Below are 115,343 nucleotides of genomic sequence, written 5' to 3'. Positions count from 1 at the left end.
TGTAATAAAAGGTACCATACCTTTGGCATCATAATCCAAGTTTTGGGTTTCGTAAAGAGGTTCCTCTGGTTTTTTTCGTCATTTTCTTCATTTATGTAAGATTACCTAACACAAAACCCCTGCTCCGATCATCAGAGCAGGGGTTTTGTGTGATTGAAATACGATCAGGAGCGGCGGGTGAAAGACAGCACGATGTCCTGGGGATAATCACCAAAGCCGCTGCCGAACAGGTTGAGCCCGCGCGGATTGGCGGCATCCTCACGGACCTCAAAGCGGACGCGGATCGGCTTGTCGAACGCCAAGCTCAGCCCGGCGATCGCGGTAGGCTCGGCGGCCACGCCATTCACGAAGCTGCCTTCCCGAGTTACGCGCCATTCGGTAAGCTGCCCGTATTGAGTGCCGCCCTTCCACTTGTCGGGCGTCAGCTTGCCTTGGCGCTCACCGAAATCGCCGGGGCTCGTCCAAGTGCCGACCGGCAAGCCGTTCACGCTGACCGTAATGTCGGACGGCCAGTCTTCCCGGAACCCCGGGGCTTCGGAACACACCTCCGCCCGAATGCAGAGCTCCTCCAGTTCGACGCTCGGCGGCAGCGGGTTGGCGAAGTAATATTCGACGTAGCCCGCCTCGGCGAACCAGAGCAGCGCCGCTTCGGTTCGCTCCGGCCTATAAAACGCCCGCGGATCATCCGGGGACCCGATCGGGCTCGCGTCGCGCCCGACCATGCCGCAGGGCGGGCTCACGGAGCAGATGGAATACATGCCGATGGGCATGTGAATTTCCTCGACAGGGTGGAGCCCTTCTCCCGGCTGGGTCGGGAGCTCCAGGAGAATGGAGCGGCAGGTAACCGAGCAGATTTTCTCCCGGTTGGCGCCGGGGGCGGAGACGACCAGTTCGGCCTGCTCCAGAATCTGTACATTGATGGAAATAGTCGGCTGAGCGACGCCAAGCGCTTCGGCCAACTGGCTGATGCTCATCGGCTGCCGCCCCAACGCTTCAAGAATGCGGACGCGGACGTCCCCGGACAGCGCTTTGGCCACGTCGAGAATCCGGGAGGCCGGATAACGCAGGGGGTCCTGACGGTACAGTTCACTCATGTTCATATTCCTTTCTTCAAATGGGTTGCCTCAATTCAGTCAACCCCCGTATCGGAATCAAACCTGTAGCCAGTGTACCTCAAAAACAATGTATTGTAAATTTATAATATACATTGTGATTATATAATATATGTGCTATCATGGGGGCGAAATGATCCGAATAGGCAAGATCCAGTTGAAAATGAAAGGTGTGCAAACTTGATGACAAATCAAACGTTAACGGCGGAAACGGCCGCGATTCCGCGTCCGGAGCATCCCCGGCCGGATTGGCAGCGGACGGATTGGCTGAATCTGAACGGGACCTGGTCGTTCCGGTTCGAACCGATCGGCGAAGGGGCCGGTGCGTCCTGGGAGGATGGAGAAGCCAAGGATTTTCCGGAACGGATCGAGGTGCCGTTTTCCTGGTCCAGCCCGCTGTCCGGAATCGGCAAAAACGAAGCGGGGATCGGCTGGTATCGGCGGACCGTTGCCTGGCGGCCGGAAGCGGACGGGTCGCGGATTTTCCTTCATTTCGGCGCGGTCGATTATCGGTGCGATGTTTGGGTTAACAGCATCCATGCCGGATCGCACCGGGGCGGATACGGCAACTTTGAGTTCGAGGTGACGGAATGTTGGAACACGGGCGGGGAAAATACGATTCTCGTTCGCGCGGAAGATGCGGACGGCGATGATCAGGCGCGCGGCAAGCAGGGATACGGCGAGATCCGCGGCATCTGGCAGCCGGTCTGGTTGGAGGCGCGGCCGATCGTCTACCTGCGGGACGCGAAGTTCCGCACGTCTCTGGACGGGCGGGTGGAAGTGACGGCCCGCATCGTTGCCAAGGAAACCACATCGGCCATGCTCGCCTTGCGGTTTCAGGACGGGGCCGTTGAGCACGCGGAGGAACTGACGCTGGCAGCCGGGGAGAACACGGTCCGCTCCTCGTTTCAGGTGGCGGAACCCCGGCTGTGGAGTCCGGAGACGCCGCATCTGTACGAGGGGGAACTGCGGTTGACGGCTGCCTCCGGGGAGGACGCGGTCGCCACGTATTTCGGCATTCGCGAAATCGGCACCGCCCGTTTCGGGCAGCGGGATTACCGCTGGATCACGTTGAACGGGAAGCCGATTTATCTGAACGGCGCGTTGGACCAATCTTTTCACCCGACCGGGTATTTCACCTATCCGACCGACGAGGAGATGCGGGACGAAATTTACTTGATGAAGCGCCTCGGGCTTAACTTTGCGCGGATCCACATCAAGCCGGAAGAACCGCGCAAGCTGTATTGGGCGGATAAGCTGGGGCTGCTGATTATGCAGGATATGCCCTGCTTCTGGGGCGCGCCCGGCGAATCGGCGCGGACGGCCTACGAAAGCGAAGCGCGCGAAGTGATTGAACGCGATTATAATCACCCGTCGATTTTTTCCTGGATCATGTTCAACGAGACGTGGGGCTTGAAATCGGGGAAAGCGGCCGGCAGTCTGACCGGGGATGAATCCGGCAACATGAATTATTTGCCCGAGACTCAGGAATGGGTGCAGGGGATTTATCGCTGGGCCAAAGAGATGGACCCAACGCGCCTTGTGGAGGACAATTCCGCCTGCAACTGGGACCATGTTGAAACGGACTTGAACACGTGGCATTTTTATGTGAACGGGTATGAAAAGGTGCGCGAGCATGTCAGCCATGTGGTGGCCCACACCTATCCGGGATCGACGTTCAACTATATCGGGGGGCGAACGCAAACGGATGCGCCGCTGATGAACAGCGAATGCGGCAACGTATGGGGCATCGAGCACAGCGCGGGGGACAGCGATCTGGCTTGGCATTACCACTACATGCTGAACGAGTTCCGCCGCCATGACAAAATGTGCGGGTTCGTGTTCACGGAATTCCGGGACGTGACGAACGAATTCAACGGCTACTACCGGCTTGACGGGACGGAAAAAGATTTCGGCTACAGCGACTTCGTGCCGGGCATGACGCTCGCCGACCTGCATGCGCCGGACTGGATCGTCATCGACGCGCCTCCGTCGCAAACGGTCGCCGCCGGGGCGAAGGTGTCCGTGCCCCTGCTGCGCTCCAGCTATTCGGACCGCCATCACGGCCGCACGCTCCAACTCGCCTGGGAGCTGTGGTACGACGACCTTGGCGTTCGCGTAGTGGCGGACCGCGGCGAGCGCGCCGTCGCCTGGGAGGATTACGGCGTGGCGGAGCTGGCACCGCTTGAGATTGCGATGCCGAAGCAGGACGCCGTTGCGGTGCTGGCCCTGCGGCTGGTCGCCGAGGGAGGCGAGACGGTGTCGCGCAACTTCGTCGCGTTCGACGTGCGTGGCGATGGCAGCGTTCCCGAGCCCATCGGCGGCGATATCCGTACGGTGAGCGTCCCGGTGGGCAGCTACGCGCAGCAGACGTTTGCGGTGCAATGGGAGGCGATCCAAGGAGCGAAGGTTAGCGGCGCGGGCGCAGGCGCTTTCGCGTATGAGGTGCGGCTGCCGGAGCGGGAGGAGCTGGCGCTGATCGGCGACATCGAAATCGCCTTCGAAGCCGGCGCCAAAAGGGTGCTCGCCCGCAACCTCGAAGGCGCAAAAACGCGCGATCACGGGATCAGCTACATGCACGGGGCTCCCGCCGACGTTGAATACAACCCGAACACCTATTACATGACGGATGAAGAACGCCATGAATCTGTGGTGACGGTTTGCATCGACGGGGAACCTGTCGGAAGCGCGCATCTCCCCGACGATCCTGCGGATGCCCGCGGCGTCTTGTCCTGGCATTACCAGCGGGTGGACAACCGCTTGGACGAGGCCGGCTCGTACGGGTACCTATGCCGCATCAAAGTACCCGGGCGCATCGCCGCCCAGTTGGACCGCAGCCGCCGCTTCCGGCTGGAGCTGACCGCCTCTGAAGGCGGATTGGCGCTGTATGGCCGCAATGCCGGGCGGTATCCGCTGGACATTCAGGTGCGCTGCCGCTAAGCCAGCGCACTGCCGCTAAGCCGGTGTATTGCCGCTAACGGTACGTCGCCGCTAACATGGGCCCCTGACGGCCAACTGAAGGCCGCCTGACCTATAACTTGCGGGGCAAATAAAGGCAAAAAATACCCTTATTTGCCCCAAAAACCGGCATATCCGGAAAATAGAAAAAAGTTAAGAGAAATGAAGATTAATGAGCAACGGGGGGAGTTGCAAGGAGAAGTAAGGAATAGCAAGGAGAAGCAAGAAGTAGCAAGGAGTAGTATGAAGTAGTAAGGAGTAGTAAGGAGTAGTAAGGAGTAGTAAGGAGTAGTAAGGAGTAGTAAGGAGTAGTAAGGAGTAGTATGAAGTAGCAAGAAGTAGCAAGGAGAAGCAAGGAGTAGCAAGGAGTAGTTTCCGAGTAGTAACGAGTCTTGATGCGGAGGATTAATACTGAGTAATACGGAACAACAGACGGCCGCACAAGGTCCTATTGCGGTGAGCTTTCTCTTGTGTCACACTAGGAGTATCAGACAGCAACGTGAGGCAAAGCCTGCCCCGTTTCCTTTCCAGTTTGGAGAGGAGCGGGGCTTTTTGTTTTTTACTATGACTGTGGAGGGGATAGTATGGGATTTCAAACGGAACATGAGATCTGGATTCAGGAGCACATGAAACGAAGAAGTGGCGAGCGGCTTGATGCACTCCGAAGGGGGCATGGCTATGGAAACCAATTGTTCATCGAGCTGATTTGGTGGCCGCTGGTGGGACATTTTGATGGATTGCACCCTGAGTTTGAGGTGAGGGATTGGCGGGGGAGATCCTATTTTGTTGATTTTTTATGGAGGGTGGGTGCGTCGCGGATCGTGTTCGAGGTCATGGATTACGGCTCCCATGGTACGGATCGGACGAAGTATCGGATGGACTTGAACAGGGGGCTGTTTCTGCAGTCCCAAGACTGCTTGATCTACTACATTGCCTTGGACGAGCTGAAGGAGAACCCCACGTTTATTCTGTCTTCCTTGCGGAGTATTCTGTCTCCTTACTTGTCCGTCGTACAGGGGAGGTCGTCTATGCGGATCTATTCCAAGATTGAGAGGGATCTCATGCGCGCCTCGATTCGCCATGATCGGGTGCTTCGCCCAGCGGAGGTGGCGCGGGAACTGGAACTGCATCCGATGACGGTCATTAAGTATTGCCGGATCCTCGTGGAAAAAGGAAAGCTCCGTGCAATAGCAAAAGGGGCTTCCGGACGTATCACTTCTTATGAATACGTGGGCCCGGCGCTAAGCCCGGATTTGGTGTGACCACGAACCGTGAGCCGTGGTGATTATAGAGGAACCGATTTATATATGATATTTCATATATAAATCGGTCGCCGAAGGGCTCAATCGGCTCATTCTATTCGAAATTTCATATAGAATGGGCCAATTGGCGAGGATTCGAGGGAATGTATTCGAAAAATCATATACATTAGGTCCTCGGGGGAGGGAAGGCCCGATTTATATATGATATTTCATATATAATCGTTCGCCGAAGGACCCAATCGGCTCATTCTATTCGAAATTTCATATAGAATGAGCCAATTGGCGAGGATTCGAGGGAATGTATTCGAAAAATCATATACATTAGGTCCTCGAGGGAGGGAAGGCCCGATTTATATATGATATTTCATATATAATCGTTCGCCGAAGGACCCAATCGGCTCATTCTATTCGAAATTTCATATAGAATGAGCCAATTGGCGAGGATTCGAGGAAATGTATTCGAAAAATCATATACATTAGGCCTTCGAAGGGGGGAATGACCGATTTATATATGATATTTCATATATAATCGGTCGCCGAAGGGCCCAATCGGCTCATTCTATTCGAAATTTCATATAGAATGGGCCATTTGGCGAAGGTTCGAGGGAGTGTATTCGAAAAATCATATACATTAGGCCTTCGAAGGGGGGAATGACCGATTTATATATGATATTTCATATATAATCGTTCGCCGAAGGACCCAATCGGCTCATTCTATTCGAAATTTCATATAGAATGGGCCATTTGGCGAAGGTTCGAGGGAATGTATTCGAAAAATCATATACATCAGGTCCTCGGGGGAGGGAATGATCGATTTATATATGATATTTCATATATAATCGGTTGCCGAAGGGCCCAATCGGCTCATTCTATTCGAAATTTCATATAGAATGAGCCAATTGGCGAGGATTCGAGGGAATGTATTCGAAAAATCATATACATTAGGTCCTCGGGGGAGGGGAGGCCCGATTTATATATGATATTTCATATATAATCGTTCGCCGAAGGGCCCAATCGACTCATTCTATTCGAAATTTCATATAGAATGAGCTATCCGGCGAGGGTTCGAGGAAATGTGCTCAAAAAAAGCCCCCTTTTTTCCGAGCAGCAGCGCTCAGAGCACGAATAAGGGTACAAAGTCCCCTTATTCGTGCTCCTGGCAAAAAAGGGAGCGGCGCATCCTCCCGGAAATCGGCGCCCCTATCGACGTCCTGTCGGTGTCCCTGTCGGCGCCCCTATCGGCGCCCCTATCGGCGTCTCTGTCGGCGTCCCTGTCGGCGTCCCTATCGGCATCCCTGTCGGCGCCCCTATCGGCGTCCCAATCGGCGTCCCTATCAGCGCCCCTGTCGGCGCCCCTATCGACGTCCTGTCGGCGTCCCTATCCGCGCCCCTATCGACATCCTATCGGCGTCCCTATCGGCGTCCCTATCCGCGCCCCTACCCGTTCAGCAGCTTGGCGATCTCCGTGCCGGACAGCAGCTCGCCAAGCGATCGGTTCAGCGGCAGCGGCTTGTTGCCGAGGCAGGTCCGCACCGCGGTCAGCAGGACGCGCACGTCATATCGGCTGGGGTGCACGGGAATCACTTCCTTCTCCAGCTTCAGCAGCCGGTATACCGCCGTCATCGCTGTACGGACGGAATATTCCACCGTAAACACGCAGTCGTCCGGCACCTCGGCAAACTGTCCGAGGAAAGCGAGGTTGACGCTGCCCTCCGGCACGACCTGCGGACGGTCGCCGGCCACGCGCGGCATGAACTGCGAAGTGATATACGGCATCATACAGGGAATGACGTTGGTCGTATGGGCCAGAATTTCCGGTATGCGGTCCTTCAACCCCATATGGTAGCAGAGCTCTTCCAGCAGCTCGCGTCCGGTGCAATCGGCCATCTTCTTGCCGACGTAGTTGCCGACCGCATCGGGGAACAATCCATAGGCCCACAGGACTTTGACGTTGTCCGGCTGGTTGAGGAAATGCGGCTGCTTCGGTGCGGTCCACGACATCAGCCAGTTGGAGTCCTTGATCGTTACAACGCCGCCCATCCCCGGCAAATCGCCGGTCAGCTCCAGCAAATGCGGGAATACGATGTCGTCGTCGGTGAGAGTGACCGTAAAGGAGAGCCATTTGGTCTTGTCGATATCCCCGCAAAACACCTCCGGCCGGCCGAAATCGGGAGATTTGGCGGCCAGCTTCTCCCACAAGCTCCAGCAGCCGCGTTCCTCGACAGACCGATTTAAAACAGCGGGCCGGTTCAAATCGCCTTTCGTGGAGTTTTCCGTCATCGAGCCGTTCGTCACCATGACCAGATCGCCTCGGGAGACGGGGATCGTCTTGGCCGCCCCGTTCACCTTCAGATGGATGGCGGTTACGACCTTTTCGCCGCCTGTCATATCGAGCTCCAGGTCGACGACCTGATGCCCCTTGTCAAAGTGGACGCCCTGCGCTTCCAGCCATTTCACCAGCGGAAGGATCAGCGAATCGTATTGGTTGTATTCCGTATGCAAAATGCCCTTCAGCCGGTTCATCCCGGAAATCAGATGCATAAAACGTTCCATGTAACGCTTCACTTCCACGACGCTGTGCCAGTTCTCGAACGCGAACATGGAGCGCCAGAAATACCAGAAATTCGTCTCCAGGAAGCTTGCGTCGAAAAATTGCTCAATCGTCGTTCTCCCCAGCTTCTCCTCGGTCAGCATCGCCAGTTTGCCAAGCTGCAAAGCATGCGCGGTCGACAGCCCCAGCGTGGAAAAATCCGCTTGTTGTCCGGCGTTCTCCACCAGCCGGCAATGCGACTCGATCGGCTCCGCCAGGTTCAATTCGCGGAATTCGTCCAACACGGTCCGGTCGGGGTCGGTCAACGACGGGATGAAGCCGAACAGCTCCATAAAGCATTCGAAATGCTCTTCGATTTCGCGTCCGCCGCGTGCGCTGTAGCCGTCCTTGGCGTTGCCCGCCCCGTCCATCGAACCGCCGTATATAGCGGATTCCTCCAGGATGTGGATGTTTCTCCCCGGCATGTGTCCGTCGCGGATCAGGAAAGCCGCAGCCGATAAAGAGCCGATGCCTCCGCCGACCAAATACGCTTTTTTCGCCGCGATGCCTTCCGGAACCCGCGGATGAATTCTTTGATACGTTCCCATAAGTCGTCTTCCTTTCTCAATGGAATAGGTTCCCTGCTCATGAGCTGCTTCAACTATATCCCCCGGAAAAAAACAAAACCATGGACACTTGAAGGCAAATGTCCATGGTTTGCACATGTGGGAAACATTGTGTCGTTTGTGAGCAACGTGTGAATTCGAGCAAGCGAGGGGGAGGCGGGCTACCCGTGCCGGTAGTTGTCCAAACTGCGGGTCAAATTGCCGCCGAGGATGGTACCCACCTTATCGGCGATTGCAACCGGATCCGTGTTGGCCCCTGTTTTCAGCCATTCGACCACCTGCCCGCGGACGGCCAGCGCGTAAAAATCGGCAACCTCCTGTTCCGCGCGCTGGCTCACGTCCCGCTCTTGCGCCAATTCCCGCACGACTTCGATCGCAACGCCGTAAATCACGTCGTACAGAAATTTTTCCAGATGCTCGCGCCCCAAGGAATGGAAGGTGTTCAGGCACATGGTTTTGTGTTTCTGCGTATAGCGCAGCACGCTCAAAAACCCCTGCTTCCAGCCGGCGTAATTGCGGTACGGCTCCAGGCCTTCGATCACTTCCGTCTGGTACACCCAGCCGAGCAATTCGTAAATATCCTGAAAGTGATTGTAAAAAGTGTGCCGGGTGACGCCGCAGTCCGCCGTAATCTGCTGGATCGTGATTTTGTTCAGCGGAACGGTAAGCATCAGCTTTTTCAAAGAACGGGCCAGCGCATTTTTGGTGATTTGGGAGTATGACACGACATATCCCCCTCCGAGAAAATGTTATTATCAGGAATTAAGATAGAAATAATGGAAAATTCGTTTAATCAGTATACCATATTCCAGCAGGGAATTGCATTGCGGCTTATCGGAATTCGAGCTAGAATATGGGGCAAGAGTCACCGTTCAACCAATCCAAACATCGCAGGAGCGTGAGAGGATGAAGTACAGAAGGTACGGAACAACCGGCAAACCAGTGTCGGAAATCGGTTTTGGCGCATGGCAGCTTGGCAACAAGCAGGATTGGGAGGGGATGGAGGACGACGAAGCGATCCGTCTGGTGCATGAAGCGCTGGATCTCGGAGTCAACTTTTTTGATACCGCTCCCAACTATGGCCAAGGCAAAAGCGAGGTGCTGCTCGGCAAAGCGCTGGAACGAAAACGCGACAAGGCGGTCATCAATACGAAATTCGGCCATTCCCCGGAAGGGACGGATTATTCGGCCGCGCAAATCCGCAACTCGATCGAGCGCAGTCTGATGCGGCTGCAAACGGATTATTTGGATTCCGTATTGCTTCACAATCCGCCGTTCGATCACCTGGACGGCAAATACGGCCATTACCAGGTGCTGGAGGATCTGAAAGCCGAAGGTAAAATCCTGGCGTACGGCGTGTCCGTCGATTCCAGCCGGGAAATGCTGGAGGCGCTGAAGCATGCCCGGCTTGGCGTCATGGAAGTGATGTTCAACATCTTTTATCAGGAAACGGCACTGGCGTTCCAGGCGGCCTCAGAGCGGGATGTCGCGCTGATCATTAAGGTACCGCTCGATTCCGGCTGGTTGTCGGGCAAATACGACGGAACCCGTTCGTTCACGGGCGTCCGCAGCCGATGGTCTCCGGAAGTCATCCAGGCCCGGGCCCAGCTGCTGGAGCAAATCCGGTTCCTTGAAGAGGATCGGACCACGATGACGATGGCGGCATTGCGCTTTATTTTGGCGTACCCGGAGGTGACGACGGTCATCCCTGGCGTTCGGAACAGCGCCCAGCTTCGCGAGAATGTCGCGGCCGGCGATGCGGCGTTGCCGGAGGAATCGCTGCGGAAATTGCAAGACCTGTGGGAGCGGGAGATCCGCTTCAAAAATCTCGGCTGGTAAAACGCTCGAAGGCAAAACGAACACGGCGGATTACGGCAGCACGGAAAAGAAAGGTTGCCTGTCATGGGTTTATGGGTACGGGAAAAAGAGTTTTACCAAAGTTTTTTCAGACTGACCTCGATTATTGCACTGCAAAACGTTATTTCCTTTAGTGTCAACCTTTCGGATAATATCATGCTGGGCGGCTACAGCGAATCGGCTTTGTCCGGGGTGGCCCTCGCCAATCAGCTCCAGTTCCTGCTGCAAATGCTCGTTATGGGCGTTGGCGAAGGCGTGGTCATTCTGTCTTCGCGCGCCTGGGGCGCACGGGACATTCGGACGATCAAGAAGGTTTCCAGCATTGGCATGCGCCTCGCGCTGGGGCTTGCATTGCTGCTGTGGCTGGCGGTATTCCTGTTCCCGCACGGGTGTCTGTCCTTGTTCACCAATGAGGACAGCGTCATCGCGGAGGGGGCTAAGTATTTACAAATCATCGGCTTCTCTTATCTCTTCTTTGCGGCCACGAATCTGCTGCTGGCTTCTCTGCGCAGCGTGGAGACGGTCAGAGTCGGATTTATTCTCTCTCTGTCGACGCTGGTCATCAACATCTGTCTGAACTACTTGCTGATCTATGGGCATTTCGGGTTCCCGGCCTGGGGGGTGCGCGGCTCGGCTGCGGCAACGTTAACGGCCCGGGTCATCGAACTTGCGATCGTGGTAGGATACCTGAAACGGGTCGATCAGAAAATAAAGTTTGCCCTGCGGGACTTCTTCCAATTTAATCGGGAGATCTTCAAGCAATACTTAAGCGTCGGCTCGCCGATCCTGGCCTCCAATGCTCTCTGGGGGCTGGCCATGGCGGTGCAGTCCGGCATCCTGGGACATATGGGGGAAGCGGCGATTGCTGCGAACAGCATCGCAACTACAATCTTCCAAATCGTGTCGGTCGTAACGTACGCTTCGGCGAGCGCGACGGCCGTGATCATCGGGAAGACGATCGGTGCCGGACATCCGGAGAAAATCAAACCTTACGCCCAAACGCTGCAGATGCTTTATTTGATCATCGGTTTGGGAACGGGGGCGGTGCTCTTTTTGATCAAGGACGTGGTGCTGGGCTTCTACGCGATTTCCCCGGAATCCAAGGCGTTGGCCTTGCAGTTTATGACGGTGCTCTCCATTACGGCAGTAGGTACGGCTTACCAAATGCCGGCATTAACGGGGATCGTGCGCAGCGGAGGGGATACGAAGTTCGTGTTGTACAACGACCTTATTTTCATGTGGCTGATCGTGTTGCCCTCGGCTTTCCTGTGCGCCGCAGTGTTGGGGTTGTCGCCGCTGCTGACGTTCATTTGCCTGAAGTCCGACCAGATCCTGAAATGCTTCGTGGCCGTCGTGAAGGTCAACCGCTACCGCTGGATTCGGGCGTTCGGTTAGAAGCTTACGTTAACGCTGCTCGGGATGCTTATTTAGGCGAAAAGAGAGGAGTTTCACTTCTAACGCTTGCCGAGGTGCTTATGAGGGGGATCGCCTTTATGAACAGAAAACGGGGAAATAAGTGTCAAGCGCGATTCGGTCTTGAACTTCAAATGATTGCTGATAGACTGGGGCCACCCAGTCTTTTTTCATTGCTCCGTTTCCCAATCAGCCTGCGACTGTTCGTCGCTTTGTCAAAAGAAATTCAACTCAATTCCGGAAGAATTTAGACTTTACGAAGGTTGGATTCGAAAAATAAGATAAAGATGTAATATTTTGGCTTTTTATTCTAATTTTATCTTTTTATGAAAGCGCATACTTGTATTGGGAAAGGGAGGTGAAGATCGGCGGCATTTGACGAGAAAAGGAGGAGTTCGCCTATGCCCGTAAAGGGCAGAACCGTTAATCATCACTAATAAGGAGTGATCCCATGTTCTCGAAACTTTTTAAACGAACGACGGCGATGATTGCCGTTGCGGCCTTGGCGCTAACATTGCTGCAGCCTATCGGAGTACAAAAGAGTTATGCCGCCGAAGCTCATGTCGACAATCCTTTTTTGGGCGCAACGATGTACGTGAATCCCGATTATGCGGCGCTGATCGATACCTCCATAGCCCAGGTCAGCGATAATACGCTAAAGGCCAAGATGCAGACCGTCAAGTCGTATCCGACGGCGGTGTGGCTGGACCGCATGGCGGCCATTGCCGGCGGGGAGGCAAACGGGGGCCGAAAAAGCCTGGCAGAAACGATGGACGAGGTACTTGCCCAGAAGCAAGGAAGTACGCCGATCGTAGCCACCTTCGTGATTTACAACTTGCCGGGCCGGGATTGTCACGCTTTGGCTTCCAACGGGGAGTTGCCTTTGACTGCGGAGGGTCTGCAGACTTACAAAACGAGCTACATTGATCCCATCGTCGAAGTATTCTCCGATCCGAAATATGCCGATATTCGGATTGTCGCCGTTATCGAGCCCGATTCGCTGCCGAATCTGGTCACGAACCTGGGCGATCCGAAATGCGCGCAAGCCAATTCGACCAACATTTACCGGGATGCCACGCGGTATGCCCTCGAAAAGCTGCATGCCATTCCTAACGTCTACAACTACATGGACATCGGGCACTCCGGTTGGCTGGGCTGGGACAGCAACCGGCAGCCGGCCATCGACTTCTTTACATCGGTCGTCGCCGGGACGCCGGCCGGACTTGCCAGCGTGGACGGCTTTATCACCAACACGGCCAACACGACTCCGCTGGAGGAGCCGTATCTGCCCGACCCGAATTTGGCGATCAACGGGATGCAACTGAAATCCGCCAAGTATTATGAATGGAATCCTTATTTTGACGAGGCGGACTTCACTGCGGCGCTGTATTCCGGGTTCGTGGCCAAGGGCTGGCCGTCCAGCATCGGCTTCCTGATCGACACCTCTCGCAACGGGTGGGGCGGTCCAAACCGGCCGACCGGAGCCAGCGGCACGACGGTGGATGCATATGCCGATTCCGGACGGATCGACAAGCGTCTCCATCGCGGGAACTGGTGCAATGCCAGCGGCGCCGGAATGGGCCAGCCTCCGCAGGCCGCACCGACGGGTTATCCGGGCTCTCATCTGGACGCTTTCGTATGGGTGAAGCCTCCGGGCGAATCAGACGGCTCCAGTACGGACATTCCCAACAATGAGGGCAAAGGGTTCGACAGAATGTGCGACCCGACTTATACCAATGCCGACGGAACGTTGACCGGCGCGCTGCCGGGCGCTCCGATTTCCGGACACTGGTTCCATGACCAATTCGTTCAACTGGTACAAAATGCATATCCGGCCATTCCGACCGGCGGCGGCGAGACGCCTACCGTTCCGGCGGCGCCGGCCGGCCTGACCGCAACCGCGGGCAACTCGCAAGTTACGCTAAGCTGGACAGCATCAAGCGGCGCGACGAGTTATAACGTAAAGCGCGCCACGACTAGCGGTGGACCGTACACGACCGTGGCGACGGGGGTTGCCGCCGCAAGCTACACGGATACCGGCTTGACCAACGGTACGACGTATTATTACGTCGTCAGCGCGGCGAACGGCGCCGGGGAAAGCGCGAATTCGGCCGAGGTTGCCGCGACGCCAAGCGGCGGCGGAACCGGGAGCGGAAATTTGGTGCTGCAATACCGTACCGGGGACACGAACGCTTCCGACAATCAACTCAAGCCGCAGTTCAATATCAAGAACAACGGGACGACTGCCGTTGATTTGAGCACATTGAAGATACGTTATTACTTTACGAAAGACGGCAGCCAGGACGTGAACGCTTGGATCGACTGGGCCCAACTCGGCGCGGCCAACATTCAGCATACGTTTGGTGCCGTGTCCGGGGAGAATGCGGACACCTATATTGAGCTGAGCTTTACCGCAGCGGCCGGACAACTTGCCGCAGGCGGGCAGTCCGGCGACATCCAACTGCGGATGGCCAAGACCGACTGGTCCAATTTCGACGAGAGCAACGATTATTCGTATGATGCCGCCAAAACGGCTTACGCGGATTGGGATCATATCACCCTTTATCAAAACGATACGCTGGTCTGGGGGATAGAGCCGCAATAATGAAGGCGTCGCCGGAGCCCCTTTGCTAAAGCAATAGCATAGCATGCCAAAAGACGATTTCATCCCGCTCGACTGGCGGTGATGGAATCGTCTTTTGTTTGCGCGGAATTATTTCGATTGTGCCCCGATTACCGGTTGGTATCCTGACGGGATGTACGTGACAGCCTTCACCTCAGAGATCACCTGCGGATAAAATTGATCCGGCTGAGGGGGCAAGACGCGATAGTCGATGATGGCCTTGCCGTCCTTGAAGGAAATGTTGGAAACCTCCAGGCCGTAACCCGGATGAGGTGCCATCGCCGAAATCGTTACCTTCGTCACATCGCTGGAGATTTTGTCCGTGTTCAGTCCGAAATCGTACAGGTTGCCGGGAACCGGATCCACAGCGGGTTGGCGGTCTTTGATAAACTGCAGCGTTCGATCGAGCATGCCTGCGGCTTCGCTGCGAGAGACCGGCTGCTTCGGTCCGAAGTTCCCCTTTTTATCCAAGGTAACGATTTTGGCCTGAAGCAGCGGCTGGATGCTGCCCATATAAGCCTTGTTGATTTGCTTCTCGTCGTTGATGTTTAAATATTGCATCGTCCACATGTAATCGCCCTTTGTGCTCAAGGCTTTGAACAGCCAGTGGCTGAACTGCTCCTTGGTCACTTTGGCCGCCGGATTGATATCCTTCGGAATGTCGAGTCCGTAGTAGTTAGCGATGACGAAGGCTTGGGCATACCAGGCGTTATCGTTGACCTTGGTGTAATAATCGCTGGCTTTTGGCATTTGGATGAACCGGATCGTATCAAAGTTCAGGTCCAGCGTTTTGACGATCAGGGAGACGGCGGAAGCCCCCGTCAGCTTCTGAGCCGGATAGTAGCGGCCGTGAAAATCCCCTTTGATGATTCCCATTTTCTCCAGGCGTTCGATCGCCTTCTGCTCCTTGTCGCCTTTGATGTCGCTAAACGCCGAGGCGGTGCCGCCAAACATCAGGGTAAATACGATCACCATCAGCAGCGTCAGCTTCGGAATTTTGGATAAAGAAGTTTTCGTTTTCATTTGCAAGTCCCTCCCTGGAACAATTGTGAGTGAAACGCATCGTATCCGCCGGGTTGCACCACCTCTCGGCAGCGTCCGGCGCGGCAAAGCTATCCAAAGCTATCAATTCCCTCCTCCCGGATCCGGTTTGGTTTAACTCCTTGACGCAAGGAGCGTTGCAGATGTTTCACTTTTTAACCGATTTTTTGCGTGGCCGTTCAGGCTATCGAAAAAGAGGGTAAAAGCATCGCCGATCCCTCTTGTACAGAAAGCGTTGTCAAGCTATACTGTGAGCGATGACCCTGCGGCTGCTGCTGCAGCCAAGCCGGATCGGTGAAATCAGACCCTGTTGTGGAGAGAGGAAGAGATCAATGCCGGTTATCGACATGCCCTTGGACGAATTGCGCAAGTACAAAGGAATCAACCCGAAACTGCCGGATTTTGATGCGTATTGGGAGGTGGCGCTACGCGAGATGCGCGCCGTTGATCCGCAGGTCCGGATCGAGAAAGCCGACTATCAGTTGCCGGGTGTAGAGTGTTATCATCTTTATTTTACCGGAGTGAAGGGGGCGCGCATTCATGCTCAATATGTGCGTCCGGCGAAATTTGACGGCCCGGCGCCAGCGGTGGTGCTGTTCCACGGCTATTCAGCGAATGCCGGCGACTGGAGCGAGAAGCTGGGATACGCTTCGCTTGGCTTCCATGTGTTCGCTATGGACTGCCGCGGACAAGGCGGCAAGTCGGAAGATGTTGGGGGGACGATCGGGAATACACTGCAGGGCCATATTATCCGCGGCGTAGACGGAGATCCGCAAAACATGCTATTCCGCCATATTTTCCTGGATGCCGTGCAATTGACGGGAATCGTCATGGATCTGCCGGAGGTAGACGAGAATCGCGTTGGCGTAACCGGCTGGTCGCAGGGCGGCGGGATCACGCTGGCCTGCGCCGCGCTCGAACCGCGCGTTCGCCGGGCTGCTCCGGTTTATCCATTCCTGTCCGACTACCGCCGGGTCTGGGAGATGGATTTGGCCCGGAACGCTTATGAGGAGCTGCGCCTTTACTTCCGCCGCTTCGATCCGCAGCATGAGCGGGAGGAAGAGCTGTTCGCCAAGCTGGGCTACATTGACGTACACCATCTGGCTAGCCGCATTCAAGCCGAAGTGCTGATGGGGGTTAGTTTGATGGACGAGATTTGTCCGCCATCCACCCAATTTGCGGCGTACAACGTAATTTCCTCGCCGAAGAAGCTGGAGATTTTCCCGGACTTTGGTCATGAAGGATTGCCGGGGATGCAAGACAAGATCGTTCAGTTTATGCTTGGTTTGTAAAGCCGAAGGGAAAGCAAAGCTGTACGGTACATGCAGTAAGGAGGTTGTTTGGTTGCCGCTGGAAATTGAACGCAAGTTTCTGTTGCCGGCGTATCCGGAGCATTGGATTCAGAAGGGGGAGCTTATGGTTCGGTCGGAGCATGCGATCGACCAGACATATTTGGCTCTGCACGAGGATCAGGAGCTTCGGGTTCGCAGAATCGAAGATTTGCATACCGGAGAGGTTCAGTATACGCATACGTTCAAACGAGGATTTGGTTTGTCCCGGGAAGAAGTGGAGGTCTCCATCTCGGAAGGGCTTTATTCGCAGATTATCGGGATCCATCAGGCGATTCCACTGACCAAGCGGCGGGTGACCGCCGAATGGGACAAGCATACGGTGGAAATCGACCTCTATGACCAGATCGATTTTATCGTGCTGGAAGTCGAGTTCGGCTCGGAGGAGGAGGCGCAATCCTTTGTGCCCCCGGACTGGTTCGGGCCTGACATCAGTACCGATAAACGATACAGCAACAAGAAGGTATGGAGCGATCTGCAGCGCCGCAAAAAAGAGACCTGATCTCCTCAGGTCTCTTTCCTCATCAGGTCGATTATCGTCTACTCCAGCGCCAATCCGCCATTGCCGTCACGCAGCAGGAAGCGGTAATTACTGCGAATGAACTCAAGCACCTTGTCGCAGATGATCCGGTGTCCGTCTTCATTCGGGTGAATGCCGTCCGAACAGAGAAATTTCGTGTAATCGGGATGCTCCAGAAATGCGCCGCGCACGTCGATAAATTTGGTCTTCGTCTTCTCCGATACCTTCAGGATCGTTGAATTGTAACGTTCCTGCCACCAATAGATCTTCGTGACACTGCCGAGCCACTTCAGGATATTCTGCTCTGCTTCCGGGTCGTTCCGGCTGACCCATTTGAAATAGTTGTCGGCGTTCAGCGGTGGCAGGCTCATCAGAACCGGGATGATATTCTGGCTCTTGACGAATTGGATCGCTTCAGTCAACATCTTTTCAAACAGATTAAAGTCGGTTTTCGGGCTGTGTTCTGCGTCGGGACGTTCAGCAATCTCGTTCCAGTTGAAATCACAGTCATTGCCTCCGTATTCGATCAGAACGATATGGGGCTTATCCTTCTCCACGTCCTTCTTGAGGTTCGTGAGTCCCTTCATCAACGTGTTGCCAAACCGGGCGGTATTGTGAACCGCGCCCTTCAACTTCTGCTGCAAGAGCGAAACGTAATTGTTCTCCAAGACGACGTACTTACGGCGTTGTTCATCATAAATGACGCCTTTGGAAATGGAGTCCCCGCTGACCATATACTTGATTTCATTTTTGAAAAAAAACTTGCTGTCGTAGCTCACAGTTTCACCTCTTTCATGCCTCGAAACCTTTTTCATTTCGCTACATCTATTGTAGATTAGTTCTCGCGCCCAGCGCAAGTGCGTAAGTCCTATTATCGCAAGGTGCTTGATTTAGCGGTCGAAAGTGGACAAGGGTGACAGGGAATGAGAGAATACGGGTAAAGCGACCATGAACAAGGGGAGGAACTCACTTTGATACGTTTCGCGACGATTGGAACGAACTGGATTACGGAGCGTTTTATTCAGGCGGCTTTGGAAACGGAGCAATTTGCCTTAACGGCGGTATACTCCCGGACCGAAGAGAAGGGCAGGGAATTCGCCGCCAAATTTGGCGATCCCCAGGTATTTACGGATTTGCAGGCCTTGGCGTCCAGTCCGGACATCGATGCCGTTTACATCGCGAGTCCGAATTCACTTCACGCGGAGCAGGCGATTCTGCTGATGGATCATGGCAAGCATGTGCTATGTGAGAAGCCAATGGCCTCCAACGCAGCCGAGGTCCGGCGAATGATCGAAGCCGCTCGCCGCAACGACGTGCTGTTGATGGAGGCGCTGAAGTCGACGCTGATGCCGAACTTCCGGGCAGTCCATGACAATTTGTACAAAATCGGCCGGGTACGGCGTTACTTCTCAAGCTATTGCCAGTACTCCTCGCGGTTTGACGCGTTCAAGCAGGGCAAAGTGCTGAACGCCTTTAACCCTGCGTATTCTAACGGCGCCTTGATGGATCTCGGCATCTATTGCATCTACCCGATGGTGACGCTCTTCGGCAAGCCGGAATCGGTGCAAGCCTCCGCCGTGATGCTGTCCTCGGGCGTGGATGGCGAAGGCAGCCTAATCGTGCGTTATCCGGATATGGACGGCGTCATCATGTATTCGAAAATCACGGACTCCTATCTGCCAACGGAGATTCAGGGGGAGAACGGGACGATCGTGATCGACCGGATCAACCAGCCTTATGAGGCCAAAATCCTGTACCGCGACGGTACAACCGAGGAACTGACGCGCTCCCAGCCGCAGGAGTCGATGTATTATGAAGCGCTGGAGTTCATCGAGCTGATTCAGAGCGGACAACGGGAGAGCCAGATCAATTCGCATGCCCGTTCGCTGGCCGTTGCCGAGCTGATGGAGGAAGCGAGACACCAGTTTGGATTGTGGTACGCAGCAGACGAGGAATAAGGTTAACAAAATAGGAAAGCTAAATTTAAGCCCAAACCGCAGGAATCGGTTCGGGCTTTTTGGGCGGCGGGGTACTCTTCGTCCGGGCGCTTTGCACCATTATCCCTCTTAGTCAGGTCGGACGAAGCGGGCCGCCCGCCAGGCTAGAAAGCTGCCTCAAGAACCTCGAAGGCCTCAAGTACCTCAGAACTCAAGAATTTCAGGGGCGACAGGAACGTTAGGAACCTCAAGAGTATCAGGGGCATGAGGGGCATGAGGAGTACCAAGAGCACCAAGAGCACCAACAGCACCAACAGCACCACGAGCATCAAGAGCACGAAGAACACCAAGAGCACGAAGAACACCAAGAGCACGAAGAGCACGAAGAACACCAAGAGCACGAAGAACACCAAGAGCACGAAGAGCACGAAGAACACCAAGAGCACGAAGAACACCAAGAACACCAAGAGCACGAAGAGCATCAATAGTATCAATAGTATCAGGGGCATAAGAACCCAAGAACCCCAGAATCCCAGAACCCCAGAACCCAAGAACCTAGCAGGTAGTTCCTCTGAGCCCAGGCCTGATTAATAGGGATAATCATGCAAAGGGGGGCGCAGAGGACCTTGCCTTTACGCTACCCGGCGTGCGCTAACAGCGTACACTAACCTCTTGCACCAACAGGCTTACGCTAAAACCTCGAACGCAAAATTCTCATTGCAACCGTTTACACCCTAAGATAGGATAATCGAAGAGGTGAACAGGATGATCAAGGACAAAAAATGGCTGGCCGGCCTGATGATCTGCATCGTCGTCTTCGTCTATTTGTTTATCGGTTTTGCCCGCTATTCCGGAAAGATCGGCAGCATCGTCAAGGAGCTGCAAGGCGAACCGGCGAGCGGCGAGCCGCGATATCATATCGTCTTGATTGAGCAGGAGCGGTACCACCCCTATTGGGAAATGGTGGAGAAGGGAGCGGCAGAGGCCGCCGAAAAGTACGGCATCGACATCGAGTTCACGGGTCCGGTGCGTAACAATATGGAGGAGCAGTTGAACCTGCTGGAAAAAGCGATCGCCGCCCGCGTCGACGCGATTATCGTGCAGGGGCTGAACGAGGAGCGGTTCACGCCGGTCATCGACAAGGCGGTGCGGCGCGGCATCCCCGTCGTGACGATCGACACCGATGCGCCGGACAGCAAACGGCTGGCTTATGTCGGCACCGACAACCTGGCTGCCGGCGAGCGACTGGGCCGCCTTGTCGTCGAGACGACCGGCGGCACCGGAAAGATCGGCGTGATCATCGGCAGCGATCAGGCGGCCAACCAACTTCAGCGGCTGGACGGACTCAGAAGAATCGTTGCCGAGCACGAGGGGCTTGAGATCGTCGACGTCCGCAGCTCGAACATCTCCCATATGGAGGCGATCCAGCAGGCGGCCAACATGCTCCGGAACCACCCGGATATTAACATCATGGTCGGCACCAGCGCCACCGATGCCCTTGGCGTGCTGCAGGCCGCCAAAAACCGCAGCGACCTGACGATCATCGGCTTCGACAATCAGAAGGAGACGCTCGAAGCGATTCGCAAGGGCGAGATTGAAGCGACGGTTGCGCAGCAGCCTTTTTTAATGGGAGATATGGCGGTACGGCTGCTTTATGAGCATTTCGAGGGGAAACCGCTGAAGAAGGAATACTTCACCGAAGTGAAAGTATTGAATGCCCGCAACGTAGAGGAGGGCGAGAGCTTATGAGCATCCGCCGCAAGCTGTTTCTATTCATTCCGCTGCTGGTGTTGGTGATGAGCTCGGTGTCTTTTTTTCTATTCCAGAGTGGGAAGAATGTCCAGGAAAGCTACCATCTGATGATGAAGCGGATTCTGTTGTATAAGGAAATCTCCTATGAGGTAGGGGAAAACATGCGGTCGATGAACCGCTTCATTATGCAGATGGACACGGAAAGCTTGCCGGAAGTGGTCAAGCACTTGAACGCCGTCAAGTCCCTAAGATCTGATCTGGACGGGCTGCGGACGATCGGCGGAAGCGATCTGGCCCTCGCCAATTACCGCCATATTATCGATACGTTCCTCGAACAGGCCGAGACGATGATCGAGCGGATCAGCTATGAGGATTCCGATACGATGGCCGGGGCGTATATCGAAGCGGAGCAGACACAGCGTTATATCCGCGAGGAGGCCCAGGAGCTGGTCGACTTGGAGCTGGAGCAGTATAAGCCGATCTACGAGGATATGATGTTTACGACCGACAAGCTGAATCAGTTGGGCATTTTGCTCGTCGTGACCGCAGCAGCGTTCAGCATTTTGCTGGCGATATGGCTGTCGCGCAGCATCACCGGGCCGATCCGCCGGTTGGTTGCCACCGCCAAGCAGATCTCCAAGGGGCGGATGGACACCAAGGCGCCGGAGAGTGACAGCAACGATGAAATCAGTATTTTGTGCCGGGCGTTTAACGGGATGATCGACAATATCCAGCAGCTGATGGCCGAGAACATCCACAATCTGGAGAAAGACCGGCTGGTTAAAGAGCTGGAGCTAAAGACGCTGCAGAGCCAGATCAACCCGCATTTTCTTTTTAATACGCTAAACTCGATCTCCAAGCTGGCTTATCTCGAAGGTGCGGCCAAGACAAGCGATCTGGCTGTCTCGGTATCGCGTCTGCTCCGCTACAATCTGCAGAAGCTGGACCAGGCGGTCCCTCTTCGCGAGGAGGTGGCACATGTCACCGAATACATGAACATCCAGAAGGCACGGTTCCGCGATCGGATCGCCTTCGTTATGAACATCGACGAGCGGGTGCTGGATGCCATGATCCCCTGCTTGACCCTGCAGCCGATTCTGGAGAACGCTTTTGTTCACGGGATTGAGCAGATGGAGGAAGGGGCTGTGCTGGAACTGATGATCCGCCAAGGCAAAGGCGAGGAGGACCAGGTCGAGATCGAGATCCGCGATAACGGCGTTGGCATGAGCCGCGAGACGGTAAGCAAGCTGCTGCAATCGGTGCGCGGGGAAGCGCCGCGGTTCGGCGGGAAAGGGCAATCGACCGGGCTGGGCACGCATAATGTGTTTAAGCGGCTGCATTTATTTTTCGATGGACAGGAACGCATCGCCATCGACAGCGAAGAAGGGGCCGGAACGGCCGTCAGCTTCACGCTGCCGCTTCGCACGGGCTTGGAATAGAACGGGAAACGGAGGGAACCCATGTGTATACCTTGTTGATTGCGGACGACGAAGCCTTGGAGCGCGAAGGTCTGGAGATGATGATCGGTCATGCGATGCCGGACAGGTTCCGCTTCCTTCATGCGGAGAACGGCCGGCGGGCCATCCAGCTGGCGGAGGAGGAACGGCCGGACTTTGTCTTTATGGATATCAAAATGCCGGGGATTCAAGGCTTGGAAGCGGTGCGGGAGATTATCGCAAGGCAGCCGGGGGTGAAGGTCGTCATGATTACCGCCCACGATTATTTTGCCTACGCGAAGGAGGGGCTGGCGCTTGGCGTACGGGAGTATCTGCTGAAGCCGGCGCGGCGGGAAGAGGTGGTCGAAGTGCTGAAGAGCTTGATCGCCGAGGCCGAAGAAGCGAAGCGGGCCCGCGACGAACGGCTGGCTCTGCAGGAGAAGCTGTCCCAACTGCTGCCGTTGGCGGAGAGCGAGCTGTCGCTGATGCTGATGCTGGAGTATGCGCAGGAAGTCGAAGCCGACCAATTGGCGGAGATGCTGAACCTCCAGTGGCGCAAGGGTTACGCGATGGTGCTGTCGTTCGCGAAGCACACGCCGAAGGAATGGGCCGGCTTTCAGGCCGCGAAGAAGGAGATTTACGACTCCGTCAAGCAATGGGTGAAGCCGGGGTTGTCCTGCATCGTCAGCCCGATGGTGGGCCATCAGATGGCGCTGTTTATCCCGTTTCCGCCGGGACGTCCGGGGTATACGCAGCGGGTTCTCGCGCTGGAATGGGGCGAGCGGCTGCGCAGCCAGGTGGAGGAACGATTCGGCCTGTCGCTGTCCGTTGGCATCGGCTCCATCCACGAAGGCTGGGACGGGCTGAGCCGATCGTATCGCGAAGCCGTACGTGTCTGCGCGGACGAGCAGGATATCGTCTGCGTTCGGCATTTCGATGACATCGCCGAAAGCTCGGGACGCCCGGCGATTCCGCTGGACGAGGAGAAGAAGCTGCTAGACGCGCTGCTGCGGCATGACAAGCTGGAAACGATCGAACGCTTCAGCCTGTTGCTTGAACGTCTGGAGGGGGCCGAGCCGCGGCACTTCCCGCGCCTGCGAGGGGATGTGATCGGGTTGCTCCTGTACCTGAGCCGCGGCGTGGAAGCGGGGGATGGCCCCGATTTGATCGAGGATTTAAGCGCCTGCGAGGATGCGGCGTCGCTGCGCGAATGCGCCTTGCGCCGGCTTGGCGGATGGATCGACGGCCTGCGGGAACGGAAAGAACGCAGCCGCTCGCATGTGCTGCAGCGGGCGATCCTGTTCATCGGCCAGCGGTTTAAGGAAGAGATCTCGATGGAGCAAACTGCGGAATACGTGAATCTCAGTCCGTATTATTTTAGTAAGCTGTTTAAGCTGCAGACGGGGGAAAATTTCAGCGATTATTTAACCCGTCTGCGCATCGAGGAGGCGAAGCGGTTGATCGCTGACCGTTCCTTAAGCTTGAAGGAGATTTGTTATGAGGTTGGCTATAAGGACCCGAATTATTTCAGCCGGGTGTTCAAGAAATCCGTAGGTATTACGCCGAGCGAATATCGGCAGCAAACCGAATAACGCTGCAGGACACCCAAGTCCTTGTCCGAGACAAGGACTTTTTTGTCTTTTTCGAACAAAAATATCCAGTGAAAGCTGCATTTATGAAAACCCTTTCAACCAGGAGCAAGGGAGTGCTGGCGAAGCGCAAAGAAGTGCAGGTATCGACCGGGCCGCGGTGCTGAAGGCGATGCTAAGATATTTCTGTAAGCGCAATCATTCCTTGCGATTTTGAAAAGAAGGGGCGTAGGCAGAGTGAAAATGAAAAAACACAGTCATTTTGTACGGTTAAGCTTGGCGGCCATTTTATTGGCTTCCTCCCTGGCGGGTTGCGGGGTTGTCTCGGACGGCAACGCCAACAGCGGGAATACGAAGAACAATGCGGGCAGCGCGGCTGAAGGCAAGGACGATGGCAAAATCGTCATCGGGATGTCGATGGACACCTTGAAGGAGGAACGGTGGCAGAAGGACCGGGATCTGTTCACTGCCAAGGTTGAAGAACTCGGCGGCGAAGTGAAGGTGCTTGCGGCCAACGGGGATGACGCTACGCAGTTGAGCCAAGCGGAACAACTGATTTCGCAAGGCGTTGACGTGCTGGTCGTTATCGCACATAATGCCGAAGCGACTGCGCCGATCGTGGAAAAGGCTCACAAAGAAGGCATCAAGGTCATCGCCTACGACCGGCTGATCAAAAACTCGGACGTTGACTACTACATCTCCTTCGACAACGTCCGGGTTGGCGAATTCCAAGCCCGCGCTGTCATCGATGCGGCGCCGAAGGGCAATATCGTTTACATCGGCGGCGCGGACACCGACAACAACGCACACATGTTTAAAGAAGGCGCGATGAGCGTGCTGAAGCCGCTTGAGGAGAAAGGCGACATCAAGATCGTATATGACCAGTTCTCCAAGGACTGGAAGCCGGAAGAAGCGCTGAAGAACATGGAAAACGCGCTGACCGCCAACAAAAATGACGTGCAAGGCGTCGTCGCTGCGAACGACGGCACGGCTGGCGGGGTCATCCAGGCGTTGACTGCCCAAGGCATGGCCGGCAAGATTCCGGTATCCGGGCAAGATGCGGACCTCGCCGCCGTTCAACGGATCGCCGAAGGGACTCAGCTGATGACGGTGTACAAACCGATCAAATCGATTGCGACCACGGCTGCAGAAATGGCGGTCTCCGCCGCTAAAGGCGAAGAAGTCAAAGCCGACAAGACCGTTAACAATGGAAAAATCGATGTGCCTTCCTTATTGCTGGATCCTATTCCGGTCAACAAGGACAGCTTGAACGTCGTCATCGAAGACGGGTTCCACAAACTCGAGGATGTGTACAAAAACGTGCCGAAGGATCAATGGCCTAAGCAATAAAAAGGTAAAAGCGGGCAGAAGCGGCGATAACCAAGGAGCGTTCGGCGTCTCCTTGGTTTCGTTCTTTTCGCCGATCCTTAGGCTAAAGAAGGAGAGCTAAGCCTATGCATGTATTGGAAATGGTGAATATCAGCAAGGAGTTTCCGGGAGTGAAGGCCCTTGACCACGTTAACTTCAAGGTGCGCAAAGGGGAAATTCACGCGCTTTGCGGCGAGAACGGGGCGGGCAAATCCACACTGATGAAGGTGCTGAGCGGTTTGTATCCCGCCGGCACTTACAGCGGAGACATCGTCATCGGCGGCGAGAAGAAGCAGTTCCACAACATTACCGATGCGGAAAAGGCCGGCATCGCCATCATTCATCAGGAGCTGGCGCTCGTGAAGGAGATGACGGTGGGCGAGAATATTTTCCTCGGGGCGGAACCGACGAAACGCGGCGTGATCCAATGGGATGAGTTGTATCACAATGCGGCCCAGTGGTTGAAGCGGGTCGGACTGCAGCTCTCCCCGGACACGAAAATCGGCAGCCTCGGCATCGGCCAGCAGCAGTTGGTGGAGATCGCCAAGGCATTGTCCAAGCACACACAGATTCTGATACTGGATGAGCCGACGGCCGCTTTGACGGAAAGCGAAGTGGCGATCCTTATGGACATCCTGAACCAACTGCGGAGCGAAGGGGTAACTTGCGTATATATTTCGCACAAAATGCCGGAGGTGTTTGCTCTGGCCGACTCGATCACGGTGCTTCGCGATGGCAGGACGGTGGCCACCCTGGAACGCAAGGAGACCAACGACGACGAGGTCGTGTCGCTGATGGTAGGCCGGGAGCTGACCGAACGGTATCCACGGGTGGAGCATCGCCCCTCGAATTCCGTGCTGGAGGTGAAGAACTATAACGTCTGGCATCCGGAGAAGCGGAATCAGAGGGTGATCAAAGAGGTCAGCTTCCAGGTGCGTAAAGGGGAAATCCTCGGCATTGCCGGGCTGATGGGCGCGGGCCGAACCGAGTTGGTCAGCAGCCTGTTCGGCGCTTACGGAGGGCGGACCACGGGCGAGGTTCTCATCGAAGGCAAGCCGGTGCGCATTCGTTCGGTTGCCGATGCGATTCGCGCGGGGATCGCTCTCGTCAGCGAAGACCGCAAACGCCAGGGGCTCGTGATGGGGATGGACGTCAAGACGAATACAACGATGGCCACGATGGCCAAAGTTTCGAAGCTTGGCGTGATTAATGATAACGAGGAAATCCGCTGGGGCCTGAAATATGTGCATGATTTGAAGACAAAAACCGCGTCTCTGGAGACGCCCGTCGGCACGTTGTCCGGCGGGAACCAGCAGAAGGTCGTCATCGGCAAGTGGCTGATGTCGGACCCCAAAATTCTCATCATGGACGAACCGACCCGCGGCATTGACGTCGGGGCGAAATACGAGATTTACCATCTGATGAATCAGTTGGTAGACCAGGGCGTCGCCATCATCATGATCTCTTCGGAGCTTCCGGAGGTGCTCGGCATGAGCGACCGGATCCTGGTGATGAGCGAAGGGCGATTCGTCCGGGAATTCGACTGGCGCGAGGCCACCCAAGAAAATATCATGCAAGCCGCTACGGGAGGGAAATAATCATGGAGCTTCAAAAGGAAATTGGAAAATCAACGGATGGCTCGGCCGTAAAGCCAACGCTTTGGGGCAGCCTGTTCGGCAAAATGGACGTGCGGGCCTATACGATGGTCGGGGCGCTGGTGCTGATCTGGGTGCTGTTCGGCCTGCTTGACCCGACTTTTTTGACGGCACGGAACTTGTCCAATCTGTTTACGCAAATGTCCGTAACCTCGATTCTGGCCATCGGGATGGTGTTGGTCATCGTCGCGGGGCATATCGACCTGTCGGTAGGCTCGATCGTTGGTTTGACCGGCGGGCTGGCGGCGATCTTCAGCAATTGGCTGGAGTTGCCGGCGATCGTCGTCATTCTCGGCACGCTGGCGGCCGGCGCCGTACTTGGCTTGCTGCAAGGCTGGCTGGTTGCCTATAAAATGATCCCGGCTTTTATCGTTACGCTGGGGGGAATGCTCGTATTCCGGGGAACGCTGATGGGGGTAACCGAATCGATGACGATTCCGGTCTCTGACAAGGTGTTGGCGCTGCTCGGGAATGCTTACTTCGCTCAGGGGTTCGGGATGATCCTCGGCGTATTGGCCATCGGCCTCATCGTCTGGAGCACGCTGCGTAAACGCCGTTCCCGTCAAAAATACGGCTTCGAGGTCTCTCCGTTCGCCGTGGATGTGATTAAGATGGCGGCGCTTTCTCTGCTGGTCGTTGCCTTTGTCATGGTGATGAACGCCTATAAGGGGATCCCGTTTCCGATTATTTTCGTTATCGTGCTCGCGGCCATCTTCTTCTTCCTGTCCACGAAGACGACTTTCGGCCGGCATATTTACGCGATCGGCGGCAACCTGGAAGCGGCTCGCCTGTCCGGCATCAACATCCGCCGCAAAACGATGTTCGTCTTCCTGCTCAGCGGCTTGCTGGCTTCGATCGCTTCGATCGTCCTGACGTCGCGCCTGGCCTCGGCGACGATCACCGCCGGGAACATGGCGGAGATGGACGCTATCGCGGCTTGCGTCATCGGCGGAACCTCGCTGATGGGCGGTGCGGGTACGGTGCTGGGCGCCCTGATCGGCGCGCTGGTCATGACTTCGCTCGACAACGGCATGTCGCTGATGGGACTGGAGTCGTTCTGGCAATACGTGGTGAAGGGCTCAATCCTCGTCTTCGCCGTATGGCTGGATATTTCGAACCGGCGCAAAGGGCTGAGATAAGAAGGAGTTCAAAAAAAATAGACGGCACTTCTTTGGAGACCGCCCCTTGCCTGGGGGATCTCTTCGGAAGTGCCGTTTTGCTGTGTTATTGGTAGGTGACGACTAATGCGTTGCTGATTTTGCGGCCAGGCTGGGTCAGGTATTTGCCGTTGTAGTAGAGGCCGCTGGAGGCGCCGCCGTCGAGGTTCATCGCCTGGTAGGCGCCGGCCTGCTTCATGATCTCCGCGAGCTGCGGGATCGTTGCGCCGCCGGAGGTCAACAGGATCAGCTTATGGTCGCGGGTGAGACCTAAGGCGCTGCGGGAGCCGCCTCCGGTGAGGATTTTCGGATCCCTGAAGCCTTCCGCCTTGACGTCCACCGCGACTTTGCCATTGACAACGAGGCGCGGCCCGGCTTGGAGCGCTCCCTCCATCGTGCCTGTGGCAAAGGCATTGTTGAAGTCCGCGCCGGGAATCAACTGTGCCAGCAGATTGGAGTCATAGGTGAAAATGGTGCGCTTGTCGCCGGAGGCCTTCATCTTCAGTTCGCCGCCGCTGACGATGTAGCCGTAGGGGGCTTTGTACGCATCGGCCGTATAAGCGTTGAAGAACGTGCCGTTGACGGCGACAACGGCCTTATGGCGCTTGGCGAGGCTGCTCAGCTCCTCGACCTTGCCGACCGTGTCCCCGGCGAGCGCGACCTTCAGGCGGACCTTCGGATCCATCAGCGAGATGGTGACCATCTGCACGGAGAAGGAACGTCCGCCCACCTTAAACGTCTTGCGCTCGCTGACGATCGCTTTCCCGGCGCCGGCGCTGCTTGTCGCGCCGCGGTTCGCATACGGCAAGGTCAAGCGGGTCTCGCCTTGACCGAGGCTCAGTGAACCGGCGGTTTTGTCCCATTCCGCCGGGAGTTGGAACGTGGCGCTGAGGAACTGCAGCGGCACGTAGGTTGCGCCGGCCTCGGTGAACGGCGCATCGGTCAGGGTGACCGGCTCGCCGTTCACCTCGGCTTTGGCGGAGCCGACCCGCAAGATGGCAGTGATGGCTTTGCCATCTCCATCGCCGCTGCCTCCACCCACGCCGTTGCCTTCACCATCGTTTTCGCCGCTGCCTCCACCCTCACTGTCTCCATCGCCGCTGCTTCCACCTTCACCATCGCTATCGCTTTGCGCGATGGTGAGCTGCTGCCGGGACGCATCCCACTGGATCTGGATGCCGTCCAGTCCGGCCAGCGCTCGGCTGGGCACGAAGGCATGTCCGCCGGCGGCATCCAGCAGGACGACGTTTTTGGCGGGCGCCGTGCCTGCGGCGGAGGTTGGAACAGGGGCGGCGGCCCAGCTGATGCCGCTGGAGATCACGCAAACTGCGGCAAGCCCTAAAGGGAGCAGGCGTTTCGCGAGGGTGCGAAGGGCAGTTTTTGTTCTGGTAGTAGTTGCAGTAGCTCTGGTAGTTTTAGTAGCTCTGGTAGTCGCAGTAGCTCTGGTAGTTGCAGCGGCTCTGGTAGTTGCAGCGGCTCTGGTAGTTGCAGCGGCTCTGGTAGTTGCAGCGGCTCTGGTAGTCGCAGTAGCTCTGGCAGTTGCAGTAGCTCTGGCAGTTGCAGTAGCTCTGGCAGTTGCAGTAGCTCTGGCAGTTGCAGCAGCTCTGGTAGTTGCAGTAACTTTGGTAGTTGCAATAGCTCTGCTAGTTCTAGTAGCTCTGGTAGTTCCGGCAGTCCCGGTAACCCTTGTTCGGTTCATCAAGATGGTTTCTCCTTTTATGTATGGTTGTGATGATCGTGTCTCTATGTAATATCGGAAATATATTCGATTTTTCATATACAAATTGGATCCAGCGACTAAAATTCCGCATTCTATTCGGTTTTTCATATAGATTTCGGCCAGAACTCTCGCTAGTGTGCCAATATATATGAAATTTCATATACATTCCGTTAAAAGGGCCGGAAATGTTGAATTGTATTCGATTTTTCGAATACATTTTGGAGGCCGCGGGCCGTGGGGGGGAAGCGGGAAGGGAGCATCACCGGTTTAGGGGGGAGTGCCGCAACCATGCGGCAAATAACCCGCCCAATGAAAGTGGCGTCATGTTCACGCTGCAATCAAACCGGGGATCGGAAGGGGGGCAACATTCGCGCCGGATATGAACGGTGCGATGGAAGCCGTGCCGCGTCCGCGCTCCTCATAAACACGGTGCGATGGAAGCCGTGCCGCGTCCGCGCTCCTCATAAACACGGTGCAATGGAAGCCGTGCCGTGTCCGCGCTCCTCATAAACGCGGTGCGATGGAAGCCGTGCTGCGTCGGCGCTCCCAAAAATTGCGGTGCGATGGAAGTCGTGCTGCGTCGGCGCGCCCAAGAACACGGTGCAAGGGCAACTCCTCACACCGCGTTGCATCTTCATCCGTCTCTCGTCACCGCAAAATACAGCTGTCGCCGCTTCTCACCGGAGTCCTGCATTCACTGCATTCACTGCATTCACTGCATTCACCACATATACAGCTTCCGATAATACTCCTCCAGCATCCGCCGGGTGGAGAAGGCCTCGCGGGTCGTTTCGATGCTGCGCCGCATCATCTGCACCCAGCGGGGGCGATCGTCGTAGTAGGTCGGCACGACCCGCTCCAGCAGCGTCTGGTAGAGCGCTTCGCCATCGTGCCGATCGAGTTCGTCCGGATCGTCCGACTCGAAACCGCCGCCGATCTGCCAGCCGTTCTCGCCGTCAAGACAGGCCTCCGGCCACCAGCCGTCGAGAATCGAGCAGTTCAGCACGCCGTTGACGGCGGCTTTCATGCCCGAGGTGCCGCTCGCCTCCAGCGGCCGGCGCGGGTTGTTCAGCCACACGTCCGCGCCGCGAGTCAGCTTGGCGCCGATCGTCATGTCGTAGTTTTCTAGGAACACGACGCTGCCGGGGTACCGTCTCATCATCGCCACGAGGTTGCTGATGATCTGCTTGCCGGTCTCGTCGTTCGGGTGGGCTTTGCCCGAGAACACGAGCTGAATCCGGCCGGACTCGAGGTAGGGCGCGATCAGATCCGGCCTGGAAAAGATCAGGTCGCTGCGTTTATACGGCGCGGCCCGGCGCGAGAACCCGATCAGAAGCCGTTCCGGATCCAGCTCGGCTCCCGAATGCTCGCGGATCCATTCAATCAGCTCGCGCTTCAATGTCATATGCACGGCCCATAGATCGCCGCCTTCATCATAAGCGCGGAGCATCCGGGGGTCGGCCCAGGTCGGCAGGTGGATCGCATTGGTGATCCCGATGATCTCCGCGCGGCCGGCCACATCCTTCCACATGCGTCCTGCGGTCTCGGCATGCAGTGCGGCCACCGCGTTAGCCCGGCGGGCGAGGCGCAAACCGGCGACGGTCATGTTAAACGGGTTGCCGCCGATCCGCTCCATTTGGTCGCGGCTTAACCCGTTAAACGCGGACATCGCTTCAAGCGCTTCCAGCGCATGGGCTTCGTTGCCCTCCTTGACCGGCGTGTGGGTCGTAAAGACAACGGTTTCGCGCGTATCCCGCCAGGCTGACTCGAAGGTGAGCCCGGCCTGCATTTTTTCGCGGATGAGCTCCGTGGCGGCCAAAGCGGCGTGCCCCTCGTTGAAGTGGTAGACGTCCACCGGGATGCCCAGCGCGCGAAGCGCCTTCACGCCTCCGATGCCAAGCACGATTTCCTGGGCAATGCGCTCCTCGCCGAAGCCGCCGCCGTACAAACGGGCGGTGATCCAACCGTTGCCGCTCTCCGGAAGATCGGTGTCCAGCAGATAGAGCGGGTTGTTGCCAAACTGTTCGGTTTTCCATACTTTGCAGGGGACCTCGGCGTTTTTGATCGTTACGGTGACGGTGACGCCGGTATCCTCAAGGAAATCGTAGTCCTGATCGGTAAATGTGTCGTAGGGACGTCCATCTTCGCCAATCCGCTGGTCGGTGTAGCCTTGCTTCCATTTGATGCCGATGCCGACGAGGGGAGCGCCGATGTCCTTGGCCCCTTTGATGAAATCGCCGGCGAGGATGCCAAGTCCCCCGGCGTACATTTTAAAATCGGAATGAAGACCGTACTCCATGCTGAAATAAGCAACGGTAGGGAGCTTCTGTTCGCTCATGGGAATACCTCCTTAATGGGAGAACAACTCCGAAATTATTTATCCTGATAAGATCCCGATATAGTATGCAAGATGTGACGAAAAATTGAGAAAGTCGATTGTGCACCGTTTTAGCCTTGACTCGGTTCATGAAAGCGGTTATATTTGATTTGTCAATAATACGTTATATAACGTTATATAAAAGGAGAGACCACAATGAATGTTTCCAAAGTCATTAACACGATCAGCGAAAAGACGGAAAACGGAATCACGGAAGTTTATCTTGTTGCTTGCGGCGGTTCCCTCGTCGATATGTATCCGTCGAAGTATTTTTTGGAAAGCGAGGCGAAAAAAGTCGTTACCGGCCTGTATACGGCTAATGAGTTCGTTCATGCGCTGCCGAAGCGGTTGAACGAAAATTCCCTTGTCATCGTCTGCTCCCACGGCGGCAATACGCCGGAATCGGTGGCGGCGGCCCAGGCGGCCAAGGAACGCGGCGCCCATACGATCGGCTTAACCCATAATAAGGAGGCCGCATTGCTTAAGCATTCCGACCATGCGTTCCTGTATGAGTGGGGAGAAGATACCGATGTGAAAAACAACCCGATGGCCATCATTCTGGAGTTGACGGTAGAGATTTTGAAATCCGTGGAAGGATACGCGCATTATGAAGCATTCCAGAACGGGATGCAGAAAATTAACGGCATCATCGGAGCCGGAAAAAAACTGGTAGCTCCACGTGCTAAGGCATTTGCAGACAAATACCGCTCGGAGGACCTGTTCTACATTCTCAGCAGCGGGGCTTCCTACGGCCACGCGTACGGATTCGCTATTTGTTCCCTGATGGAAATGCAATGGCTGAACGCCGCTCCGATCCATTCCGGCGAATATTTCCATGGTCCGTTTGAAGTGACGGATAAAGAGACGCCGTTCATTCTGATGATGAACGAAGGACGTACCCGGCCGCTGGACGAACGCGCGCTGGCTTTCCTGAAGCAGTACGCCGAGAAGGTGGAGATTGTGGACGCCAAGGAGCTGGGGATCGGCACGATTGCCGACGAAGTGGTTGAATTCTTTAATCCGGTGTTATTTTACAGCATCTTGTGCGTGTATCGCGAAGCGTTGGCCGATGTTCGCAACCACCCGTTGGAGACCCGCCGTTACATGGGAAAAGTGGCATATTAATTTAGAAAGTTATCGATAGGTTAGGCAGCAGATTCCATACGAAAAACCGACCGAAAGCAGGTGTAGAGATGAAAGTGCTAGGAATAGGCGATAACGTGGTAGACAAATATGTCCATTTGAAAACGATGTACCCGGGCGGCAATGCGTTAAACTTCAGCGTATTTGCCAAAAAGCTAGGGGCGAACGCCGCTTTTATGGGCGTTTTTGGAGACGACCGGGAAGCGCAGCATGTCGAGAGTACGCTGCTTGAGCTCGATATCGATATTTCGCGGTGCCGCCGCTGCGGCGGAGAAAACGGCTGCGCCCGAGTCACTTTGGAAAATGGGGACAGGGTGTTCCTGGGAAGCAACGAGGGGGGAGTCACGAGGTTGAATCCCTTGCAACTTGACGAGGAGGACAAGGCCTATATCCGCTCCTTCGCCGTGATGCATACCGGATTGTACAGCCACACGGGACATTTGCTTCCCGAGCTGTGGAAGCTGGGTATCCCGATCTCCTTCGATTTCTCCGACGATTTTGAGGATGAGCAGGTTGAGCGAATGATTCCGTACGCGGAGTATGCCTTCTTCTCCTGCAGCCATTTGTCGGAAGAGGCAACGCAGGAATACCTTCGTTCAAAATGGAAGGGGAGCGGACTGCTCGTCGCCACCCGCGGCAGCGATAGATCGATGGTCTATGATGGGAACACGTTCCACTTCCATACGACGGAAACCGTTGAAGCGGTGGACACGATGGGAGCGGGGGATTCCTACATCGCGGCGTTTCTGTTGAGTTATCTTCAGGACCGCGATATCCCGAAAGCCATGGCGGAAGGCTCGCGTTTTGCAGCGGCCAGCTGTTTGGTGGAAGGATCGTTTGGCTTCGGCGTTCCTTACGAATAAATAGGCGTAAAAAGTTTACAAGGCTCGCTTGTACAAATTGAAAACGTTTGATACGCTTTAAGAGAGAATATAACGTTATATAACAAGCGAGGTAACCATGTTAAATGCAGATCATCCCGAACCTTTATATATCCAACTGAAGAAAGCGATCCAATCGAATATATTCAACGGCACGTTCCAGCAGGGGGAGAAAATCCCGACGGAGACGGAGCTCAGCGAGCATTATAACGTCAGCCGCATCACCGTTCGGAAAGCGATCGAGGAACTGGTTCATGAAGGCTATTTAACCAAACGGCAGGGCAAAGGAACCTTTGTCAGCCATGCCAAAATCGGCCGGAAAATCGAGCATGTGATCGGATTTACGGCAGCATGCAAAGCAAACGGATATACTTCCCGCAGCGAGGTGACCCAAAAGGAAATCGTGGCTCCCGATCCTGAGCTCCAGCACGCTCTTCAGTTGGGAGAAGGGGAGAAGGCGATTTATATTCAGCGGAAAAGATACGCCGGAGACAGCCCGCTTATGCTGGAGAACAATTACTACCCGGAGCGGCGGTATTCCTTTTTGCTCGATGAACCGCTGAAGGGCTCGCTGTACGAGCTGCTGCGGAATAAATACGGGATCGATCCGAATCAGCCGGGAGAGACGACGCTGGAAATCGTGCTGGCGGATGAAGAACAAGCCAAACTGCTGGAAACCGAGATCGGGAAACCCCTGTTTTACATGAAAACGGTGATTTGCGATGATCAAGGGTTGCCCGTTCATGTCGGTAAGCAATATATCATCGGGGATCGTTATCAGTTTACGCTTTGACCGCTTCCGCCCTTTTGCCGAAGTCCCGCCTTTGAAGGTCTTTTATCAAATAAGCGGGGCAGTATCACCTGTATTATAACGTTATAATACGTATTAGAAAAGGGCGGATGCAATTTTTCATACCCTCATGTAAGGAGTTGTTACGTGGATGCAACAAGAAGGTGGGATAAGTATGGAAGCGATGAACGGCGCCTATGCCGATATCGTGTTAATATCAAACGCCGTTTTCACGGGAACGGAGGACGAGGCGGGTCCCGGGTTTGTAGCCGTAGCCGGCGAGATGATCTGCGCGGTGGGACCGAAGAACGCGGCGGCGGAATGGATTGGGCCAAAAACGAAGGTTTACGAGTTGGGAGACGGGCTGGTCATGCCCGGGATTCACGATAATCATGTGTTCTTTACCGGATACCTCTCGATGCATCGCGGTCTGGACTTATCGGCTTCGGTATCTAGCGGCGAGGCGCTGCTTATGCTGACCCGGTATGCCGAAACCTTGCCCGCAGGCGAAAATGTATACGCTTTCGGATGGGATGCCGATGCCTGGGGCGGCCTGCCGAAGCAAGAACCGTTGGATGCGGCTTTCCCCGACCGGGCGGTCATCGCGATCAACCGTTCCAAAAGCTATTGCTGGATGAACGGGCAGGCGATCAGCAAATACGGATTCGCGCCAGATCGCTGCAGTGCGGAGGATCGAGCGCTGCTGCTGCGGGATATGCTGCAAGACCGGGAACTGGTGGAGGCCGAGTTCCTGGCATTTTGCCGAATGCTCGCCGGGTGTGGCGTAACCTCGATCAAAGACATCGGGTTCGACGACTATGCCGGTTTGCTGCCCGTCTTAACGGAACTGGCGGAGTCCGGCCGGCTGCCGCTGCGTGTCCACTTTGCATTGGAGCCTGTTTTAGAGCCGCTGAACATCGCATTCGGGTTGAAGTGTAAAGCACGCTATAACGGCGACTGGCTGCGGTTCCAGGGCTATAAGGTGATGGTAGACGGCGTAGTGGCTGACCACACCGGAGACATGCTGGAGCCATATGCGGATATGCCGGGAGTGACGAACCTGAAGCCGATCGACTACGAGGCGATCGAAGCCGCGGTCATGGAAGCGGACCGCCACGGCATGAAATGCACGTTAACCGCCGAAGGAGACGCGGCGATTCGCAGGGCGGTTTCAATCCTGGAGAAATGCCGCAAGGTGAACGGAGACCGGGACATCCGGCATTCGATCAGCGATCTTGAGTATCCCCATCCCGACGATTTGACGAGGATGGCGGAAGCAGGGATTTTTGCCGAAGTATATGCCCAGATTTTGCTGCTCAACCCATCCCATGAGCAGTCCTATATGGCCGAAGTGGCGGGAAAAAGCAACGAGTCCCGCTTCTACAATTATAAAGCGCTGCTGGATGCGGGCGTGACGGTGACGATCGGCACGGATCTGCCGTTGTTCATAACGAGCGTGCCGGATTCGCTCTACGCCGCAAGCGCCCGTCTATTTCCGGATGCGTCACCCGAGGGCGGATGGTATCCCGAGAGGGGAATGCCGAGAGCGGAAGTGCTGAAAGCCTGGACTGTCAACGGTGCGAAGCATGGTTATATGGAAGAGAACACAGGGACGCTAACACCGGGAAAATATGCCGACATCGCTGTTTTCGACCGTAATTTACTGCTAACCCCGGTATCGGACTTGCGAAACGCTCAGGCGATATTGACGGTCGCCGGCGGTTTGGTAATTCACGACAAGGTGGGGCAAATCACGGATTCATGCCATTTTTGATAAGACGTCTTATAACGATACACAGAGCTTAAACCAATCCGGAATGAGGGATTAATATGGAAGCGGAAAATAAAAAACGGAAATGGTCTCTGCCCCATAGCTACACGTTGATCTTCGGCATCATTATCCTGATGGCCGCGCTGACCTGGGTCGTCCCAAGCGGGCAGTTCGAGCGGGAAGAGGTGACGGTGGACGGTATGACCAAATCGGTTATCGTTCCGGGAACGTACCATACCGTACCGAAAAGCGGGGATGACGGAGGCTTGCGCCAGGGGATTCCGCAGATTTTAAGCGCGCCGATGGAAGGCGTGATCAATGCGGTGGACGTTGTGGCGTTCGTGTTGGTCGTCGGCGGAGCCTTTGGCATCATTTTACAGACCGGTGCGATTGACCGGGCGCTGCTAGCCTTGGCCAGACGGCTGAAAACCAAGGGAATTCTCGTCATCCCGATCGCCATGGTGATCTTCAGTCTCGGCGGCTCCACGTTTGGGATGAGTGAGGAAACGATTCCTTTGTACGCGATTTTCATCTCGCTGATGTTTGCGCTGGGATTCGACTCGATGACCGCGATCTTGATCCTGTTTCTGGGCACACAAATCGGGTATGTCGGCTCCACGACCAATCCGTTTTCGGTCCTGATCGCCCAGGGGGTGGCCGGCGTACACGGGAATCCGCAGTTGTGGCTGCGGTTTATCGAATGGATCGTGTTTACGGGCGTTTCGATCGCGTTTACGATGTGGTATGCGCACCGGGTCAAGAAGAATCCGGAGAAATCGATCGTCTTCAAGAACGATTTGCTTACCCGCCCGTTGTTCCTCAAGGAAGATACCGGCGAGGCGGTCGTTTTTTCCGTACGGGACAAGTTGATTATTGGCGGATTTGTGGCCACTTTGGGCTTGATCGTCTGGGGGATTCTGGAGAAAGGCTGGTATATGACCGAAATTGGTGCGGTATTCTTTGCGCTGGGTCTGTTTGCCGGGATCGTGTCGAAGATGAGCCAACGCGAGATGGCGGAGAATTTCGTCAAAGGCTGCGGCGAATTCGTTTATGCCGCCTTCATTATCGGTCTCGCCCGCGGGATTCTGGTTATCGCGGAGAACGGCATGATCATTGATACGATTCTGAATTCCCTGGCGAATATGTTGAAGGATCTGCCGAGCTATGCCTTTACGACCATCATGCTGCTGATGCACAACATCATCACCTTCCTGGTACCGTCCTCTTCCGGCGAAGCGGCGTTGACGATGCCGGTACTGGCGCCGCTCGGCGACCTAGTTGGGATTAATCGCGAGGCGATCGTGACGGCATACCAGTTCGGTAACGGCCTGACCAACCTGATTTCTCCGACAGGCGGGGTGCTGCTGGCCGGCCTGGCCATCGCCCGCATTAATTTCGGCCAATGGTTCAAGGTGATCATCAAGCTCTTTGTCCTCCTGTGGATTATCGCGGCCGTGTTCGCGGCGATTTCCGCTTTGGTGGGGATGTAATCCGTATGGTTTTGGCCGCCAGCATCTAAGCAGGCGGCCAAATTCAGTAGTCCGAGCCGTATTCCGGGCTATCATCGATATCCACCGACTGTTCCTGTTCTTCATTTGCGATTGCCTGAATTTCTTCGGAGCCGATATTGAGGTAGACGTAGCCGTCTTGGGCTTGTTTCTTCAAGGCGCGTTCCTTGAAAAATTTCGGGCTGGCTTCCCCGGCATCTTCGTCATAAATGAGCAACAGCCCGTCCGTTTTGCGGAACAACAGCTCGTCCCGGGCGGTAAACTGCCAACGACCTAGGTACCCTTCCTTGCTCGCAGCCGCATAATGGTCGACCTGGCGGAGGATTTGTTCGTAGTAGCTTTTTTTCTCGTCGTTCCATTTCTCTTCTTGGTGACTATAGGCGGTGATGATCGAGCATTTCAGTTGCGGATACCGTTTCTTCAAGTCGAAGACAACCTCGCAAGCCCACAGGTCGACGCCGTATTGGCCGGGGGTGATAACCCACTCCAGCCCTTCCTCCAACAGGGGAATAAGGCGGCTTGCAATGGCTTGGCGAATATAAGGAATGCCGGGGTGCTTCTGGTTGTAGATGCCGAGCTCATGGGCGCGGTAACCGGTGACGAGCAGGTTTTTCAAGTTGAGAACTCCTTTGGTTCAGGTTGATGGGGGGATGATCGGGTCAAGTAACATCGTGTATTATTATACCCGGCTTCTCTTGTCCGGCCAAAAACAAAAACGCCGCTTCGCGCGGAAGGGGAACCCCACCGGCTAGGCGGCATGTATGCTTGGGACAAGGGTCGTTAACGTTATCGACTTAAGCGTAAGAACGGGAATTGACATTCTAGGCGGTGATAACGGTTACATCATTGAGCGACTTATTGACCGTGAATCGAGAGAAGGGTAAATACCGTGTAGAACACCGCATAAAATACGCCCAGACCAACAATCCACAGGAAAGCGTTGCCTTTCAATTTCTCCGGTTGCCACATGAGGATTCGCTCCTTTACATTTCACTGGTCAAACAAATTGTGAACAATTTGTGTCTGATTTAATTATTGAACATTTTGTGTCAAAAATCAAACAATTTAATGAACAAATTCAAACTTTTTTTGGCAACAGCAAAAAACCATGCCCCGGAAGGGCATGGCCGTGATGATTTTAGCTTAGCTATAGGGGTTGTCCGGTTAATTCTTGCTGGGGGAAAAACCTTCCTCCGCCAAATATTCCCCGGCCTCCTCGCGGGTTTCGAAAGCCATCTCCAGGCTCAGGCCGGAGTAGATATACCACAGGTCGTCTTCGTATTTGAGCGTCAGCTTCTCCCCCTTGGCATTGGTCCACACGCCTCCGGTCGATGCGTTCCGAGGGGGAGCTTCCGCGGGGGTCGCAGATCGCGATGCGCCGCTCTCTTCGTCCTCTCGAACGGACAATGCGTCAATCGACGCCCGAACCAGGCGGCGCAGCTCCGGCTCGGCCATTTCCCGAATGTTGACGAACCCTTTGTCATCCGTCTCATAACCGTCCAGCAAGCCGGCGTAAACATAACCGTTCCCGTTTGGGTGCAGGTGGTAGACGACGGTTTTTTTATCATAAGCGCTGTTTTCATAGTGAAAATTAACTCGCCCCAGCGATACGTTCCTTTGCTCCAGCTCGGGGAACGACTTGAGGACTTCCAATTTCTGCTCAAACGTCAGCATGCTGCCCAACCTCTCAACTAGCGAAATTGCGGGAGATGACAACGCTTCGTCCCGCGCTAATCGATTATACCATATTGGGGAGCCCAGCCCGAGCGCACGCAGCCGCTGATGCGGGATGGAATCAAAATGTTGCGATTTGTGCAACAAAATTACAGGGGCACGGGCGTTTGACACGTAATGTTGCAAAAACTGCAGGATTTTTGGAGCATCTAGGCTTTTTGTCTTTGAAATGCTGCAGTTTGTGCAACATTTCATCCCGATGAGCCAAAAGTGGGAAGGAAATTATGCAGGAAATGCAACATTTCAGCCGTCCCCACAAGGAACTGGCCCCGCGATTCAATCCAGGAAATGGTTCCGCTCCCATTCGCTCCGTTTCCTCAACTTGTGTTAAAAGGTATAATCAAGTTAAGGAAGGATTGCGACGAAGGAGGAAGGTCAATGGGAGAAGCGATAATCAAGTGGGGGATTATGGCGGCCGGCAGCATCGCCGAATCGTTTGCGGGGGATCTGGCTCATGCCAAGAACGGGGAAGCGTATGCCATCGGCTCGAGAAACCTGGAGAAAGCGGAGGCGTTCGCCGCGAAGTTTGGGATTCCGAAAGCGTACGGAAGTTATGAGGAACTGGTCGCCGACCCGGATGTGGATGCCGTTTATGTAGCGACGCCGCATCCGTACCACAAGGAGAACGTCATGACCGCGCTGCGGGCGGGCAAGGCGGTTCTCTGCGAGAAGCCGTTTACGGTAAATGCTTCCGAGCTGGAGGAGTTGGTCGCCTACGCCCGCGAGCGCAAGCTGTTCCTGATGGAAGCGATGTGGACGCGGTTCCTGCCGGTCATTCGCCGTGTGCGGGAATGGCTGGCGGCGGGACGGATTGGCGAGGTGCGGCTGGTCAAGGCCGATTTCGGCTTCGATGCCGGCTGGAATCCGGCCGGACGGCTGCTGAATCCGGCGCTTGGCGGCGGGGCGCTGCTGGATGCCGGCATCTACCCGATTTCGTTCGCCTCCATGGTGCTCGGCCCGCATCCGCAAAGCGTGCAAAGCTCGGCCCATCTCGGGGCAACCGGAGTCGACGAACACTTCTCCGTGCTGCTTACCTACGGGAACGGGGCAACCGCCTCTTTGAACGGCGCCGTTCGCCTGGCGATCGGCAACGATGCCTATATCCATGGGACGAACGGCAAGATTTACGTTCCCGGGTTTCTTAACGCGACCTCGGCCACGTTGTACGTCGATGGAGAAGAGCCTGAGACGGTTCGCGATGACCGGGTCTTTAAGGGATATACTTATGAAGCGGAGGCCGTTGGCCAAGCGCTGCATGCGGGGTTGACCGAGAGCAGCGACATCTCGCTGGATGAATCGCTGTCCATCCTGCGTCTGATGGATCAAATTCGCGGGCAGTGGGGTCTGAAATATCCGTTTGAATGAAATCAAGAAGGAGTCGTTTTGAAATGATCGATGTTACTCATCAAATGCTGGAGGAACACAATATAAAGCATGCCATCATTGGCGAAGCCATGCCGCGTTTGGCGGATATCCTGCCAAGCCTCGCCAAAACCAGGCTGGCCGTGTTGGCCTCGACCTATAACATCTCCGGCCGCTCGAAAATGAAGAAGGAGGAGCTGGTTGCCGCTGTGCAGGACCGCATTGAGGATCCCGAGACGCTTCAAGCGACCTTCCTCAATAGCCGGCCCAAGGAATGGGAACTGTTTCGCTCGCTGCTGGACGGTTCCTATCAGCCAAGCAACGCAACGCCGTTCGGATACTACTCTTACTTCCTGCACTATGGCATGCTGTTTACTTTCTTCGCGGACAACCGGCTGCACCTGGTTATTCCGGACGAAGTGAAGTCCGCCTTCCGGAAGCTGGACCAACCGGCTTTCCGGAAGGCGCTGCATCGAAGCCACGAGCTCTACAATTACCTGATGGCGGCGACCAACTTGTACGGGGTTATCCCCCCGGCCAAGCTGGTTGAGATCATCAACGCGCAGAACAGCGAGGATCCCGTATCGGAAGAGGAATTGCTGCAGCATCTAGAGCAATTCCTCGTTCGGAAGGATCAGTACTTCGAGCTGCGGCGAGGAGTTATCGCATCGTACGACATGGAAGTCAATGAGTTTGACGAACTCAGCAACAAAGTGCAGGAGAAACCTTATTATGTGCCGGACAAGCAAGAGCTCCTCAAATATGCGGACCCGGATTACTTCGAGATGACTCCGCAGCTTGCGGCGTTGAGGGACTTCGTGACAAAGGAGTTCCGCCTGGATCGGGAGATCGCCGAATATTTGGTCGACGACATTCAGCTTGGCTGCTCGATGGAAGCCTCCCTGGAGGATCTTCTCTACGAGTTCGAGAGGCGGAACCTGGAATTTAAGTCTCAGAAGCAGGCACAGCAAGCGGTTGCCCTTATTGCTGACGTCTACGACCACACCCGCATGTGGACTAACGCCGGTCATACGCTGGACGAGCTGCGCCGGTTGCAGGTGGACAAGCCCGGGAATCCTCCGGAGGCGACGCCTTTCATCCGCGGACATGTTGTCAAGCAGGCCAAATCAACCAAGATCGGCCGCAACGAACCTTGCCCATGCGGAAGCGGGTTGAAATACAAGAAATGCTGCGGTAAATCCTCGTAAAATTAGAGATGAACGTAGGAAAAGGCAGTCTAAGCGATTAAAGAAGCTTAGACTGCCTTTTTGGTACTGCGCAAGGCTTACCCGACGCCAGCCGAGTCCGACAGCGGCGGTTCGCTTGTCTCCGGCTGCGAGTACAGCTTGCGATACTGGCCCGGAGTCAGGCCGGTTTCCTTCTTGAACCTGCGGATGAAGTTAGGCGTGTCGAGGTAGCCGACCCGCTGAATAATGTCTTTCAGCGGATCATTGGTCGAGGTCAGGTCGTTCATGACCGCCATCAGTCTTTTTTGCCAAATGTACTGGACGAAGTTGATCCCCATCTGGTCCTTGAAGGAGCGGCTGAAATAGGAAACCGAAATCGAATATTTGCAGGAGATCGCCTCCAGGCTTAACGCATGGTCCATATAATTGCTGTCGATATAAGCGATGATCCGGTCCATCAGGGAGTGTTCTTCCTTGCGTTCCTTTTGCAGGGCGAGCTCGCAGATGCGGGAAGCAAGGCGGAGGAAGTGGCGCTCCAGATCCTGCAGGGAATTAAACGCGTCGGAGCCGGGAATATCAGGGGTCCAATCCCGCACGCCCATCTCCATCCCGGTGCGAAGAATCGTATTCAAGATGTCAAAGCTGATGCAGCGCTTCATCTCGACGGTGAGATCCGGAACCCGCAGAATAGGCATCGCCTCGCTGATCGTTTGGGCCGCCACCTCGTAGCTGCCTTGCTTCAAGCTTTGGGACAACTTCAGCAGTTCGTTCTTTGGCACCCAGGTGGTTTCTCCCGGGGCATGGGACAACTTCTCGAAGAACGTGATGCTGCCGTGCCCGGCAAACATCCGGGATTCGAAGGCCGAGCATGCCTCGATGAACGACTGGTTCAACTGATCGGGATCGTTGTAATAAGTCCCAACGCCGATCACAGGATCGATGCGGAACCGCTCCAGCAGGTCGTCGTGGATGCGATGTACGATCCGGCGGAACGGATCGGGCCCGGACCAGAAATCGCCTTTATCGAAGCCGACGATCAGCGCGATTTGTTCCGGCTTGGGCAGCTCGACACTATACAGGCATGCGCCGTATTCGGGGATTTCCGCTGCAGCCAGCCGGCCGATCATCGCCTGCCAGTCGTGGCTGTCCAGCCGGCTCTTGGATCCCTCATCCCGGCCGATCACCATGGCGAAGTAATGCGTTTTGTCCAGGTTGATCTCCAGCGAGCTTAACAGCTGTGGCACCAGGCTTCGGGCATTTCCGTATTTCAGCAGCATTAATAGGAAATGGTTGCGCGCGTACGGCTCCTGCAAATCGGCGCGCGAGCTGTATTCCTGCAGCGCCGTGCGGATCCGGTCCAGCTCATTGCCGGCCTTCCGCGGCTCGGCAGCCGGTCGGCCCGGCTTGGACTTGGAATCGGCGAACTCGACGAGATCGAGGATGGGATGGAACTGGCGCCGGGCCAAGATCAATGCAGCGGCGGTTCCAACGACAACCAGCACGGATAACAGCAGGATCATCAAGCTGCGCAGATGCAGCACGCTGCCGAGGAACTGCGAGCTCGGCATTAAGGTCACGTATTTCCAGCCGTTCATGTCCGACTTGACCGAAACGACCGAATGCGATACGCCGCCTAGATCCACGCTGTGGATCCCGTTTGAAAGCGTAAACAATTTTTGCAGGTCCGCTCCCTGAAGCCGTTGTTCCTGATTGTTTTTGGAGGCCATGACGCGGCCGTTGTTGTCGAAAATATAAGAGGACCCCTCGTAGTTGCCCAGAATCGTATCGATCAGTCCGGTCAATTCCGACTTCTGAATCAAGTACATCAACGTCCCGTGCGGACTCGGACTGTTGGGGGTAATGGGAACCAGGTAAGCCAGAACCGACTGCTTCATCGTGCCATTCTGGTTCAGCATCTCGGTAGGTTGAATGACGGGAAACTTCACGGAATTCAAATCCTGGACAAGCTGAGGGCCATCCCAGTCGAGAAAATGATAATTCTCGTGGAACACGTCCAGACTCGTCATCCCTGCGGTGGAATAAATCCTCTCATCCCCGTGGAAGTACAGGAACATCTCCCCAATGATTGGGCTGGTCGCCTTGTAATTCTTGAGCGCGTTGATCGCTTCCAGGCTGTAATACGGGTCGTGTACGCGGTAGCGGGCCAACTGAACGTCGTAGGCGACCCGTGAGGCGATATCGCTTAATTGCTTGACATGGGTGTCGACGATCGTCTTGGCCTGAGACAATTGATTCAGATGGGATTGTTCGATTTCGGAGCGGAGATTGCGGACCGCGCTGTTATAGATGAAGACCGATAACAAGGCAAGTGGAACCAGCAGCATGAACAAGTAAGACCAGGTGTATTTTTGAAAAAGTTTAGACTTGAAATAATTCAGCTTCACTTTGCGTCTGCCCCCTGTCCGCTCTATTTTTTTATCTAGAATGTAAAGGAGTTTGCCGGATAACGCAAGGGAAGAAAGTAGCGGGACCCCGGGGAGGAACATGTTATTTTTGCCTAACGGGGCATGTTCTTCGGAAAGTTTCGGCGCGGCTCCTGGCAGGGTCGGTAAAAAAATACATATTCCTGCTTCGGATTCAGGACAAGGTTATGTCAGGTTTGGTGACATGTTAATCGGCGGGTTTGTTAAATTTGTCTTGGCGATTTGTTAACGCAGCGCAAAATGACATATTTACGAAGGTTCGAAGGCTCCGGTACACTTCAGGGAAAAAGGAGGAGTCGTTGATGCACAAAAACGCGCCAACCGCACTTGACCCCAGGCCGATCCCCTCGTTCGCTCCGAAAAGGAAGCTCAGGACAAAGATCCTCCGGAATTGGCAGCTGTACATTTTTATCGCCCCGGCCCTGCTAAGCGTTCTGATCTTTAGTTATGTCCCGATGTACGGGATTCAGATTGCTTTCAAGAACTTCATTCCCGTGAACGGGATTCTGGGCAGTCCGTGGGTGGGTGTCGACCACTTCGTCCGTTTCTTTAATTCTTATTATTTCTGGGATCTGCTGTGGAACACGCTGGGCATCAGCCTTTACGGGCTGGTTGTAGGGTTCCCGCTCCCGATTATTCTGGCCTTGGCGTTTAACGAGGTGAAGGACGGCTTCTTTAAGCGGACGGTACAGACCGTAACGTATGCGCCGCATTTTATTTCGATGGTCGTCATGGCGGGAATGATCATCACGTTCCTGACGCCTTCAACAGGGATGATCGTGAATGTGATCGAAGCGTTTGGGTTTACACCGCCTAGTTTCCTGACGGATCCCCGCTGGTTTAAAACGGTCTATGTATTCTCTGACGTGTGGCAGGGCACCGGCTGGGGCACCATCATTTATTTAGCGGCGCTAACCGGGGTTGATCCGGGGCTGCACGAGGCGGCCATTCTCGATGGAGCTTCACGTCTGCAGCGGATTCGTCACATTAATATTCCGGCGATTCTGCCAACGATTACGATTCTGATGATCCTGAATATGGGCAGCCTGCTTGGGGTGGGATTTGAAAAAATCCTGCTGCTGCAAAACCCGCTCAACATGGAATCGTCCGACGTCATCTCAACCTTCGTATACCGATCAGGCTTGCTGGATGCGCAGTACAGCTTCTCCACGGCGGTTGGCTTATTCAACTCCGTTGTGAACGCCATTCTGCTCATTACCGTCAACCAGATCGTCCGCCGCACCAGCGAAAACAGCTTATGGTAGAGGAAAGGAGTGGGGAACGTGGTATCGGCAATTAAGGAAACCCGGCGGGATCGCTTATTTCTGGCTTGTAACTATGCGTTTCTGTTTCTGGCGCTGATCGTCGTCGCTTATCCGATTCTGTACATTATCAGCGCTTCAATCAGCACGCCGAAATACGTGGCTTCCGGGGAGATGTGGTTATGGCCGATGGGCCTCACCTTCGAAGGGTATCAACGGGTATTTCGGGATCCGCAAATCTGGACCGGTTATGGAAACACGATCCTGTATACCGTTGTGGGGACAATAGTCAATTTGGCGGTGACGATCCCGGCCGCGTATTCGCTCAGTCGCAGAGACTTCGTCGGACGCAACCTGTTCATGGGCATCTTCATGGTGACGATGTTCTTCAGCGGCGGGCTGGTGCCCACGTATTTGCTGATCAAGGATCTGGGCTTGGTGAACAGCATGTGGGCCTTGATATTGCCGGGAGCAACCTCCGTTTGGAATCTCATCGTCTGTCGGACCTATTTCCAATCGACGATTCCGAAAGAGCTGCAGGAAGCCGCGGAAATCGATGGCTGCAGCAACTTCCGATTGTTCTTCCGCATCGTGCTGCCCTTGTCGACGTCGATTGTGGCGGTCATGGCCTTGTTCTTCGGGGTGGGGCACTGGAACAGCTACTTCTCCGCGATGATCTACCTGAATGACGATGCGAAATATCCGCTGCAGCTCGTGCTTCGGCAAATTCTCGTCCTGCAAGAGATGTCGGCACAAACCGGCTCTATAGATGCCGCGACGGCAACGGCGCTGAATAATAGGGCGGAAGTGGCTGCATTGGTTAAATACGCGGTCATTATCGTGGCCACGCTGCCCGTCATCGTGGTGTATCCTTTCCTGCAACGTTATTTTGTGCAAGGTGTCATGATCGGTTCCGTCAAGGGATGATCTTGCCATACATCAATACCTTATTCAAAAGGAGGATTCATTCATGCAGAAGCTAAAAAGACGCGGAGCGCTAACCTTGAGCTTGCTCCTGCTGGCCTCGCTGCTGGCGGCCTGCGGTTCATCCGGCAATACGGCGGGCGGCAATGCGGCAGGCAATTCAGGAACTGGGGCGAACTCGGGCACGAACGCTTCCAAGTCCGAAACCGGAGGCGTCAAGAAAGACGGGTTCCCGATTGTCGATGAGCCGCTGACGCTGACGATGTTCGCTCCCGACGCCGGGATGGCGGATTGGAACACCATGCCCGTGATTCAAGAGATGGAGAAGCTGTCGGGGATAAAAGTGGAGTTCCAGACGTCGCCCATCGATAGCTTCAGTACGAAGAAGAACCTGGTCTTCGCCAGCGGCGACCTGCCGGACATGCTGTACGCCGCCGACATTACCCCGGCGGAGCAAGTCACCTATGGCAGCCAAGGGATTCTGATTCCTCTGGAGGATCTGATCGACAACTATGCGCCCAACCTGAAGAAGATTCTGGACGAGAACCCGGACGTACGCAAGAACATCACAACAACGGACGGCCATATTTATGCGCTGCCGTTTATCGATACCGCAGCGGTGTGGTATCGCGGCCCGATGTGGTATAACGGTAAGTTCCTGAAGGCATTGAATGCAGAGGAGCCAAAGACGACGGAAGAGCTGTACACGTACCTGAAGCGCGTAAAGGAAGAAGACCCGAACGGGAACGGCCAAGCCGATGAAATCCCGCTGTCGTCCGTCAAGCTGGACGATCTGCGGATGTTCTTCCTCGGCTTCTGGGGGATGTATGACCCGGTCATTTACGCCGATAAGGACGACAAAGTGCACTACTCGCCGCAAGAAGAAGGGTATAAAGGGTATCTGACCTTTATGAACCGCTTGTGGAAGGAAGAATTGCTGGATCACGAGACGTTCTCGCAAACCGATGATCAGAAGAAAGCCAAGGGGAAAAATAATCAACTCGCCTTGTTCAGCGACTTCCATCCTTACTTCACACTCGGCGGGGAACCCAGCGACGAGCATCCGCTGATGACGCCGGTCGCCAGCGAAATCGCCGGTACGCCGGTTTACGGCAAGCATCCGGGGATGTCGGCTAACGGAACCTTCGCGATTACGAAGAGCAACCCGAATCCGGAAGCGACGATGCGTTGGATCGATTACCAATACGGTTATGAAGGCGCCACTTTGTGGACCCAAGGGCCGGAAGGATTGTTGTGGCAGTATAAAGACAAAGAGAACAAAGTGAAGGAATGGCTGCCGGTGCCGGGCGGCAAGGACCGCGAGGAGTATCGCGGAACGATTACGCCGAACTATGGCATCTTGACGCCGGGCGTTAACCTGAGCGAAATGACGAATGGTCTCAAAACAGAGTTCGACAAATGGATCGAGCAGCAAACCCAGGAGAAGCTGGTTCCGATTGGCAAACCGCCGTTCCCGAACGCCTTCTTGACCACTGAGGAGCAATCCGAGGTTTCCGCCTTGCTGTCGGACCTGAAAACGTATGTAACGCAGATGGAAGCGAAGTTCGTAACCGGCCAGGAGCCGCTTGACAACTGGGATAAATACATCAGTCAGCTTAAGAAAATGGGCAGCGATCGCGTGGCCGAAGTCTACCAGGCCGCTTATGACCGTTGGAATCAAGGAAGCTAAAGCTAAAGCGTGAACCGTGAACCGTGAACCGTGAACCGTGAACTTACATTTTCGGACCGAAACAAGGAGGTATCCATGAGCGAGGAGCAATCCGCGACGAATCTGGAGCCATCGGCCGAGCCGCAGACCGAGGCGCCCTCCGGGGCGCCTTTGGCGGCTGAATCGGCGGTGGAGCAAGGCATACACCATTACAGCAGCGAACGAAACTGGGTGAGACCGGAGGATCCGGTGATCCTGGAGCGCTTGGAGTGGTTCCGGGATCAGAAGCTGGGCCTGATGATGCACTGGGGACCCTACTCCCAGCTGGGACTGGTGGAGTCCTGGGCGCTCAGCGACGAAGACGGGGATTGGTCCCGGAACGACATCGACTGGACGGAAGACATGGATCGGTTCAAACGGGAATATTTTGATTTGAACCGTACGTTTCAGCCGATTCGCTTTCAGCCCGAGTCCTGGGCGAAAGCCGCCGCCGAGGGCGGGTTCAACTATTTGACGTTTACGACAAAACACCATGACGGATTTTGCATGTGGGACACCCGTACGACCGATTACCGGATCACCGGGCCGGATTGTCCGTTCCATACGCACCGGTATGCGGACATCTGCCGGGAGCTGTTCGAGGCGTTCCGCGCCGAAGGCTTGGCGATCTCCGCCTATTTTTCCAAGGCGGATTGGCATACGCCGTATTATTGGGCGCCGGGCATGGAACGGGGCAGCCGCATGTGGCGGGGGCCTTCGTACGATCCGAAGCAATACCGTTGGCTGTGGGAGCGGTTCGTACAGTTTACCCATGAGCAAATCATGGAATTGATGACCCGGTACGGCCGCATCGACATGTTATGGCTGGACGCCGGGTGGGTGAACGCGCGCGGCGGCCAGGACATCCGGCTCGGCGAGGTGGTGGAGAAGGCGCGGCAGATTCAACCGTGGCTGCTGACGGCGGACCGCACGGTCGGCGGGCCGTACGAGAACCTGATCACGCCGGAGCAAACCGTGCCGGAGCGGCCGCTCACCGTCCCATGGGAGAGCTGTATCACCATGGGCCAATCGTTCTCGTTCAGCTACAGCGACAGCTACAAATCCGTCCGCGAGCTGGTTCACCTGCTTGTCGAAATCGTCGCCAAAGGCGGCAATCTGGCGCTGAACGTCGGCCCGCAGCCGGACGGCCGGCTGCCGAGACCGGCGCTCGAACGGATGAAGGGGCTGGGCCAGTGGCTGAAGGTGTACGGTGAAGCGATTTACGGTACACGGATCTGCGAACCGTACGCTTCGGGGAACGCGTATTTCACCCGCAAGGGAGAGACGAGGTACGCGTTGGTGTTGCTGCAAGAGGGCGCGGAGGCCATGGAGGAGGAGCTGCGGCTGCCGCTTCCCGCTTCCGGCATCAGCCGGATCGACCTCGTTGGCGGCGCCGAAGGGCTGGACTTCCACCCGTCACCGGAGGGCGGGGTGACGGTTCGGCTGCCGGACGCCGCTCGGCACGAGGAAGCGCCGATCGCCCGGGTGCTGCGCATCCGGTGAAGCCGGGGGCGTCGCCCCGTGCGGACGATGGGCGGCGGGGACCGCGCGGCGTGCGCTGGCGTGCTGCGCGACCGCCGCAGGTGCCGTGCGCTCACCGGCGTGCTGCGCCCCGACCGACCGTGCGCTCGTTCACGACCGCGAAGGGATGCGAAGTGTTGCCAGGCGATCGCTGGGTTGCATGTTGGCGTAACGTAACGGAACAGAGAGACCTTATTCGCCGTAAAAGCAGCCGTTTCAAGTTTTAACGGAACGTAGAGCCGTTATTAGCTTGTTGATGAGCCGAATTCAATCCAAACCTGCCCAATAAGGTCTATTGGTTCCGTTAAATTTTTTATAACGGCAGGTTACTCCGAAATAACGGCGCTGAGTTCCGTTAGAGTTGGCTGATGAGACTTTACTGCATCCAGAAAGGGTGAGAGAACGATGGCGAATTACAGCGAAGTGCCTGAACCGGCGATCGCGTTCGCGCCGAAAACCTACGTCTGCAAGCGGGCTGCGGCCGCGCCGCCCGCACTGGACGGGCGGATTGACAAGCCGTTTTGGAGCGCCGCCGCGTGGACCGACGACTTCGTTGATATCGAAGGCGATCTGAAGCCGAAGCCGAGCAAACGGACGCGAGTGAAGATGCTGTGGGATGACGAGTGTTTCTACGTGGCTGCCGAGATGGAGGAAGATGAAATTTGGGCGACGTTGACGGAACGGGACTCGGTGATTTTTCATGACAACGATTTTGAAATTTTCATCGATCCGGACGGCGACAGCCATTTGTATTATGAATTTGAAATCAACGCGATGAACACCGTGTGGGATTTGCTGCTGGTCAAGCCTTACCGTGACGGCGGCCCGCCGGTGAACGGCTGGGACATTCGCGGGTTGCGCACCGCGGTCTATATCGATGGAGAGCTGAACCGCCCGGGCGCGAAGAACCGCCTGTGGAGCGTGGAGATTGCCCTGCCGTGGGCTTCGCTGCGCGAATGTGCGCCGGAAGGTCGGCCGCCGGCGCCGGGCGAGTTCTGGCGGGTGAACTTTTCCCGGGTGGAGTGGCGGGTCGAGGTGCAGGATGGCCGGTATGTCAAGCTAATCAACCCCGCGACCGGGAACCCCTATCCCGAGGACAACTGGGTCTGGTCCCCGCAGGGGATCGTGAACATGCATTATCCCGAGCTGTGGGGATATGTGGTTTTTGCAAACGAAGGCGCCGATGGTGCGGAAAGCGAATCCGCTGGGTTCCCGCTACCGCAGGACGAATACGTCAAATGGGAGCTGCGCCGCCTGTACTACCGGCAGCGCAGCCATTACGCCCGCTTCGGCCGGTTTGCCGCGGAGCTCGCCGAGCTCGTTGGCCCGGAGGAAGCGGACACGTTCCACATCCGGCCGAAGATCGAGGCGGCGGGCGGGAGATTCGAGATTTCCGCAGCCGCTTCGGACGGGAAGGGGTATTTTTGGATTCGGGAAGACGGCAAGTTGGGGAAGGAAAGGAGCGATCGTAGATGAGCGTGGAGACACCGGTGTTTTCGCTGAGCGAACAGGAGCTGGAGCAGATTGAACGCAGGTTTGCGGAGATTCGGAAGCTGGGCCGGGGCCGGGAGAAGGCGCTGTTTGGCGTGTTTGACGGTCCGTTGACTGCCGAAGAGACATGGGCCTTGAAATTCCTGTATGTGCATATGCCGCTGAACGATCTGGCCGATTACGACGGCGCGTTGTTCTTGGCTCACGTCCGCCAGGCGCTGGCGGTTCGGAAGCGGGCAGCCTGGGGCGAGCGGGTGCCGGACCCTCTCTTCCTGCATTTCGTGCTGCCGGCTCGGGTGAACACCGAGAACCTGGAGGATTTCCGCGAAGCGATCTATGCGGAGCTCGGGCCGCGGACGGCGGGGTGTTCGATGGCGGAGGCGATTCTCGAGGCGAACTATTGGTGCCATGAAAAAGCCACCTACATCGGCAGCGACCTGCGCACGTTGTCGCCGCTTGGGATGATCCGCAACGCGCGCGGCCGCTGCGGCGAAGAATCGACGCTGGCGGTTGCGGCGCTGCGCAGCATCGGCATTCCGGCGCGGCAATGCTACACGCCGCGTTGGGCGCATTGCGACGACAACCATGCCTGGGTCGAGGCTTGGGCCGACGGCAAGTGGCATTACATCGGCGCTTGCGAGCCGGAGGCCCGCCTGGACCANTTCCGGCGCGGCAATGCTACACGCCGCGTGGGGCGCATTGCGACGACAACCAGGCCTGGGTCGAGGCTTGGGCCGACGGCAAGTGGCATTACATCGGCGCTTGCGAGCCGGAGGCCCGCCTGGACCAGGGCTGGTTCAGCGGTCCGGCGCGCCGGGCGATGCTGGTGCACACCCGCGTTCCGGCGAGCTATCCCGGACCGGAGGAGATCACCGTGAAGGCCGGGCCGTATGCGGAGCTGAATCTGCTGGCGAATTATGCGCCGACCCGCACAATCGCCGTGGAAGTGAAGGAGCCGGACGGCACGCCGGCGGCGGGAGCGAGGGTGCAGTTCCAGCTGTACAACTATGCGGAGCTGTTCCCGCTGGCGGAGCTGGTGGCGGATGAGCGGGGCGAAGTCCGGTTTACGACCGGATGCGGTGATCTGATCGTCCGCGCCGTACGGAACGAGGTCTGGGGCCAGCGCAAGCTTCGCATCGCCGACGGCGACCGATTCGAGGTTGTGTTGAACGGAATGCTGTCGAGGCAGCCGGAAGGGGTGGAGGATTTCGAGATGGTGCCTCCGCCGGAGCTGGAGGGGCCGGAATCCGAACCGCTCACTGTGGAGCAACTGCGGCAGCATGAGCAGCGGGTGGCCGAGGGAGCCGCCCTGCGCCGGGCTTACGAGGAGACCTTCCTGACGGAGGCGGAAGCGGAGCAGCTCGCCGCCCGGCTCGAATTGCCGGCGGAGCGGGTGTGGAAGGTGCTGGAGCCCGCTCGCGGCAATAGCCGGGAGATCGCTGCTTTCCTGGAGGCGCGCGTCCCGGAACATGGCGAGTGGCCGCTGCTCCTGCTAGAAAGCCTGCGGGAGAAGGATTTGACCGACACGATGCGGGAGACGCTGGACGACCACTTGACCGGATCGCTGCCTTGGAAGGATACGTATGAGCAAGAACTGTTCGTGTCGTATGTGATGTGCCCGCGCGTGTGGTTTGAGATGCTCTCTCCTTACCGGAAGGCGCTTCAGGCCCGCTTCACTGAAGCGGAAGCCGCCTGTTACCAAGCGGATCCCTCCCGGGTGGTCCGGCTGCTGAACGAAGGTTGGGAGCTGCATGAAGTGCCGGGGAACCTGCGCGGAAAAGCGGGGCCGCTGGGCACATTCCAACTGCGCATCGGGGACAAAGCCTCCCTGGACATCCTGTTCGTCGCGTTATGCCGGAGCTTCGGCATTCCGGCAAGGCTGAATCCCAGCGAGCAAAACCCGCAGTATTATGCGGGCGGAACTTGGGTCGACGCGGGAATCGGGCCAGAGCGGGAAGAATCGGGAGCGAATGCGGAATCCGTCCGCCACATCGGCAAGCTGCGGCTCCGCCGCGAGGAGGGGAAGTGTGCCGACGCGCCGACGGCCTCGTACATGGAGAATTTCACCCTCGCCCGGCTGGAGGGCGGGTTCTACAAAACGCTGCTATATCCCCACGGCAAAACGGATGTGTACGAGACGGCGTTCGAGGTGGAGCCGGGCGATTACCGGATCACTTCAGGCGTGCGCCTGAAGGACGGCACGGTGCTGGGGCGGCTGACCTACTGCCGGGTTGGCGAGCGGACGGAGACGGAGGTCGCGTTGACTTATCCGGCTCCTTCACAGCAGCTCCCGGTGTATGGTACGCCTGATCCGCATACGCCGCTCTGGCGGGCGGACGGGACGGCAACGACGCTGGGCGCGTTAAGCCATGGAGCCCACGGCGCGATGATCGCCTGGCTGGAGCCGGACCGGGAGCCGTCGAAGCATCTGCTGCGCGAAACCGGCGAGCTTGCGGAGACGTTTGAAGTCCTGGGCATCCCGGTCATCTTTGTGCTCGGCGGAGACGTAGGCCTGCCGTCCTCTGCCGTCCCAGATCCGCTTCCTGCCGGGTTGCCGTCAGGGACCGTGTTCGCGGGCGATCCCGATCACGCGGCGCTCAAGCGGTGGATCGCCGCCGGCATCCCGCTGGGGAGCGGGGGCTTCCCGCACTTGTTTGCGCTGGACCGTGAGGGGAACATCCGTTACATGCAGTCCGGTTATAAGCCGGGGAGCGGGAAGGAAGCCCTGCAGATATTAAGCGAACTATAGGGCGAGAGGCGGGTTTGCGCCGGACGCCGCGGCAGAAGAAGGAGGAGGAGCGCCAAATGAACCGAAGTTATGTGGTGGCGGGTTATGTCAGCGATCGCCATCTCCCCGAGTTAACGAAGGAAGAGTTGGTGAAGCTGACCCATATGAATATCGCCTTCGGACAGGTGAGAAACGATCGAATTGAAACGGCGCATCTGCAAAATTTGGGGCTGCTGCCTGAATTGAAACGGGAGCATCCTGAACTGACGGTTTTGCTGTCCGTAGGCGGCTGGAGTGCCGGCGGCTTCTCGGAGGCCGCTTCGACGGAAGCCGGCCGACAAGCGATGGCCGAGTCCGTTGTCCGGGCCGTCACAGCGCATGCGCTTGACGGAATCGACCTGGACTGGGAGTATCCCTGCTACGCCGAGGCGGGGATTGCTGCCAGCCCGGACGATAAAGTGAATTTCACGCTTCTGCTGCGAACGATGCGGGAAGCGCTGGACCGGCAAGGCGAACGGGACGGCCGCCATTATGGGCTGACGATTGCCGCCGGGGCAGATCAATATTACATCGACGGAACGGAAATGGCCGAGGTCCAGCGTTACCTCGATTTCGTCCAGTTGATGACGTACGACATGCGCGGAGGCTTCCAAACGCTGACGGGGCACCATACTAATCTGTACACCGGCACAGGCGATTTGTTCCGCATCAGCGTTGACGCTTCGGTTGGCTTGTTTGTTCGGGCCGGAGTGCCCAAGGAGAAAATAGTTATCGGCGCGGCGTTCTATTCCCGCATGTGGAAAGACGTGCCGAATCTTAACCGCGGGCTGTATCAAATGTCCCCCGGCCCGGGAGGGTACGGCCCGGACTTTACGGCGCTGGCCGCAGACTATATCGACCGCAACGGGTTTGTCCGTTACTGGGATGACGAAGCCCAAGCCCCGTACCTGTTCGACGGCCAAACGTTTATCTCTTACGATGACGAAATGTCCATCCGGAGCAAATGCGAATACATCAAGGCGCAAAAGCTGGCCGGGATGATGTTCTGGGAGTATGGCTGCGACCGGACGCATCGGCTGCTGAACGCCATGCACCAAGGGCTCGCTCAGCCATAGCCGAAACCCATCCCGCCGCAAGGCACCCAAAAAGCCTCATGCCCCGTCTGATCCCCTGAATGAAAGGGATAGCGGGGCATCATGGGGCTTTTTTTTCTGACATTAAATGTTCTAACTTTGCCGGGCCCGTCATAGATATAAATAGGGGTGTTTATCACCCGTTTCTGCGGTACAACCTCCCGTGCGGGGATTTTCACAGTTTCCTAGATTCCTTGCTGCCGGAGGATCCGGAGGGCTGCCGATCTTCGTCCAGAATGGCATCCAGCCGCTGCACCTCCTCGGAGAGGGCCTGCAGGGTAACCTCGATGTTGCCCAGTTTATCGCCGACGGTTTGCAGCACATATTTGATCAGGATGAAGCACAGCGTGACCGGAAAACCTACATTGGCAACCAACGACACAATATCCGCGACCTGCATAATTGTTACCTCCTTGAACTTTTTTTTGGGCCCTTCACAATATGGGGAAAAAAAGTTCGTCTAACGACAACCAAAATATAGAAAAAATGTTATAATAATATGCACCTATATAATTATGGTTGTGAAACCCCCCTGAAAATTTCCCTATACATAGAAGATGAAAATGAAAGGGGGAGGTAGTTTTGAAGGAACAACATACCGTGTACGAGCAATATCGGAAAGAAGTTTATCGGATCGCATGGAGGGTTCAATACAGAGCGAGAGTCGTTAGAAAACGGGAATGTTCATTCAATGGAGTCGAGCCGGCCGTAACCTGCTTCACCTCATCTTCTGATAACAAAATCGTTGTGAGACAGCTGATCAATGCGCTTCCTTCCACGACGGGCAAAACGATCATCTCCAAGATTTATCTGCAGGACAAAACCGAGAGGGAAGTCGCCCGCGAGTTGAATATGAGTCAGCAAGGGGTGAACAAATGGAAACGAAAGATGATCAAAGAATTGTCCCGGATGATGATGAGTTCCTGAATTTGCTTCAGAAAGCCAGGGAAAACGATCCGGAGTCGACGTTAAAACTAATCGAGCTGTTTAAGGGCGACATTGTGCATATAAGCAAGTATATTCATATGTCCGAAGAGGATGCCGTTTCCGATATCATTCTTGAGTTTCTGGAGATGATCAAGGAGCGGAAGGACTAAAGGACGCTAAGAACTGGAAAAGCCTGCATTTTGCAGGCTTTTTTCAATGCATCAGCAGCAAGCAGAAAAATGCCGAGCGAAGAGAAGAGGAATCTGCTTTCACTTTAGAGATGAAGATTCATTTTACGCTGCGAGGCCGGAGCGATTTTGGCTTGCGTCCGGTATTTGGCAACCGTTCTTCTGGAAATGGAGATCCCCCGTTCCTGGAGCTGGTCGGCGATGAGCTGATCCGAAAGGGGTTTAGTCGTATCCTCGCCCGCGATCAACTCGCGGATCATTTGCTTGACCGCGCTGGCGGCAAGCAGGTCTCCGGACTTCGCTTCGATTCCTCCCGCCAAAAAAGATTTGAAGCTGAAAACGCCCCAGGGCGTATCCAGCCATTTGTCTTTGAGCGCGCGGCTGACGGTGGACGGATGCATCCCCGTACTGCGGGCGATTTGTTCCAGCTTTAGCGGTTTGAGTTCATGGATGCCGCCGTGAAAAAAAGCCCGCTGCTTCCGTACAATCGCGGTTACTACTTTTAACAACACCGCACGGCGGTAATCGAGTTGTTGGGCCAGCGCTCGCGCCTCGTCAATTTGCTGCCTTAACTCGCCGGAGCACGCCTCTTTGAGGCTGTCGAGCTCGCCGCTGATTTCATCCAAGCTGATCTTGACCGAATGCAAGGCGATGATCAGCCGGCGGCCGTCTGATGTGACGCTGGCGGCGATATCCTTTGCCGCCGGAGCGGGCTCGGCGTCTCCGTATGCGAATCCCGGCCGGGGCTGCAGCTTGCGGATGCAGGCCAGGCTTTCCGCTACTTGCGCAAGATAAGCTCCGGTTTCCTTGGCAATGGCTTGCAGATCTCCCCGCCCCAATTCATCCATATAGCTATGTACCATGACATAGGCTAAGGAGTTTTCCCGGCCAGCGCGAATCAACTGCAGTTCCAGGCACTCCCGCAATGAACGGGCGCCGAGCCCGGGTGCACCTTCTCGCTGCAGCAGCCGAAGCGCCCTGGCGAACGCGGAGCGGGAAATGCCGGCCCGCTCGGCATGGCGGTCAATGTCCGGGGACAAGTACCCCGCTTCGTCCAAATTTCCGATCAGGAATTGCAGAGCTTTATTCACGGCAGGATCATCCACCCCGAATTTTAACTCCTCCCAGATCGCCTCTTCTCTCGTTGTTTGCGCTTTCAACTTATAGCCCAGCAGATCAGTGGACAAACCTGCGGCGGTTTGGCCGAACAGGCTGGCGGACGCGCGTCCGTTTGGACGCGGCGGCAGGATTTCGATAAACGGATTGGTCTGCGCCTTTTCGCTGACAAGGCGTTCCAACTCGCCATCCGGCATCGCAAGCAGCCGAAACGTCTGGAGCATTTGCGAATTGACGTTCAACTGCGCGGATGGGTTTGGCTTGGTCTGGATTTGGATGTGCACGCGGGAGAACTCCTTTCCCAATAACGGTGGTGATTCATAACGGGGAGCGTTTTTTTAATATGATACACCGCTTCGCCGCAAAAAGAAGTCAGCCTTTACTGTTTTAGGCAGGGGGATCAAGTTTTTCGGGCCAAAGTTCACATTGGATTCAAAAATGAGCGATAACGCTTCGTTTGCTTTCTTTTCTTCTAAATATCTGGGATTTCGTTATGAAAAGTTGGAATGCTTGCGCAGCCCGCAATCATCCTCGATGGGGCGGGAGCCATTCTAAATGTTTAGAAATCCCGCCTGTTCTTTTGATCCGGGTACACGTGTCCGGATTTTTATTTTTTGTTGGTATACCGGGCTTTTCCGTCGCTGACATCGGAGGTTGGCACGGTTTTTGCTTGTTCATTCAATGGGAACACATTTTAGCTGCAACGAGGTGAAAGGAAAGTTGAAAGACAAAGTAATTCAGCTTGGCGAGGCGCTTTCATTCCTTAAGAGCGGAATGACGGTCATGATGGGCGGATTCATGGGTGTCGGCGCCCCCGAGGGGTTGGTGCGGGCGATCCTGGACAACGGGCTGGATCAATTGACGCTGATCTCCAGCGATACGGGAACGGTCGATAAAGGCTGCGGACCGCTGATCGTCCAGCGTCGGGTGAAGAAACTGGTGGCCTCCCATATCGGCACCAATCCGGAGACGGGCCGGCAAATGATCGCCGGCGAACTGGAAGTGGAACTGACCCCGCAAGGCACGTTGGCCGAACGGATCCGCGCGGGCGGCGCAGGCTTGGGCGGCGTGTTGACCCGAACAGGACTCGGCACCCTGGTGGAAGAGGGCAAGCCGAAGGTGACCGTGGACGGCCGGGAATATTTACTGGAAATCCCGTTGCGCGCCGACGTGGCCTTGCTGAAAGCTTACAAGGCGGACCGGGCGGGCAATCTGGTGTTCCGCAAGTCGGCGCGCAATTTCAACCCGATCATGGCCTTGGCCGCGGATCTGGTGATTGCGGAAGTCGAGCAGATTGTGGAGACCGGCGAGCTGGACCCGGACAGCATTGTTACTCCGGGGATTTTGGTGGACAGAATCGTGCCATGCGGAGGTGAGCGGGAATGAAGGGAAGCGAAACAGCGGCGCTGACGGCCAAACAGAAAATCGCCAAACGGGTGGCGCTGGAAATCCGTGACGGGGATGTGGTGAATCTCGGCATCGGGCTGCCTACGTTGATCCCCGCCTTTTTGGACCCGCGGATCGATATCCAAATTCAATCCGAAAACGGGTTTATCGGCCTGACGGATGTGAACGAACAGACGGACAAGGATCTGGTGAACGCAGGCGGCCAGCCGACCGGCCTTCGCCCCGGGGGCAGCTATTTTGACAGCTCCGTGTCGTTTGCGCTGATTCGCGGCGGTCATGTGGACGTCTCCGTGTTGGGCGGACTTGAGGTGGATGAGCAGGGCAATCTGGCCAACTGGATGGTTCCCGGAAAAATGGTGCCGGGCATGGGCGGGGCGATGGATTTGGTCACCGGTGCCAAAAAAGTCATCATCGCCATGGAGCATTGCGCCAAGGACGGCGCGGCGAAAATCGTCAAGCGCTGCACACTGCCGCTGACAGCTGTCGGCGTGGTGTCCATGATCGTCACGGAGCTGGCCGTGTTCCGCTTTGCGGAGCGGGGGCTGGAGCTGATCGAACTGGCGGACGGGGTTGACCTGGACACGGTAAAGGCAAAAACTACGGCTTCTTTTGCCGTTAATTTGCCGCAGCTTTAAGCAACGAATCCGATGGGTCAGGTTTTCACCAGCGGGAAGAACAATCTCTTGAACGAAAGGAAGGAAGCGATTTGCACGAGGTAGTTATTGTCAGCGCCGTTCGTACGGCAATTGGAGCTTTTATGGGGGCGCTGGGGGAGGTTCACGCCGCGGAGCTTGGCGCTGCCGTAATCAGGGAAGCGGTAAGCCGGGCGCGGATTTCCGCGGACATGGTGGATGAAGTGTTTATGGGGAACGTGCTTCAGGCTGGCGAGAAGCAGAATCCGGCGCGGCGCGCCGCTATGCTGGCGGGATTGCCGCAGGAAGTGCCGGCGACTTCGTTGAACTTGTTGTGCGGGTCCGGGTTGAAAGCGGTTCACCTAGCTTCCCAGGCCATCTATAGCGGGGAGGCGGAGATCGTAGTGGCCGGCGGCATGGAATCGATGAGCACCGCGCCTTATGTGCTGCCCGGAGCGCGCCAAGGGTACCGGATGGGCGACCGGACGGTGGTGGACAGCATGGTGAGCGACGGATTGACCTGCTCCATGGGCGGTTATCACATGGGGATCACGGCGGAAAACATCGCCGCGAAGTACGGCATCAGCCGCGCGGAGCAGGATGCGTACGCCGCCCGCAGCCAGCAAAAAGCGGTCGAGGCCATCCGCAAAGGGGTGTTCGCCGAGGAGATCGTGCCCGTATCCGTGCCGCAGCGCCGGGGCGAGCCTGTGATTTTTGCCACAGATGAGAGCCCGCGGGAAGGGGTTACAGTAGAGAAACTGGCAAAGCTGAAACCGGCCTTTACCGAGGCGGGCAGCGTAACGGCGGGCAACGCGTCGGGCATCAACGACGGCGCGGCCGCGCTGGTGCTGATGAGCCGAAGCAAGGCCGAGGCGCTCGGCATCAAACCGCTGGCCGTGATCCGCGCCAACGCGAGCGCCGGCGTCGATCCGGCGATCATGGGCACCGGGCCGATCCCGGCGACCCGCAAGGCGCTGGCCAAAGCAGGCTTGACTGTAGCCGACCTTGATCTGATCGAAGCCAATGAGGCGTTTGCGGCGCAGGCGTTGGCGGTGGCTCGCGAGCTGGGCTTTCCGGAGGACCGCTTGAACGTCAACGGCGGTGCCGTGGCATTGGGTCATCCGATTGGAGCCAGCGGCGCGCGGGTGCTCGTAACGCTGCTGCACGAGATGAAGCGGCGCGGGGCCGGACGCGGCCTGGCTACGCTGTGTATCGGCGGCGGTATGGGCGTGTCCACGATCGTGGAGCTGGTATAGCGCTTGGGGCTTATTTTTTAGTACAGACTGTATCCGGAGGTTAGAATATGCTGGCTTTGCTAGGTGTTTTGACGATTGCGCTTTTTCTGTATTTAATCATGACCAAGAAAGTTTCGGTCATTGTCGCGCTGGTGATCGTACCGGTTCTGTTCGCGGTGATCGGCGGATTTGGGAATCAACTGGGGGAGGCTACTTTAAACGGCGTGATCCAGGTGGCCCCGACGGGCATTATGCTCATGTTCGCCGTTCTCTACTTCGGGCTGATGTCCGATGCCGGTCTGTTTGATCCTATCATTAAAAAAGTGGTGTCCGCGGTCAAAGGCGATCCGCTGAAAATTATCGTCGGCACGGCCGCCGTGACGATGCTCGTCCATCTGGACGGTGACGGGACCGCGACCTTCATGATTACGATCACCGCCTTCCTGCCGATTTACAAGCGCATCGGGATCAACAAGCTGATCTTGCCTTGCGTGGTCGCTTTGGGGGCAGGGGCGATGCATCTCGTTCCCTGGTCGGGGACGCAGGCGCGGGCGATGTCCGCGCTGCAAACCGATGCCAGCCAGATGTTCACCGCGATTCTTCCGTCCATGGCCGGCGGGATTATCTACGTGCTGGCGGTCGCTTTTTTCCTGGGCTTACGGGAGCGCAAGCGGCTGGGCGTCATTGATTTCAACTACAACATGGAAGATGAATTGACCGAGGAACAAAAGGCGATGCGCCGTCCCAAGCTGTTCTGGTTCAACGCGGTGTTCACGGTGCTGCTGATCGTGGGTCTGATGACGCATATTTTTCCGCATACGATATTGTTTATGATTGGGTTTGCCGTCGCCCTGCTGGTCAATTATCCCAACCTGAAAGACCAGTCGGCGCGTTTGAACGCGCATGCCAAGAGCATTGTGCTTGTGACCAGTATGATTTTTGCGGCTGGCATTTTTTCCGGCATCCTGAACGGCACGGGGATGATCGCCGCAATGGCCGATTCGCTCGTCTCGATCGTACCCGATTCGATGGCGCGGTTCCTGCCGCTGATTCTGGCCGTCATCAGCATGCCGCTGAGTTTGGTGTTTACGCCGGACGCCTTCTATTACGGGATGCTGCCGATTTTAGCCCAAGCGGTGGCCAACTTCGGGATGGACCCGATCGAAATCGGGCGGGCCGCCATCTTCGGACAAATGACCGTTGGCTTTCCGCTTAGCCCGCTGACGGCGTCGACATTTCTGCTCGTCGCCCTCTCCGAGGTGGACCTGGCGGAGCACCAGAAGTTTACCTTCAAGTGGGCTTGGGGCACGTCGCTTGTGTTCACCGCGATAGCGCTCATCACAGGAACCATATCGATATAAAGACAAAAAAAGTGGAGGACTGATAAGCAATGAAAGCAATTCGTATCGGCGCGGGAGCGGGGTACGCCGGAGACCGTCTGGAACCGGCCTTGGAGCTGATGGAGAAAGGCAACCTCGACTATATCATGTTCGAATGTTTGGCGGAGCGCACCATCGCGATCGCGCAGCAACAGAAATTGAAGGATCCGACGAAGGGCTACAACCATTTGCTGGAGCACCGGATGGTCAAAGTGCTGCCCCTTTGCAAGCGGCATAATGTGAAAGTCATTACGAACATGGGAGCGGCCAACCCGCTATCTGCGGCGAACAAAATCAAAGAGATCGCCGAGAACCTCGGCATTACCGGCCTTAAGATCGCCGCTGTGACCGGTGACGATATCGCGGACAACATCGACCGATATATCGACTACCCGACCATCGAAACCGGCGAGAAGCTGGGTTCCCTGCGTTCTTCCATCGTCTCGGCCAACGCCTATATCGGGGCCGCCGGAATCGTGGAGGCGCTGGGTCACGGGGCGGATATCGTCGTCACCGGCCGCGTAGCCGATCCGGCGCTGGCGATCGCCCCGCTCGTGTATGAATTCGGCTGGAGCATGGAGGATTACGACCTGCTGGCCGCCGGGACGGTGGCCGGACACCTGCTGGAATGCGGAGCGCAGGTTACCGGAGGCTACTATGCCGATCCGGGCTACAAAGACGTGCCGGAACCGTGGAACATCGGCTTTCCGATCGCCGAGGTCGACAGCGCCGGAAATATTAAGATCGAGAAGCTCCCGAATACCGGAGGCGTGGTTAATCAAGATACGATTAAAGAACAGCTGCTGTACGAAATCCACGACCCGGCCAATTATCTGACCCCTGATGTGGTGGCCGATTTTACGGAGCTGACCGTTGAAGAAATCGGATTGAACCAGGTTAGAGTGACGGGCGCCAAGGGAAAAGCCAAGACGGGCTTTTATAAGACGAGCGTGGGATACCAGGATTGTTACATCGGCGAAGGCGAGATGAGCTACGGCGGCAGCGGAGCTTACGAACGGGCCAAGCTGGCCGGAGACATCGTGGCGAAGCGGCTGGAGCTGCTGCAGGTGCCGATCCAGGAGCTGCGCGTGGATTACATCGGAGTAAATTCATTGTACGGAAATCAAATTTCCCGTATGATTAATGCTGATTTTGACGGACTAAGCGAAGTTCGCTTGCGGGTGGCGGGGAGAACGCTGGGGCGCGAACACGCGGTCGTGATCGGCAATGAGGTGGAGGCGCTGTACACCAACGGGCCGGCCGGCGGCGGGGGAGCCCGGACAGGCGTCAAAGAGATCGTCTCGATTGCGTCGGTTTTGGTGCCGGCCCAGGATGTTGAAATTGCGGTATTTTACGAGGAGGTATAAACGATGAAGCTGCGTGAAATTGCTCACTCCCGAACGGGCGACAAAGGCGATATCTCCAACATTTCGCTGATCGTGTATAAGGAAGCCGATTATGAAGCCGTAAAGGCGCAGGTCACCGCGGAGAAGGTGCAGGAATTTTTCGGCGATATTGTTCAGGGGGGCGTGGTCCGTTATGAGTTGCCCCGTTTGCATGCTTTAAACTTTGTCATGTCCAAGGCGTTGGGCGGCGGGGTGACCCGTTCGCTGGCGATTGATATGCACGGCAAAAGCCTTTCCTCGGCGTTTTTGGAGATGGAGATCGAGTTGGACTAAAAAGAGTTGCCGTGTGTATATTCAGAAACATGCTGTGCCGTGCGTATAACGGCAGAAGAAGCGCGGTTTGCGCATTGATCGCGCTTCTTTCTTTTTTTAAAATAGGATGAAACCGTATTCAAGGAGGCGTTATGTGGGATCAAAGGGGACAGTTTCCGTCCGGCGCGTTGGATGATTACTTTTTCGCCTTGCTCCGCTCGATTCAGGATGGGCTGCTGGTCATTGACAAGGAAGGCATCGTACTGTTCATCAATCCCGAATATACCCGGATCACCGGGGTGACCGAAGAGGACATCGTCGGCAAGCCGCTGCTGTCTGTTCGCCCCAACGCGCAGTTGGTGGAGGTGATGAAACAGAATAAGGTCGTGGTCGGCTTGCGGCGTAAGGAACTGAATGTCGAGTATGTCGTCGATATGGCCCCGATCGTCCTGGACGGACGGGTGGAAGGAGCGGTATCGATCTGCAAAGGCGCCGTCGAGGTTCATGAGCTGGTGAAGAAGCTGGAAAAGAACAGCAAGGAGCTCAAACGGCTGCAGCAAGGCATGACCAGCTTGAGCAAAGCCAAATACAGCTTCGAGCAGATCATCGGGGCTGAGGGAGACCTGAAGGCGGTGATCGCCAAGGCGAAAAAGGTGGCGCGGTCCGCGATTTCGGTCGTGATTTACGGGGAGAGCGGGACCGGCAAGGAGCTGTTGGCTCAGGCGATTCACAATGAGAGCGGCCGGAGCGACAAACCGTTCGTGGCCGTCAACTGCGCCGCCATCCCCGAAGCGCTGCTGGAAAGCGAGCTGTTCGGCTATGAGGAAGGCGCCTTTACGAACGCCAAACGCGGGGGGAAGCTAGGCCTGTTTGAGCTGGCGGATCAGGGCACGCTGTTTCTGGATGAGATTTCGGAGCTGCCTTACGATATCCAAGCCAAGCTGCTGCGGGTGCTGCAGGAATCGACTATCCGCCGGGTGGGCGGCGTTAGCGAGCTGGAGGTGAATGTGCGGGTGATCGCTGCGGCCAACAAGGATTTGGCCCAGATGGTGGAGAAGGGGCGGTTCCGGGAGGATCTATTTTACCGGCTTAACGCGGTTATGCTGCAGTTGCCGCCACTGCGCGCCAGGCACCGTGATATCGAGGCGATCGTAGATTCTATGCTGAAGCATGAGACGCGGGCCAATGGCCAGGATGGCGTAGCGTATGCCGTCGAGCCGGAGGTGATGGATATGTTCGCCCGGTATCATTGGCCAGGCAACGTTCGCCAGCTTAAGAACGTGATCGATTACGCCGTCTGCATGGCCGAAGGGAACACGATCACCCCGCGCGACCTGCCGGATTATATCCGCCAGGAGCACGCGGAGCGACGGCCGACCAGCCAAGGCGGCGGAAGCCTAAAAGAAACGGTCGAACAAGCGGAACGCGCGGGGATCGCCCAAGCGCTAAAGCGGACGGACAACACGCTCGAAGGCCGCAAACAGGCGGCGCAAATGCTCGGCGTCTCCCTCGCCACCCTTTACAATAAAATCAAAAAATACGACCTGGAAGAAATCTCATAATCAGTTTATGGTAAGGACCGGAGGATGCCGGTCTTTTGTTTTGGATTTAGCTCAATGAGGATAACTTCTGCCATAAACCACCTGATCGACTTTTTTTCGTAAAGCCGGTTGTAATCGGGCCGCCTGGATTTCCCTTATAGATGAGTGCGGCAAAAGGCTTTATCGGATAAAAGCATTGAGCGAAGGCAGCGTTAATCGGACAAAGTTTCGCTTTCGCGAAAGAGCTCCCGAAACGCCCGCTGCGCATATTCCGGATCCGCCAGTTTGTCTTGCACCACGGCTTTCCAAGCGGTGTTACTTGCGGTGAGGGACGAGAACGTATCCGTGTCATACCAAGCCAGCAGGTCCTCGCGAGTCACGCGGTATGCCGCGGAACCCTCGTTGTAAATCACCGCCTCCAGGTTATCGATATAAGCGAAAGCCGCCGTGGCGCTGTACAAGTAAGCCCGGTCTCGGTCCGCTCCCGCCCTCGGCGCCGAAGAATCCAGATTAATCTGCACCGTGAACACGCCGGGATCCATGGCAAAGGAGCGGATCGGTCCGATCGGCAGCGAGCCGAACAATCCGCCCACCTTGGACGCGTCGCCCATATACCGGGTTTGGAATTTCGCGGTGCGGGCGATGTCATGGGTTAACGGATTATTTTGAGCGGCTTGATACTCGGCCTCGCGCTGATTCTGACGCGGAAGCGCTACGCCTTCGACTACGCTAAAGCCAACCAGTCCGGCGAGGAGGAGGATGAGGATGCCGATATTCCGGCGTCTGATGCGCTGCCGTGTCGTCATTCCGGCTCACCCGCCTCGTGTTTCGATATCAGCGTGGCGCTCGCTTGGAAAGCCAGCGGGATGAGAATGGTGAGCAAAGGCTTGGCGTATTGGATCCCGAGTACGGCAAACTGGTACGGACCGCCGATTTTCACTTGATAGCCAAACCAAATATTGCTGGAGAATCGCAAAGCCGTGATGCCTAGCACGGTGATGACGATGAACAGGCCCCAGAGCAGCCAAACCAGCCGGCTTCGCCGCCGAGCAATAGGGATATTGCGCGGTGCCGTAACTTCAAGCGCCCTGCCGCGCCAAAGCGCGTTTAAGATCAGGTAGAGGCACCCGAGCAGCAGGACGAGGGCCAAGAACAAGTAACTGAGCGGCGTGCGTTCGATCATGCGTAAAGGAATGGTGAAGATCCACAGGATCAGGGTAAAAAGCAGCACTTTTTGCAGCAGCTCCAGCCGATAGCGGTTCACATAGATCTGCGGGTTCTCGTCAATCAGTCCGTCGATGCGGGTCAAGCTGGCCGTGGCTGCCTGGACGGCCTGTTCATAATTCATTCCGCCGGCCATGTAATCGGCGGTCTTGGCTTCCAGGTTGCCGAGGATTTCCTCTTTCAGCTCGCGGATGCGTCCGGTAGCCGGATATCCGGCGAATAAACGATCCACGTGTTTTTGCAGCGGATTCACGATGGGGATCCCTCCTGTTTCTCAATTAAGACATCAATGATCTCGCGGGATGTTTTCCATGCCGACAAATTGGCTTTGTACACTTCGGCACCTGCAAGGGTGACATGGTAATACTTGCGTCGCCCGCCCATACTGCGGTCTTCCCCCCAATAAGACTCGATCAACTGCTGGGCCTCCAATCGCTTTAAGCTGGTGTAGAGCGACGGTTCCTTCAATTCATAACGCCCCTGGCTGATCACGGAAATGGACTTCATGATCTCATAACCATAGTTGTCGCCCTCCAGCAGTACCCGAAGAATAATCGTATCAATATGGCCGCGGATTAAATCCCGGCTGATGGCGCTGTCGTTCATGTGTTCACCTCTTCGAAAACAATGTAATACATATTACTATGTGTGTCAAGGTAGTTGGGCAGACTACGGAGCACGCTGATCGATTTGTAGTTGCGGATGCCCCGGGGACCTGTTGTAAGATAAATAGACGGAAATAACGGAGGTGGACGAAGTGAACCGAGGCAACCCATCTGCTTTGCTGAATTTTGCGATCCGACCCGGTGAGCGAATGACCTTCGGCGCGTACCCGCAGACCGCAGATGGAAACGTGCGGCCCATCGAATGGCGGGTTCTCCAAAACACGGGCGGCGAGCTGTTTCTGTTGAGCGAGGAGATTTTGGAATGCAAGCGATATCACGGAAAGAGCGCGGATATTTCGTGGCGGGATGCGGTGGATGTGACATGGCGGGATTGTGATTTGCGGCAGTGGTTGAACGAGGATTTCTATTCGACCGCTTTTTGCAACGGGGAACGGGAGTTGATCAGGACCACGCATTGCGCGGATAATGGCGAAGGCAGTCCGGATACGGAGGATCACGTGTTTTTACTTAGCGTGGACGAGGTCAAGGCGTTTACGGCCGTCCTCGGCAAAACGTGGCTGCCCGCTGTCGGCACGGACTACGCCAAGTTGAAGAAGCCCGACGGCTGCAGCCTCTATGTTTACGATAAGGGCGAGAAAGCGAATTATGTGCTGCGAAACGGCCAGGAGGAGGGCTGCTCTTGGTGGTGGCTGCGCACACAGGGGAATAAGCCTTCAAGAGCCCATTTCATCGGTACTGGATGCAGCATCCGCAGCTATGCGAATGTCAGTCTGGCGCGTGACGGCGTGCGGCCGGCGATCAGGTTGGGATATTAAGTGTCCCGGCGCAATAAAAGAACACCAATCTGCATTAAAGGCATGGTGAAGGATACATGGGAGACATCAAACTGTTCCGCTTGAATGACGGGGGCGTTGAAGAGCTGCACGGTCAAACGGTAACGATCGAAAAATCACTGCAAACGTTGATGGAACGTCATTTGGAGGCTTTGCTCGGAGTTCGCTTTCTTGCGACCGAATACTCGACGGGGAAACGGCACGGGGGGCGGATCGATACGCTGGGCATCGATGAGAACAGCTCCCCTGTTATTATCGAATTCAAGCGGGCAACGAACGAAAACGTCATCAATCAAGGGCTTTATTATTTGGATTGGCTGATGGATCATCAGGGGGAGTTCACCCTGCTGGTACAGAAAAAATTTGGAGTTCCTGACGCTGAAGCGATCAATTGGGGTGCGCCGCGGCTGCTATGCATCGCCGGAGGATTTACGAAGTATGATGAACACGCGGTGCAGCAAATCAACCGCAATATCGAGCTGTACACGTACAAAAAATATGGGGAGGAGCTCTTGCTGCTGGATTTAGTGAATGCGACGTCGGCAAACCAACCTCAAGACCCGGTAGTCCCCGTATCCGGTGGAGCACCCTCAAACTCATATAAAACGGTATCCGACTATCTTTCGCAAGCCAATGCGGAGCTAACGGATCGTTACGAGGAACTGAAGGCGTTTATCCTCGCCTTGGGCGATGATGTTCAAATGAATGTGTTGAAGGACTACATCGCTTTTAAACGGATCAAAAACTTCGCTTGCGTGGAGATCCATCCCCAGAAGAAATCGATAACGGTATTTGTCAAAGTAGACCCCGACTCGGTTCCATTAGAGCCCGGGTTTACTAGAAATGTGAGAAACATCGGTCACTACGGCACGGGGGACCTGGAAATCGTCATCACCCGGGAGGAGCAGCTTGAGGAGGCGAAAGCCCTGATCCAGCAAAGTTATGAGATGAGCTGAGAGAGCGGGGGAATCGGGAGGTAGGAGCTGAGGTGCTAGGTACTGGGAGTTTAGGTAGTCGAAGAGCTAAGTATCGAGGTGCCCGAGTTTGGAGAGATGAGGAAGCCTAAAAGTTAAGTGTTGCGGTGCTGGGGTGCGAAGAACGGAGTCCGAAGAGCTAGAGTTGAGTTGAGGTGCTGAAATACGGAAGGCCGAGAGCCCGATGAGTCCGGTGAATCGGGGGAAGTTGAAGAGTCTGGAGGATCCTGGAGGACCTGGTGGATCTGGTGAGTCTGAAGAATCTGGTGAGTCTGGAGAATCTAAAGACTCTGAAGACTCTGGAGAATCTGGTGAGTCTGACGAATCTGGAGGGCGGATCAGGCTGAATAGTCTGTGAGGCAAAAATAGCCGAGATGGCTGTCTCTAACGGATCGTAGAGCCCTTATTTGGCGGAAAATCAGCTGCCCGAAAATCTAACGGAATCAGATGACACTATATGACCGAAATGGGCTGTAGTGGGCCTGGTTTGGTTCAAATAACGTCCCTGGGTTCCGTTAGAGTGGGAAATCATGCGAGAAATAGACTTTAACGTCATCTGGTTCCGTTAGAGTCAAACGCGATGGTATGGAGAGTGAAGCGGGGTGGAGTACAGCGCTGTCGCATGAGGGTGAGACGTGTTGGGGCAGCGCAGTCGTACGAGGAGTAAAGCGGAATGGAGCACAACACTGTCGTACGAGGAGCAAATCAAGTTGGAGCGTAGTAATGCGGAGGTATGAGGAGTGAAGCGAGATGTCCGTATAACGACGCTGCGCCAGAGCCCGGACTCAAAGGGATAATGGTGTAAAGAGGGGGGAAGAAGGTACATAAACCCACTATTTTTGTAAGCGCTTTAAAAAACTCTTGAAATTCAAAATATCCCTTGTTATAATCGCATTGAAAAGCTTTTCAAATCGAGGATACCCATGATGAACAAAAACGGAAACAAACCGACGATCCGCGATGTTGCCAAGAAAGCGGGCGTTTCCATCAGTACCGTCTCGCGCGTGATGAATGCGCCGGAGACGGTGGTGGAGAGCAAGCGGCAACGGGTGCTGGCGGCCATCGAGGAGCTGAATTATCAGCCGAATGCGTTCGCGCGCGGATTGATTTTCAAGAAATCTTTTACCTTGGGACTGTTGATCCCTGATATTGAGAACATGTATTACGCCGGAATGATTCGGGGGATGCAGGATGCCTGCATCAAGCTGGGCTACAGCCTGATGATTTGTAACACGGACCGGGATAAGGAGCGGCTGCTGTCCTATATCGATGCTTTTCATGAGAAGCAGGTGGACGGCATCGTGTTTGCCAGCGACAAAATGTTCCCCGAGTACTACGAGAAGCTGGTAGGCTGCCGTATTCCATTCGTTATGGTGTCGTCCCATTCGGATGACTACGAGATTCCCTGCGTTGAAATCGACGACGAGGCAGCGGCTTATGATGCGGCCGCTTACCTGATCGAGCTGGGGCATCGCCAAATTGGCATGATCGGCTTCAATCACGACAACTCGATCTCCGGGCCGCCGCGTTACGCCGGGTTTGTCCGGGCTATGACGGAATACGGGCTGACGTTCAATATCGCCAACGTGAAATTTGCCAGCCACTACTTCGAACATGCCTATCAGGCCGCGCACGAGCTGTTTACCGAGCATCCCGAGTTGACCGCCGTCTTCTGCGTTGCCGATGAATTTGCGATGGGCGCGATTTCGTACCTCCGGGATCGGCACATCCTCGTGCCGGGACAGGTGTCTGTGATTGGATTCGACAACCACCGTATGGCCGGCATGTATATTCCCAAGTTGACGACGATCTCTCAACCGATCTACGATCTGGGCTATCGAGCCGCCGAGAAGCTGCATGAGCTGCTGACAACGGGCAGCGTAGCGGTGCCCAGAGAAGTTCTCCAGCACAAACTCATCGTCCGCGAATCATCGCGGGAGAGAGCAACCACGATTTAACAACTGAACACCATCGCCAACGCAATGTGACGCCGGCCACGAATATGGATACCAACTAGCAATACAACCACGAACGATCACCACGATCACGAAGCAACCCAACCACCACCACGAAGCAACCCAACAGCGATCATGAAGCAACCCACAACCACCACGAAGCAACCCAATTACCATCATGAAGCGGAACCCCCATGTTCCATACGCATCTTTCGGAAGCTTGTCAAGTTGATGAGTGACGATTACCGCTGACCTTATTCGATTCTGAAAAGCTTTTCAAAAAAACGGAACAAATGGGCTTATGGGGTCATACACTTATACCAATATGAAAACGCATTCAGGGCCGGGGTTCGCTCGCTACGGAAAAGCTTTGCAAGGAGGTGATTCACCGGAGGCGATCTCGAAGGTCAGCCAGTTCTTCAAGCGACTTTTTATAATAAATTTCGAAGGGGATGTAGGGTCAATGAAAAAAAGATCAACATGGACTTCTTTATTGCTCGTCAGCGGGTTATCGTTCACGCTTCTCCTCAGCGCCTGCGGCGGCGGGAATAATACGGCAAGCAATGAGCCGGCTGCTCCGGCCAATAACGGAGGTGCGGCAGAACAAGGCACGAACGATGGCAACGCCACCAATGACTCCGGTGCTGCTGGATCACCGCTGGAGCTGGCGTTGAAGGGCGAATATAAAGGCACCAAGGTGACGATGTTTGGCCCGTTCGTCGATGCGGACCAGGTGAAATTCGAGACCAGCATCAAGGAGTTTGAGGAAAAAACGGGCATCGATATCCAATACGAAGGCTCCAAGGAGTTTGAGGCGACGATCAACGTTCGCGTGGACGGCGGCAATGCGCCCGACATCGCCGACTTCCCGCAGCCGGGTCTGCTCGCTGCTGTAGCCAAAACCGGCAAAGTGGTGGATCTGACCCACATTCTCGACCAAGAGAAGCTCAAGGCCAACTATAACCAAAGCTGGCTCGACATGGCGACGATGGACGGCAAGGACGGCAAAATCATGGCCGGCATCTGGAATCGCAGCAACGTGAAGAGCTTGGTATGGTACCCGAAGAAACAGTTTGAGGAAGCGGGTTACACCATTCCGCAGACCTGGGATGAGCTGATGGCGCTGACGGAGCAAATTGCCAAGGACGGCGACACCGCTTGGGGCATCGGCATCGAAAGCGGCGCAGCCACAGGTTGGCCGGCAACGGACTGGGTGGAAGACATCATGCTCCGCACGACTTCGCCGGAGAACTATGACAAATGGGTTAAGGGCGAGCTGCCGTTTACTTCCCCGGAAGTGAAGCGCGCGGTGGAAAAGATGTCGGAAATCTGGATGAACCCCGATTATGTCTATGGCGGAACGAAATCGATCGTCACCACGGCCTTTGGCGACTCGCCGGCTCCGATGTTCGATAATCCGCCGAAGGTATGGCTGCATCGTCAAGGCAACTTCATTACCAGCTTCTTCCCGGAAACCGCAAAGGTCGATGAAGACTATGACTGGTTCTACCTGCCGCCGATCGACGAGCAATACGGCAAACCGGTGCTGGTCGCCGGCGATATCTATGCGATGTTCAACGATCGTCCTGAAGTTCGGGCCGTGATCGAATTCTTTACGACCGGCGAATCGATCAAAACTTGGGTGCAATCCGGCGGCGTGATCGCGCCGATGAACGATGCATCGCTGGACTGGTATGCCTCTGAGGCTGACCGCCGGATGGCCCAGCTCGTACAGGAGGCTTCCACGCTGCGGTTTGACGGCTCCGACTTGATGCCGGGGAAAGTGGGTGCCGGTACTTTCTGGAAGGGAATGACCGACTACGTGAGCGGTACAGCTACGCTGGATGAAGCGCTGGCGCAAATTCAGAAAGGCTGGAGCCACTAAGCTTCGAACCCTGAAGTCGCTGCGGATGCGACAGTTAAGCAACGCCGGGAGGGGCGCGCGAGCCGAACGTGGGTTCCGGCACACCGCCCCTCCTTTTTTCGATTCAGCCGGTTAACCGGCCTTTTGTTCGAAGCTGATTCAGGAAGTAACGCTCACCAAACTTTTTAGGAGGGTTCATGATGAGCTCAGAAGCCAAGCGAACCGTCAGCGTCAAGGCCGTACTATTGACTTTGATCGTCCTGCTCGGGAATGCCGCCGGACACGGCCTGATCTTCCGCTTCTTCCGCGACTCGACGCTGAACCCGCTGCTGACCGCGGTGTGTGCGGTGCTGTGGGGCGTGCTCGGCGTTTATTTTCTTTACTTTACCTTGAACTTGGCGGTGGAGCAGTATCCGGAGCAGGTTCGCCGGAAGGTGCTGCCTTATATCTTCATCGGCCCGGCGGTCATTCTGCTCGGATGGCTGCTTGTGCTGCCTGCCGTCCGGACGCTTTACCTCAGCTTCTTTAACGCCTCCTCGGAGAAATTCGTCGGGCTCGCCAACTATGCGGCGATTTTCACCGATAAGCTGATGGGGACGGCGCTGCGCAACAACCTGCTGTGGGTGTTCCTCGGCACGCTGGCTTGCGTAGGATTTGGACTGCTGATCGCGATCCTGGCCGATCGCAGCAGCTACGAGAAGATCGCCAAGTCGATCATCTTCATGCCGATGGCGATCTCGTTCGTGGCGGCGGGGGTCATCTGGAAGTTCGTGTACTATTACCAGCCCGGCGACCAGCAGATCGGCTTATTAAATGCCATTGTCACCGCCTTAGGCGGGGAAGCGCAGGCCTGGACCAGCATGCTGCAGCCTTGGAACAACCTGTTTCTCATCCTGATCCTGATTTGGATGCAAACCGGGTTCGCCATGGTCATCTTCTCTGCCGCGATCAAGGGCGTTCCGGACGACATCCTGGAAGCGGCGCGCGTGGACGGGGCCGGCGAGATCAAAATCTTCTTCCGCATCATCATCCCGTTTATCTCTACAACGATCCTGACGGTGGCGACGACAATTATCGTGTTTACGCTGAAAATTTTCGATGTGGTTATGGTCATGACCGGCGGGCAATACGGAACCGAAGTGGTGGCCACGCAGTTTTACCGGCAGTTCTTTATGTACCGCAACTTCGGGTACGGCTCCACGTTGGCAATCGTTCTGCTGATCGCCGTCATGCCGGTCATCTTCTTTAATCTGCGGCAGCTCCGCAAGCAGGGGGGATTCTAATGGCGGCTATGAATCAGGGACGTACCGCAGGAACCGCAGGAACAACCGCACGCAAACGCGGCAAGACGATCGTTAATCTCGTTCTGGGCGTGATCTGCTTCGTATGGCTCATCCCGACGCTGGGGTTGTTGATCTCCTCGTTCCGGCCGGCGGCGGACATTTTGCAGACCGGTTGGTGGAACGTGTTCCCGCATCGGGAATGGACGAATGCCGAGACGATCCAGCTCTCCAAGGATATCGACCTGCGGGAACCGATCGAGGTGAACGGACAGACTTACAGCGACGACGAGCTGAAAGCCGGAGTGACGAGCGATGGACAACGGTTGATTTGGGAAAATCGCCGGGCTCGAACGCTCAACGTACAGGAGCAAGGCTGGGAGTTCAAGCCGGCGTTAACGCTGGAGAACTACAAGAACGTACTCTCCGGCAAGGAATACAAGCTGAAGCTGGGCGACGGCAGCGAGACGATCCAGAAAGGAACCGGGTTGTCCCAGGCGTTCTGGAACACGTTGACGATCGCCGTGCCGGCCACGGTGATTCCGGTGCTGATCGCTTCGTTTGCCGCGTACGCGTTCGCCTGGCTGCGATTCCCCGGACGTCAAACGCTGTTCGTGGTGATCATCGCCATGCTGGTCATCCCGCTCCAGGTGGCGCTTATCCCGGTGCTCAAGGATTACACCGCGCTGGGTTTGAACGGCAGCTACCTGGGGATCTGGCTGGCGCATACCGCCTTCGGTTTGCCGCTCGTGACGTACTTTATGTATAACTTCATCAGCCAGCTGCCGAAGGATTTGTTCGAGTCGGCCTTCATCGACGGGGCGAGCCATTTCACAATCTTTTCCCGGCTGATCCTGCCGCTGTCCGTGCCGGCGCTCGCTTCAATCGGCATTTTCCAGTTCCTGTGGGTATGGAACGATTACCTGGTGTCGTTGATCTTCATCGGCAACCAGCCTGACGTGCAGGTGATGTCGATGAAAATCGCCGACCTCGTCGGGTCGAGAGGCAACGACTGGCATCTGCTGACGTCGGCGGCGTTTATTTCCATGCTGATGCCGCTCGCGATCTTCTTCCTCCTGCAAAAATACTTTGTCAGAGGGCTGATGGGAGGCTCGGTGAAGGGATGAACAAGCGGTCTTACGAGCATCCGGCGCCGGCGGCGCTGCATTCCCCGCGGGAATGGAGCCTGGTCGAGGATGCCTACGACGAGAAGGACAATCAGCGCAAGGAGAGCCTGTTTTCTCTGGGCAACGGGTATATCGGAATGCGCGGACATTTTGAGGAAGGGTATCACGGGAAGGAAGGGGTCTCGGTGCGGGGCTGGTACGTGAACGGATTTTACGATACCGCGCCGATCCGTTACCCCGAAGGGGCGTACGGTTATCCGGCCGAAGGTCAAGCGATGCTGAACGTGACCGATGCCGGGATCCTCAAGCTGACGGTTGAAGGCGAGACCTTTCATCTCAACCGGGGACATGTCCAGTTTTACAAAAGAGTGCTGCATATGCAAAGCGGCGTGCTGCATCGGTTGGTCGAATGGGAATCTCCCACTGGGCACCGCGTGCTGATTCATATCCGCCGCCTGGTGTCGCTGACCCACCGGCATCTGGCGGCGATCCACTATGAGGTGACGGCGCTGAACTTCGACGGCACCGTGTCGATCTGCTCGGCGATGGACGGGGACATCGCCGAGGCGGATGCGCCGGACCGGGGCGGGGATCCGCGCCTGGGGACGCGCCGCGCGGAGCCTAGCCTCCTGTTCGAGGAGGCCGGGAGCGACGGACGCGGCGGCGGCTGGCTGAAGCAGCGTACGCGGCACAGCCGCTTTGCGCTGCTGACGGCGATGAGCCACCGGCTCGCCCTGCCGTCGTCCGCTTCGTTCAGCCTGTCGGAGAAGCAAGACGGGCAGCGGCTATCGGTGCAGTATGACGTGGCGCTGCGCCGGGGGGATGCGGTGTCGCTGAGCAAATTCATCAGCTATCACACGTCCCGGGATACCCGGGAGGAGGAGCTGATGAGGCAGAGCGAAGGCGCGCTGCGAATGGCCGAGAGCCGCGGCTTCGACGGGCTGGCCGAGGAGCAGCACGCTTACCTGGACGCGTTCTGGAGCCGCGCCGACGTGGAGATCAAAGGCGATCCCTCGCTCCAGCAGGGGCTGCGGTTTAACGCGTTTGGCCTGCTGCAGTCGGCCGGACGCGACGGGCGAACCAGCATGGCCGCCAAGGGACTGACCGGCGAAGGGTACGAAGGGCATTATTTCTGGGATACCGAAATGTACGTCTTGCCCTTCTTTACCTTTACGACGCCGGAGATCGGCCGGGCCCTGCTGGAGTTCCGCTATCGCACGCTGGAGCAGGCGCGGCAGCGGGCGAAGGTGATGGCGCAGCGGGGCGCGCTGTATCCGTGGCGGACGATCGGCGGCGAGGAGAACTCCGCCTACTTCCCGGCGGGCACCGCGCAGGCGCATATCAACGCCGACATCGCCTACGGTATCCGCCAGTACGTCCGGGCGACGGGGGACGAGGCGTTTCTTGTGCAGCAAGGCGCGGAGATTCTGTTCGAGACGTCGCGGTTTTGGGTTGACCTCGGTCATTATAATCCGGCCCGAGGCGGCGCTTTTTGCATCGACGGGGTGACCGGCCCGGACGAATACACGGCGATCGTCAACAACAACGCCTACACGAACTTGATGGCCAGGGAGCACCTTCGGTATGCCTGCGAGACGGCGAGTTTGCTGCGCGAGCGATACCCTGCGGAATACGCCCGGCTTGAGCGGGAGATCGGACTCACCGAAGAGGAAATCCGCGAATGGCAGCAGGCGGCGGACAAGATGTACGTTCCGTACGATGAGGAATTGGGGATCTGCGCACAAGACGATACGTTCTTGTCCAAGCGGAAGTGGGATTTCGCCGGCACGCCGCCGGAACACTATCCGCTGCTGCTTCATTACCACCCGCTCGTGATCTACCGGCATCAAGTACTGAAGCAGGCGGATCTGGTGATGGTGCTGTTTTTGCTGGGCGAGCAGTTTTCCCGGGAGGAGAAGATTCGCAACTATCGTTATTACGAACCGCTGACAACGCATGATTCGTCGCTGTCGCCGTGCATCCACAGCATCGTCGCCGCCGAAATCGGCGAACTGGAGGCCGCTTACGACTATTTCGACCGGACGGTGCGGATGGATTTGGACGACGTGAACGGCAACGCCAAGGACGGACTGCATACCGCGGCGATGGCGGGCTCGTGGATGGCGATCGTAAACGGGTTTGGCGGAATGCGGCTGAACGGCGGCGAGCTTCGTTTCCGTCCGGTACTGCCTCCGCAATGGGAGAGCTGCCGGTTTAAGGTGATGCACCTGGGCCAGCTTCTTGAAGTGTTCTTTGACCGGGAGCAGGTCGTTTATACGCTTCTAGAAGGGGAGGGCCTGAAAATCCGCAATGACGGAGAATGTCTTGCGATCCGTCCGGGTGAACCGGTTCGCCGCGCGTTATCGGCGGACCGCGAGCCGGCCGGTGGATACTTGGCGTGAGGTGCGCCGTGAACATGAGCGACCCCTTTGCATAAAACAAAGGTGGCCGCTTTTTTTACGAGTCTGAAAGGAGGAAAAAAGAACTTAAGGTGTTTTGTACCCTTACGCAGATGCAGCTGTGGCGTTATGATAGGAAAGGATAAACCAGGGAATTCAATTCCAAATCTGGTTGAAATTAACCTGCAAAGAAAGGAGGTGGGAACGTGATGTATATGAACGATTTGGACGTTGCCAAACAGCATATTCGGGATCTTCGCAAGGAGCTGGAACGGTGCAGATTGGCCGAGCAAATTCGGCGCAGAGAGAAGGAGAAGCCCAGGACCGAGAAGACGAAGGTCGTGCCGATCCGCTTGAAATCGGTACGGAATTCCATCCTCGCCCGGATGAGAAGACTGCTGTAACCCGGGCCTGCATCCTCCGGCAAGTTCCCCGAAGCGAAATAGACCGCCCCTCGTAAGAAACGGTCTACTCTCAAATCCCAAGTCTCTATTCTCTTCGCAACGTCATTTCATTTATCGTTGGTTTATGTCGTAAGTTCCCAACTCGCAGTTTCTTGTTCCCGGTCACCTGTGCTTATCTGGAGTCCCGCGTTCGGGAGGAATGATACAACTCTGCAATGAGCCGCAGCACTTTAAGGCCTTCTTCACCGTCAATCGCAAAACGCCTTCCTGTCCGGACGTGGTCATAGAAATCGGCGATCAATAACCGGTGGCTTGCGCCCCAATAAGATTTGCCGATGATTGCGCCCGTCTCGTCAACGCTGGCCGGCGGCTCGCAGACCAGGCTCTCGCGGCCGTTCCGGTTCAAATAAAGGTAATCGCCGCGCTGATACAGCGTGCCGCCCTCAAACACCAGTTCCAGTTCAACCGGCGTGTTGGCCAGGTAGGCATTGGTGGCGTAAAACAACCCGCGAACGCCGTCCGCAAACCGGAGGCTGGCATGCGCCGTATCTTCCACCTCGATCACGTCGCCCAGCGCGTCGGCGGTCACGCTCCCCTGTATGGAGACGACTTCGCCGCCGAACCATTGGAGCAGATCGAGCGTATGGATCGCCTGATTAATCAGCACGCCCCCGCCTTCGGTTGCCCAGCGGCCCCGCCAAGGGCTGTCGGTGTAATAAGCTTCGTCCCGGTGCCAGGTGACGATGCCTTTGAGGCAGCGCAGCCGGCCCAGCGTTTGCGTATCGAGGAACTCGCGGATTTTTCGGGATGAGGCGTTATATCGGTTCTGAAAAACCACACCCAGCTGTGCCTCGCTGCGCCGCGCTTCTTCCAGCAAATCTTCCGCTGCTTTCGGGTGATGCGCGAGCGGCTTTTCCGTCAGCACATGTTTACCGGCCCGGAGCAAACGCGCCGCCATCTCTGCATGCAGATGATGGGGCGTACATAGGTGGACGATCTGAATATCGTCGCGTTCCAATAAGGTCAGGTAATCGTTCGCCGCTTCGCAGGAATACTCCGCCGCTGCCTGCTCCGCCTTGGACGGATCGCGGTCAACGACGACCTTCAGCTTGACGCCGTCCAGCTCCTGCACGGCCCCGGCATGCAGGGGAAATATCGCTCCACAGCCGACAATAGCCACGCCGATCGGTTGTTGCATCGTATAGCCCCTTCCCGTCTTAGTAAGATGTGGTGATGCGCAGCGCCTGCTGTTGGGCTTTGAGGCAAAGCTCCGCCGCTTTGAAGGCGTGCTCTTGCGTCATGGCGTTTTCCGTACGGTTCAGGCAATCCAGGATCAGCTCGCCAAAGAACGGATAGCCAACCTGACCGCGCACGGCAAAATGCTGCTCGCCGTCCTGATTCACCAGGTAAACATGGTCGCCGTCCGTGCCGCGAGCCAGGTCGACGTATTTGCGCAGTTCAATGTACCCTTCGGTCCCCAAAATGAACGTCCGCCCGTCCCCCCAGGTGCTGAGGCCGTCCGGCGTAAACCAGTCGACGCGGAAATATTGGGTTGCCCCGTTATCCCCGACCAGCGTGGCGTCGCCGTAATCCTCCAGTTCGGGGTATTCCGGGTGATGATAGTTGGCTACCTTGCTGTGCAGGACCTCGGCATCCCGGCACCCGGTATAATACAGGAACTGCTCGATTTGATGGCTGCCGATGTCGCAGAGGATTCCGCCGTATTTCTCCCTCTGAAAAAACCACTCCGGCCGCGAACCCGCACTCAGCCGATGCGGACCAAACCCGGTCACCTGCAGCACGCGCCCGATCGCTCCTTGCTGAACGAGCTGGCCGGCATACACGGCGGATTCCACATGCAGGCGTTCGCTGTAATACACCATGTATTTGCGTCCGGTTTCGCGCACTTTCCGGCGTGCCGCTTCCAGTTGCTCGAGGCGGGTGAACGGCGTCTTGTCGGTAAAATAATCCTTCCCGGCATCCATCACCTTAAGCCCCAACGGGCCGCGCTCCGACGGCACCGCCGCCGCAGCGACGAGCCGTACCTCGGGGTCGGCGAGCACTTGCTCAAGGCTGTCTGCCTGGGCGGCCTGGGGGTACTGTTTCACGAAGGCCTGCACTTTGGCCGGGTCGGGATCGTAAACCCACTTTAAGGTGGCTCCGGCTTCGATCAGACCGCCGGTCATGCCGTAAATATGCCCGTGGTCGAGGGCTACGGCAGCAAATGAAAACTCGCCAGGTTTCACGACCGCATTCGGTCGTCCCTTCGGCGCATAGTTCATCCCGTCTTTGGCTTGAAAAGCGGGCTCTTGTCGATCCATCGTCATCGTGCCTACATCCTTTCTTTGATAAACTCGGCAAACTTGCGAAGCATCTCTTTCGAACCGTAATGGCCGCTGAAATCCTCGATCCCAAGATAGCCGTCGTAGCCGACGGACTTCAGGTCCTGGAGCAGCCGGCTGTAGTCGATGACGCCGTCCGCCAGGGGCGACCACTCGCAGCGCCAGGCTGCGGCGCCGTCTTCGCGCGCTGCGGTTTGCGACCAGGCGGCGTTTTTGACGTGAACATGAGCGAGGTAGGGGCCGAGCAGTTGGAAGCCCATTTTGAACTGCTCATACCCTTCATGCACCATGTTGCCTGGATCGTACAGGACGCCGATCTGATCGGGATCGCAGTGGCTGACCAGCCGATGGGCGAGGCCGGCGCTGGGTGCGATCGTCAGATGATGCGTTTCTACGACCCCTTTGACGCCGTATTGCTTGGCTAGGCGTTCCGCTTCTTTCAGATAACGCACCGTGTTGTCGTACAGTTCGGGATAAGGCGTCGATCCGTCATATCCGGCCGCGCCGACGCGGATCATCTTCGCGCCCAGCAGACGGGCGACGGAGAACACCCGCTCCGTCTCCTCGAGGTCCAGCGAGTTCAGGTATGGCGTGATGCTGGCGACCTCAAGCCCCTCGGCTTCGGTGATGCGTTTGAAGCGGAGCAGTTGCTCCTCCGTGGAAGCCGGATCGATCGAGCATAAATTGTTGCGCCAATACGACGGCTTCTCGCTGATTGCCTCGGCGGGAACCTCCTTGTATCGCCACTCCACGCCGTGGAGCCCGGCTTCCCGCGCAGCTTGTACCAGCTCCTCCGGCGTCAAATCCGGAGTGGATACGGTGAATACGGACAATTTCATGGGCTATCGCTCCTCCTTGAAGCAAAAGTTAAATAAGGGTAAAAAATGGCCTTATTTTGCATGTTCTAAACGGTTATGAGGAAATAAGGGACTTTTTTGTCCTTATTTTGATGGAGACTCATGCGAAACGGGCGAAACTTGCGAATTTCAGGAACATAAGGCCCAATTATGCCCTTATTCCGGCGCAAAGGGCGGTTTTGGAGCAAATAGAGGAAAAAAAGTCCGCTATTTGCCCGGAAGTAGCCATTGTGGCGGGACTTCCGCCGCGTAGTGCGTGCACGAGAGCCCCGCCCGGGTCATGCTCAGCTCCGTGCTTGCCAGGATCGTCCCATCCCGGTCCCACGCCGCTTAATGCGTGCCTGACACATCCAGCACTTTGCCGCCGTCGCCGTCCTTGCGGAACGAGGAGGTGCGGATCTTCTCCTGCAGCTTGGCGTAGAACAATTCCTCGTCCAGCGGCAGGTCCACCCAGTCGTCGATCCAGGCGGACAGGTGCATGGCGTTGGAGATCGTCAAGCCGTGGATGCCTTCCTCGCCCGGAGCCAGCAGCTTCTCGCCGCGCAGCAGCGCGTTCGTGAAGTTCTGCAAAATCCCCTTATGCTGCGGCCCGTCGCCGCTGCTCACCGGGATGTCGCATTTCCAGCATTCCGGCTGGCCGAAGCCGCCGGTATATTCGGCGTTGAACTTCGGCTCGGGCACGCGCAGCCGCCAGAACGTCAGCTTGCCGTCCTCTACGACGATTTTGCCGTTGTCGCCGGACAGCTCAAAACGGTTCGTGCCCGGCGTTTCGCCGGTCGTGGTGACGAACAGCCCGGTGGCGCCGTTTTCGTATTCCACGTAGGCGGTCACATCGTCTTCCACCTCAATGTTGCGGTATTTGCCGAAGTGGCAGAACGCGCGAACCCGCTTCGGCATCATCCCGGTCGTCCACTGCCACAGGTCGAGCTGGTGGGGGTCCTGGTTCAGCAGCACGCCCCCGCCTTCCCCGGCCCAGGTGGCGCGCCAACCGCCGGAGTCGTAGTAGCTCTGCGAGCGATACCAGTTCGTGATGATCCAGTTCGTCCGGCGGATCGTCCCCAGCTCTCCGGACAACACGAGGTCGCGCAGCTTGGCGTACAGCGGATTCGTCCGCTGATTGTACATGATGCCGAACTGTTTGCCGGACTTCGCGGCCGCTTCGTTCATCTCGCGAACCGCCTTGGTGAACACGCCCGCCGGCTTCTCCACGAGTACATGGTAACCGCTCTCAAAAGCCTGCACCGCCAGCGTCGGATGATCATAATGCGGCGTGGCGATCAGTACGGCGTCCGCTGCTTTCGATGCAAACAACGCTTCCGGAGTGTCAAAAGCCAGCACCGTTTCCGGCAAATGCTCCTTTGCCCACTTTAAACGCATAGGGTTGGTGTCGCATACCGCGGTCAACTCCGCGCCCTGAATCTCGCCGCCGCTGAGGTTCAGCGCATGCGACGTTCCCATATTGCCGATCCCGATGATAGCGAAACGTATTTTGTCCATTAAGTCGCTCCCTGCCTTTCCCTTTAAGGTTGTTCCATAAGTCATCTTCGGAACGGACCTTCATTTGAACTAACGTCTCATGATTTAGGTCGTCCTGTCGCTCTTAGCTTAGCTTGAATCGATAGGGTTGAGAATGGCACGAATTAAGACGGTTTTGCACAAAATTAAGGTGTATTCGATAAATGGGGATGGTACAATGAGATGAGAAACCTTGGAAGTGGAAGGGCTTACAAATCGAACAAGGGGAATGGGTGAACGATGAACGAAATGGATCTGCTCGCCGGGCGTCTGCCCGAGAGCTTGACCGTGACGGTGACGCATGCCCAGATGCGGGGCGGTTACCCCGGCTGGAACCGGACGGAGCTGGCTCCGAGCTTCAATCGGTTGTATTTTATCGCAGAAGGGGAAGGATCGGTCATCATCAACGGGGAGACTTATTATCCTCGGCCGGGCCAGCTGATGATTATGCCGGCAGGAACCAGCCAGACGACTTATACGAATCCGGACAACCCCTATACACGGTATTTCTGCCATTTTGACGCTCAGGTGGGGGAATGGCCGCTGTTCCACGCCGGGAGCAAGCTGTACATCAGCGATGCCGCCGATCCGGAGTACGTCCGCGTCACTTTCGACGGAATGATCCACCAGTTTCAATCCGGGGGGCCTTTTGCCGGGCTGCGCATGCAGGCTTGTCTGCTGAACCTGCTCGCCTGCTGCCTGGAGGAGGGAGGTTACCGCGATTATTTGAAGGATTATATGCAATTTACGGAACGGAACAAACTGAGCGGCGTGTTGAGATATATTCAAGAGCACCTGCATGAGCCGCTCGAAATCGAGACGTTGGCCGACATCGTCCATTTACATCCGAACTATTTTATTCCTTATTTCAAAAAAATCATGGGCGTCACCCCGATGCATTACGTGCAGCGCAAACGGATGGAGGAAGCCAAACGGCTGCTGACCTATACGGACGACAGCATCGCAGGTATCGCCGATCGATTGGGCATGCAGCTGGCCCATTTCTCCCGCCAGTTCAAGAGCCATGCGGGGATCTCACCTACCGCTTATCGCGCCTGTACGCGGTAGCCCGCTCCGCTGACGCCAACCAATTTCCGCCGAACCGCGAACCGCCCGCTTAACCGCGCTTAGATGTGCAGGGAGCGGGCTTTTTTGCGCCGAGTTGGCGCGAAGCCTTGATGTAAGGCGTTTTCCTGCATGAATCATTACTTTGCGGTATAGCTGCGGAACAGGGGCGGTTTCGCTGGTTTATGATCTGGCGCAAGGAACCGGCAGCTTGTCGTGGAACGGACAGCCGGGGAGGCCATAAGGATAAACAGCATGGGGGAGGGCTGTTAGGTCGTCCCACTGTTTGTTTTTGATTTGGTGACCATCTACTGATCCGATATACTGATACCAAACCCATTTCGCCGGTCGGTCCATACGTAGTCCCCTGCAAAATCGGTGCGCGGAATGTCGGATGGGGCAGGAGGAAGCTTGGTATGCTGGGAACCAGAGGAGGTGCAAACGATGGATGTGCTGACAAATATGAACGAGGCGCTGAACTACATCGAGCGGAATTTGACGGAGGAACTGAATTACGGGGAAGTTGCCCGGATCGCCGTTTGTTCGGAGTACCATTTCAAGCGGATGTTTTCGTTCCTGGCCGGAATTCCCCTGACGGAATACGTTCGTCGCCGGAGATTAACGCTGGCAGCGTTTGAGCTGCAGCAGGGGCCGGTGCGGGTGATCGATCTTGCGGTGAAATACGGCTACGGTTCCGCCGATGCATTTACCCGGGCGTTCCAAGGCCTCCATGGCATCACGCCGTCGGAAGCCAGAGATCCGGGAGCGCCATTGAAAGCTTATCCTCGGATGACCTTCCAACTCACCATACAAGGAGGAAGCGAAATGAATTATCGGATCGTGGACAAGGAAGCTTTTCGGATCGTCGGCCTGCACAAACGGGTGCCGATCCAATTTCAAGGGGTTAATCCGCATATCGCGAAAATGGCGCAAAGCCTAACCCCGGAGATGATCGCCCAGTTGAAGGGGTTGTCTGGCCTCGAGCCGGCCGGGATGATCAGCGCGTCGGCCAACTTCTCGGAGGGGCGCATGGAGGAGCAAGGCGAGCTGGATCATTACCTGGGCGTGGCAACGACGAAGGATTGCCCGGACGGCTTTGCTTCGCTGGAGGTGGCGGCTTCGACGTGGGCGGTGTTCACCGCGGTGGGTCCGTTCCCGGAAACGCTGCAGAACGTTTGGGGACGGATTTATTCGGAATGGTTCCCATCCGCTCATTACGAGCTGGCCGAAGGGCCGGAACTTCTGTGGAACGAAAGTCCGGACACATCGCTGCCCAACTACCGAAGCGAAATCTGGATTCCGGTGGTGCGCAAAGCCTGAAGCTCCGGTTGTTCTCCGGCTTAACCTATAGTACTATCTGCTAAGAGAGTGTTGTAGTGTAGATAGGTTATAGGAAGAAAGAGGGAGAACCATGGATAACGACAAACGCAAAGTGGGAGTTTTGTTTGTATGCCTGGGGAACATTTGCCGTTCGCCCATGGCGGAAGCTGTTTTTCGGCATCTGGTGAGCGAAGCGGGATTCGGCGAACGGTTTGTGATCGATTCGGCGGGAACCGGCAATTGGCATACGGGCAATCCGCCGCATCACGGTACGCGCCGCATTTTGGACCAGTACGGTATTTCCTGCGAGGGGCTGAAGGCGCGACAGGTCGCGCAGGACGATTTTGACAAATTCGATTATGTGATCGCGATGGATAACCAGAATGAACGCGATTTGAAGGCGTTAGCCCGGCAAGCCAATGCTCGGATCGTGAAGCTGCTGGATCTGGTGCCGGACTCGCAGCTCAAGGAGGTTCCCGACCCGTATTACACGGGGAACTTCGAGGAGGTCTACGGCCTGGTGCAGCAGGGCTGCCGCGCTTTGCTGGAGTTGATCCAGCGGGAACACGCGCTTGGGTAAGGCTAAGGGGCCGAGTTGACCTAGGCGAGTTGGTCTGGATGAGCTAGCCTAGATGAGCTGGTCGAGTCGGGTGAACTTAGCCGGTGAACAAAGCGGGTGACGCTTGGTAGTCAGAGCGTGCAGCGGATAAGTGGGAGGAGGGCGAGAGGAAATGTTGCCGAAAGTGCAGTATTTCCGGGGCATATCGGGCCGGTGCGGCCGAAATGTTGCCAAAAGTGCAGTATTTTCACCGCGAAACGGCGGAAGGAGCCGAAAATGTTGCATAAATTACAACACTTCCGCCCTAATCCGCCTGGCGAGCCGCAAAATGCTGTACAAAATGCAACATTTTGCCCTTCGGCGATGGGTGAGAGAACGTCAACCCGCTCACACAAGCGCAAATTTGCCCGCAAGCAAGTAAGTGTGCAGTTACGCAAGTTTGCCACTACGCACGGAACACAAGTTAGTTGTTAGTAAGCAAACAATCGAGCAAGTCGCCAAGCACGCATGTACGCACCAAGCGAACAGCCAAGTAACCAAGCACGCACGTACGCAACAAGCGAACAGCCAAGTAGCCAAACACACATGTACGCACCAAGCGAACAGCCAAGTAACCAAGCATATACAAAAGCAAGTTAGTGGGTGAAGTCCGCACACATGCAGGCCTGCACGGACACACGTATGCATACACGATCACTCGCCCGCATACGTACAGGCACACACATTACTATCAAGCTCCATAGCACCTTTCACTACACACAATACCCCCAACCTGCTGAAGGTGCAGGTTGGGGTATTGTGTTCGTTTTTTCGAATACAACATGCGGACGACGGCTAAAATTCCTCATTCTGTTCGGTTTTTCATACAGATTCTGCGACTAACCCTTGATAAGGTGAGAATGTGTATGAAATTTCATCTACAATTCGTTGATATCGCCAGAATCACCCAATTCTATTCGATTTTTCGCATACATTTATTGTCCAAGAGCTTGGCTGGATGCAATCGATCTATCTATTGATCGCAATCTATCTATCGATCGTAATCGATCTATCGATCAATCTATTCATCGTCCAGGATGGCGAGAATTCAGGAACATAACGCCCACAGGGAAAATTTTCTTGCCACCTCTCGAAATTTACGATATGCTAGTGACCTTCTTTCTAATATTCGCCTTGTCTGAAGTGGACGGGATATCCGTCCGGGAGAGCGATTCCGTTCGCTCTAAACATGCTTATCGGAGGTGTCAAACATGATTCATCCCGGGCTTTATCTCACCCTGGCTTCCAAAGCCTACGCCCGCAATGTACAATACCGCGGAGCTCATCTGGTGCATAATCTGGCGAGCGCCATGTTCGGCTTCATGTACGCTTGCATCTGGATCGGGCTGGGCCGGGACCACTCGCTGGGCGCCTACGGAACAGAAGGCATGGTCGCTTACATCGCCTTCACGCAGGCCGCCCTCTGGATTACCAGCTTCATTACGAACGGACTTGGCATTCCGCAATCCGTCAGGACCGGGCAGATCTCCCTGGATCTCATGCGGCCCATTCACCTGTTCCCTCATATGATGGCTAAGGAATGGGGGCAGATTGCCTATCAGTTCGTGTACAAATCCATCCCGATTTATCTCCTGTATTTTTTCGTCTTTTCCCTGCCGCTTCCGAGCGATGGAGCCGCCGTTTGGTTCACCGCCGTCGGCTTGCTTGGAGCCTCCTATTTATCCATTTGCATCAACTACCTCATCGGGGTCAGCGCTTTATGGACCACCGAGTCGTCCTGGTTGTATTGGGGCCATCACGCGCTGGTCAATTTGCTCGCCGGCTTCTTTATTCCGCTGGAATGGCTGCCCGGCTGGCTCGAATCCTTCGCCTGGCTTACGCCGTACCCTTATTTGCTGTATGTACCGACAACGTTATATCTCGGAAACGGCAGCGTCTCCGCGTTAGGGGGGACGTTATTTTGGTGCGCCTTGATGACGGTGTTATGCCTCTTGGCGACGCGGCTGCTGCGGCGGAAGGTGGAGGTGCAGGGGGGATGAGTCGAGCAAAGTTACGATCCTGGCTTAGACTATACGGACTGCTTGTTCGCACGACTATCCGCAGCCGAATGCAGTACAAATTCAATTTTGTTGTCGGCACCTTGCTGGCTGCGCTGGTTCAAGTTTCCGAATTCCTGATGGTGGCGATCGTATTAGACCGGTTTGGTGCGATCCGGGGCTGGTCGGTGTACGAGATAGGCTATCTGTTCGCAGTCATGACGTTATCCAAAACGATCTACCGCACGTTCGCCGACGAAGTGCATCATCTGGAAAAATACCTTGTCGGCGGCGAACTCGACCAACTCCTTACGCGGCCGATGCCGGTGCTGCTGGCGCTCATGCCGCAGAAGTTCCGGCTGATGCCCGCCGAGCTGCTGCAGGGCGGCTTCATTCTGAGCTGGGCGCTGGGAGCGATGATGCGCAGCGGACAAATCGGCTGGACCGCCGTGATCGCCACGTTGTTCATTATCCTCACGGGGGCGGTTATCCTGTTCTCGATCGGACTGGCTACCGCAACGCTGGGCTTCTGGACAACCCGGATCGTCGAGCTGCAGAACATTACGGAGGATGCGGCCCGCACGGCAGCGCAATATCCGCTGACCTTGTATCCGAAATGGATGTCTTCGCTGCTGCTGTTCGCCATCCCCGTCGGGCTCGTCAACTACGTGCCGTCGTTGTATCTTTTGCGCGGCGAGACGGGACCGTGGGTGCTCGCGGCAACGGCGGGGATCGCCGCCATCTGCTTGTTCGCCAGCCTGCGCTTTTGGCGTTATGGCATCACCAAATACCAGAGTACGGGAAGCTAAGGAGGTAGGGGACGATGATGATTGAAGCCCATAACTTAATGAAGGCGTTCAAAACACCCGTCGTGCGCGAAGGGAAATTTTCCGGAGTTCGCACGTTATTTTCGCGGGAATATCGGTTGAAGGAGGCCGTGCGCGGGATCAGCTTTCAGGTTGAGCGCGGGGAATTCGTCGGATACATCGGGCCAAATGGGGCGGGCAAATCGACAACGATCAAAATGCTCACCGGCATTCTGCACCCAACTTCCGGAGAGGTGAGGGTCGGCGGCGTCAATCCGCACCGGGACCGGCGGCAGGCGGTGCGTCAGCTTGGCGTCGTATTCGGACAACGCAGCCAGTTATGGTGGGATCTGCCGGTGAAGGATTCTTACGATATCCTGGCCGAGATGTACGGCGTCAGCGGAGCGGAAAAGGCCCAGCGGCTGGATCAGTTCGCCGAGCTGCTGGATCTGCGCGAGTTCTGGTTAACCCCGGTTCGCAAGCTGTCGCTGGGTCAACGGATGCGGGCCGACATTGCGGCGGCGATGCTGCATGATCCGGACCTGCTGTTCCTCGACGAGCCGACGATTGGCCTGGACGTGCATGCGAAGCGGAATATCCGGCAATTTTTGCAGAAGCTGAACCGGGATTTTGGCAAAACGATCCTGCTCACCACCCACGACATGGACGATATTGAGCAGCTCTGCAACCGCGTGATGGTGATCGATCAGGGAAAGCTGACTTACGATGGCACGATCCCGGCGCTGCGAGAACAGATCGGCTTGCCGACGGAGATCCGCGTCAAGTTCCGCGGCCCCTTTCGGATACCCGACGAAACAGAGGCGGGGCGGCTGCGGTTCCGGGTGGCGGGCATCGAAGAAGACACGGTGGTCGTGGAGGCGAACCGGCATGAGATCAGCACGATAGAGATCATCCGCGCGCTGGGCGACTGGGGCGACATCGATGACGTCGATATGGCCGAGCCGGCGTTCGAAGAGGTGATTCGCAGGTTTTCGGCTTCCTGATGAAAGGTGTGGTTGTGTTTTGAAGCACGATAAGCTATTTTATAGGTAACTTATCAGATGAATCGGGGAACAAGGAGAGATGGGGGATGCGGCAGGTGAATCTATCGGAACTGATTCGACCGGCAAGCCGGCGGAAGCAAAAGGAGATCATCCGTACTTCGGTATCTTTAAAGCCTGCGCGATCGGAGACCGAAATGAAGCTGCTGGCGCGAAGCGTAAGAAGCCGCTTTTTGAAGAGTCTTTCGGAAGGACGCATCCAAATCGACAGCGAGCGAGATTGGACCTTGCGCTAAAAACCGGGGAGGGACGTCATTGTCTACCATATGGGAAAGTGAAGGGTTTCGGGAAAAATTGATCGAGGCGAAACAACGACTGCATGATCTTGCTGCCGATCCTGAGCGAGCAAACTGGAAAGAGTTTTATGCTATGGGGATATTAACTCCGCTGCTCGACGAGGTCGGGGCAGATCCCGCCGTGATTGTGGGAGGCCATGCGGTGGAATTGTATACTTCGGGCAGCTATAAGACGGCGGATATCGATTTGGTGATGATTCGGGACGATTTAGCGCGCCGGTTATTTGAGTTGCTGGGTTTTGAGCGGACATCTGATCGCAGGCATTATTATGCGCAGGAACTGGATATGCCGATTGAGATTCCAAGCGATACGCTGGCGGGCTCCAAGGATAAAATCATCAAGCTAAGCACGCCCGAAGGCTATTGTTACGTGATCGGGATAGAGGATTTGGTGCTGGACCGGCTTAAAGCCGCCTTATATTGGAGTGACAAGCGCAGCGAGGAGTGGGCAATTTACTTGCTGACAGCACAGCAGGAGAATGTTGATCAGGAATACCTTTTCTCCGCAGCTCAACAAGAGGATCCCGAGTTGGCAGGTAAACTGAAACATATATGGGATCAGGTCCTAAAGCTTTCTTAATCTTAATTAAAAAATCGGCCCCAAGCGAACATCTACCGCTTGGGGCCGATCTGTTTCCGGATCGAGTCCGAGGATTAACGGATCACGATTTTGTGGACCACGCTGCTCACCGCGCCATCGTCATCGGTCACCGTCAAGGTGACGGTATACCCTCCGGCGGCGGAGAAGCGGTGTTTAACTTTGGGGCCAAGCTCCGTGCCGCCGTCACCGAACGACCAGCTGTAGCGGACGATCCGGCCGTCGGTATCCGAGGAGGCCGACCCGTCAAAGTCGACTTGCGTATTCTTAGCCGCGCGCTCTACAGCATGGATCGCGGCCACTGGCGGGACGTTCGAGGGGGTTCCCGGATCGCCCCCGGGATCTTCGCCCGGTGCGCTGACGTACAAGCGGCCCGGCGTCTGGAAGTCACCGCTGTTCCCTGCCGCATCGCGGACCGTAACTACGATCAGGCCGCCTTCCAGAACAAGCGATGCGGGCGTCGTATACGTTCCCTCGTAATGCCCCGGCGTCGTTTCTGTGAGCGGAATCCCGTTGCCCGCGCCGCCGGATAACGACAGCGGCAATTCGATGCGGAACGAAGCCGTTAGTCCCGGAACGCTGTCAAAGGAGACAGTCAGCGCCTCTCCCGCTGTCAGACGGACATCCTCTGCCGGCGACAGATTGGCGACTTCCGGCAGCTCGGTGTCCACGTAGACGGACCGGGTGACCGTTGTTTCGTTCCCGGCCTGGTCCGACGCGGTAACGGTGATCCGATTCTCGCCGGCGTTCATCAGCATGCGGTATGCAAATGCGCCGCTGCCTTCCAGCGGAACCTCTTGTCCGTTGACGGTCAGCTTGCTGAGGAACTCATCGAGCGCAGAACCCGTCACGTTCAGCACCTCCGAATTTGTGCGGAAGCCGTCCACCGGGGAAACGACCTCCAGTTCCGGAGCGGTGGAATCCAGCGTAACGGTGACCGGGAGCGAGCGATCCGTTGTTTTCCCGTTCACGATCACTTCGGCGGACAAAACGTTGGCTCCCTCATGAAGCTCGATCGGCAGATGGAACAGTCCGCTTTCGACCGTGGTTTCGCCCGCCAGCTCGGTCCCGTTATACACCTTAACGCCCGCGTTGTTTGCCGGCGAGGTCCCGGATACGGTGAAAGCGGATTGATTCGTGTAAGAACCGTCCGCAGGAGCCGTAATGACCGGTGCGTTCACCGGATAACGCACGGTTGCGCGAATCATAAAATTGCCGTCTTCTTCGTCCGTCAGGCTCCATGCCCCGTTGATTCGATTCCAGCTGCGATGGGCGTTCGGGCCGGTTTCGTCGGCGGCTAACCCCGGAGCGCTTGTTCCGGCCAAGGTTTGAATGTACACGATATAGAAGTCGCCTTCAACGGTGACCGGATCCGGCAGTTCGAGCACGGTCCATTGGTCGTTGCGCAGCGCGGTGCCGTCAAACGGACCGGCTAACGACCGCCCCGGCGCTCCGTCCGGACCCGATGCATCGTAGACGGCATATTGGAAGGCGGTTCCGCCGGGGATCGGCCATTCGGTGTTCCAGAATCGGATCGACGCACCGGTGACTTGCGCCGCGCCGGCGTCCGGCGTCATGCGAACCGCCCAGGCGTTGTTGGCCGCGTTGAATGCCCAGGCATTTTCCGCTGTGCCGTCATCGTAGGCGATTTCGCCCGGCAAGCCCACGAACGGCTTGAGCGCCAACGATCCGTCGGCGGTTCCATTCGGCGGTACCGTAACGGTTAACGTATTCCCGTAATAATCGTTCGCTCGGACCGACAATGTATACGTGCCTTCCAGCACCTCGAACGAGAAGCTGCCATCGGCTGCGCTCGATTGAGGCGCGATCGTTGCATCTTCAAGCACCATCACCGCAGCGCCTTCAATCGGCTCTCCGGTGCGTTCATCGGTGATCGTCCCGCTGAGAGTTCCTTTCGGAATCGGCTGCAGGCTGAAGTTCGCCTTGGCGTTCACCTGATCGGCGATGGTGACCTTTGTCGTTTGCGGATAATACCCGTAGGCTTCCGCTTTCAGCGTGTAATCCCCGGCGACGTGGTTCAGGCTGTACCGTCCGGTGGCGGGATCGGTCTTCGCCGAGCGCCCGGTTTCCAGCACGGTCACGGTTGCGCTGGCCGGCAGGCTGCGGATGCCGAGGTCATCGGCAGGCTTCGCTTGCTTCATGAGCTGTTCGTATTCGTCTTTGCTCGTCCGAATCAGCTTATAGGCAGGTCCGGATTTCACCGCCTTGTCCGCTTTCGGATCTGCTTCGCCAAGCACGTTTCTCGTAACCAGAGATTCCGGCGTCGTTGTGCTTAGCACTTGAACGTTGTCGATGTACCAGCCGGCTTTCACGAGGCTGTTGTCCGTCGTTAGTCGGAACCGGACCTGGACTTGTTCCCCGGCGTAGGCATCGAGATTGTAGTAAACCGGGCTCCACTGCTTGCCGCTCGTGCTATGCGAGAATTTGCCCAGTTCGTTCCACGTATTCCCGCCATCGGAGCTGATCTCGACGTACCCCTTATCGTAGTTGGTTTCGATTTCGAACCAATGATCAAATACCAGCGTGGCCTGATCGACGGTGCTCAAATCGATCGTCGGGGAGACGAGGGAAGCGTTCGCTCCATTCTCATAGCTGTTGTCGAGATCGGTTCCCCAAACGTTCGGCGCGGAAACGGCGCTGGCCGGTCCGGGTGCAACCGGGGTGCCGCGTTCCCATTCGTCCCGCGTGCCGCTGTGTGTCCAACCGTTGTCGTTACTGCCGTCGAAGTTGTCGCTGAACACCGTCGCCGGACGGACGACCGTCAGCTCCAGCTCGTTGGACTTGGCGCTTTCGTTCCCGCTGTAGTCCATAGCGGTGACGGCGTAATAGTAGGTATGGTCCGTTTCGGTTGCCGTGTCGGTAAACTCCGTCTGGCCGGTTGTTCCGATCGCCTCATAACCCGAGCCCGAAGTGGTCGAGCGATAGACCGTGTACAACTTCACATCCTCATCGGCGGACGGGGACCAGGACAGCTCGGCGCTGCCGGTAAAGTTCACGGAACCGGTCAGATCGGCGGGCGCCTCCGGTGCGGTGGCGTCAGGGGCTTGCAGCGACAAGTCGTCCAGGTACCAGCCGGCCTTCTGCACCGAGCCGTCGCTGCTCAGTCCGAACTGCAGGTAAATCTGTTCGCCGGCATAATCGCGCAGGTCCAGGTATTGCGTTTTCCACCCGCCGCTCGCGCCGGTGAATTCCGCCAGCGGCACGAAGGCGTAGTCGGTGTCCAAGGAAGCGATGTACACTGTGCCGAAATCGCGGCCCGCTTCCAGGTCATACCAATGTTTAAAAGAAAGCAGCGCCCCTCGCGGACTATCCGTCAAATCGATCGGCGGCGTCAGCAGATACGAGTCGGCCCCAGAGGCGTAACTTCCGGTCAGATTGCTGGCGTACACCTTGTCGCCGGAATAAGCGCTCCCCGGTCCGCTGACCGGCGTTCCCCAAGCCCAGGTGTTGCCGGTTCCCCCGGATTGGTAGCCGAGGGGCTCCGACTCGAAGTCCTGCAGATATCCGGGCTCGATACCGGCCGAGACCGTTACGACGTACGGTTTGCTGTCAAACCCGTTGTTGCCGTAGTCATTTACCCGAATGTAATACTCCAGTCCAGCGGTTCCGATCAGGAAGGCGGGGACGGTTGCTTCATATACGCCATCCTTCTCGTTCCCGGAGACCCGTTTGGCCGGAAGATATAAATAATGGCTGGTTCCCGCTTCCTTGGCGTAAACCTCGACGGAAGTGACGGCAACCTGATCGCTCACGCGAGCGGATAACGTCACGTCAAATCCTTCATATACTAAGGCAGGCGGCGTATGCTCGAGAACCGGCTCGTCCAGGTCTTCTCCGCCGGTCACCACGCGACCGGAGACGGTGCCGACCCCTTCGAGGACGGAGCCGACGGCATCCAGTGCGTTCACAATCCCGCTCCCGTATCCATTGTTGGGCGATGCGGGATATTCGCTGTCCGTCCTCGGCGTGGCGGTGCTGGTCAGGATCTCCTCCAACTGATCTACCGTCAGAGAGTGGTTGGCCTGCAACAATAAGGCGGCGATCGCCGTCGTATGCGGACCCGCCATCGAGGTGCCGTTCCAGCCGCCTTCGTAGGCTCCGCCGGGAACAGAGGAGCGAATGTTCACGCCCGGTGCGGACACCTCCGGCTTGACTTCATCGTAAGGAGAAGGTCCCCGTAAAGAGAAGTCAGCCAATTGGCCCTGAATATCCGTAGCGCCGGTGGCGAACGCCTCGGGATAGTTGGCCGGCGCAGCTACGGAGCCGGGACCGCCCGGGTTGAACTCATCGACATTGCCCGCTGAGAACTCGGGGAAGATCTGCGCACTTCTCCAGGCTTGCACGATCGGGCGGAACCATTCGTCGATCCCCGATCCCCCGCCCCAGGAGTTGTTGACGACATCGGGGGCCAGTTCGGGATGGAGATTCCCTTCGGCATCCACCGGGGCGAGCAGCCACTGGCCGCCGTCCAGAATGATTGCGTCCGTGGTGGAGGGGTTAAAGATGCGGACCGCGATCCATTTAGCTCCGGGCGCGACGCCGATTTGATTCGAGCCGTCCGGCTCCGAGCCCACCATCGTTCCCATGGTGTGCGTGCCGTGGCCGTGGCCATCCGTAGGGAGCGAAGCGTGGCTATGCGGATCGTACCAGCTGAGCTCGGGATCGACGATATTGCCCGAGGCATCGAACCCGCGCCATTTGCTTCTCAAGGCTGGATGGTTCAGCTCGACGCCGGTATCAAGGTTGGCAACAACGATGCCGGTCCCGTCGATGCCCATATCCCAAACCTGGGGAGCATTGACTTGAGCGATATTCCATTCGATGCTGCTGGGCGAGACGTTCGATGAGGCCTTGCTTGCGCCGTCAAGCGGAGACGTCCGATCGTCTACAGGGTTCGCGGAAGGCGTCTCTACGGCAGGCAGGGTTGCCGGTTCTTTATGAACTTCGACCTTTTGCAGATGGCGTTCTTCATTCGGAAGGATCTTCTCCACTTCAGGAAAAAGGGCGATTTGCTCCAGTACCTCTTTTGTACTTGTCACAGCCATGGCATTTACGATAAAGTAGCTTTGGTAGTCCTTCACTTCTCCGGACGACTGGGCTTTCCGCAAGTAATCATCCAGTGCAAACTGGGTGCGGGAGGCCGTCTCGCGCAGTGCGCTGACGACGGAAGTCCGGGCGGAGAGCTTAGCAGCGGAAGGCGTTGCCTTCTCCAGCTTGGCTTTCTGGAGGGCGAGCTGGGCGACCGAGGTCGTATCAGTTTGCTCCTTGAGTTTGACCAGGTAGGTGACGAAGTCGTCCTGCTTAAACTGAGTCTGCAATTTGGCGTCGATTTTGGCTTCGGCCACGTGGGGCGCGGTCGACTTCAGACTGCTTTTGCCCGATACTCCGCTGCTGTCGGCGGAGGCTGCGGGTACGAGGGTCAAGGCTAGAAGGATCGACATGCCAAGTGAGAAAGGCTTGCGAAATCTCTTGAGACTTATCAACTTCTTCACTCCCTTTTATGAGGTTTTAAATTTGGCGGCCGCCCGGAGCAACGTTCAGCAAGGTCCGGACACGTTATGTCTGGTAACGGATCGAGCAAGAGCAAGCGTCCTTTTGTTCATCACCTCCTTAATCGAAGTCAGGGATGCAAATGCGGGTAAGCCATGGTGGATGAGAAGTTGAAGCCGGCTGTGAAGGGTGAGGGTAACGGATAAGCAAGTCATCCTGATGTGAAGGAAAGCTGACACGGAGTGCACTTATTTTCAACCATTTATCGCTCGAAAGGTAAAATCTGGAGTTATTGGAGATAGTATATATCTGTAAAATTAAGGATACAAGTGGTTCGATATGAAAAATAACCATATTTTCACATAAAAATAGGAAAATAGGACTAGAATAGATTGACGAAATACGTAATGTTATGTAAGTTATCTTGACATCTTGCTAACTTCGTTTTACATTAATACAATTCATACAGGCGAATGAGGATGATGGGAGAGTCCGCAGGTTCGGCCGGAAGGACGAGCCAAAGAGCGGCACCGAAGGAGCAAAGGGTCGGCCCTGCAAGCCGGCAGCCGAATCTCTCAGGTACAAGGACCATGATCGGACGCCACTCTGGAGAGAGCGATCAGCCACCCAAGAGGTACATGGATCCCGGATCAAGGCGTAACCGGGAACATTAAACTTTCAGGTAACGGGGACAGAGCGAAAGGGCAGCGGCCTTTTTGACCTGTCTCTTTTTCCGTCCCGGGCTGGTGGGTTATCTTGTTTCCGAACAAAAGGAGAGGTGAATCCATGCGTTTCAAAAATGTATTCTCCATTATCGGTCCCGCGATGATCGGGCCTTCCAGCTCGCATACGGCCGGCGCGGTGCGGATTGGACGATTTGCCCGGCAACGGTTTGGAGGCCTGCCGGCCAAGGCAGCGATTTGCTTCTACGGCTCTTTTGCCGAAACGTACAGCGGACACGGGACCGACCTGGCTGTGGTCGGCGGCATTCTCGACTATCAAACGGACGACGAACGGATCCGTCATTCGCTGCAGGACGCTGCCGAGCAGGGGATAGAGGTGGTGTTCTCCACGGGGGTTCTGCCGGGAGCCCATCCGAATACGGTGAAAATCACGCTGACCGGCTCTGATGGCCGGCATACGGAGGTAACGGGCGCTTCCATCGGCGGTGGAACGATCGTGATCCGCAACATCGACGGCTTTGAGGTGAAAAGCTCGGGCGAGCTGCCGACACTGGTGATCTTCCATGACGACCGCCAAGGGGTGTTGGCAGGAATCACCGCCTTGTTCAGCCGGGAGTACGTCAACATCGGGTACATGATCACCGACCGGAAAGGACGCACGGGCGAGGCGCTGACCGTGGTGGAAGCCGACTCGTCGATTCCGCCGGAACTCGTGCAGGCGATTGAATCGCTGGAGCATGTCAACCAGGTGGTCTCTATTGATTTGACACGATAGGAAAGGAGAGAGCGGGATGCGCTTTAGCAATTTACGGGAGTTGGTCGCGTTGTGTGACCGGGAATCCCAGACCATTTCCGGAATTATGATTCAGGACCAGGCGGCGGAGAGCGGGCAATCGGAAACGGAAATTTTGGCTGTAATGGGCGAGTACTATCAAATCATGAAATCGGCGGTACGCAAAGGTTTGACGGAGGATATCGTCTCGACAAGCGGCCTGACGGGCGGTGACGCCAAACGAGTTGAGACCTATCGCGAGCGCGGGGAGGCTTCCGTCGGCGATATCGCCTGCCAGGCCATGGCTTACGCACTGGCGGTGTCCGAGGTCAACGCCTCGATGGGCCGGATCGTGGCCACGCCGACGGCGGGCTCCTGCGGCATCATTCCGGGCGTGTTCGTCAGTGCCCAGGAACGCTTCGGCTGGGAGGATGAGCACCTGGTGCGCGGGTTGTTTTGCGCCGGAGCCATCGGCTACGTGATCGCCAACAATTCGTTTATTTCCGGCGCGGAAGGCGGATGTCAGGCGGAAATCGGGTCGGCGATCGGGATGGCGGCCGGGGCGATGGTCGAGCTGCGCGGAGGGACGCCGGAGCAGGCGGTGCATGCCGTCGGCCTCGCGCTGAAGAATACGCTAGGGTTGATCTGCGATCCCGTCGGCGGCCTGGTGGAAATTCCCTGCATCGTGCGCAACGGCTTCGGTGCGGTGAACGCGCTGGCCGCCGCCGATATGGCGCTGGCCGGCGTGCGCAGCGCAATTCCGTCGGACGAAGTCATCGACGTGATGCTGGAGGTCGGCTCGGCGATGCCCAGCCGCCACCGCGAGACCGCGCAGGGCGGGCTGGCACAAACGCCAACCGGCCGCAAGATCATGAAGGAGCTGCGGAACCGGAAGAAATAATGAACAACTCGTCTAGCTTAAAAACGCCGCTGCCTGCACACAGGTTTGCGGCGTTTGTTGTTATCTTTGTCATCGATGATACATTGTTTCGGGGGCATGTTCATGTATAATCGGCATGTAGGAATGACCGGAAGAAGGGAAGACCTGAGATCATGACGAGGATTCTGATCGTAGAAGATGACGCGGGCTTAAACAAAGGGATCGCGCTGACCTTGGCGCGGGACGGAATGGCCGTGGAACAGGCTTATGATTTGGCGGGGGCGGAAGCAAGGCTTGCGGCGGGAGGGATTGATCTGGTGTTGCTGGACGTCAGATTGCCGGACGGGAGCGGCTTGGATTTCTGCGCCAAGCTCCGGGAGACTTCGCGGCTCCCCGTGATCTTCCTGACCGCCAATGACATGGAGTCCGATATCGTGATGGGCTTCGAATTGGGCGGGGATGACTACATCACGAAGCCGTTCAGTCTGATGGTGCTGCGGTCTCGGGTGATGGCCGTGCTGCGGCGCTGCGATCCGGAACGCGAGGATAAAGTGAATATCGGCGCTCTGGCGCTGGATTTCGGAAAAATGGATTACCGCAAGGGGGGCGCCCCCCTGTCGCTTAGCGTGACGGAGCAGAAGCTGCTGAGAGCTCTGGTGAACCACCGTGGACAAATCCTGACGCGAGATCAATTGATCTACCTTGTCTGGGGGCAAGAAGCCCAATTTGTGGATGAAAATGCGCTAACCGTCACCATCAAGCGATTGCGAGCCAAAGTCGAGGACGATCCCTCCGCGCCCAAATGGATCAAAACGGTATACGGTTTAGGTTATGTCTGGACCGATGCGGCGGAGGTGCAGGCATGACAACCGGCGAGGAATCCGTTAGCGGGAGCGGACGTGTCGATGCCGCAGGTCGCCGCCTCCTTCTGCAATCTGAGGGACAAGCCGGCATCGCGGGGCGGAACCCCTTGGCCTTCGGGAAATTATATGCGGCGTACGGAGCGTTGTTTGTCCTCCTAGTGCTCGGCTATCCGCTGGCGGTCTGGGCTTGGTCCGGGGAAATCTTTGCCCCGCCGCTGTGGCTTCCTGTAGGCTTCGGCGCAGCGTTGCTCTTCGTTGCCGGCTCTTTCGTCCGGACACTGCGGGTGAGATCCGCAACTGCTATTCGGGCAGCGTATGATATCGTCGATACGGCGATCGCCGGTCACCCGCGTCTCACCGGCTATGAGGAGACGGAGCTTTCCGCGCTCGAGAACAAGGTGTTCCGTTATGTCGAGCTCGCCCGGGCGCGCGAAGGGCAAGTCGAAGCGGAGCGCAGCCGGCTTCAGACGCTGCTCTCCGATATTTCGCATCAGACGAAAACGCCGCTGTCCAGCATCATACTGTACGGGGAACTGCTGACGGAAATCCCGGAACTGGACGAGGAGGCCCGCCAGTATGCGGCGCAGATCAAGTCCCAGGCCGCCAAGCTCGATTGGCTGATCGGGTCCCTGGTCAAAATGTCTCGGCTTGAGACGGGGATGATCACTCTGCAAACCAACGTAACGCCCCCGCTGATCCCAACGATCACGCAAGCGGTCTCGCAGGTTTATGCGGCTGCAGAACGCAAAGGCATTGAAATCGCCTTGGATTGCGATCCCGAAGTCTCGGCAAGACATGATCCCAAATGGACGGGGGAAGCCTTGTTCAACCTGTTGGAAAATGCGGTCAAATACAGCCCCGCCGGGAGCGGCATCCAAATTTCGGTGCTTGCGGGGGAAATGTTCGTCCGCATCGATGTCGCCGATCAGGGGATGGGCATCGCGGAGCAAGAATGGAACGAGATCTTCAAGCGATTTTATCGCAGCCCGCAAGTCGCCCAATACGAAGGCGTTGGGATCGGATTGTATCTGGCCCGGGAGATCCTTGCAGCTCAGGGCGGATACATCAAAGTGTCGTCCAAGCCCGGCGAAGGTTCGGTTTTCTCTTTATTTTTGCCCAGCCTGTAAGGGATCGGGGATTATGTCGAACCTGTTATTTTTCGGACATCCGGCCGTAAGATTGTTCTGCTACATTAAGTCCTGTACGAAACAAGTACAGGATTTATATATAGGGAGGTAGAAACCGGCATGCCGATCCTGCAAGTTGAAGGGTTGAAGAAAAGATATGGCCAAGGGTCGAACGCCGTCCAGGCGCTGAACGGCATTACGCTGAGCGTGGATAAAGGCGAATTCGTCGCGATCGTGGGCACAAGCGGCAGTGGAAAAAGCACGCTGCTCCACATGCTGGGCGGGCTGGATCGCCCTACTGAAGGCAAGGTGCACGTGGACGGAAACGAGATTTATGCCATGAATGACGAGAAGATGACGATCTTTCGGAGACGGTCGGTTGGCTTCGTGTTTCAAAGCTACAATCTGATTCCCATTTTGAATGTGTACGAAAATATCGTGCTGCCGATTGAGCTGGACGGCGCTCGCGTGGATCAGGAGCATGTGGATCAAGTGATCGCGGCGCTTGGGTTGTCCGATAAGGTGCATCATCTGCCGGCGAATCTGTCCGGCGGACAGCAGCAGCGGGTGGCGATCGCCCGGGCGCTGGCTACCAAGCCTTCCATCGTATTGGCGGACGAGCCGACCGGCAACCTGGACAGTAAAACGAGTCAGGAAGTGATGGTCCTGCTGAAGCTGATGAACGAGCGGTTCCACCAGACGATGGTCATGATTACGCACAATGAGGAGATCGCGCTTACCGCGGATCGAATCGTGCGGATCGAGGACGGCCGAATCGTCAGCCGTTCAGGACAAGCCGGAAGAGAGGCGGGGGCGCCGGATGTCAGCGACTAACCGAACCGGGGTTACGACGATCGTCAATCGAAGTCTGAAGGCGAATCTGCCGCGAAATGCGATCATCGTCAGTGCCATTGTGCTAACGACGCTGCTGCTCACTTCGGTGTTTACAATGGCATTCAGCATTAATGAATCGATGCAGTTAACCAAGATGAAGACGGCCGGCGGGGATTATCACGGCAGCTTCAAATACCTTACCCCCGCCGAGGCGGAGAAGCTCCGGCAGCATCCGTTGATCAAGGAATACGGCCAATCCGTATTGGTCGGCCGAGCAACCAGCGATGTCTTTCGCGGCACGGCGCTGGAAGTTGATCAAATCGACGAGAACGAGGCCAAACACAGCTTCATCCGATTCGAGGAAGGCGGTTTGCCAACCGAGGGAAAAGGGATTGCGACGAGTACCTGGGTGCTTGATTTGCTGGGTGTCCCCCATGAACTGGGGGCCCGGGTGAAGCTGGATCTGGATATCGACGGACAAGCGGTGACGGAGGAGTTTGTGTTGGCAGGGTATTTTCCGGCGGACCGAAACTTGTCGATGGCGGGGATGGCATTCGTATCGGAAGCTTTCGTCCAGCAACACCTATCCCGGCTGGATCCGGAGCAGACTCGGAAAACGGGCAGTTACGTGAATACGATTCGGCTGGATGTCATGTTTGACCATTCCTTTGGGATTGAGAAGAAGCTGCAAAAGGTACTGTCGGATACCGGAATAGATGCTCCATACGGGGTGAACTGGGCCTATAGCAGCGTCGGCCTGGAGGAAGATCCGACGAGCGTAGCGGCTTTCCTCGTCTTAATCCTCATCATCATGGTCAGCGGTTATTTGCTGATCTACAACATTTTTCATATTTCTGTCGTACGGGACATTAAGTTTTACGGTCTCTTGAAAACCATCGGTACCACTCCGCGCCAGCTCAAACGTGTCGTTTCCAAGCAAGCGAACCTTCTCTATCTGGTGGGCCTTCCCATTGGATTGGCTCTAGGATACGGAACGGGGGTGTGGCTGATGCCGCTGATCGGCGGATTATCCAGCGAAGCAACGGAGGAGACGGTGAGCTCCGGCAACCCTTTGATCTTTATCGTGGCGGCTCTCTTTGCCTATCTGACCGTACGGATCGCTGCCAGTAAACCGGGGCGCACTGCGTCGCGAATTTCCCCGGTCGAAGCCGTGAAATATTCGGGTCTCGCCGGGAACGAGGGGCGGGGCTTGGGCCGAAAGGTAAAACGTTCGTCGCAGGGGGCTAAGCTCACGCGTATGGCTTTCGCGAATCTGTTTCGATCCAAAAAGAAACTGCTGCTTATGCTGGCCTCCTTGTCGTTAAGCCTGATTTTGTTCAGCGTGATTCATACGGTCATTTCTTCGTTTAGCGTCAATAAATATTTAAACAGCTTTATTACGGGGGATTTCGTGATCAAGGAGGAGGTCGGCGGCCGAGGGGATGTCCCGGCTCCCGATAACGCCGCCTTGACGGAAGAGTTCGCACGGATGTTAAGTCAAATCGATGGCGTAATGAGCGCGGACAAAGTGTACTACCGTATGGCTTCACTGCCGTTGAACGAGAAGATCCAACGTGTCATTGAACCTCTGTCGAAGACGGAAGCTCCCGAGGAGTCCCCCATGTCTTGGATTCTAAAAAATAAGGCTGTCGATTTGCAACTCCATGGCCTGGATCCCGGGTGGTATGAGGTGATCGAACCTAAGGATATCGTCGCCGGGACGTTTGATCGGGACAAGTTCGCTTCAGGCGATTATGTGCTGGTGTCGGAAGCGTTGCTGAGCTCCGATCATTATGCCCGTTATTATCAGCCGGGCGACCCAATCCGGTTCGACGGAATCCACAAGAGCTACGAGGTGATGGCGGTATTAAGTTCGGATGCGCTGTATGCAGCGGGGACCCAATACTACACCGTTGGGGGCTTTAAGGTGTTTTGGCCGGCGGACGAGTTCGTGAAGTCGGTGAAGGATCCGATCCTTTTGTCCGTGACCCTCCACGTCGATCCGGCCAAACTCGGTGAAGCGGAATCGGCGGTGAAATCCTTCACGGCGTCTAGTCCCAGCTTAATTGTGAAGTCGCGGGAGGACTATAAGGAGGAGATGCAAGGTTTCATCCGCGTCTTTCAAACGATCGGCTACGGCCTGAGCGTGGTGATTGGCTTGATTGGAATCCTAAATTATATCAATACGGTGATTACGGGCATGTGGTCAAGAAGGGGCGAATTCGCCATTTTAGAGAGCGTTGGCATGACCCGGAAACAACTCAAATCGATGCTCGTGCTGGAAGGCCTCTATAGCATATTGCTGACCGGCCTGATCGTGGGTACGGCGGGCATGGGATTAACGTATGGGGTAGCCAAGGGGATCGCTAACGGAATGGCGTTTACGGATTTCCGAATGAGTCCGTTGCCGATGGCCGGTATGTTGGCGCTGCTCCTTGGGATGGCTATGATCGTGACCTTGTCCTCTTACCGGAGGATGTCTCAAGCCACGATTGTGGAGAGATTACGGGAAGCCGAGTAAGTCCGGGATGTCCTTGAACAACAGCAAAACCCCTGGGGTGGCTGCGGAAAGCATTTGTTCCGTTTGCAGCCCCAGGGGGTTTCATTATATTCAACCAGTTTACACTTCAAAAGAGGTGCCTTGCTGCGATCTTCCTTTTATGGCCATGCTGCGCAAATAAACAAATGACGAGCCGAGGGCGAGCAGCGCCATCACCATGAGTCCCCAGAAAATGTTGGAGTAGGCTGCAGACAGCGAGAGACCGTGCTGCCATTCCATTGCACTGGAGGCCATGGCAACGCTAAAGGCGCCGCTGAAGAACTGCAGAAGCTGGTAAAGCCCCATTCCCGAACCCACCTGAGATGCCGGCAAAATACGGGAGATTTCGTTGGATACGCTGCTTGAGAGCATTGTAAATCCTAAGCTGATCAGCATATAGATGAACAGGATGGCTAACCAGGATTGCCCGCTGAACAAGGCGAACAGGATCATGGAGCTGAGCACGAGCAGCGGAACGTACCGTAAAATCGCGCCGTTGCCGTGACGATCAATGACGGAGCCGACTCTGCGCGAAGCGACCATCGCGAGGATTGAGCCCGGGAAGATGATCATTCCGGCATGGCTGGCGGTTAATCCAAACTGATGCACCAAAATTTGCGGCAGCAAAAACAAGGTAGCGAAGCTGCACAAATAGGCGGCGATGCCGACGATCGACAAGGCGAGGTAAGACCCGTTGCGGAACAACGCAGGGGAGACGAACGGGTCGGAGGCAGTGCGGATTCTCCAGACGAACAGGATCATTGCCGCCGCGCCGAAGGCCAGTGCCAGCCAGGAATGTTCGGTCAGAAACAGCAGCAGACCGGTCGTGCCGACCGCCACAAATAGGGCGCCCGGGGTGTCGAACGCCCCCCGAACCGGCTGTTCCCGCGGGATATGCCGAAGAAACAGCGGCACTAATAACAGCGTGAATGCCGTGATCACGAACAGATATCTCCATCCGAAGTATTCAACGATTGCGCCGCCGGCAACGGGGCCGAGGCCCAGACCCAGCGAGACGGCCGACATAATCAAGGCCATCGCTTTGCCGCGTCGTTCGATAGGCACGTAGCGGGATAAGGTCACGAGCGACAGTGAGACGACCGCACCTGCACCCGATGCCTGAACCACGCGAACCGCGAGCAGCATCCAGAAGCTCGGGCTGAACAATCCGGCGACAGCGGCGATCCCAAGCGTCGTAAGTCCAATTGCCAGCAACCGGCGAATCGGCAGGAAGTCCGACAGACGGCTGAACGTGATGGACGAGATAGCGAACATGATGGAATAGCCGGTGACGATCAGGGATGAGATCGCTGCCGATAAATGAAAGGATTCCGTGACATCCGGCAGCGCCAGGTTAAACATCGCCGTGTTCATGATGACCAGCACGACCGCAACAGCGAGCAATGCCGTTAACAAGCCTTCGTTGGCGAGGGGAGGCAAGGAAGCCGGCGCGGCGGGATTTTCAGACTTGGTGGAGATCGGACGCATGGTTTACTTTCACTCCCTCTTTCTCTGTTCTAATGTTCGAATGTTATCGAACGATTGAAATATAGCATGCTTTCGCTTATGATGTAAATAGGGGATCCTTAATTTATCACAAATTTTTGAGATAAAGGAGTTATCCTGATGAAAGTCCTGTATCACCCCGACCGGGATGAAATTCAGTTATCTTCCGTATTGTACGCTTTAAGTGATCCGATTCGGCTCAGCGTAGTGGCTGAAATGCGCCGCGGCGGCGAACAGCCCTGCAATTATTTCGAGGTTCCGATCGCCAAGTCAACATTGTCCCACCATATCCGCACGCTGCGGGAAGCCGGTGTCGTGTTCACCCGGATCCAAGGCACGCAGCGGTTTATGTCGGTGCGGGAGGAGGATTTGGCCCTTCGTTTTCCCGGCTTGCTGGATTCGATCCTGCGGGCGTATGAGCAAACGGAGCGGACGAAGGAGAGCGCTCGCCCCGAGTAACGCAGCCCCGGACCTTAATGCCGACCAGGCCCGGAGCGGCGGTGGATAGTAACGCTAAAACGGTCGGATTCTCGATTGCGGCAAAATCGCCGTAAGTTGCCCTGAATCTATCCCGATATGCGAATAGCCCGGCCCAGGAGGTTCGTCTCCCGCCGGGCTTTTTGCGGTTCGCTTTTCCATGGGCAGCAGGGTAAAACGGGCTGAAACGGCGGGGCGAAGATCAGGATATTGCCAATGTCATGCCAACTATTTAGTCGAAGGTTTACGATGAGAAGGAATCCGTCGCTTTTATAATAATTAATCTAAATTAGTGACACAGTGTAATTAATGGTCTATAATCAACTGGTGAAAGTACAATGTAACAGTGCATATAAATAAGTAATACAGAAGATGGAGCGAGAGGGGGAACGCTGTATCATCACTTTGGAGCATGTCAGCAAGACCTATGATTTGCAGAACGGCCGTTTCGAGGCGGTGCGCGACGTATCCCTGCGGGTTTCGCAAGGTACGATCCACGGCATCATTGGCCCCAGCGGGGCCGGTAAATCGACATTGCTGCGGATGATGAACGCCCTGGAGCTGCCGGATGAGGGGAGTGTCACGGTATTGGGCAGGGAGCTTACTGCGCTTCCCGAGACCGCCCGGCGTGAGGTGCGCAGGTCGATCGGAATGATCTTCCAGCAGTTTCACCTGCTGAATAACCGAACGGTCAGCGGCAACGTTTCGGTTCCGCTGGAGCTTGCGGGCATGCGGAAGCAGGAGCGAACCGACCGCGTCCGGGAATGCTTGCGGTTCGTCGGTCTGGAAGACAAGGCCCGCCAATACCCGGCCGCCCTGAGCGGCGGACAGAAGCAGCGGGTAGCGATCGCCCGGGCACTGGCGAGCCGACCGGACCTCCTGCTGTGCGATGAGCCGACCTCCTCGCTTGATCCGAAGACGACCGCCGAGATTCTTGAGGTGTTGCTGCATGTCCATCGAACGCTTGGGGTGACGATCGTCATCGTGACGCATGAGATGGATGTCGTACGCAGCATTTGCCAAGGGGTGTCCGTGATGGAAGAAGGCCGGCTGACCGATTCGTTTACGATCGAACGAAATCAAGCGAAGGCGGGAACCGCCGGGATCGCGGGCTACAGCGCTTCGTATCGGGAACAGTTGCTTGGCGAAACGGGGGTGTGAGGGTGTTTGATATCTCTCTGATGTGGGAGGGCTTCATCCAATACCGCAGCCAAATCGGCGAGGCGGTCGGAGAGACGTTCGCCATGGTGGGAATCGCGCTGCTGGCCGCGATCCTGCTCGGATTGCCGGCGGGAACGGCGTTGTACCTGACCGGCAAAGGCCAACTGTATGAACATCGCCTGGGGTATGGTCTGTTGAATGGAGCGGTCAACGTCATCCGCTCTTTTCCCTTCCTGCTGCTGGTTGTGTTCATGATTCCTCTGACCCGGCTGATCGTGGGCACGGCAATCGGGACTCTGGCTGCCTCCATTCCGCTGGCAGTGGTCGCAATCGCGATCTATGCGCGGTTCGTCGAACAATCGCTGCTGGAGGTGCCGCGAGGTGTGATTGAGTCAGCGCGATCCATGGGGGCGTCCAGGATACAGATCGTTCTGAAATTTTTATACGTGGAGGCCCGTTCCGGTCTAGTGCTGGGGCTGACCTCCTCGACCATCAGCTTCATCTCTTATTCGACGGTAATGGGCGTGGTCGGCGGCGGCGGGGTTGGCGACTTCGCGATCCGCTACGGCTATCAGCGGTTTGAAACGGAGCTGATGGCGGTGGTGATCCTGCTGATGATCGTTTTGGTACAAGGAATTCAATTTATAGGAAATGCGTTGTCCCGATGGTTGGATAAACGTTAAATCTGGAGGGAGAAAACCATGCTAAAAACAGGAAAATGGATGATGACGCTCGCGCTGCTGATGCTGGTGCTGAGCGCCTGCGGCAACAACGGAAACCCTGCGAATACTTCGAACGCGGCGCAATCCGGTAATTCGGGGACGGGGGTCGAGGCACCGGCAGCGGCGGGGTCGGATACTTCGGAAACAACCACGTTGAAGGTGGCTTCCTTGATTCCGCCAATGACGGATATTCTGGAGCTGATCAAACCCCAGCTCAAAGAGGAAGGCATCGATCTGGAAGTTGTCGTGTTGTCTGACAATGTTCAGCCTAACGATGCGCTGGCGAACAAGGAAGTGGATGCGAACTTCTTCCAGCATGTGCCTTGGATGGAGGAGTACAATACGAACAAAAAGGCCAACCTTGTCCCGGTTCAACCGGTTTACCACGCCGTTTATGGCGCATATTCCAAACGCTATACCTCGATGGACGAACTCCCGGACGGGGCGACGATCGTGATTGCCAACGATGCGTCCAACGGCGGCCGTTCGCTCGATATGCTGGATGAAGCCGGCGTGGTCAAGCTGAAGGAGGGGGTTGGCATCCATGCGACCGTTGCCGATATCGTAGAGAATCCTCACAACTACAAATTCGAAGAAGTTGACCTGTTGATGTTGCCGCGGATGTTGGATGACGCCGACCTGGTGCTGATGACTCCAGCCTATGCCAGCCCGCTGGGACTCACGCCGAAGAAGGACGCCTTGCTGACGGAAACCGTGGAATCGGCTTTTGCGATCACTTTGGTGGCCCGCGAGGATAACCGTGATTCGGAACCGATCCAGAAACTGGCGAAAGCCATCTCCAGTCCGGAAGTCAAGCAGTTTCTGGAGGACAACTACGACGAGATCGCGCTTCCGGCGTTCTGACGTAAGTCCCGCCGGCACGAATAGGCCAAACCAGCTCCTTCATAGGATGGTAGTATGACGATCCATATGAAGGAGGGGGAGCAGATGCAGATTCATCTCGTCCAGTCGGGCCAGACGATATACGGCATCGCGGAAGCTTATGGCGTACCCTATGAAGATATCGTTGAAGCCAATGAGCTTCCGAACCCGGAGCGGCTTGTGGTTGGACAAACCTTGGTCATCCCGATCATCGGCAGCTATTACTGGGTCCGGTCCGGGGACAGCTTGTGGTCCATCGCCCGGCGATGGGGGATCAGCTATCAGGAGCTGGCTCGCGTCAACGCCATTGCTGAGGATCAGCCGCTGTCCATTGGACTCCGGCTCTACATTCCGCCGCGGCCGAGAAGAAGCGCCGAATTTAACGCCTATGTAGAGCCGCGCGGGGGCACGGTTGCTCCGGCTCTGGAGGAAAGCGCCCGGGAAGCGGCGCGGCATCTGACCTATCTGGCCCCGTTCAGCTTTCAAGCGCAGCGGGACGGTTCGCTTCGGGAGCCGCCGCTGAATGGGTTTCCCGAAATTGCCCGGGCGAACCGGGTGGTGCTGATGATGGTGATCACGAATCAGGAGAACGACCGGTTTAGCGACGAGCTGGGGCGGATCCTGCTGAACGATCTCCCGATCCAGGAACGATTCCTCGACAACATCGTTGCGACAGCAAATCAATACGGATTTCGGGACATCCACTTCGATTTTGAATTCCTCCGGCCGGAGGATCGGGAGGCCTACAACGCTTTTCTGCGCAAGGCCAAAGCGCGCTTTGCGCAGCAGGGCTGGCTGATGTCCACCGCTCTGGCACCCAAGACAAGCGCAGACCAGCAGGGCTTGTGGTACGAAGGACATGACTATCGGGCGCACGGAGAAATCGCCGATTTCGTTGTCATCATGACCTATGAGTGGGGCTACAGCGGCGGACCGGCCCAGGCGGTATCGCCGATCGGTCCGGTCCGGCGGGTGCTGGAATACGCGTTAACCGAAATGCCCGGCTCTAAAATCATGATGGGGCAGAACCTATATGGCTACGACTGGACGCTTCCCTTCGTGCAGGGAAGCACTGCGCGGGCGGTCAGTCCGCAGCAGGCGATTGAGATTGCGGCGCGGCACGGCGTTGCCATCCAATACAGCGAGCGGGATCAGGCGCCGTTTTTTCACTATTGGGATGAGGAAGGACGGGAGCATGAAGTATGGTTTGAGGATGCCCGTTCGATCCAGGCCAAGTTTAATCTGATCAAGGAGCTGGGGCTGCGGGGGATGAGCTATTGGAAGCTGGGCTTGAGCTTCCCGCAAAACTGGCTGCTGCTCGAGAACAACTTCGAAGTAGTCAAACGGGGATGAGATGAAGAATTGGAACCTCGGGCTTACATTGTGATTTTTGTAACAGAGTCACTTGACATCCTGGGGTATGATAGAAACAACTTAAGTTATCAAAAATTTAAATGAATAGAGATCTTCGGGGTAGGGTGAAATTCCCGACCGGCGGTGAGGTTTTCTTGTAGGAAAACTGCAGCCCGCGACTCGCCTGCGGCTTCTAACGGCCGCGTGCGACTGACTTGGTGCGATTCCAAGGCCGACGGTAAAGTCCGGATGGGAGAAGATCAATCAAGCGCTAGTTTGCTCAGGTTCCGGCAGGGAGCCTGACAGGCTTCTTTGGTCAGCCCCCGCATACCTTTCCGAAGGTCAATGCGGGGGTTTTCTACTTAGACCCTCTATTCAAGAAGGGGATTTACACGATGGATAAAGCAAAAGCAAGCAGCGGGCTCCGGATTCAGGCCGGAGCGGGCGCGGGGGCGCTGGCAGGCGCATCCGGCCAGGTTAATCCCTCCTCCCGGACGGCGGAGGCTCGGAAATCGCGAAGCGGGTTCTGGCTGGTCGTATTGGGCGCGGCGTTGTGGGGCGTAGACCCGCTGTTTCGGGTCATTCTGCTGAAGTCGCTCACCTCGGCGCAAATCGTACTGATCGAGCATCTGATTATCGCACTGATCGCCATTCCGGTCTTGTGGAAAAACCGTACCGAGCTCAAAGGGCTCGGCTGGCGTCAAGGAGGCGCGCTGTTGTTTATCTCTTGGGGCGGTTCGGCCATCGCCACGATTCTGTTTACGATGGCGCTGTCGAGCGGGGATCTGAACGCTGTCCTGCTGCTGCAGAAGATGCAGCCGCTGTTTGCCATCCTGCTGGCTGGTTTGCTGCTTAAGGAGAAGCTGCCGCGCCATTTTTTCGGCTTATTGCTTATTGCGCTGCTCGGGACGTATTTGTTGACCTTCGGGTTTACGATGCCGATCGGGCACTGGAGCGATTTCGTGCAGGTCGGCAGTCTGCTGTCGCTGGGTGCCGCTGCGCTATGGGGCGGTTCCACGGTGATGGGGCGGATGATGGTTGGCCATCTGAAATATGAGACGGTGACGTCGCTGCGGTTTATTTTGGCGCTGCCGCTGCTGCTGGCTATCGCATGGAATGAAGGGGCTGCCTGGAACCTGCCGGCGGGCACTTCGCAAATCGCCGCGCTGTCGTTGAATATGCTTGGACAAGCGCTCCTGCCGGGGCTGCTCAGCCTGCTTGTGTATTACAAGGGGCTGACGACGACGAAGGCCTCTGTCGCCACGCTGGCGGAGCTGAGCTTCCCGATGGTTGGCGTCCTGGTGAACTGGATCGCCTTCCAGCAAATGATTACCGTCGCCCAGGTATGCGGTTTTGTACTGATTTGGGGCACGTTGTTCCTGATCTCCCGCCAGGGAGCAGCCAGGCAATAATCTCGATGGAACCTATCACGAAGAAGCGAGTTTTTCCCTCCCGATTCCAGGGGGATAAGCTCGCTTTTTTTCATCTTGCGTCCCTCTTTGGCGAAATTTGTTGTATGATAGATAGAATCGTTCCGACGAGGAATCCTATGGCGGATGGAGATGGTGGGAAGTTTCATGATGGATCTGAATTTGGATATGAAGACCGTGTTCGTCTTGCTCGTGCTAGGCCATCTCCTCGCGGTCATTCTCTTTAGCGCATACAAGTTTCGTAATTCCAAGGAATCGGCGATCGACAAGTTCTATGCGTCCAAATGGCTGCAGGCCATAACCTGGGGCTTATTTATCGTTGCGGAAAAAACACCGGGGATGGCCGTGATCGTTGCGGCCAACCTGTTCTTCCTGCTGGGCGTGGCGCTGGAAACGGCGGCTCTGCTGCAGGTAGCCGGCGGATTCGGTGCCAGAGCCAGACGCTTCTACACGGCTTGGACAACAGGCAGTATGGCGGCTTACTTGCTGGTAGTTCTCCTGCATAATGCGGCCCCGCTTCGCATCGCCGTTGTATCGCTGTCGATCGCGGTGATGATCGCCGTTCCCGCCGGCCGATTAGCGTCTTCCCCGTCCAAGCCCCCGCTGTCGCTGCTGCTCGGTTACATGTATTTGGCGATCGCGGCCGCCCTGATCCTGCGTACGCCGCTGGCTTTATTCACCGCGGTGCCGGTGGACATGCTGGAGCCCGGCATTTACCGCACGTTATCCTTCCTTACCTTGTATGCGATTATGATGCTGGGAAATATGGGCTTCTTTCTGTTGACCAAAGAGCGGATGGACCGAGAATTGTTAAGATTAGCCAGCTATGACGACCTGACCGGCGCCCTAAACCGCCGGGCCTTCATGCACCATACGCGGGAGACGCTGCGCCGATGTCGGAAGGAAGCGGTGCCGGCCTCGTTTATCCTGATAGATGTCGATCATTTTAAGACGATTAACGACTCCTTCGGACATCATGTCGGGGACGAGCTGCTACAGGAGTTCGCCGGGAAGGTTCGCCCGCGGCTCGGGGCGGGGGATTTGTTCGGTCGCTACGGCGGGGACGAGTTCGCCATCTTTCTGCCGGGGGCGGATGAGCCGGCGTCGGATCAATTTGCCGAATCTCTGCGTGCAGCTGTGCTTGAGAGCGAGGGAATTCCGTGGCGTCCCGAATACACGATCAGCATCGGCGTCGTGACCGTACGCGCGGGCGCTGTAATCTCGTTGCCAGAGCTGTTCAAATCAAGCGATGAAGCGTTGTATCAAGCGAAAAATGCGGGCCGCAATCGGGCGGCCCGAAGCGGAACTTAAATGAAAAGAGGGTGTCCCAAAAGTCATCATAGATGACTAGGGGCGACCCTCTTTTTCATTTCGTCAAACAAAAAGAAACCACTCTTTGGTAAAATGGAGGTACCACCCAACCATAAACCAAAAGGAGACGGTTTCTTTGTACATTCAATATACCATGGATCAACTCTGCTTACCAATGGATTTAGAAGAAGATATCCCCGCCAATCACCTCGTTCGTGTGGTCAACGCCGCCGTTAATCGTCTCGACGAAGCCATCTTCGACGCAGCTTACCCTGGAGGCGGACGAGACAGCTACCACCCTAAAATGCTCACCAAAGTCATCATTTACGCCTACACGCAGCGTATCTACTCCTCTCGCCAGATCGCCAAAGCGATCCGTGAAAACATCATGTTCATGTGGATCGCGGCCAGGCAAAAGCCGGATTTCCGCACCATCAACCGGTTTCGTTCAGAGCGAATGAAAAACGTACTGGAGACGGTGTTTACCGCCGTTCTTCAGTTTCTGGCCGAGGAAAACTACGTGCAGCTTGAGCATTACTTTGTGGATNGTTTCTTTGTACATTCAATATACCATGGATCAACTCTGCTTACCAATGGATTTAGAAGAAGATATCCCCGCCAATCACCTCGTTCGTGTGGTCAACGCCGCCGTTAATCGTCTCGACGAAGCCATCTTCGACGCAGCTTACCCTGGAGGCGGACGAGACAGCTACCACCCTAAAATGCTCACCAAAGTCATCATTTACGCCTACACGCAGCGTATCTACTCCTCTCGCCAGATCGCCAAAGCGATCCGTGAAAACATCATGTTCATGTGGATCGCGGCCAGGCAAAAGCCGGATTTCCGCACCATCAACCGGTTTCGTTCAGAGCGAATGAAAAACGTACTGGAGACGGTGTTTACCGCCGTTCTTCAGTTTCTGGCCGAGGAAAACTACGTGCAGCTTGAGCATTATTTTTGGACGGCACGAAGATCGAAGCGAATGCCAACCGATATACGTTTGTATGGGGGAAGGCGGTAGTGAAGCATAAAGCCAAGCTCCAAGAAAAAGTCCAAACCTTGTTCGCCGCCATTGAGGAAGCTGAGAAACAAGAAGAACGTGCTCACGGGGGCCAGGATCTTCTTGAACTGGGCGAGTCCTCTGCCCTCACCGGTGAAAAGCTGGAGCAAGCCGTCAAACAATTAGAGGAGCGTCTGCAGGAGAAACCAAAGGACAAGCCGCTCAAGAAGGCGATGCGCACGCTCCGCAAAGACTTGCTTCCTCGCCTTCAGAAGTATGAGACGCAGGAAGCGATTTTAGGCACGAGAAACAGCTACAGTAAAACAGACCCGGACGCCACGTTTATGCGGATGAAAGAAGACCACATGCGAAACGGCCAGCTAAAGCCAGCCTATAATGTTCAGATTGGCACTGAAAATCAATTCATTATCGGTTACAGTTTGCACCAGCGGCCAACCGATACGCGCTGCCTCATCCCGCATTTTGAGAAGATAAAATCGCAGTTCGGCAAGCTGCCAAAAAAAGTCATCGCCGATGCAGGCTATGGCGGTGAAGAAAATTACGACTACTTGGAGCGAAATGAAGTCGAAGCCATGGTGAAGTACAACACGTATCACCGCGAAAAGAGCAAGGCATGGCAAAAAGACATCAGCAAGATCGACAACTGGACCTATAACAGTGAACAAGATACATGGACATGTGCGGCCGGACAAACGCTCCATTTTCGAAGAGGGAGTAAGGAGAAAACGGAAAGCGGGTATGAAATCGAATACCGACATTACCGAAGCGCCGGCTGTGAGGGTTGTCCGCTAAAACCGCAGTGTACCCAAGCCCAAGGTGATCGCGAGATCAAGGTGAGTATGAAGTATTGGCGGCTAAAGAACCAGGCCAGGCAAAAGCTCCGCAGTGAAGAAGGTCATGCCCTAGCCGTAAGGCGCATGATCGAGCCGGAGCCTGTGTTTGGCCATGTAAAGAACAACCGAGGCTTTAAAAGGTTCCTGCTTCGAGGCTTACCCAAAGTAAGTCTGGAGGTGGGGTGGCTTTCCCTTGCCCACAATCTGCTCAAGAAAGCAGCGGTGGACGCCAAAAACCAAGGAGCTAAGCGAGAACAGACCGCCTAGCTCCTTGGTTTTTTATGAATCCCATCCAATTTGGCTGCTGAGGGTGTCCCAGAGTTTACTTTTGGGACACCCTCTTT

88 protein-coding genes, 4 pseudogenes and 2 riboswitches (1 of these 94 running past the window's edge) are annotated in these 115,343 nt (G+C 56.3%); of the genes and pseudogenes, 70 read left to right on the top strand and 22 right to left on the bottom strand.

Annotated features, from left to right (window positions below; genetic code table 11):
- Positions 1-5 carry the 3' portion of an alanine racemase gene (gene alr, locus BN3795_RS24010; protein WP_068787194.1) on the top strand. 1,174 nt of this gene lie to the left of the window's left edge, so 5 of the gene's 1,179 nt are visible here — the last part of the coding sequence; its start codon lies off the left edge, out of view; the stop codon is at positions 3-5.
- A 159-nt stretch (positions 6-164) separates the two neighbouring features.
- On the opposite strand, the gene BN3795_RS24005 is transcribed toward alr, so the two are convergent.
- Positions 165-1,094 carry an ArsR/SmtB family transcription factor gene (locus BN3795_RS24005; protein WP_232730032.1) on the bottom strand — a complete coding sequence of 310 codons (930 nt, stop codon included), beginning with the start codon at positions 1,092-1,094 and terminating at the stop codon, positions 165-167.
- A gap of 201 nt (positions 1,095-1,295) precedes the next feature.
- On the opposite strand from BN3795_RS24005, the gene BN3795_RS24000 reads away from it, so the two are divergent.
- Both BN3795_RS24000 and BN3795_RS23995 read left to right on the top strand, forming a co-directional pair.
- Positions 1,296-4,052, top strand: a complete 2,757-nt coding sequence (locus tag BN3795_RS24000) for a glycoside hydrolase family 2 protein (protein WP_068787192.1) — start codon at positions 1,296-1,298, stop codon at positions 4,050-4,052.
- A 602-nt stretch (positions 4,053-4,654) separates the two neighbouring features.
- Positions 4,655-5,332, top strand: coding sequence for a hypothetical protein (locus tag BN3795_RS23995; RefSeq protein WP_068787191.1), 678 nt, complete (start codon positions 4,655-4,657; stop codon positions 5,330-5,332).
- Between the two features lie 1,437 nt (positions 5,333-6,769).
- On the opposite strand, the gene BN3795_RS23990 is transcribed toward BN3795_RS23995, so the two are convergent.
- Positions 6,770-8,470: an oleate hydratase gene (locus BN3795_RS23990; RefSeq protein ID WP_068787190.1), complete on the bottom strand. Its 1,701-nt coding sequence runs from the start codon at positions 8,468-8,470 to the stop codon at positions 6,770-6,772.
- Positions 8,471-8,649: 179 nt separating this feature from the next.
- A complete protein-coding gene (locus tag BN3795_RS23985; protein WP_068787189.1) occupies positions 8,650-9,213 on the bottom strand; it encodes a TetR-like C-terminal domain-containing protein in 564 nt (187 codons plus the stop codon).
- 181 nt (positions 9,214-9,394) lie between these two features.
- Between BN3795_RS23985 and BN3795_RS23980 the strand changes: the two genes are divergently transcribed.
- From BN3795_RS23980 to BN3795_RS23970, 3 genes are all read left to right on the top strand, one after another.
- Positions 9,395-10,327 (top strand): aldo/keto reductase, encoded by a 933-nt coding sequence (locus BN3795_RS23980; RefSeq protein ID WP_068787188.1) that lies wholly within the window; start codon positions 9,395-9,397, stop codon positions 10,325-10,327.
- Between the two features lie 63 nt (positions 10,328-10,390).
- Positions 10,391-11,740, top strand: coding sequence for an MATE family efflux transporter (locus tag BN3795_RS23975; protein WP_068787187.1), 1,350 nt, complete (start codon positions 10,391-10,393; stop codon positions 11,738-11,740).
- Between the two features lie 469 nt (positions 11,741-12,209).
- A complete protein-coding gene (locus BN3795_RS23970; RefSeq protein ID WP_068787186.1) occupies positions 12,210-14,363 on the top strand; it encodes a glycoside hydrolase family 6 protein in 2,154 nt (717 codons plus the stop codon).
- A gap of 108 nt (positions 14,364-14,471) precedes the next feature.
- Here the strand turns inward: BN3795_RS23970 and BN3795_RS23965 are convergent, their stop codons facing one another.
- Complete coding sequence (locus BN3795_RS23965) at positions 14,472-15,404, bottom strand: S-layer homology domain-containing protein (protein WP_068787185.1); 933 nt, start codon at positions 15,402-15,404, stop codon at positions 14,472-14,474.
- A 350-nt stretch (positions 15,405-15,754) separates the two neighbouring features.
- Here BN3795_RS23965 and BN3795_RS23960 point away from each other — a divergent pair, with 350 nt between their 5' ends.
- Positions 15,755-16,714, top strand: a complete 960-nt coding sequence (locus tag BN3795_RS23960; protein ID WP_068787184.1) for an alpha/beta fold hydrolase — start codon at positions 15,755-15,757, stop codon at positions 16,712-16,714.
- Positions 16,715-16,766: 52 nt separating this feature from the next.
- Positions 16,767-17,273 carry a CYTH domain-containing protein gene (locus BN3795_RS23955; protein WP_068787183.1) on the top strand — a complete coding sequence of 169 codons (507 nt, stop codon included), beginning with the start codon at positions 16,767-16,769 and terminating at the stop codon, positions 17,271-17,273.
- A 38-nt stretch (positions 17,274-17,311) separates the two neighbouring features.
- Here the strand turns inward: BN3795_RS23955 and BN3795_RS23950 are convergent, their stop codons facing one another.
- Complete coding sequence (locus BN3795_RS23950; RefSeq protein ID WP_232730031.1) at positions 17,312-18,070, bottom strand: SGNH/GDSL hydrolase family protein; 759 nt, start codon at positions 18,068-18,070, stop codon at positions 17,312-17,314.
- 195 nt (positions 18,071-18,265) lie between these two features.
- On the opposite strand from BN3795_RS23950, the gene BN3795_RS23945 reads away from it, so the two are divergent.
- Positions 18,266-19,249, top strand: coding sequence for a Gfo/Idh/MocA family protein (locus BN3795_RS23945; RefSeq protein ID WP_068787256.1), 984 nt, complete (start codon positions 18,266-18,268; stop codon positions 19,247-19,249).
- Positions 19,250-19,392: 143 nt separating this feature from the next.
- Here BN3795_RS23945 and BN3795_RS23940 read toward each other — a convergent pair whose 3' ends face one another.
- A complete protein-coding gene (locus tag BN3795_RS23940) occupies positions 19,393-19,737 on the bottom strand; it encodes a hypothetical protein (RefSeq protein ID WP_068787182.1) in 345 nt (114 codons plus the stop codon).
- Positions 19,738-19,993: 256 nt separating this feature from the next.
- Between BN3795_RS23940 and BN3795_RS23935 the strand changes: the two genes are divergently transcribed.
- The 6 genes from BN3795_RS23935 (at position 19,994) to BN3795_RS23910 (ending at position 28,167) form a co-directional block, all read left to right on the top strand.
- Positions 19,994-20,977 carry a sugar-binding protein gene (locus BN3795_RS23935; RefSeq protein WP_068787181.1) on the top strand — a complete coding sequence of 328 codons (984 nt, stop codon included), beginning with the start codon at positions 19,994-19,996 and terminating at the stop codon, positions 20,975-20,977.
- Positions 20,974-22,419 (top strand): sensor histidine kinase, encoded by a 1,446-nt coding sequence (locus BN3795_RS23930; RefSeq protein WP_068787180.1) that lies wholly within the window; start codon positions 20,974-20,976, stop codon positions 22,417-22,419. Before BN3795_RS23935 ends, BN3795_RS23930 begins: the two co-directional genes overlap by 4 nt.
- Before the next feature lie 23 nt (positions 22,420-22,442).
- On the top strand, positions 22,443-24,008 hold the full coding sequence (locus BN3795_RS23925) for a helix-turn-helix domain-containing protein (protein WP_068787179.1): 1,566 nt from the start codon (positions 22,443-22,445) through the stop codon (positions 24,006-24,008).
- Between the two features lie 240 nt (positions 24,009-24,248).
- Entirely contained in the window at positions 24,249-25,355 is a 1,107-nt protein-coding gene (gene xylF, locus BN3795_RS23920) for a D-xylose ABC transporter substrate-binding protein (protein WP_068787255.1), read from the top strand.
- Positions 25,356-25,459: 104 nt separating this feature from the next.
- Positions 25,460-26,971, top strand: coding sequence for a xylose ABC transporter ATP-binding protein (locus BN3795_RS23915; RefSeq protein WP_068787178.1), 1,512 nt, complete (start codon positions 25,460-25,462; stop codon positions 26,969-26,971).
- A gap of 2 nt (positions 26,972-26,973) precedes the next feature.
- On the top strand, positions 26,974-28,167 hold the full coding sequence (locus tag BN3795_RS23910; RefSeq protein WP_198524824.1) for a sugar ABC transporter permease: 1,194 nt from the start codon (positions 26,974-26,976) through the stop codon (positions 28,165-28,167).
- 85 nt (positions 28,168-28,252) lie between these two features.
- On the opposite strand, the pseudogene BN3795_RS23905 reads toward BN3795_RS23910, so the two are convergent.
- Positions 28,253-29,179: pseudogene (locus BN3795_RS23905) on the bottom strand (phosphodiester glycosidase family protein); the annotation flags it as partial.
- Between the two features lie 1,447 nt (positions 29,180-30,626).
- Positions 30,627-32,243, bottom strand: coding sequence for an alpha-glucan family phosphorylase (glgP, locus tag BN3795_RS23895; protein WP_068787175.1), 1,617 nt, complete (start codon positions 32,241-32,243; stop codon positions 30,627-30,629).
- Positions 32,244-32,438: 195 nt separating this feature from the next.
- On the opposite strand from glgP, the gene BN3795_RS23890 reads away from it, so the two are divergent.
- From BN3795_RS23890 to BN3795_RS23870, 5 genes are all read left to right on the top strand, one after another.
- A complete protein-coding gene (locus BN3795_RS23890; RefSeq protein WP_068787174.1) occupies positions 32,439-33,407 on the top strand; it encodes an SIS domain-containing protein in 969 nt (322 codons plus the stop codon).
- 68 nt (positions 33,408-33,475) lie between these two features.
- The gene (locus BN3795_RS23885) at positions 33,476-34,288 is read left to right on the top strand and encodes a fructoselysine 6-kinase (RefSeq protein WP_068787173.1); all 813 of its coding nucleotides are present in this window, start codon (positions 33,476-33,478) and stop codon (positions 34,286-34,288) included.
- Between the two features lie 97 nt (positions 34,289-34,385).
- The gene (locus BN3795_RS23880) at positions 34,386-35,099 is read left to right on the top strand and encodes a GntR family transcriptional regulator (RefSeq protein WP_068787172.1); all 714 of its coding nucleotides are present in this window, start codon (positions 34,386-34,388) and stop codon (positions 35,097-35,099) included.
- Between the two features lie 148 nt (positions 35,100-35,247).
- On the top strand, positions 35,248-36,870 hold the full coding sequence (locus BN3795_RS23875; RefSeq protein ID WP_232730030.1) for an amidohydrolase: 1,623 nt from the start codon (positions 35,248-35,250) through the stop codon (positions 36,868-36,870).
- Positions 36,871-36,926: 56 nt separating this feature from the next.
- Complete coding sequence (locus tag BN3795_RS23870) at positions 36,927-38,357, top strand: YfcC family protein (protein WP_068787170.1); 1,431 nt, start codon at positions 36,927-36,929, stop codon at positions 38,355-38,357.
- 43 nt (positions 38,358-38,400) lie between these two features.
- On the opposite strand, the gene BN3795_RS23865 is transcribed toward BN3795_RS23870, so the two are convergent.
- Together BN3795_RS23865 and BN3795_RS23860 are read right to left on the bottom strand one after the other, a co-directional pair.
- Positions 38,401-38,991 carry a DUF1273 domain-containing protein gene (locus tag BN3795_RS23865; protein WP_068787169.1) on the bottom strand — a complete coding sequence of 197 codons (591 nt, stop codon included), beginning with the start codon at positions 38,989-38,991 and terminating at the stop codon, positions 38,401-38,403.
- A 548-nt stretch (positions 38,992-39,539) separates the two neighbouring features.
- Entirely contained in the window at positions 39,540-40,049 is a 510-nt protein-coding gene (locus BN3795_RS23860) for a hypothetical protein (RefSeq protein ID WP_068787168.1), read from the bottom strand.
- 438 nt (positions 40,050-40,487) lie between these two features.
- Between BN3795_RS23860 and BN3795_RS23855 the strand changes: the two genes are divergently transcribed.
- Positions 40,488-41,474 carry a Gfo/Idh/MocA family protein gene (locus tag BN3795_RS23855; RefSeq protein ID WP_068787167.1) on the top strand — a complete coding sequence of 329 codons (987 nt, stop codon included), beginning with the start codon at positions 40,488-40,490 and terminating at the stop codon, positions 41,472-41,474.
- Positions 41,475-41,497: 23 nt separating this feature from the next.
- Complete coding sequence (locus tag BN3795_RS23850; protein WP_068787166.1) at positions 41,498-42,679, top strand: YecA family protein; 1,182 nt, start codon at positions 41,498-41,500, stop codon at positions 42,677-42,679.
- Between the two features lie 77 nt (positions 42,680-42,756).
- On the opposite strand, the gene BN3795_RS23845 is transcribed toward BN3795_RS23850, so the two are convergent.
- Complete coding sequence (locus BN3795_RS23845) at positions 42,757-45,063, bottom strand: helix-turn-helix domain-containing protein (RefSeq protein WP_068787165.1); 2,307 nt, start codon at positions 45,061-45,063, stop codon at positions 42,757-42,759.
- A gap of 341 nt (positions 45,064-45,404) precedes the next feature.
- On the opposite strand from BN3795_RS23845, the gene BN3795_RS23840 reads away from it, so the two are divergent.
- The 8 genes and pseudogenes from BN3795_RS23840 (at position 45,405) to BN3795_RS23810 (ending at position 55,851) form a co-directional block, all read left to right on the top strand.
- Positions 45,405-46,367 carry an ABC transporter permease gene (locus BN3795_RS23840; protein ID WP_068787164.1) on the top strand — a complete coding sequence of 321 codons (963 nt, stop codon included), beginning with the start codon at positions 45,405-45,407 and terminating at the stop codon, positions 46,365-46,367.
- A gap of 18 nt (positions 46,368-46,385) precedes the next feature.
- Positions 46,386-47,291 (top strand): carbohydrate ABC transporter permease, encoded by a 906-nt coding sequence (locus BN3795_RS23835; RefSeq protein ID WP_068787163.1) that lies wholly within the window; start codon positions 46,386-46,388, stop codon positions 47,289-47,291.
- Positions 47,292-47,334: 43 nt separating this feature from the next.
- Entirely contained in the window at positions 47,335-48,978 is a 1,644-nt protein-coding gene (locus BN3795_RS23830; protein ID WP_068787162.1) for an extracellular solute-binding protein, read from the top strand.
- Between the two features lie 75 nt (positions 48,979-49,053).
- Entirely contained in the window at positions 49,054-50,499 is a 1,446-nt protein-coding gene (locus tag BN3795_RS23825; RefSeq protein ID WP_110945362.1) for an alpha-L-fucosidase, read from the top strand.
- A 423-nt stretch (positions 50,500-50,922) separates the two neighbouring features.
- Positions 50,923-51,993 (top strand): carbohydrate-binding family 9-like protein, encoded by a 1,071-nt coding sequence (locus BN3795_RS23820; protein WP_068787161.1) that lies wholly within the window; start codon positions 50,923-50,925, stop codon positions 51,991-51,993.
- Positions 51,990-52,655, top strand: a pseudogene (locus tag BN3795_RS25385) (transglutaminase-like domain-containing protein); the annotation flags it as partial. The gene BN3795_RS23820 and the pseudogene BN3795_RS25385, both read left to right, overlap by 4 nt.
- Before the next feature lie 173 nt (positions 52,656-52,828).
- Complete coding sequence (locus BN3795_RS23815; RefSeq protein WP_198524823.1) at positions 52,829-54,757, top strand: transglutaminase domain-containing protein; 1,929 nt, start codon at positions 52,829-52,831, stop codon at positions 54,755-54,757.
- A 56-nt stretch (positions 54,758-54,813) separates the two neighbouring features.
- Positions 54,814-55,851 (top strand): glycoside hydrolase family 18 protein, encoded by a 1,038-nt coding sequence (locus BN3795_RS23810; protein ID WP_068787160.1) that lies wholly within the window; start codon positions 54,814-54,816, stop codon positions 55,849-55,851.
- A 193-nt stretch (positions 55,852-56,044) separates the two neighbouring features.
- Here BN3795_RS23810 and BN3795_RS23805 read toward each other — a convergent pair whose 3' ends face one another.
- On the bottom strand, positions 56,045-56,269 hold the full coding sequence (locus BN3795_RS23805; RefSeq protein ID WP_068787159.1) for a hypothetical protein: 225 nt from the start codon (positions 56,267-56,269) through the stop codon (positions 56,045-56,047).
- 182 nt (positions 56,270-56,451) lie between these two features.
- Between BN3795_RS23805 and BN3795_RS23800 the strand changes: the two genes are divergently transcribed.
- Both BN3795_RS23800 and BN3795_RS23795 read left to right on the top strand, forming a co-directional pair.
- The gene (locus BN3795_RS23800; RefSeq protein ID WP_068787158.1) at positions 56,452-56,796 is read left to right on the top strand and encodes a DUF1492 domain-containing protein; all 345 of its coding nucleotides are present in this window, start codon (positions 56,452-56,454) and stop codon (positions 56,794-56,796) included.
- A complete protein-coding gene (locus BN3795_RS23795) occupies positions 56,745-56,966 on the top strand; it encodes a hypothetical protein (RefSeq protein ID WP_068787157.1) in 222 nt (73 codons plus the stop codon). Before BN3795_RS23800 ends, BN3795_RS23795 begins: the two co-directional genes overlap by 52 nt.
- A 104-nt stretch (positions 56,967-57,070) precedes the next feature.
- Here BN3795_RS23795 and rpoN read toward each other — a convergent pair whose 3' ends face one another.
- Positions 57,071-58,384 carry an RNA polymerase factor sigma-54 gene (rpoN, locus tag BN3795_RS23790; protein WP_068787156.1) on the bottom strand — a complete coding sequence of 438 codons (1,314 nt, stop codon included), beginning with the start codon at positions 58,382-58,384 and terminating at the stop codon, positions 57,071-57,073.
- Positions 58,385-58,820: 436 nt separating this feature from the next.
- On the opposite strand from rpoN, the gene atoD reads away from it, so the two are divergent.
- From atoD to BN3795_RS23755, 7 genes are all read left to right on the top strand, one after another.
- Positions 58,821-59,486, top strand: a complete 666-nt coding sequence (gene atoD / locus BN3795_RS23785; protein ID WP_068787252.1) for an acetate CoA-transferase subunit alpha — start codon at positions 58,821-58,823, stop codon at positions 59,484-59,486.
- A complete protein-coding gene (locus tag BN3795_RS23780; RefSeq protein WP_269800231.1) occupies positions 59,483-60,142 on the top strand; it encodes a 3-oxoacid CoA-transferase subunit B in 660 nt (219 codons plus the stop codon). Before atoD ends, BN3795_RS23780 begins: the two co-directional genes overlap by 4 nt.
- A gap of 71 nt (positions 60,143-60,213) precedes the next feature.
- On the top strand, positions 60,214-61,395 hold the full coding sequence (locus BN3795_RS23775; protein ID WP_110945360.1) for an acetyl-CoA C-acetyltransferase: 1,182 nt from the start codon (positions 60,214-60,216) through the stop codon (positions 61,393-61,395).
- Between the two features lie 47 nt (positions 61,396-61,442).
- Positions 61,443-62,735 carry a CitMHS family transporter gene (locus BN3795_RS23770; RefSeq protein ID WP_068787155.1) on the top strand — a complete coding sequence of 431 codons (1,293 nt, stop codon included), beginning with the start codon at positions 61,443-61,445 and terminating at the stop codon, positions 62,733-62,735.
- A gap of 29 nt (positions 62,736-62,764) precedes the next feature.
- Positions 62,765-64,120 (top strand): acyclic terpene utilization AtuA family protein, encoded by a 1,356-nt coding sequence (locus BN3795_RS23765; RefSeq protein WP_068787154.1) that lies wholly within the window; start codon positions 62,765-62,767, stop codon positions 64,118-64,120.
- 3 nt (positions 64,121-64,123) lie between these two features.
- On the top strand, positions 64,124-64,432 hold the full coding sequence (locus BN3795_RS23760; protein ID WP_068787153.1) for an AtuA-related protein: 309 nt from the start codon (positions 64,124-64,126) through the stop codon (positions 64,430-64,432).
- Between the two features lie 131 nt (positions 64,433-64,563).
- Positions 64,564-65,973, top strand: a complete 1,410-nt coding sequence (locus BN3795_RS23755; protein ID WP_068787152.1) for a sigma-54 interaction domain-containing protein — start codon at positions 64,564-64,566, stop codon at positions 65,971-65,973.
- 191 nt (positions 65,974-66,164) lie between these two features.
- Here the strand turns inward: BN3795_RS23755 and BN3795_RS23750 are convergent, their stop codons facing one another.
- Genes BN3795_RS23750 through BN3795_RS23740 form a run of 3 tightly spaced genes read right to left on the bottom strand, consistent with a single transcriptional unit; the run spans position 66,165 to position 67,782 of the window.
- On the bottom strand, positions 66,165-66,758 hold the full coding sequence (locus BN3795_RS23750; protein ID WP_068787151.1) for a DUF4825 domain-containing protein: 594 nt from the start codon (positions 66,756-66,758) through the stop codon (positions 66,165-66,167).
- Complete coding sequence (locus tag BN3795_RS23745; protein ID WP_068787150.1) at positions 66,755-67,429, bottom strand: permease prefix domain 1-containing protein; 675 nt, start codon at positions 67,427-67,429, stop codon at positions 66,755-66,757. The genes BN3795_RS23750 and BN3795_RS23745 overlap by 4 nt, the downstream gene beginning before the upstream one ends.
- A complete protein-coding gene (locus tag BN3795_RS23740; RefSeq protein WP_068787149.1) occupies positions 67,426-67,782 on the bottom strand; it encodes a PadR family transcriptional regulator in 357 nt (118 codons plus the stop codon). Before BN3795_RS23740 ends, BN3795_RS23745 begins: the two co-directional genes overlap by 4 nt.
- Before the next feature lie 151 nt (positions 67,783-67,933).
- Here BN3795_RS23740 and BN3795_RS23735 point away from each other — a divergent pair, with 151 nt between their 5' ends.
- From BN3795_RS23735 to BN3795_RS23700, 8 genes are all read left to right on the top strand, one after another.
- On the top strand, positions 67,934-68,617 hold the full coding sequence (locus BN3795_RS23735) for a DUF6273 domain-containing protein (RefSeq protein WP_232730028.1): 684 nt from the start codon (positions 67,934-67,936) through the stop codon (positions 68,615-68,617).
- 56 nt (positions 68,618-68,673) lie between these two features.
- Positions 68,674-69,591 carry a DUF5655 domain-containing protein gene (locus BN3795_RS23730; RefSeq protein WP_068787148.1) on the top strand — a complete coding sequence of 306 codons (918 nt, stop codon included), beginning with the start codon at positions 68,674-68,676 and terminating at the stop codon, positions 69,589-69,591.
- 944 nt (positions 69,592-70,535) lie between these two features.
- Entirely contained in the window at positions 70,536-71,567 is a 1,032-nt protein-coding gene (locus tag BN3795_RS23725) for a LacI family DNA-binding transcriptional regulator (RefSeq protein ID WP_068787147.1), read from the top strand.
- Between the two features lie 460 nt (positions 71,568-72,027).
- On the top strand, positions 72,028-73,449 hold the full coding sequence (locus BN3795_RS23720; RefSeq protein ID WP_068787146.1) for an ABC transporter substrate-binding protein: 1,422 nt from the start codon (positions 72,028-72,030) through the stop codon (positions 73,447-73,449).
- Positions 73,450-73,628: 179 nt separating this feature from the next.
- Positions 73,629-74,711, top strand: a complete 1,083-nt coding sequence (locus tag BN3795_RS23715) for a carbohydrate ABC transporter permease (protein WP_068787145.1) — start codon at positions 73,629-73,631, stop codon at positions 74,709-74,711.
- Positions 74,711-75,835 carry a carbohydrate ABC transporter permease gene (locus BN3795_RS23710; RefSeq protein WP_408635066.1) on the top strand — a complete coding sequence of 375 codons (1,125 nt, stop codon included), beginning with the start codon at positions 74,711-74,713 and terminating at the stop codon, positions 75,833-75,835. The genes BN3795_RS23715 and BN3795_RS23710 overlap by 1 nt, the downstream gene beginning before the upstream one ends.
- The gene (locus BN3795_RS23705) at positions 75,832-78,237 is read left to right on the top strand and encodes a glycoside hydrolase family 65 protein (RefSeq protein WP_068787144.1); all 2,406 of its coding nucleotides are present in this window, start codon (positions 75,832-75,834) and stop codon (positions 78,235-78,237) included. Before BN3795_RS23710 ends, BN3795_RS23705 begins: the two co-directional genes overlap by 4 nt.
- A gap of 203 nt (positions 78,238-78,440) precedes the next feature.
- A complete protein-coding gene (locus BN3795_RS23700) occupies positions 78,441-78,638 on the top strand; it encodes a hypothetical protein (protein WP_198524822.1) in 198 nt (65 codons plus the stop codon).
- A gap of 172 nt (positions 78,639-78,810) precedes the next feature.
- Here the strand turns inward: BN3795_RS23700 and BN3795_RS23695 are convergent, their stop codons facing one another.
- From BN3795_RS23695 to BN3795_RS23680, 4 genes are all read right to left on the bottom strand, one after another.
- On the bottom strand, positions 78,811-79,836 hold the full coding sequence (locus BN3795_RS23695; protein WP_068787142.1) for a Gfo/Idh/MocA family protein: 1,026 nt from the start codon (positions 79,834-79,836) through the stop codon (positions 78,811-78,813).
- Positions 79,837-79,855: 19 nt separating this feature from the next.
- Complete coding sequence (locus BN3795_RS23690; protein WP_068787141.1) at positions 79,856-80,965, bottom strand: Gfo/Idh/MocA family protein; 1,110 nt, start codon at positions 80,963-80,965, stop codon at positions 79,856-79,858.
- 5 nt (positions 80,966-80,970) lie between these two features.
- The gene (locus BN3795_RS23685) at positions 80,971-81,819 is read right to left on the bottom strand and encodes a sugar phosphate isomerase/epimerase family protein (RefSeq protein ID WP_068787140.1); all 849 of its coding nucleotides are present in this window, start codon (positions 81,817-81,819) and stop codon (positions 80,971-80,973) included.
- Between the two features lie 348 nt (positions 81,820-82,167).
- Positions 82,168-83,334, bottom strand: a complete 1,167-nt coding sequence (locus BN3795_RS23680; protein ID WP_068787139.1) for a Gfo/Idh/MocA family protein — start codon at positions 83,332-83,334, stop codon at positions 82,168-82,170.
- Positions 83,335-83,592: 258 nt separating this feature from the next.
- On the opposite strand from BN3795_RS23680, the gene BN3795_RS23675 reads away from it, so the two are divergent.
- From BN3795_RS23675 to BN3795_RS23640, 8 genes are all read left to right on the top strand, one after another.
- Positions 83,593-84,420 carry an AraC family transcriptional regulator gene (locus BN3795_RS23675; protein WP_068787138.1) on the top strand — a complete coding sequence of 276 codons (828 nt, stop codon included), beginning with the start codon at positions 83,593-83,595 and terminating at the stop codon, positions 84,418-84,420.
- Positions 84,421-84,861: 441 nt separating this feature from the next.
- Positions 84,862-85,737 carry an AraC family transcriptional regulator gene (locus BN3795_RS23670; RefSeq protein WP_068787137.1) on the top strand — a complete coding sequence of 292 codons (876 nt, stop codon included), beginning with the start codon at positions 84,862-84,864 and terminating at the stop codon, positions 85,735-85,737.
- A 91-nt stretch (positions 85,738-85,828) separates the two neighbouring features.
- Positions 85,829-86,317 (top strand): low molecular weight protein-tyrosine-phosphatase, encoded by a 489-nt coding sequence (locus tag BN3795_RS23665; protein WP_068787136.1) that lies wholly within the window; start codon positions 85,829-85,831, stop codon positions 86,315-86,317.
- Positions 86,318-87,546: 1,229 nt separating this feature from the next.
- On the top strand, positions 87,547-88,335 hold the full coding sequence (locus BN3795_RS23660) for an ABC transporter permease (protein ID WP_068787135.1): 789 nt from the start codon (positions 87,547-87,549) through the stop codon (positions 88,333-88,335).
- Positions 88,332-89,141, top strand: coding sequence for an ABC transporter permease (locus BN3795_RS23655; RefSeq protein WP_068787134.1), 810 nt, complete (start codon positions 88,332-88,334; stop codon positions 89,139-89,141). The genes BN3795_RS23660 and BN3795_RS23655 overlap by 4 nt, the downstream gene beginning before the upstream one ends.
- Positions 89,142-89,158: 17 nt before the next feature.
- Entirely contained in the window at positions 89,159-90,142 is a 984-nt protein-coding gene (locus BN3795_RS23650) for an ABC transporter ATP-binding protein (protein ID WP_068787247.1), read from the top strand.
- 86 nt (positions 90,143-90,228) lie between these two features.
- On the top strand, positions 90,229-90,435 hold the full coding sequence (locus BN3795_RS23645) for a hypothetical protein (protein WP_068787133.1): 207 nt from the start codon (positions 90,229-90,231) through the stop codon (positions 90,433-90,435).
- A 19-nt stretch (positions 90,436-90,454) separates the two neighbouring features.
- Complete coding sequence (locus BN3795_RS23640; RefSeq protein WP_068787132.1) at positions 90,455-91,075, top strand: hypothetical protein; 621 nt, start codon at positions 90,455-90,457, stop codon at positions 91,073-91,075.
- A gap of 74 nt (positions 91,076-91,149) precedes the next feature.
- Here BN3795_RS23640 and BN3795_RS23635 read toward each other — a convergent pair whose 3' ends face one another.
- On the bottom strand, positions 91,150-96,597 hold the full coding sequence (locus tag BN3795_RS23635) for a S8 family serine peptidase (RefSeq protein ID WP_068787131.1): 5,448 nt from the start codon (positions 96,595-96,597) through the stop codon (positions 91,150-91,152).
- Between the two features lie 480 nt (positions 96,598-97,077).
- Positions 97,078-97,205: riboswitch (glycine riboswitch) on the top strand.
- Positions 97,206-97,390: 185 nt separating this feature from the next.
- On the opposite strand from BN3795_RS23635, the gene sdaAB reads away from it, so the two are divergent.
- From sdaAB to BN3795_RS23605, 6 genes are all read left to right on the top strand, one after another.
- Positions 97,391-98,062 (top strand): L-serine ammonia-lyase, iron-sulfur-dependent subunit beta, encoded by a 672-nt coding sequence (gene sdaAB / locus BN3795_RS23630; RefSeq protein WP_068787130.1) that lies wholly within the window; start codon positions 97,391-97,393, stop codon positions 98,060-98,062.
- Positions 98,063-98,078: 16 nt separating this feature from the next.
- The gene (sdaAA, locus tag BN3795_RS23625) at positions 98,079-98,960 is read left to right on the top strand and encodes an L-serine ammonia-lyase, iron-sulfur-dependent, subunit alpha (protein WP_068787129.1); all 882 of its coding nucleotides are present in this window, start codon (positions 98,079-98,081) and stop codon (positions 98,958-98,960) included.
- A gap of 152 nt (positions 98,961-99,112) precedes the next feature.
- Complete coding sequence (locus BN3795_RS23620) at positions 99,113-99,805, top strand: response regulator transcription factor (RefSeq protein WP_068787128.1); 693 nt, start codon at positions 99,113-99,115, stop codon at positions 99,803-99,805.
- The gene (locus BN3795_RS23615; RefSeq protein WP_110945359.1) at positions 99,802-100,929 is read left to right on the top strand and encodes a sensor histidine kinase; all 1,128 of its coding nucleotides are present in this window, start codon (positions 99,802-99,804) and stop codon (positions 100,927-100,929) included. Before BN3795_RS23620 ends, BN3795_RS23615 begins: the two co-directional genes overlap by 4 nt.
- Before the next feature lie 120 nt (positions 100,930-101,049).
- Positions 101,050-101,763 (top strand): ABC transporter ATP-binding protein, encoded by a 714-nt coding sequence (locus BN3795_RS23610; protein ID WP_068787127.1) that lies wholly within the window; start codon positions 101,050-101,052, stop codon positions 101,761-101,763.
- Complete coding sequence (locus tag BN3795_RS23605) at positions 101,750-104,284, top strand: ABC transporter permease (RefSeq protein ID WP_068787126.1); 2,535 nt, start codon at positions 101,750-101,752, stop codon at positions 104,282-104,284. The genes BN3795_RS23610 and BN3795_RS23605 overlap by 14 nt, the downstream gene beginning before the upstream one ends.
- A gap of 99 nt (positions 104,285-104,383) precedes the next feature.
- On the opposite strand, the gene BN3795_RS23600 is transcribed toward BN3795_RS23605, so the two are convergent.
- A complete protein-coding gene (locus BN3795_RS23600) occupies positions 104,384-105,790 on the bottom strand; it encodes an MFS transporter (RefSeq protein ID WP_068787125.1) in 1,407 nt (468 codons plus the stop codon).
- Between the two features lie 138 nt (positions 105,791-105,928).
- On the opposite strand from BN3795_RS23600, the gene BN3795_RS23595 reads away from it, so the two are divergent.
- The 9 genes and pseudogenes from BN3795_RS23595 (at position 105,929) to BN3795_RS23555 (ending at position 115,266) form a co-directional block, all read left to right on the top strand.
- A complete protein-coding gene (locus BN3795_RS23595; protein ID WP_068787124.1) occupies positions 105,929-106,267 on the top strand; it encodes an ArsR/SmtB family transcription factor in 339 nt (112 codons plus the stop codon).
- A 414-nt stretch (positions 106,268-106,681) separates the two neighbouring features.
- Positions 106,682-107,446 (top strand): methionine ABC transporter ATP-binding protein, encoded by a 765-nt coding sequence (locus BN3795_RS23590; protein WP_198524828.1) that lies wholly within the window; start codon positions 106,682-106,684, stop codon positions 107,444-107,446.
- 20 nt (positions 107,447-107,466) lie between these two features.
- Complete coding sequence (locus BN3795_RS23585) at positions 107,467-108,129, top strand: methionine ABC transporter permease (RefSeq protein ID WP_068787245.1); 663 nt, start codon at positions 107,467-107,469, stop codon at positions 108,127-108,129.
- An 18-nt stretch (positions 108,130-108,147) separates the two neighbouring features.
- Complete coding sequence (locus BN3795_RS23580) at positions 108,148-109,032, top strand: MetQ/NlpA family ABC transporter substrate-binding protein (protein ID WP_068787122.1); 885 nt, start codon at positions 108,148-108,150, stop codon at positions 109,030-109,032.
- Positions 109,033-109,116: 84 nt separating this feature from the next.
- On the top strand, positions 109,117-110,403 hold the full coding sequence (locus BN3795_RS23575; RefSeq protein ID WP_068787244.1) for a glycoside hydrolase family 18 protein: 1,287 nt from the start codon (positions 109,117-109,119) through the stop codon (positions 110,401-110,403).
- A 107-nt stretch (positions 110,404-110,510) separates the two neighbouring features.
- A riboswitch (FMN riboswitch) is annotated at positions 110,511-110,668 on the top strand.
- A gap of 130 nt (positions 110,669-110,798) precedes the next feature.
- Positions 110,799-111,815 (top strand): DMT family transporter, encoded by a 1,017-nt coding sequence (locus tag BN3795_RS23570; protein ID WP_110945358.1) that lies wholly within the window; start codon positions 110,799-110,801, stop codon positions 111,813-111,815.
- Between the two features lie 165 nt (positions 111,816-111,980).
- Positions 111,981-113,144, top strand: a complete 1,164-nt coding sequence (locus BN3795_RS23565; RefSeq protein WP_198524821.1) for a GGDEF domain-containing protein — start codon at positions 111,981-111,983, stop codon at positions 113,142-113,144.
- Between the two features lie 136 nt (positions 113,145-113,280).
- Positions 113,281-113,691: pseudogene (locus tag BN3795_RS25380) on the top strand (transposase); the annotation flags it as partial.
- A 7-nt stretch (positions 113,692-113,698) separates the two neighbouring features.
- Positions 113,699-115,266 (top strand): annotated as a pseudogene (locus BN3795_RS23555) (IS1182 family transposase).
- Positions 115,267-115,343 lie beyond the last annotated feature (77 nt).

Origin of the sequence: Paenibacillus phocaeensis (assembly GCF_900021165.1) — a bacterium.
Classification (GTDB): Bacteria; Bacillota; Bacilli; order Paenibacillales; family Paenibacillaceae; genus Fontibacillus; species Fontibacillus phocaensis.
Note: the sequence above shows the minus strand (reverse complement) of the source record. Positions and strands in the feature narration are given on the sequence as shown.

What these genes read in the sequence shown, in the direction of transcription:
- BN3795_RS23970 (WP_068787186.1), top strand. Translation starts at nt 12,210, where the DNA reads ATGTTCTCGAAACTTTTTAAACGAACGACGGCGATGATTGCCGTTGCG.
- BN3795_RS23720 (WP_068787146.1), top strand. Translation starts at nt 72,028, where the DNA reads ATGAAAAAAAGATCAACATGGACTTCTTTATTGCTCGTCAGCGGGTTA.
- xylF (WP_068787255.1), top strand. Translation starts at nt 24,249, where the DNA reads ATGAAAAAACACAGTCATTTTGTACGGTTAAGCTTGGCGGCCATTTTA.
- BN3795_RS23940 (WP_068787182.1), bottom strand. Translation starts at nt 19,737, where the DNA reads ATGCCCCTGATACTATTGATACTATTGATGCTCTTCGTGCTCTTGGTG.
- BN3795_RS23815 (WP_198524823.1), top strand. Translation starts at nt 52,829, where the DNA reads ATGCTGGTGCACACCCGCGTTCCGGCGAGCTATCCCGGACCGGAGGAG.
- BN3795_RS23770 (WP_068787155.1), top strand. Translation starts at nt 61,443, where the DNA reads ATGCTGGCTTTGCTAGGTGTTTTGACGATTGCGCTTTTTCTGTATTTA.
- BN3795_RS23565 (WP_198524821.1), top strand. Translation starts at nt 111,981, where the DNA reads ATGATGGATCTGAATTTGGATATGAAGACCGTGTTCGTCTTGCTCGTG.
- BN3795_RS23715 (WP_068787145.1), top strand. Translation starts at nt 73,629, where the DNA reads ATGAGCTCAGAAGCCAAGCGAACCGTCAGCGTCAAGGCCGTACTATTG.
- BN3795_RS23870 (WP_068787170.1), top strand. Translation starts at nt 36,927, where the DNA reads ATGGAAGCGGAAAATAAAAAACGGAAATGGTCTCTGCCCCATAGCTAC.
- BN3795_RS23685 (WP_068787140.1), bottom strand. Translation starts at nt 81,819, where the DNA reads ATGAAATTGTCCGTATTCACCGTATCCACTCCGGATTTGACGCCGGAG.
- BN3795_RS23680 (WP_068787139.1), bottom strand. Translation starts at nt 83,334, where the DNA reads ATGGACAAAATACGTTTCGCTATCATCGGGATCGGCAATATGGGAACG.
- BN3795_RS23750 (WP_068787151.1), bottom strand. Translation starts at nt 66,758, where the DNA reads ATGACGACACGGCAGCGCATCAGACGCCGGAATATCGGCATCCTCATC.
- BN3795_RS23995 (WP_068787191.1), top strand. Translation starts at nt 4,655, where the DNA reads ATGGGATTTCAAACGGAACATGAGATCTGGATTCAGGAGCACATGAAA.
- BN3795_RS23885 (WP_068787173.1), top strand. Translation starts at nt 33,476, where the DNA reads ATGAAAGTGCTAGGAATAGGCGATAACGTGGTAGACAAATATGTCCAT.
- BN3795_RS24000 (WP_068787192.1), top strand. Translation starts at nt 1,296, where the DNA reads ATGACAAATCAAACGTTAACGGCGGAAACGGCCGCGATTCCGCGTCCG.
- BN3795_RS23880 (WP_068787172.1), top strand. Translation starts at nt 34,386, where the DNA reads ATGTTAAATGCAGATCATCCCGAACCTTTATATATCCAACTGAAGAAA.
- BN3795_RS23620 (WP_068787128.1), top strand. Translation starts at nt 99,113, where the DNA reads ATGACGAGGATTCTGATCGTAGAAGATGACGCGGGCTTAAACAAAGGG.
- BN3795_RS23730 (WP_068787148.1), top strand. Translation starts at nt 68,674, where the DNA reads ATGGGAGACATCAAACTGTTCCGCTTGAATGACGGGGGCGTTGAAGAG.
- BN3795_RS23610 (WP_068787127.1), top strand. Translation starts at nt 101,050, where the DNA reads ATGCCGATCCTGCAAGTTGAAGGGTTGAAGAAAAGATATGGCCAAGGG.
- BN3795_RS23615 (WP_110945359.1), top strand. Translation starts at nt 99,802, where the DNA reads ATGACAACCGGCGAGGAATCCGTTAGCGGGAGCGGACGTGTCGATGCC.
- BN3795_RS23990 (WP_068787190.1), bottom strand. Translation starts at nt 8,470, where the DNA reads ATGGGAACGTATCAAAGAATTCATCCGCGGGTTCCGGAAGGCATCGCG.
- BN3795_RS23585 (WP_068787245.1), top strand. Translation starts at nt 107,467, where the DNA reads ATGTGGGAGGGCTTCATCCAATACCGCAGCCAAATCGGCGAGGCGGTC.
- BN3795_RS23875 (WP_232730030.1), top strand. Translation starts at nt 35,248, where the DNA reads ATGCAACAAGAAGGTGGGATAAGTATGGAAGCGATGAACGGCGCCTAT.
- BN3795_RS23980 (WP_068787188.1), top strand. Translation starts at nt 9,395, where the DNA reads ATGAAGTACAGAAGGTACGGAACAACCGGCAAACCAGTGTCGGAAATC.
- BN3795_RS23660 (WP_068787135.1), top strand. Translation starts at nt 87,547, where the DNA reads ATGATTCATCCCGGGCTTTATCTCACCCTGGCTTCCAAAGCCTACGCC.
- BN3795_RS23655 (WP_068787134.1), top strand. Translation starts at nt 88,332, where the DNA reads ATGAGTCGAGCAAAGTTACGATCCTGGCTTAGACTATACGGACTGCTT.
- BN3795_RS23570 (WP_110945358.1), top strand. Translation starts at nt 110,799, where the DNA reads ATGGATAAAGCAAAAGCAAGCAGCGGGCTCCGGATTCAGGCCGGAGCG.
- BN3795_RS23725 (WP_068787147.1), top strand. Translation starts at nt 70,536, where the DNA reads ATGAACAAAAACGGAAACAAACCGACGATCCGCGATGTTGCCAAGAAA.
- BN3795_RS23665 (WP_068787136.1), top strand. Translation starts at nt 85,829, where the DNA reads ATGGATAACGACAAACGCAAAGTGGGAGTTTTGTTTGTATGCCTGGGG.
- BN3795_RS23830 (WP_068787162.1), top strand. Translation starts at nt 47,335, where the DNA reads ATGCAGAAGCTAAAAAGACGCGGAGCGCTAACCTTGAGCTTGCTCCTG.
- BN3795_RS23760 (WP_068787153.1), top strand. Translation starts at nt 64,124, where the DNA reads ATGAAGCTGCGTGAAATTGCTCACTCCCGAACGGGCGACAAAGGCGAT.
- BN3795_RS23975 (WP_068787187.1), top strand. Translation starts at nt 10,391, where the DNA reads ATGGGTTTATGGGTACGGGAAAAAGAGTTTTACCAAAGTTTTTTCAGA.
- BN3795_RS23960 (WP_068787184.1), top strand. Translation starts at nt 15,755, where the DNA reads ATGCCGGTTATCGACATGCCCTTGGACGAATTGCGCAAGTACAAAGGA.
- BN3795_RS23935 (WP_068787181.1), top strand. Translation starts at nt 19,994, where the DNA reads ATGATCAAGGACAAAAAATGGCTGGCCGGCCTGATGATCTGCATCGTC.
- BN3795_RS23740 (WP_068787149.1), bottom strand. Translation starts at nt 67,782, where the DNA reads ATGAACGACAGCGCCATCAGCCGGGATTTAATCCGCGGCCATATTGAT.
- BN3795_RS23595 (WP_068787124.1), top strand. Translation starts at nt 105,929, where the DNA reads ATGAAAGTCCTGTATCACCCCGACCGGGATGAAATTCAGTTATCTTCC.
- glgP (WP_068787175.1), bottom strand. Translation starts at nt 32,243, where the DNA reads ATGAGCGAACAGAAGCTCCCTACCGTTGCTTATTTCAGCATGGAGTAC.
- sdaAA (WP_068787129.1), top strand. Translation starts at nt 98,079, where the DNA reads ATGCGCTTTAGCAATTTACGGGAGTTGGTCGCGTTGTGTGACCGGGAA.
- BN3795_RS23710 (WP_408635066.1), top strand. Translation starts at nt 74,711, where the DNA reads ATGGCGGCTATGAATCAGGGACGTACCGCAGGAACCGCAGGAACAACC.
- BN3795_RS23575 (WP_068787244.1), top strand. Translation starts at nt 109,117, where the DNA reads ATGCAGATTCATCTCGTCCAGTCGGGCCAGACGATATACGGCATCGCG.
- BN3795_RS23645 (WP_068787133.1), top strand. Translation starts at nt 90,229, where the DNA reads ATGCGGCAGGTGAATCTATCGGAACTGATTCGACCGGCAAGCCGGCGG.
- BN3795_RS23850 (WP_068787166.1), top strand. Translation starts at nt 41,498, where the DNA reads ATGATCGATGTTACTCATCAAATGCTGGAGGAACACAATATAAAGCAT.
- BN3795_RS23795 (WP_068787157.1), top strand. Translation starts at nt 56,745, where the DNA reads ATGGAAACGAAAGATGATCAAAGAATTGTCCCGGATGATGATGAGTTC.
- BN3795_RS23965 (WP_068787185.1), bottom strand. Translation starts at nt 15,404, where the DNA reads ATGAAAACGAAAACTTCTTTATCCAAAATTCCGAAGCTGACGCTGCTG.
- BN3795_RS23930 (WP_068787180.1), top strand. Translation starts at nt 20,974, where the DNA reads ATGAGCATCCGCCGCAAGCTGTTTCTATTCATTCCGCTGCTGGTGTTG.
- BN3795_RS23705 (WP_068787144.1), top strand. Translation starts at nt 75,832, where the DNA reads ATGAACAAGCGGTCTTACGAGCATCCGGCGCCGGCGGCGCTGCATTCC.
- BN3795_RS23695 (WP_068787142.1), bottom strand. Translation starts at nt 79,836, where the DNA reads ATGCAACAACCGATCGGCGTGGCTATTGTCGGCTGTGGAGCGATATTT.
- BN3795_RS23915 (WP_068787178.1), top strand. Translation starts at nt 25,460, where the DNA reads ATGCATGTATTGGAAATGGTGAATATCAGCAAGGAGTTTCCGGGAGTG.
- BN3795_RS23605 (WP_068787126.1), top strand. Translation starts at nt 101,750, where the DNA reads ATGTCAGCGACTAACCGAACCGGGGTTACGACGATCGTCAATCGAAGT.
- BN3795_RS23860 (WP_068787168.1), bottom strand. Translation starts at nt 40,049, where the DNA reads ATGCTGACGTTTGAGCAGAAATTGGAAGTCCTCAAGTCGTTCCCCGAG.
- BN3795_RS23805 (WP_068787159.1), bottom strand. Translation starts at nt 56,269, where the DNA reads ATGCAGGTCGCGGATATTGTGTCGTTGGTTGCCAATGTAGGTTTTCCG.
- sdaAB (WP_068787130.1), top strand. Translation starts at nt 97,391, where the DNA reads ATGCGTTTCAAAAATGTATTCTCCATTATCGGTCCCGCGATGATCGGG.
- BN3795_RS23675 (WP_068787138.1), top strand. Translation starts at nt 83,593, where the DNA reads ATGAACGAAATGGATCTGCTCGCCGGGCGTCTGCCCGAGAGCTTGACC.
- BN3795_RS23650 (WP_068787247.1), top strand. Translation starts at nt 89,159, where the DNA reads ATGATTGAAGCCCATAACTTAATGAAGGCGTTCAAAACACCCGTCGTG.
- BN3795_RS23670 (WP_068787137.1), top strand. Translation starts at nt 84,862, where the DNA reads ATGGATGTGCTGACAAATATGAACGAGGCGCTGAACTACATCGAGCGG.
- BN3795_RS23810 (WP_068787160.1), top strand. Translation starts at nt 54,814, where the DNA reads ATGAACCGAAGTTATGTGGTGGCGGGTTATGTCAGCGATCGCCATCTC.
- BN3795_RS23780 (WP_269800231.1), top strand. Translation starts at nt 59,483, where the DNA reads ATGAAGGGAAGCGAAACAGCGGCGCTGACGGCCAAACAGAAAATCGCC.
- BN3795_RS23600 (WP_068787125.1), bottom strand. Translation starts at nt 105,790, where the DNA reads ATGCGTCCGATCTCCACCAAGTCTGAAAATCCCGCCGCGCCGGCTTCC.
- BN3795_RS23755 (WP_068787152.1), top strand. Translation starts at nt 64,564, where the DNA reads ATGTGGGATCAAAGGGGACAGTTTCCGTCCGGCGCGTTGGATGATTAC.
- BN3795_RS23690 (WP_068787141.1), bottom strand. Translation starts at nt 80,965, where the DNA reads ATGACGATGGATCGACAAGAGCCCGCTTTTCAAGCCAAAGACGGGATG.
- BN3795_RS23825 (WP_110945362.1), top strand. Translation starts at nt 49,054, where the DNA reads ATGAGCGAGGAGCAATCCGCGACGAATCTGGAGCCATCGGCCGAGCCG.
- BN3795_RS23855 (WP_068787167.1), top strand. Translation starts at nt 40,488, where the DNA reads ATGGGAGAAGCGATAATCAAGTGGGGGATTATGGCGGCCGGCAGCATC.
- BN3795_RS23890 (WP_068787174.1), top strand. Translation starts at nt 32,439, where the DNA reads ATGAATGTTTCCAAAGTCATTAACACGATCAGCGAAAAGACGGAAAAC.
- BN3795_RS24005 (WP_232730032.1), bottom strand. Translation starts at nt 1,094, where the DNA reads ATGAGTGAACTGTACCGTCAGGACCCCCTGCGTTATCCGGCCTCCCGG.
- BN3795_RS23765 (WP_068787154.1), top strand. Translation starts at nt 62,765, where the DNA reads ATGAAAGCAATTCGTATCGGCGCGGGAGCGGGGTACGCCGGAGACCGT.
- BN3795_RS23840 (WP_068787164.1), top strand. Translation starts at nt 45,405, where the DNA reads ATGCACAAAAACGCGCCAACCGCACTTGACCCCAGGCCGATCCCCTCG.
- BN3795_RS23580 (WP_068787122.1), top strand. Translation starts at nt 108,148, where the DNA reads ATGCTAAAAACAGGAAAATGGATGATGACGCTCGCGCTGCTGATGCTG.
- BN3795_RS23910 (WP_198524824.1), top strand. Translation starts at nt 26,974, where the DNA reads ATGGAGCTTCAAAAGGAAATTGGAAAATCAACGGATGGCTCGGCCGTA.
- BN3795_RS23820 (WP_068787161.1), top strand. Translation starts at nt 50,923, where the DNA reads ATGGCGAATTACAGCGAAGTGCCTGAACCGGCGATCGCGTTCGCGCCG.